This window comes from Gemmatimonadaceae bacterium (genome assembly GCA_020846935.1).
Lineage (GTDB): Bacteria > Gemmatimonadota > Gemmatimonadetes > Gemmatimonadales > Gemmatimonadaceae > RBC101.
Genome location: JADLCY010000002.1, coordinates 114,189 through 227,379 on the forward strand (window position 1 = coordinate 114,189; position 113,191 = coordinate 227,379).

Annotated in this window: 108 protein-coding genes and 1 pseudogene (2 of these 109 only partly in view); 48 read left to right on the top strand and 61 right to left on the bottom strand. The window is 67.7% G+C overall.

All coding sequences use genetic code 11. From position 1 onward, the window contains the following. Window positions 1-376, top strand: partial view of a metallophosphoesterase gene (locus tag IT361_04430; GenBank protein ID MCC6316919.1) — the 3' end only. It extends 575 nt beyond the left edge of the window; only the last 376 of its 951 coding nucleotides appear in the window; the start codon falls outside the window, past its left edge; the stop codon is at window positions 374-376. A gap of 31 nt (window positions 377-407) precedes the next feature. Here IT361_04430 and cls read toward each other — a convergent pair whose 3' ends face one another. Next, a complete protein-coding gene (gene cls, locus IT361_04435) occupies window positions 408-1,874 on the bottom strand; it encodes a cardiolipin synthase (GenBank protein ID MCC6316920.1) in 1,467 nt (488 codons plus the stop codon). A gap of 17 nt (window positions 1,875-1,891) precedes the next feature. Beyond that, window positions 1,892-4,633 (bottom strand): peptidase, encoded by a 2,742-nt coding sequence (locus tag IT361_04440; GenBank protein MCC6316921.1) that lies wholly within the window; start codon window positions 4,631-4,633, stop codon window positions 1,892-1,894. A gap of 259 nt (window positions 4,634-4,892) precedes the next feature. Between IT361_04440 and IT361_04445 the strand changes: the two genes are divergently transcribed. From IT361_04445 to IT361_04455, 3 genes are read left to right on the top strand one after another with little or no spacing between them, the layout of a single operon-like run. Further along, on the top strand, window positions 4,893-5,645 hold the full coding sequence (locus tag IT361_04445; GenBank protein ID MCC6316922.1) for a peptidylprolyl isomerase: 753 nt from the start codon (window positions 4,893-4,895) through the stop codon (window positions 5,643-5,645). 52 nt (window positions 5,646-5,697) lie between these two features. Next, a complete protein-coding gene (locus IT361_04450) occupies window positions 5,698-7,224 on the top strand; it encodes an insulinase family protein (protein ID MCC6316923.1) in 1,527 nt (508 codons plus the stop codon). Next, entirely contained in the window at window positions 7,221-8,642 is a 1,422-nt protein-coding gene (locus IT361_04455; protein MCC6316924.1) for an insulinase family protein, read from the top strand. The genes IT361_04450 and IT361_04455 overlap by 4 nt, the downstream gene beginning before the upstream one ends. Window positions 8,643-8,710: 68 nt before the next feature. Here IT361_04455 and IT361_04460 read toward each other — a convergent pair whose 3' ends face one another. Next, window positions 8,711-9,430 carry an SDR family oxidoreductase gene (locus tag IT361_04460; GenBank protein ID MCC6316925.1) on the bottom strand — a complete coding sequence of 240 codons (720 nt, stop codon included), beginning with the start codon at window positions 9,428-9,430 and terminating at the stop codon, window positions 8,711-8,713. A gap of 213 nt (window positions 9,431-9,643) precedes the next feature. Here IT361_04460 and IT361_04465 point away from each other — a divergent pair, with 213 nt between their 5' ends. Further along, the gene (locus tag IT361_04465) at window positions 9,644-10,777 is read left to right on the top strand and encodes an aryldialkylphosphatase (protein MCC6316926.1); all 1,134 of its coding nucleotides are present in this window, start codon (window positions 9,644-9,646) and stop codon (window positions 10,775-10,777) included. Window positions 10,778-10,833: 56 nt separating this feature from the next. After that, window positions 10,834-11,793 (top strand): aldo/keto reductase, encoded by a 960-nt coding sequence (locus IT361_04470; protein ID MCC6316927.1) that lies wholly within the window; start codon window positions 10,834-10,836, stop codon window positions 11,791-11,793. 207 nt (window positions 11,794-12,000) lie between these two features. Here IT361_04470 and IT361_04475 read toward each other — a convergent pair whose 3' ends face one another. Continuing rightward, entirely contained in the window at window positions 12,001-12,243 is a 243-nt protein-coding gene (locus IT361_04475) for a hypothetical protein (GenBank protein MCC6316928.1), read from the bottom strand. 110 nt (window positions 12,244-12,353) lie between these two features. Next, the gene (locus IT361_04480; GenBank protein MCC6316929.1) at window positions 12,354-12,914 is read right to left on the bottom strand and encodes a DUF4142 domain-containing protein; all 561 of its coding nucleotides are present in this window, start codon (window positions 12,912-12,914) and stop codon (window positions 12,354-12,356) included. Between the two features lie 110 nt (window positions 12,915-13,024). Here IT361_04480 and IT361_04485 point away from each other — a divergent pair, with 110 nt between their 5' ends. Beyond that, entirely contained in the window at window positions 13,025-13,708 is a 684-nt protein-coding gene (locus tag IT361_04485) for a hypothetical protein (GenBank protein ID MCC6316930.1), read from the top strand. A gap of 13 nt (window positions 13,709-13,721) precedes the next feature. On the opposite strand, the gene IT361_04490 is transcribed toward IT361_04485, so the two are convergent. The 4 genes from IT361_04490 to IT361_04505 all read right to left on the bottom strand — a co-directional run bounded on the left by IT361_04490 (window position 13,722) and on the right by IT361_04505 (window position 17,382). Continuing rightward, on the bottom strand, window positions 13,722-15,740 hold the full coding sequence (locus IT361_04490; protein ID MCC6316931.1) for a hypothetical protein: 2,019 nt from the start codon (window positions 15,738-15,740) through the stop codon (window positions 13,722-13,724). A 14-nt stretch (window positions 15,741-15,754) separates the two neighbouring features. After that, window positions 15,755-16,399 (bottom strand): DUF305 domain-containing protein, encoded by a 645-nt coding sequence (locus IT361_04495; protein MCC6316932.1) that lies wholly within the window; start codon window positions 16,397-16,399, stop codon window positions 15,755-15,757. 171 nt (window positions 16,400-16,570) lie between these two features. Beyond that, complete coding sequence (locus IT361_04500; GenBank protein ID MCC6316933.1) at window positions 16,571-17,047, bottom strand: SRPBCC family protein; 477 nt, start codon at window positions 17,045-17,047, stop codon at window positions 16,571-16,573. After that, a complete protein-coding gene (locus tag IT361_04505; GenBank protein ID MCC6316934.1) occupies window positions 17,044-17,382 on the bottom strand; it encodes a helix-turn-helix transcriptional regulator in 339 nt (112 codons plus the stop codon). The genes IT361_04500 and IT361_04505 overlap by 4 nt, the downstream gene beginning before the upstream one ends. A gap of 288 nt (window positions 17,383-17,670) precedes the next feature. Here IT361_04505 and IT361_04510 point away from each other — a divergent pair, with 288 nt between their 5' ends. Next, a complete protein-coding gene (locus tag IT361_04510) occupies window positions 17,671-18,798 on the top strand; it encodes an NAD-dependent epimerase/dehydratase family protein (protein MCC6316935.1) in 1,128 nt (375 codons plus the stop codon). Between the two features lie 172 nt (window positions 18,799-18,970). Then, window positions 18,971-19,867 carry a creatininase family protein gene (locus IT361_04515; GenBank protein ID MCC6316936.1) on the top strand — a complete coding sequence of 299 codons (897 nt, stop codon included), beginning with the start codon at window positions 18,971-18,973 and terminating at the stop codon, window positions 19,865-19,867. A gap of 152 nt (window positions 19,868-20,019) precedes the next feature. Here the strand turns inward: IT361_04515 and IT361_04520 are convergent, their stop codons facing one another. The 7 genes from IT361_04520 to IT361_04550 all read right to left on the bottom strand — a co-directional run bounded on the left by IT361_04520 (window position 20,020) and on the right by IT361_04550 (window position 28,631). Next, window positions 20,020-21,339, bottom strand: coding sequence for a hypothetical protein (locus tag IT361_04520; GenBank protein MCC6316937.1), 1,320 nt, complete (start codon window positions 21,337-21,339; stop codon window positions 20,020-20,022). 79 nt (window positions 21,340-21,418) lie between these two features. Next, complete coding sequence (locus IT361_04525) at window positions 21,419-23,431, bottom strand: Ig-like domain-containing protein (GenBank protein MCC6316938.1); 2,013 nt, start codon at window positions 23,429-23,431, stop codon at window positions 21,419-21,421. A gap of 330 nt (window positions 23,432-23,761) precedes the next feature. Continuing rightward, window positions 23,762-25,096 (bottom strand): DUF58 domain-containing protein, encoded by a 1,335-nt coding sequence (locus IT361_04530; protein MCC6316939.1) that lies wholly within the window; start codon window positions 25,094-25,096, stop codon window positions 23,762-23,764. Continuing rightward, window positions 25,093-26,058, bottom strand: a complete 966-nt coding sequence (locus tag IT361_04535; protein MCC6316940.1) for a MoxR family ATPase — start codon at window positions 26,056-26,058, stop codon at window positions 25,093-25,095. The genes IT361_04530 and IT361_04535 overlap by 4 nt, the downstream gene beginning before the upstream one ends. Next, on the bottom strand, window positions 26,055-27,260 hold the full coding sequence (locus IT361_04540) for a DUF4350 domain-containing protein (GenBank protein MCC6316941.1): 1,206 nt from the start codon (window positions 27,258-27,260) through the stop codon (window positions 26,055-26,057). The genes IT361_04535 and IT361_04540 overlap by 4 nt, the downstream gene beginning before the upstream one ends. After that, the gene (locus IT361_04545; GenBank protein MCC6316942.1) at window positions 27,244-27,873 is read right to left on the bottom strand and encodes a DUF4129 domain-containing protein; all 630 of its coding nucleotides are present in this window, start codon (window positions 27,871-27,873) and stop codon (window positions 27,244-27,246) included. Before IT361_04545 ends, IT361_04540 begins: the two co-directional genes overlap by 17 nt. Further along, complete coding sequence (locus IT361_04550) at window positions 27,870-28,631, bottom strand: hypothetical protein (protein MCC6316943.1); 762 nt, start codon at window positions 28,629-28,631, stop codon at window positions 27,870-27,872. The genes IT361_04545 and IT361_04550 overlap by 4 nt, the downstream gene beginning before the upstream one ends. A 94-nt stretch (window positions 28,632-28,725) precedes the next feature. Between IT361_04550 and IT361_04555 the strand changes: the two genes are divergently transcribed. Next, window positions 28,726-30,504, top strand: a complete 1,779-nt coding sequence (locus IT361_04555; protein MCC6316944.1) for a stage II sporulation protein M — start codon at window positions 28,726-28,728, stop codon at window positions 30,502-30,504. A 107-nt stretch (window positions 30,505-30,611) separates the two neighbouring features. Here IT361_04555 and IT361_04560 read toward each other — a convergent pair whose 3' ends face one another. From IT361_04560 to IT361_04570, 3 genes are all read right to left on the bottom strand, one after another. Then, window positions 30,612-30,806 carry a hypothetical protein gene (locus IT361_04560; GenBank protein MCC6316945.1) on the bottom strand — a complete coding sequence of 65 codons (195 nt, stop codon included), beginning with the start codon at window positions 30,804-30,806 and terminating at the stop codon, window positions 30,612-30,614. 173 nt (window positions 30,807-30,979) lie between these two features. Further along, window positions 30,980-31,267 (bottom strand): hypothetical protein, encoded by a 288-nt coding sequence (locus IT361_04565; protein ID MCC6316946.1) that lies wholly within the window; start codon window positions 31,265-31,267, stop codon window positions 30,980-30,982. Between the two features lie 147 nt (window positions 31,268-31,414). After that, the gene (locus tag IT361_04570; GenBank protein MCC6316947.1) at window positions 31,415-34,894 is read right to left on the bottom strand and encodes a PD40 domain-containing protein; all 3,480 of its coding nucleotides are present in this window, start codon (window positions 34,892-34,894) and stop codon (window positions 31,415-31,417) included. A gap of 222 nt (window positions 34,895-35,116) precedes the next feature. Between IT361_04570 and IT361_04575 the strand changes: the two genes are divergently transcribed. From IT361_04575 to queG, 3 genes are read left to right on the top strand one after another with little or no spacing between them, the layout of a single operon-like run. Further along, complete coding sequence (locus tag IT361_04575) at window positions 35,117-35,626, top strand: damage-inducible protein DinB (GenBank protein MCC6316948.1); 510 nt, start codon at window positions 35,117-35,119, stop codon at window positions 35,624-35,626. After that, window positions 35,616-35,909, top strand: coding sequence for a hypothetical protein (locus IT361_04580; GenBank protein MCC6316949.1), 294 nt, complete (start codon window positions 35,616-35,618; stop codon window positions 35,907-35,909). The genes IT361_04575 and IT361_04580 overlap by 11 nt, the downstream gene beginning before the upstream one ends. Then, window positions 35,906-36,937 carry a tRNA epoxyqueuosine(34) reductase QueG gene (queG, locus tag IT361_04585; protein ID MCC6316950.1) on the top strand — a complete coding sequence of 344 codons (1,032 nt, stop codon included), beginning with the start codon at window positions 35,906-35,908 and terminating at the stop codon, window positions 36,935-36,937. Before IT361_04580 ends, queG begins: the two co-directional genes overlap by 4 nt. Window positions 36,938-36,952: 15 nt before the next feature. On the opposite strand, the gene IT361_04590 is transcribed toward queG, so the two are convergent. The 5 genes and pseudogenes from IT361_04590 to IT361_04610 form a co-directional block, all read right to left on the bottom strand. After that, complete coding sequence (locus IT361_04590) at window positions 36,953-37,831, bottom strand: SCO family protein (protein ID MCC6316951.1); 879 nt, start codon at window positions 37,829-37,831, stop codon at window positions 36,953-36,955. Beyond that, window positions 37,828-39,604, bottom strand: a pseudogene (locus IT361_04595) (cbb3-type cytochrome c oxidase subunit I). The gene IT361_04590 and the pseudogene IT361_04595 overlap by 4 nt, the downstream one beginning before the upstream one ends. After that, on the bottom strand, window positions 39,601-40,224 hold the full coding sequence (locus IT361_04600) for a cytochrome c oxidase subunit II (GenBank protein MCC6316952.1): 624 nt from the start codon (window positions 40,222-40,224) through the stop codon (window positions 39,601-39,603). The pseudogene IT361_04595 and the gene IT361_04600 overlap by 4 nt, the downstream one beginning before the upstream one ends. Window positions 40,225-40,230: 6 nt before the next feature. Then, the gene (locus tag IT361_04605; protein ID MCC6316953.1) at window positions 40,231-40,410 is read right to left on the bottom strand and encodes a hypothetical protein; all 180 of its coding nucleotides are present in this window, start codon (window positions 40,408-40,410) and stop codon (window positions 40,231-40,233) included. A 66-nt stretch (window positions 40,411-40,476) separates the two neighbouring features. Further along, on the bottom strand, window positions 40,477-40,929 hold the full coding sequence (locus tag IT361_04610; GenBank protein ID MCC6316954.1) for an Rrf2 family transcriptional regulator: 453 nt from the start codon (window positions 40,927-40,929) through the stop codon (window positions 40,477-40,479). An 88-nt stretch (window positions 40,930-41,017) separates the two neighbouring features. On the opposite strand from IT361_04610, the gene IT361_04615 reads away from it, so the two are divergent. The 3 genes from IT361_04615 to IT361_04625 are packed head-to-tail and all read left to right on the top strand — an operon-like array spanning window position 41,018 to window position 44,165. Continuing rightward, window positions 41,018-42,589 carry a hydrogenase iron-sulfur subunit gene (locus IT361_04615; GenBank protein ID MCC6316955.1) on the top strand — a complete coding sequence of 524 codons (1,572 nt, stop codon included), beginning with the start codon at window positions 41,018-41,020 and terminating at the stop codon, window positions 42,587-42,589. Beyond that, a complete protein-coding gene (locus IT361_04620; protein ID MCC6316956.1) occupies window positions 42,586-43,149 on the top strand; it encodes a hypothetical protein in 564 nt (187 codons plus the stop codon). The genes IT361_04615 and IT361_04620 overlap by 4 nt, the downstream gene beginning before the upstream one ends. Next, the gene (locus IT361_04625; protein ID MCC6316957.1) at window positions 43,146-44,165 is read left to right on the top strand and encodes a hypothetical protein; all 1,020 of its coding nucleotides are present in this window, start codon (window positions 43,146-43,148) and stop codon (window positions 44,163-44,165) included. Before IT361_04620 ends, IT361_04625 begins: the two co-directional genes overlap by 4 nt. A gap of 93 nt (window positions 44,166-44,258) precedes the next feature. Here the strand turns inward: IT361_04625 and IT361_04630 are convergent, their stop codons facing one another. Beyond that, the gene (locus tag IT361_04630) at window positions 44,259-44,759 is read right to left on the bottom strand and encodes a CopD family protein (protein ID MCC6316958.1); all 501 of its coding nucleotides are present in this window, start codon (window positions 44,757-44,759) and stop codon (window positions 44,259-44,261) included. 98 nt (window positions 44,760-44,857) lie between these two features. Here IT361_04630 and glgB point away from each other — a divergent pair, with 98 nt between their 5' ends. Further along, window positions 44,858-47,071, top strand: coding sequence for a 1,4-alpha-glucan branching protein GlgB (glgB, locus tag IT361_04635; protein MCC6316959.1), 2,214 nt, complete (start codon window positions 44,858-44,860; stop codon window positions 47,069-47,071). Between the two features lie 37 nt (window positions 47,072-47,108). Here the strand turns inward: glgB and IT361_04640 are convergent, their stop codons facing one another. From IT361_04640 to IT361_04650, 3 genes are read right to left on the bottom strand one after another with little or no spacing between them, the layout of a single operon-like run. Next, a complete protein-coding gene (locus IT361_04640; GenBank protein ID MCC6316960.1) occupies window positions 47,109-47,594 on the bottom strand; it encodes a hypothetical protein in 486 nt (161 codons plus the stop codon). After that, the gene (locus IT361_04645; GenBank protein ID MCC6316961.1) at window positions 47,591-50,083 is read right to left on the bottom strand and encodes an Ig domain-containing protein; all 2,493 of its coding nucleotides are present in this window, start codon (window positions 50,081-50,083) and stop codon (window positions 47,591-47,593) included. The genes IT361_04640 and IT361_04645 overlap by 4 nt, the downstream gene beginning before the upstream one ends. A 37-nt stretch (window positions 50,084-50,120) precedes the next feature. Then, entirely contained in the window at window positions 50,121-51,602 is a 1,482-nt protein-coding gene (locus IT361_04650) for a M20/M25/M40 family metallo-hydrolase (GenBank protein MCC6316962.1), read from the bottom strand. Window positions 51,603-51,732: 130 nt separating this feature from the next. Between IT361_04650 and IT361_04655 the strand changes: the two genes are divergently transcribed. Further along, on the top strand, window positions 51,733-52,809 hold the full coding sequence (locus tag IT361_04655) for an NADH:flavin oxidoreductase/NADH oxidase (GenBank protein MCC6316963.1): 1,077 nt from the start codon (window positions 51,733-51,735) through the stop codon (window positions 52,807-52,809). A 280-nt stretch (window positions 52,810-53,089) separates the two neighbouring features. Here IT361_04655 and IT361_04660 read toward each other — a convergent pair whose 3' ends face one another. Next, entirely contained in the window at window positions 53,090-54,253 is a 1,164-nt protein-coding gene (locus IT361_04660; protein MCC6316964.1) for a PQQ-dependent sugar dehydrogenase, read from the bottom strand. 238 nt (window positions 54,254-54,491) lie between these two features. Between IT361_04660 and IT361_04665 the strand changes: the two genes are divergently transcribed. The 3 genes from IT361_04665 (at window position 54,492) to IT361_04675 (ending at window position 57,304) form a co-directional block, all read left to right on the top strand. Next, a complete protein-coding gene (locus tag IT361_04665) occupies window positions 54,492-56,048 on the top strand; it encodes a tetratricopeptide repeat protein (GenBank protein ID MCC6316965.1) in 1,557 nt (518 codons plus the stop codon). A 210-nt stretch (window positions 56,049-56,258) separates the two neighbouring features. Further along, window positions 56,259-56,822 (top strand): hypothetical protein, encoded by a 564-nt coding sequence (locus IT361_04670; GenBank protein ID MCC6316966.1) that lies wholly within the window; start codon window positions 56,259-56,261, stop codon window positions 56,820-56,822. Between the two features lie 29 nt (window positions 56,823-56,851). Then, window positions 56,852-57,304: a phage tail protein gene (locus IT361_04675; GenBank protein MCC6316967.1), complete on the top strand. Its 453-nt coding sequence runs from the start codon at window positions 56,852-56,854 to the stop codon at window positions 57,302-57,304. 95 nt (window positions 57,305-57,399) lie between these two features. Here IT361_04675 and IT361_04680 read toward each other — a convergent pair whose 3' ends face one another. From IT361_04680 to IT361_04690, 3 genes are all read right to left on the bottom strand, one after another. Continuing rightward, entirely contained in the window at window positions 57,400-58,686 is a 1,287-nt protein-coding gene (locus IT361_04680; protein MCC6316968.1) for a cytochrome C, read from the bottom strand. A 302-nt stretch (window positions 58,687-58,988) separates the two neighbouring features. Continuing rightward, entirely contained in the window at window positions 58,989-59,627 is a 639-nt protein-coding gene (locus IT361_04685; GenBank protein ID MCC6316969.1) for a hypothetical protein, read from the bottom strand. Between the two features lie 73 nt (window positions 59,628-59,700). Then, window positions 59,701-60,669 (bottom strand): alpha/beta fold hydrolase, encoded by a 969-nt coding sequence (locus IT361_04690; GenBank protein ID MCC6316970.1) that lies wholly within the window; start codon window positions 60,667-60,669, stop codon window positions 59,701-59,703. Window positions 60,670-60,838: 169 nt separating this feature from the next. Between IT361_04690 and IT361_04695 the strand changes: the two genes are divergently transcribed. Together IT361_04695 and IT361_04700 are read left to right on the top strand one after the other, a co-directional pair. Continuing rightward, on the top strand, window positions 60,839-61,423 hold the full coding sequence (locus IT361_04695) for a sigma-70 family RNA polymerase sigma factor (protein MCC6316971.1): 585 nt from the start codon (window positions 60,839-60,841) through the stop codon (window positions 61,421-61,423). A gap of 51 nt (window positions 61,424-61,474) precedes the next feature. Further along, complete coding sequence (locus IT361_04700; protein MCC6316972.1) at window positions 61,475-64,093, top strand: tetratricopeptide repeat protein; 2,619 nt, start codon at window positions 61,475-61,477, stop codon at window positions 64,091-64,093. A gap of 308 nt (window positions 64,094-64,401) precedes the next feature. Here IT361_04700 and IT361_04705 read toward each other — a convergent pair whose 3' ends face one another. The 5 genes from IT361_04705 to IT361_04725 form a co-directional block, all read right to left on the bottom strand. Next, entirely contained in the window at window positions 64,402-64,548 is a 147-nt protein-coding gene (locus tag IT361_04705; protein ID MCC6316973.1) for a helix-turn-helix domain-containing protein, read from the bottom strand. Window positions 64,549-64,934: 386 nt separating this feature from the next. Beyond that, entirely contained in the window at window positions 64,935-65,576 is a 642-nt protein-coding gene (locus IT361_04710; GenBank protein MCC6316974.1) for a hypothetical protein, read from the bottom strand. Beyond that, the gene (locus tag IT361_04715; GenBank protein ID MCC6316975.1) at window positions 65,573-66,136 is read right to left on the bottom strand and encodes a hypothetical protein; all 564 of its coding nucleotides are present in this window, start codon (window positions 66,134-66,136) and stop codon (window positions 65,573-65,575) included. The genes IT361_04710 and IT361_04715 overlap by 4 nt, the downstream gene beginning before the upstream one ends. Continuing rightward, entirely contained in the window at window positions 66,133-66,495 is a 363-nt protein-coding gene (mazF, locus tag IT361_04720) for an endoribonuclease MazF (GenBank protein ID MCC6316976.1), read from the bottom strand. Before mazF ends, IT361_04715 begins: the two co-directional genes overlap by 4 nt. Beyond that, on the bottom strand, window positions 66,492-66,731 hold the full coding sequence (locus tag IT361_04725; protein ID MCC6316977.1) for an AbrB/MazE/SpoVT family DNA-binding domain-containing protein: 240 nt from the start codon (window positions 66,729-66,731) through the stop codon (window positions 66,492-66,494). Before IT361_04725 ends, mazF begins: the two co-directional genes overlap by 4 nt. Window positions 66,732-67,741: 1,010 nt before the next feature. Between IT361_04725 and IT361_04730 the strand changes: the two genes are divergently transcribed. Next, the gene (locus IT361_04730; protein MCC6316978.1) at window positions 67,742-67,903 is read left to right on the top strand and encodes a hypothetical protein; all 162 of its coding nucleotides are present in this window, start codon (window positions 67,742-67,744) and stop codon (window positions 67,901-67,903) included. A gap of 41 nt (window positions 67,904-67,944) precedes the next feature. On the opposite strand, the gene IT361_04735 is transcribed toward IT361_04730, so the two are convergent. From IT361_04735 to IT361_04750, 4 genes are all read right to left on the bottom strand, one after another. Further along, a complete protein-coding gene (locus tag IT361_04735) occupies window positions 67,945-69,600 on the bottom strand; it encodes a hypothetical protein (protein ID MCC6316979.1) in 1,656 nt (551 codons plus the stop codon). 64 nt (window positions 69,601-69,664) lie between these two features. After that, complete coding sequence (locus tag IT361_04740) at window positions 69,665-70,114, bottom strand: hypothetical protein (GenBank protein ID MCC6316980.1); 450 nt, start codon at window positions 70,112-70,114, stop codon at window positions 69,665-69,667. A 199-nt stretch (window positions 70,115-70,313) separates the two neighbouring features. Continuing rightward, window positions 70,314-71,210, bottom strand: a complete 897-nt coding sequence (locus tag IT361_04745; protein ID MCC6316981.1) for an arylamine N-acetyltransferase — start codon at window positions 71,208-71,210, stop codon at window positions 70,314-70,316. Further along, on the bottom strand, window positions 71,207-72,256 hold the full coding sequence (locus IT361_04750; GenBank protein ID MCC6316982.1) for an LLM class flavin-dependent oxidoreductase: 1,050 nt from the start codon (window positions 72,254-72,256) through the stop codon (window positions 71,207-71,209). Before IT361_04750 ends, IT361_04745 begins: the two co-directional genes overlap by 4 nt. Before the next feature lie 193 nt (window positions 72,257-72,449). On the opposite strand from IT361_04750, the gene IT361_04755 reads away from it, so the two are divergent. Next, window positions 72,450-73,358, top strand: coding sequence for an alpha/beta fold hydrolase (locus tag IT361_04755; GenBank protein MCC6316983.1), 909 nt, complete (start codon window positions 72,450-72,452; stop codon window positions 73,356-73,358). 12 nt (window positions 73,359-73,370) lie between these two features. Next, window positions 73,371-74,147 carry a matrixin family metalloprotease gene (locus IT361_04760; GenBank protein MCC6316984.1) on the top strand — a complete coding sequence of 259 codons (777 nt, stop codon included), beginning with the start codon at window positions 73,371-73,373 and terminating at the stop codon, window positions 74,145-74,147. Between the two features lie 87 nt (window positions 74,148-74,234). Here IT361_04760 and IT361_04765 read toward each other — a convergent pair whose 3' ends face one another. Genes IT361_04765 through IT361_04775 form a run of 3 tightly spaced genes read right to left on the bottom strand, consistent with a single transcriptional unit; the run spans window position 74,235 to window position 76,718 of the window. Continuing rightward, window positions 74,235-75,431, bottom strand: coding sequence for a PDZ domain-containing protein (locus tag IT361_04765; protein MCC6316985.1), 1,197 nt, complete (start codon window positions 75,429-75,431; stop codon window positions 74,235-74,237). Between the two features lie 2 nt (window positions 75,432-75,433). Next, window positions 75,434-76,168 (bottom strand): hypothetical protein, encoded by a 735-nt coding sequence (locus IT361_04770; GenBank protein ID MCC6316986.1) that lies wholly within the window; start codon window positions 76,166-76,168, stop codon window positions 75,434-75,436. After that, on the bottom strand, window positions 76,143-76,718 hold the full coding sequence (locus IT361_04775; GenBank protein MCC6316987.1) for a sigma-70 family RNA polymerase sigma factor: 576 nt from the start codon (window positions 76,716-76,718) through the stop codon (window positions 76,143-76,145). The genes IT361_04770 and IT361_04775 overlap by 26 nt, the downstream gene beginning before the upstream one ends. A 319-nt stretch (window positions 76,719-77,037) precedes the next feature. Between IT361_04775 and IT361_04780 the strand changes: the two genes are divergently transcribed. From IT361_04780 to IT361_04790, 3 genes are all read left to right on the top strand, one after another. Next, window positions 77,038-78,426 (top strand): serine hydrolase, encoded by a 1,389-nt coding sequence (locus IT361_04780; protein ID MCC6316988.1) that lies wholly within the window; start codon window positions 77,038-77,040, stop codon window positions 78,424-78,426. Window positions 78,427-78,702: 276 nt separating this feature from the next. Further along, a complete protein-coding gene (locus IT361_04785; GenBank protein ID MCC6316989.1) occupies window positions 78,703-79,086 on the top strand; it encodes a hypothetical protein in 384 nt (127 codons plus the stop codon). Window positions 79,087-79,097: 11 nt separating this feature from the next. Further along, window positions 79,098-80,036 carry a polyprenyl synthetase family protein gene (locus IT361_04790; GenBank protein MCC6316990.1) on the top strand — a complete coding sequence of 313 codons (939 nt, stop codon included), beginning with the start codon at window positions 79,098-79,100 and terminating at the stop codon, window positions 80,034-80,036. On the opposite strand, the gene IT361_04795 is transcribed toward IT361_04790, so the two are convergent. Further along, entirely contained in the window at window positions 80,028-81,563 is a 1,536-nt protein-coding gene (locus IT361_04795) for an NAD(P)/FAD-dependent oxidoreductase (GenBank protein ID MCC6316991.1), read from the bottom strand. The genes IT361_04790 and IT361_04795 overlap by 9 nt on opposite strands. Next, the gene (locus IT361_04800) at window positions 81,556-81,906 is read right to left on the bottom strand and encodes a hypothetical protein (protein ID MCC6316992.1); all 351 of its coding nucleotides are present in this window, start codon (window positions 81,904-81,906) and stop codon (window positions 81,556-81,558) included. Before IT361_04800 ends, IT361_04795 begins: the two co-directional genes overlap by 8 nt. Before the next feature lie 218 nt (window positions 81,907-82,124). Here IT361_04800 and IT361_04805 point away from each other — a divergent pair, with 218 nt between their 5' ends. From IT361_04805 to IT361_04820, 4 genes are read left to right on the top strand one after another with little or no spacing between them, the layout of a single operon-like run. Beyond that, complete coding sequence (locus IT361_04805; protein ID MCC6316993.1) at window positions 82,125-82,565, top strand: hypothetical protein; 441 nt, start codon at window positions 82,125-82,127, stop codon at window positions 82,563-82,565. Then, window positions 82,562-83,290 carry a hypothetical protein gene (locus IT361_04810; protein ID MCC6316994.1) on the top strand — a complete coding sequence of 243 codons (729 nt, stop codon included), beginning with the start codon at window positions 82,562-82,564 and terminating at the stop codon, window positions 83,288-83,290. Before IT361_04805 ends, IT361_04810 begins: the two co-directional genes overlap by 4 nt. 26 nt (window positions 83,291-83,316) lie before the next feature. After that, window positions 83,317-83,883: a hypothetical protein gene (locus tag IT361_04815; protein MCC6316995.1), complete on the top strand. Its 567-nt coding sequence runs from the start codon at window positions 83,317-83,319 to the stop codon at window positions 83,881-83,883. Beyond that, window positions 83,876-84,490, top strand: a complete 615-nt coding sequence (locus IT361_04820) for a hypothetical protein (GenBank protein MCC6316996.1) — start codon at window positions 83,876-83,878, stop codon at window positions 84,488-84,490. The genes IT361_04815 and IT361_04820 overlap by 8 nt, the downstream gene beginning before the upstream one ends. A 36-nt stretch (window positions 84,491-84,526) precedes the next feature. Here IT361_04820 and IT361_04825 read toward each other — a convergent pair whose 3' ends face one another. Beyond that, window positions 84,527-86,047, bottom strand: a complete 1,521-nt coding sequence (locus tag IT361_04825) for a fumarate hydratase (protein ID MCC6316997.1) — start codon at window positions 86,045-86,047, stop codon at window positions 84,527-84,529. Between the two features lie 251 nt (window positions 86,048-86,298). On the opposite strand from IT361_04825, the gene IT361_04830 reads away from it, so the two are divergent. Together IT361_04830 and IT361_04835 are read left to right on the top strand one after the other, a co-directional pair. Beyond that, the gene (locus IT361_04830) at window positions 86,299-86,703 is read left to right on the top strand and encodes a metal-sulfur cluster assembly factor (protein ID MCC6316998.1); all 405 of its coding nucleotides are present in this window, start codon (window positions 86,299-86,301) and stop codon (window positions 86,701-86,703) included. 213 nt (window positions 86,704-86,916) lie between these two features. Next, window positions 86,917-87,441, top strand: a complete 525-nt coding sequence (locus IT361_04835) for an MgtC/SapB family protein (protein ID MCC6316999.1) — start codon at window positions 86,917-86,919, stop codon at window positions 87,439-87,441. Here IT361_04835 and IT361_04840 read toward each other — a convergent pair. Further along, entirely contained in the window at window positions 87,386-89,065 is a 1,680-nt protein-coding gene (locus IT361_04840; GenBank protein ID MCC6317000.1) for a family 10 glycosylhydrolase, read from the bottom strand. The two genes, IT361_04835 and IT361_04840, sit on opposite strands and share 56 nt — an antisense overlap. Further along, entirely contained in the window at window positions 89,058-90,251 is a 1,194-nt protein-coding gene (locus IT361_04845; GenBank protein ID MCC6317001.1) for a ribonuclease D, read from the bottom strand. Before IT361_04845 ends, IT361_04840 begins: the two co-directional genes overlap by 8 nt. Window positions 90,252-90,412: 161 nt before the next feature. Between IT361_04845 and IT361_04850 the strand changes: the two genes are divergently transcribed. Further along, complete coding sequence (locus IT361_04850; GenBank protein MCC6317002.1) at window positions 90,413-91,207, top strand: alpha/beta fold hydrolase; 795 nt, start codon at window positions 90,413-90,415, stop codon at window positions 91,205-91,207. Window positions 91,208-91,264: 57 nt separating this feature from the next. On the opposite strand, the gene IT361_04855 is transcribed toward IT361_04850, so the two are convergent. Then, the gene (locus IT361_04855; protein MCC6317003.1) at window positions 91,265-91,981 is read right to left on the bottom strand and encodes an HAD family hydrolase; all 717 of its coding nucleotides are present in this window, start codon (window positions 91,979-91,981) and stop codon (window positions 91,265-91,267) included. A gap of 2 nt (window positions 91,982-91,983) precedes the next feature. Beyond that, entirely contained in the window at window positions 91,984-92,247 is a 264-nt protein-coding gene (locus IT361_04860; GenBank protein MCC6317004.1) for a ferredoxin family protein, read from the bottom strand. Between the two features lie 129 nt (window positions 92,248-92,376). Between IT361_04860 and IT361_04865 the strand changes: the two genes are divergently transcribed. Beyond that, entirely contained in the window at window positions 92,377-92,856 is a 480-nt protein-coding gene (locus IT361_04865; GenBank protein ID MCC6317005.1) for a (2Fe-2S)-binding protein, read from the top strand. Continuing rightward, window positions 92,853-95,213 (top strand): xanthine dehydrogenase family protein, encoded by a 2,361-nt coding sequence (locus tag IT361_04870; protein MCC6317006.1) that lies wholly within the window; start codon window positions 92,853-92,855, stop codon window positions 95,211-95,213. Before IT361_04865 ends, IT361_04870 begins: the two co-directional genes overlap by 4 nt. Window positions 95,214-95,392: 179 nt before the next feature. Here IT361_04870 and IT361_04875 read toward each other — a convergent pair whose 3' ends face one another. Further along, window positions 95,393-95,701 carry a YhbY family RNA-binding protein gene (locus IT361_04875; protein MCC6317007.1) on the bottom strand — a complete coding sequence of 103 codons (309 nt, stop codon included), beginning with the start codon at window positions 95,699-95,701 and terminating at the stop codon, window positions 95,393-95,395. After that, window positions 95,698-96,294 carry a M23 family metallopeptidase gene (locus IT361_04880; protein ID MCC6317008.1) on the bottom strand — a complete coding sequence of 199 codons (597 nt, stop codon included), beginning with the start codon at window positions 96,292-96,294 and terminating at the stop codon, window positions 95,698-95,700. The genes IT361_04875 and IT361_04880 overlap by 4 nt, the downstream gene beginning before the upstream one ends. A gap of 182 nt (window positions 96,295-96,476) precedes the next feature. On the opposite strand from IT361_04880, the gene IT361_04885 reads away from it, so the two are divergent. Continuing rightward, complete coding sequence (locus tag IT361_04885) at window positions 96,477-96,938, top strand: hypothetical protein (GenBank protein MCC6317009.1); 462 nt, start codon at window positions 96,477-96,479, stop codon at window positions 96,936-96,938. On the opposite strand, the gene IT361_04890 is transcribed toward IT361_04885, so the two are convergent. Then, complete coding sequence (locus IT361_04890; protein MCC6317010.1) at window positions 96,928-97,314, bottom strand: RidA family protein; 387 nt, start codon at window positions 97,312-97,314, stop codon at window positions 96,928-96,930. The two genes, IT361_04885 and IT361_04890, sit on opposite strands and share 11 nt — an antisense overlap. Window positions 97,315-97,373: 59 nt before the next feature. Between IT361_04890 and IT361_04895 the strand changes: the two genes are divergently transcribed. Both IT361_04895 and IT361_04900 read left to right on the top strand, forming a co-directional pair. Continuing rightward, window positions 97,374-98,336: an FAD binding domain-containing protein gene (locus tag IT361_04895; protein MCC6317011.1), complete on the top strand. Its 963-nt coding sequence runs from the start codon at window positions 97,374-97,376 to the stop codon at window positions 98,334-98,336. A gap of 28 nt (window positions 98,337-98,364) precedes the next feature. Further along, window positions 98,365-99,516, top strand: coding sequence for a zinc-binding dehydrogenase (locus IT361_04900; GenBank protein ID MCC6317012.1), 1,152 nt, complete (start codon window positions 98,365-98,367; stop codon window positions 99,514-99,516). On the opposite strand, the gene IT361_04905 is transcribed toward IT361_04900, so the two are convergent. The 3 genes from IT361_04905 to IT361_04915 all read right to left on the bottom strand — a co-directional run bounded on the left by IT361_04905 (window position 99,465) and on the right by IT361_04915 (window position 102,177). Next, window positions 99,465-99,716 (bottom strand): hypothetical protein, encoded by a 252-nt coding sequence (locus tag IT361_04905; protein ID MCC6317013.1) that lies wholly within the window; start codon window positions 99,714-99,716, stop codon window positions 99,465-99,467. The genes IT361_04900 and IT361_04905 overlap by 52 nt on opposite strands. Before the next feature lie 63 nt (window positions 99,717-99,779). Beyond that, on the bottom strand, window positions 99,780-100,070 hold the full coding sequence (locus tag IT361_04910; protein MCC6317014.1) for a DUF1360 domain-containing protein: 291 nt from the start codon (window positions 100,068-100,070) through the stop codon (window positions 99,780-99,782). Window positions 100,071-100,104: 34 nt separating this feature from the next. Further along, entirely contained in the window at window positions 100,105-102,177 is a 2,073-nt protein-coding gene (locus tag IT361_04915) for a hypothetical protein (protein MCC6317015.1), read from the bottom strand. Between the two features lie 995 nt (window positions 102,178-103,172). Between IT361_04915 and IT361_04920 the strand changes: the two genes are divergently transcribed. From IT361_04920 to IT361_04950, 7 genes are all read left to right on the top strand, one after another. Continuing rightward, on the top strand, window positions 103,173-103,883 hold the full coding sequence (locus tag IT361_04920) for a helix-turn-helix domain-containing protein (protein ID MCC6317016.1): 711 nt from the start codon (window positions 103,173-103,175) through the stop codon (window positions 103,881-103,883). Beyond that, window positions 103,880-105,313: a Fe-S cluster assembly protein SufB gene (gene sufB / locus IT361_04925; GenBank protein ID MCC6317017.1), complete on the top strand. Its 1,434-nt coding sequence runs from the start codon at window positions 103,880-103,882 to the stop codon at window positions 105,311-105,313. Before IT361_04920 ends, sufB begins: the two co-directional genes overlap by 4 nt. A 102-nt stretch (window positions 105,314-105,415) precedes the next feature. Then, on the top strand, window positions 105,416-106,174 hold the full coding sequence (sufC, locus tag IT361_04930) for a Fe-S cluster assembly ATPase SufC (GenBank protein ID MCC6317018.1): 759 nt from the start codon (window positions 105,416-105,418) through the stop codon (window positions 106,172-106,174). Continuing rightward, window positions 106,171-107,538: a Fe-S cluster assembly protein SufD gene (sufD, locus tag IT361_04935; GenBank protein MCC6317019.1), complete on the top strand. Its 1,368-nt coding sequence runs from the start codon at window positions 106,171-106,173 to the stop codon at window positions 107,536-107,538. Before sufC ends, sufD begins: the two co-directional genes overlap by 4 nt. Next, a complete protein-coding gene (locus IT361_04940; protein MCC6317020.1) occupies window positions 107,535-108,773 on the top strand; it encodes a cysteine desulfurase in 1,239 nt (412 codons plus the stop codon). Before sufD ends, IT361_04940 begins: the two co-directional genes overlap by 4 nt. Before the next feature lie 2 nt (window positions 108,774-108,775). After that, complete coding sequence (locus IT361_04945) at window positions 108,776-109,201, top strand: SUF system NifU family Fe-S cluster assembly protein (GenBank protein MCC6317021.1); 426 nt, start codon at window positions 108,776-108,778, stop codon at window positions 109,199-109,201. Further along, window positions 109,188-109,517, top strand: a complete 330-nt coding sequence (locus IT361_04950) for a Rieske (2Fe-2S) protein (protein ID MCC6317022.1) — start codon at window positions 109,188-109,190, stop codon at window positions 109,515-109,517. Before IT361_04945 ends, IT361_04950 begins: the two co-directional genes overlap by 14 nt. Before the next feature lie 549 nt (window positions 109,518-110,066). Here the strand turns inward: IT361_04950 and IT361_04955 are convergent. The 4 genes from IT361_04955 to IT361_04970 all read right to left on the bottom strand — a co-directional run. Next, window positions 110,067-110,858, bottom strand: a complete 792-nt coding sequence (locus IT361_04955; protein ID MCC6317023.1) for a hypothetical protein — start codon at window positions 110,856-110,858, stop codon at window positions 110,067-110,069. A 192-nt stretch (window positions 110,859-111,050) separates the two neighbouring features. After that, window positions 111,051-111,692, bottom strand: coding sequence for a response regulator transcription factor (locus tag IT361_04960; GenBank protein ID MCC6317024.1), 642 nt, complete (start codon window positions 111,690-111,692; stop codon window positions 111,051-111,053). A gap of 48 nt (window positions 111,693-111,740) precedes the next feature. Continuing rightward, a complete protein-coding gene (locus tag IT361_04965; protein ID MCC6317025.1) occupies window positions 111,741-112,568 on the bottom strand; it encodes a hypothetical protein in 828 nt (275 codons plus the stop codon). A gap of 124 nt (window positions 112,569-112,692) precedes the next feature. Further along, window positions 112,693-113,191, bottom strand: partial view of a hypothetical protein gene (locus tag IT361_04970; protein MCC6317026.1) — the 3' portion only. It continues 203 nt past the right edge of the window; 499 of the gene's 702 nt are visible here — the last part of the coding sequence; the start codon falls outside the window, past its right edge; its stop codon occupies window positions 112,693-112,695.

The window sequence follows — 113,191 nt, forward strand, 5'->3', positions numbered from 1 at the left end:
CACCGCGGCCTATTGGCACCATCCCCGATTCAGCTCGAGCTATCACGGCAGCGACCCCGACGTCGCCGCGCTCTTCAGCGTCCTGCATGCGCATGGCGTCGACGTGGTCATCGTGGGACACGACCACACCTATGAACGCTTTGCGCCACAGAATCCGGCCGCGGTGATGGACTCGGTGCGTGGCGTTGCTCAGATCGTCGTCGGCACCGGAGGCGCAGACCTGCGCGGCTTCCGACGGCCGGCTCCCAACTCCGTCGCGCGCGTCCAGGGGTACCACGGCGTCCTCAAGCTCACGCTCGGTGCCGGTGAATACCGACACGCTTTCCTCGATACCGAAGGCCGCATCTGGGACCCGGGGCGCGGGCGCTGTCACTGAGCGCGACGTTCCCGACAGGGGCCTCCGAGGACTACTGCAGCGCAGCCGTGAGTCGTGCGAGGTTGTCGAGCAGCTGACCCGCGAGCGGCCGCGCCCGCCACGTCGCGAGGTCCAGGACGTCGGTCTGCGGGTGGTACGCCGCCTCGACGCGGCGCAGGTCGGCCACCACTCCGCGATCGTACGCCAGCAGCGTGATCTCCAGGTTCAGCGTCAACGACCGCATGTCGAGGTTGCTGGACCCGATCACCGCGAGGTCATCGTCCACGGTCAGGTGCTTCGCGTGCAGCAGCACGGGCGATCGCAACAGGCGGATCTCCACGCCGGCCTGGAGCAGTTGTTCGTAGTACGAGCGTTGGGCGTGGGAGACGAGGTATTGATCGACCACGGACGACGAGTAGAGCGTCACGTGCACCCCGCGCTGCGCGGCGCTGGTGATCGCCGTCATCAGGGCCTCGTCAGGCACGAAGTAGGGGCTCGTGATGACCAGTCGCTCACGCGCGGCGTGGATGAGCGCCACGAACACTTTGCGGTTGTTGTCGTCGGCGTAGCCGGACCCGCTGGGCAACACCTGACCGAGCACTGTGTTCGCCCCGGAGCACGAGACGGGCGGCGGGCCAAGGACCTCGCCGGTCTCCGAGTACCAGTCCGTGCGGAAGACGGCGTCGAGTTCGGCGACCAACGGCCCCGTGATCCGGGAATGCAGGTCCACATAGTACAGCCCCCGTCGGCGATTGCGCGCGAGCAGGTAGCTCCGATCGATCATGTTCATCGAACCGGTGAACGCGGTGTGGCCGTCGGCCACGAGGATCTTGCGATGGTTCCGCAGATCCGGCCGGTTCCAGTGGTTCGAGAACGGACGCAGCGGCAACATCCAGCGCCACTCCACACCGGCGCGCGTCAGGCGCTCGCCCATCGCGGCCCGGCCGGGGTACTTGTGCGAGCCGATGTGGTCCATGAGGAGCCGGACCTTCACTCCGCGCCGCACCGCCTGTTCGAGCGCGACGAAGAACGGCTCCGTCGTGGCGTCCATCGCCATGATGTAGAACTCGACGTGCACGTACTCGAGGGCGCTCGATACGGCCCTCGTCAGGCTGGCGATCGCTTCATCGTAGTCGGGCAGCAGCTCGATGCGGTTCCCGACGCAGACCGGCATGCCTCCCAGGTTGCTCGCGAGTCGCACGAGCGGTTCCGCGCGAGCCGAGATCGGGGGTGCGAAGACGGGGCCGAGGATGGGATCGTGCTGCACGGCGCTGACGGCGGCCGCGATCCGTTCGTCGATGCCGCGTTGCAGTTCGCGCCGACGACGCGACAGCTTGGGCGATCCGATCAGCCAGAACAACACGAGCCCCACGTACGGCACCAGAAAGATCAGCATCAGCCACGCCGTCGCCGACCCCGGCCGCCGGTTGCGCGGCACGACGAACAGCGACGCGAGGACGATCAGCCACGAAACGCCATACGCGATGGCGGTGACGAATCCCCAGACGGGAAGGGTCAGGCCGACAGGGAGCGCAATCACCCTCCCGGACTCGTGAAGATGCCGTTGAACAGGAACTTGAACGTGCCGTGCGGCTGAGCGCGCTGCAGGATCTGCGGCCCGAAGAACAGGATCCTCCCTTTGCCGACCCGCGCCTCGGCCGCCGCAACACCGCCCTCGAGGTAGCGCTCACCCCAGGCCCACCCGCTGCGCAACGGCGACGCGGTATCAAACCATGCGATGCGTCGCACACCCTTTGCCTGCGCGTCGGCACCGAGTCGGAACACGGGACTGTCGTCGAAGAACACGTCGACTTCGCCCGGCATCCCGGCGGCCACCGGATGCGTGGTGTCGACGCGAACCCGCAGCAGCGAGCCCGGGACGTAGAACTTCGTGCGCGGAAGCGGCGCACCGTTCTCCACGAGGTGGCTCTCGATCGGCAGCTGGAAGAACGCGGCAAGGTTGGCGGCCGACTCTCCGATGGCGAGGACCGTGCCACCGGCTTCGACAAACTCCCGGATGCGCGGCAAGGACCGCTCGACGGTCACGCGACCGACGTGTTCGCGGTATTCGGCGGGCAGGTCGGGGATCGGCGCCGGGTCGGCGCCGCGACGCGATCCGGCGGCCGGAATCGCGCCATCGACAAACACGAGCACGTCGAATCGCGCGCCGAGGTTCCCCGCGTCCAGGGTCGGCGCGAACACGCGCTCGAACGGCACCTCGAACTGCTCCATGATCCAGCGCGTCCACCCGCTGGGCATCGAGCCTCCGTACTGATCCCACAGGCCCACGCGCGCCTGACGAGCACGCACCACCGTCGCCGGCGCCCGCACGTTGGTGCCGGTGAAGTTCACGCCGAGCTCCCGGGCCATGGCGTCGAGGGCGCGGCGCGTGGTCGACGTTGAACGCACGAGGATCGAACCCGCCGGCCACGTCACCCCGGCCGACGTCAGCGGCGCCGACAGGTATCCGACGTCTTCACCCGCCCTGAGGAGGCGATTGACGGCGATCACGGCGTTGTTCACGCGACGGCTGCTGAGAAACGCGCGACTCCCCGCCGCGGTCGTGACCACGCCCGGTGGCGGCGCCACGTTCCAGTCGGTGATGGGCTCGAACGGGCCCGTGAACCCTTCGAGGATGCGGTCGAAGGCCACGCCCATCTGCAGGGCGAGCGTCCACCCCGCGTTGTCGTACGGCGGCGTGGGCGGGCCGCCGGGAATCGGGAAGACGTCCGGATGCACCTGCGGCTCGAACATGTCGATGACGTGCGGGCGGAACGCCTGTGCCGTGAGCACCACGTACGACCCTGCCGGATACCTCTTGCCACGCACCTCGAACGCGCGCGTGGCCCGCTGCACCGCGATACCCGTCTCGCGCAGGGCGTTCACGAACTTCGTCGCGGTGGGAAAGTCCGCCTGATCGGACGGAATGATGTAGCCGCGGGGATCACGGAGTTCCGGGCGCCGGAGCTCGTTCCAGTTGGCGAGATCCCTTTCCAGGTCTGGGGCGACCGCATTGCCGATGCGCGACGCGAGCGCCGCATGTCGCTTGGGATTCGGCGTCCAGGTGTCGGTGTTCCCGCGTTCGATCGAGCGCCGCCCCATTCGGTAGATGTTGTAGAGCAGGTTCTCGCGCATGCGCGCCGCGTAGTCGAGCACCGCGAGGTTGAGCGAGACCGAGTAGTCGACGGACTGCCGGAAGTGCCATGCCTGCGGAGCGATGGGAAACGCGAGGTCCGCCGAGGGGAGTTGCCGCTGCATGGCGAGCGGAATGCGCATCGGCGTCGGGCTGCCGATCATTTCCGTCAGCAGGGCGATCGTGTTGTGGAAAGCCGCGGTGTTGCGGATGCCGCCGTTCCACCAGCCGTCGTACGGTCCCCCGGATCGCATCGTCGCGCCGGGCTTGTCCTCCACGGCGAGCCGTGTGTGCATGGCCGCACCTAACGCCTGGAAGCCAAGCAGGATTGCCGGATCGAGGTTGTAGTTGTACGGATCGCGGAGCGGCGGAGACCAGACGACCGTGCCGGCGGGACCCGACTGGTGGTGATTGTAGAGAATCTGCGGCGACCACTCGTGATACAGGACGCGATTGATGTTCTCGGTCTCGGCCTGCGTCGACGCAAAGAAGTCGCGATTGTTGTCGTGCCCGATGTACTTCTGGTAGAGACGTGGCACACCGGCGAGTGTTCGCTCGCGCGGATTCGTGCGGCGCATGTACCAGTCGGCCACAAGGTCGTTGCCGTCCGGGTTCGCGTGCACAAAGAGGATGATGACCTCGTCGAGGATGCGGCTCGTCTCGGGGTCGTTCGCGCTCACCATCCGATACACCGTTTCGCCGAGCTGCTGCGCCCCGAGCGTCTCGGTGGCGTGCAGGCCACCGTCGATCCAGACCACGGCCTTGCCGTCCCGGGCGAGCGCGCGCGCTTCGTCGTCGCCGAGCCCCTCGGCGAGCGCGAGGCGTCGCGAAGTCGTGCGGTACTGTTCGAGTCTTTGGTGGTTTTCTGGCGACGTGACGATCGCCATCAGGTGGGGTCGCCCCTCGGCGGTCTTCCCGATCTCGCGAAGCACCAGTCGATCGGACTCCCGGTCGAGCTTGGCCCAGTAGGCCGCTATCTGCCGGTAGGTCGCGAGGAAGTAGTCGTCGCCGAAGTTGGCACCGAACTCCTCCTTTGGCGTGGTGATCCGGCCCTGGGCGAGCACGGCACCGGGCGCCAGGGCGAGCGCGAGTCCAGCCCCAAGTCGGCGGGCCGCGCGCAGCGTGGGACGTGGGATGGTCGGCATGCGCCGAACTTCGGGCTGGACGCACGCGGGGACAAGGGCGGGTGGGAAGCGCGAACGAGTATGCGCATTCGCACTCCGACGCCCGGCCGGCGACGTGGCCGATGGGGTGCCGCCGCTCGACAACACACGCACGCGACGCTCGACGATCGACCCGAGGCTCGCGCAGGTCGTCGCGTGCGGGGCGGCCGCCGAGGCGCGCGCATCCGACTTGACGTGACCCCGCGAGCGATTGAGTCTCCCGGTACGTCCATTCGACCACATGCGCATCATAGACCTTGGAACCTGTCTGGCTCTGCTCGGTGCCGCCATTGCACTCCCGGCCGTAGCCCTCACACAGGCGGTGGCGCCGCCGGTCGAGAGCGCTCCGCTCCCCGCGACGCAGAAACGCGCTGCGCTGCGCAACCCTGCAGCGGCCTTCTGGAGAGTTCGTGCTCCAGACACGGCGTACCTCGAGATGGAGACGTCGCGCGGGACGATCTCCGTTGCGCTGATCCGCGAGTGGGCGCCGCACGGCGTCGACCGCTTCTACAACCTCGCCCGTGCCGGGTACTTCGACGACTCGCGGTTCTTTCGGGTGCTGCCATGGTACATCGCGCAGTTCGGCATCGCGGGTGATCCTGCCGTGTACGCGATCTGGAGTCGCCGGAAGATTCCGGCGGATTCGGTCCGTACCACGAACGCGCGCGGCACGCTGTCGTTTGCGCAGTATTCGCCGAGCGAGCGGACGACCAACGTGTTCATCAACCTTCGCGACAGCCCGACGCTCGACTCCCTTGGCTTCGCACCCATCGGTCGCGTGGTCGCCGGGCAGGAGGCTGCGGACAGCCTGTACAGCGGATATGGCGAAACCCCATCGATGGCCGCGCCGATCGGCAACCCGCGGCGGCTCTACGGCGAATCCAATCGATACCTCGACCGCGCATTTCCCCGCCTGGATCGCATCGTGAGGATCACGGTGCAGGCCCGCAGCGTTCCGGGCGCGATGAAGGATTCGGTGCCCCGGTCCCCGTGAACCGTTTCGCCGCATACCTTCCCCGCTTCGCCTCCCCTCTGGTCTGCGCAACATGCGAACAGGCTTGATCCTCTGCAGCACGGTCCTCGCGGGCACGCTCTCGGCCCAGGACGTGACGTACCGCCTCCCCATTCGCGAGCATGTGTTCTCCAACGGGCTGCGACTGCTGGTCTGGCAGCGCCCGGGAGACGCGCGAGTGGCGGCCAAGATCTTCACCGACATGGGCGGAGTGATGGAGACGCCTGGCTATGCGGGCGCAGCCCACTTCCTCGAGCATCTGCTCTTCAAGGGCACGCACACGTTAGGCACGACCGACTGGGCGGCCGAGCGGCCCATCGCCGATCGCATCGTGGCAACCGAAGCGGCGCTTCTGGAGGAGGAGAATCGGGCGCGAAATGCGCTGCAGGAGCGCGGCGTGTTCCACGACTACGCGCACGCTCGGACGACGCCCCGACGTGACTCGCTGCGCTCCGCCCTGGCCGCGCTGGAGCGCGAGGCCGACCGGTACCGCGACAACGGCGCGATGCTCAAGTGGTACCAGGCGTTCGGTGGCGCCGCCATCACGGCCACCACCGAGCAGGAATGGATGAAGTTCGACGTCAATCTGCCGAAGGAACGGATCGGCCTGTTCCTTCGCGTGGAGGCGGACCGGATGCAGAATGCCGTGTTTCGCGAGTTTGACCAGGAGCGCATGATCGTGGTCGAACAGCGCCTCGGAGACCTGAACCGACCCTCGACGCCGTATTACGAGGCCATGAGTGCGCTGGTTGGTGTCGCGCACCCGGTCTTCTGGCCCGAGGGCTGGCTGTCGGACTTCGCCAGCTATACGCGCGCCTCTCAGCGCACGCTCTACCAGGCGACCTTCGTGCCGAACAACACGACCATCGTGCTCGTGGGTGGCGTGTCGCTCGAAGAGATGGTGCCGCAGGTGGAGCGATACTTCGGGTGGATGGCGCGTGCGCCCGAGCCGCCGCGGGTCAAGGCCGTCGAGCCGCAACCGCAGGCCGAACGACGGTTGACCTGGAGGTCAGAAGACCTCGAGCCACGCGTCGAAGCCCGCTTTCTGATCCCCGGCGTGGGGCACCCGGACCGCCCCGGGTTCGACGTGTTGAGTGAAGTCATCGAACTGGAGCTGGCGGACGCGCTCGCAGCCGCCAACCTGTCCGCCCGCGTGGATGCCAACACTCGCGTCATCCACACCTCGCGCTTCGGCGTGCCCGGTTCGATCAACGTTGAAGTCGTGGTGGCAAACGAGGGCCAGCTGGCCGCCGCGGAACGCGTGCTCCTGGCCGGCCTGGAACAGATCAAGGCATCTCCCGTCAACCCGGCGCGACTCGCGCTCGCCCGAAAGCGCCTGCGAACCCAGTGGCACCGCACCGTGCTCGAAGCCGACCAGGTCGGGTTCGAGATCGGGCACTTTCAGGTCATGGACACGTGGCAGACGTTAGGCGCCTACCTGGACGCGCGGGAGCGCACGACGGCCGACGACCTGAAGCGCCTGGCCGCACGCTACTTCATCGACGCGAACCGTTCCATCGGGATCGTCAGGCAGCCCGACCAACGGAGGAGCACGCAATGACCATGACACGCCGGCTCTGCCGAGTCCTGCCGCTCGCCGTCCCGCTCCTGTCATCGGGTGCGCAGGACTACACGCATCCGCGCGTCATGAACCTGCCGGCACCATCGTTCCGTCGGCCCGATCCTGCGCCGTTGCAAGGCCGACTCCCCAACGGCCTCGTGGTGTACGTGGTCGAAGACCGCACGGTACCGCTCGCAACCCTCTCGGCCGTGGTGCGGGCTGGCTCCGGCGACGAAACGATCCCGGGGCAGATCGAAAGCCTCACGCAATCGCTCCGATCCGGGCCCGCCACGCTTTCGCCCGGTGAGTTTCAGCGCGCGCTGGCCGAGATGACCGCAGAGTTCCAGGTCTCGGTTGGTCCCGACCTCACGACGATCACCCTCAACGTCCCGGTGGAAGATCTGGAGCGTGCGCTCAGCCTCTTCGCGGGCCTGCTGCGTCAGCCGCGCGTCGTGGCGGCTCCGGCTGCCGGACGCGCCTCGGCGTTGACCGATGGATCGATGCCCGGAGCGGTCTTGCTGTTCGAGGAGCTCGTGTATCGCGGGAGGCCCTATGGCGGGCCCCCGCCAAGCGCGTCCGATGCGCGGGCCACCCTGGCCGATGTCGAGGCGTTCCATCGCCGGTACTTCGTCCCCGGCAACGTGGTCGTCGCCGTCGCCGGCGACGTGAGCACGGCCGATGTGCGCGAGCGGCTGCGTGTCGCGTTAGGCGCCTGGCGCGGCTCCGCCGCTCCGTCGCGCGGGCCCCTGCCCGCGTCCGGCATCCAGCCGTCCGCGGCGGGCCGGGTGATTCATACCTATGATGTCGACAAGCTGCAGGGCTGGCTCGTCATGGGTCACGAGCTGCCGGTCCCCCCGGTGGCGGACGAAGCACCCCTCGCCGTGATGAACTACATCATGGCCGGCGACCACCTCGGCGGACGCATGTTCATCGAGGCCCGTGACCGACGCGGCCTCACCAACGACGAGATCGGTCACCCGGAGCCCAGGCTGCGAGGCCCGGGTACCTACACCATTCGAGCAGCGGGCAGGCCCGAGTCCATCACGCAACTCATCGACATCGGCCTGCGCGAGGCGGAGCGGATCCGCACCACCTTGGTCACCGGGGAAGAACTCGCGATTGCCAAGGGGGCGCTCGCCGACGGCGAGTTCGCCTACCAGTTCCGCAACGGCCACAGCACGGCGCTCACACTCGCGCGCGAATGGGCGATGTACGGAGACCACCGCCGTTCGGCCACGCTTCCCGAGCGAACACGCGCCGTTACCGCCGCGGACGTACAGGCCATGGCGCGCAAGTACCTGGCGCCGGAGCGGATGCACATCGTTCTCCTCGGCCCCATCGCGGCCATCAGGGAAGCCACCGCCAAAGGCAATCACCCGCCGCTCGAACAGTTTGGGGTCGTCCGCAGCGGACGTTAGGCGGCCTCAGCGCCCCGGGGCGGGCGCGGGCCGCAGAGTGGCTGCCGATGACCGCAGCCACTCGCCGCCTAACCGCCGCGACGCATGCTCCGCTCCGCGAGGGAGGGCGCCAGGCGATTCACGAGCGAGAGGAGCCGAGCCTTGCCGACCACGATCTCATGGCGGTCAGATGTAAATCCGCGCCAGAACTCGTCGGCCAGATGCGCGGGGGACATCTTGCTCGTGCCTCGACCGGCCGTCATGGCCGTGTCGACCAGCGGGGGGACCAGCTCGAACACGCGAACGTTGGTGCCCTCCAGCTGCCAACGCAGCGCCCTCGAAAAGCTGCGGAGCCCAGCCTTCGTGGCGCAATACACAGCCGCGTTCTCCTTCGGCACCAGCGCGAGCGCGGAGGAAACGTTCACGATCGCCGCCGATGGTGCCGTCACCAGCCGCGGAACGTACGCGCGTGCCAGGAGAACGGGGGCGACGAGATTGATGCCCAGTTCGTTTTCGATCTCGGTGGGCGAACTGCCGGCAATCGTGCCGTTGACCTGAACGCCTGCGTTGTTGACGAGGATACTGATGTCGCCGTACCGCTCCACCAGTTGGCTTCGGTGATCCGCCCGAGTCAGGTCTGACACGCAGGCCTCCGCCCCTGGCAACGCCGCGGTCGCCCTGGCCAGCGCTTCTCCTGAGCGCCCAACAAGGATCACGTGGTTCCCGAATGCGTGAAACTTCGAAGCGAGCGCGAACCCGATGCCGGTCGCACCACCCGTGATGAGCACGCGATGATCAGTGGGCTTCATGAAACGACGTTGCGTGCGATGTGTGAGCTCGTGTCGCCTGCGCGGCACCAGCGCCAGGAGCGGTCATGGTGGTTCCGGGCACGGCTCCGTTGACAATCCGCAGGGTCAGCGGACATCGTTGCCCGCCTTCGTTTGACCCCTTCGACCACGATCATGCCGCGACTCCCCCTCCTGGCCGCTGCGCTCCTCGCCCTTCCATGCGGGTCGACCGGCATGGCACAAAGCACCGCTCGACCAGGGATACCGAATCTATCGGGAAGGATTCTCACGGTGAACGGGCCGATCGATCCGGCAACCGCGGGGCCCACGTTGATGCACGAACACATCTTCATCGACTTCAAGGCGCCGTCGACGGCCAGCGGTGAAGGCGTGGTGCTGCCGCAGGATCGGTCTGCCCGGGGCCCGGAGCCTAAACAGCCGCAGGACTCCACGCCGAGGCGTTGGGCGCGTGGGGTACCGGGGTGGGCTCGACTCGACAACTACGATGAGTCGCTGGCCGAGATCATGGAGTTCAAGCGCGCGGGCGGCGGTACCATCGTCGACGTCACCAACTTCGGACTCACCCGAAACCCCGAGTGGCTCAAGCGCATCTCCAACGCTTCCGGCCTGCACGTCGTGATGGGAGCGGGCTGGTACCAGAAGGCACTGCATCCCGGGGACATGACAGAGCGCACCGTGGCAGAGCTGACGGATATCATCGTGCGCGACATCACCCAGGGCGCACAGGGCACCGGCATACGCTCGGGGATCATCGGCGAGATCGGGGTGCAGGGGCGACCGCTCACCGCCAACGAGATCAAGAGCATCCGGGCCAGCGCTCGCGCCAGTCGGCTCACGGGCGCCCCGATGTCGTTCCACATGGGAGGCGGCACGCCGGAGGAGAAGCAGCGCACCATGGACATCGTCGTCGAGGAAGGTGTGGACCTGAATCACGTGGTCATGGGCCACAACGGGTCCGGCGACGTCGAGGCCATGAAGCGCATCACCGACCGTGGCGCCTACATCGAGTTCGACTACATCGGAGATGCACCGCAGGAACCCGACAATGGCGCGTCCCTTCGGCTGATGGCCGAGCGGCGTGCCCAGCAGATGAAGGCCCTGATCGACGTCGGGTTGACGGACCGGATTCTCGTGGCCCACGACGTGTGCACGCAGTCGCAGCTCAAGAAGAACGAGGGCGGCGGGTTCGCCTTCACCTCGACCCTGCTCATTCCGGCACTGAGGAACCTCGGCGTCACGGACGACATCATTCGCCGCATCATGATCGACAACCCCCGGCGCGTGCTGACGTTCGTCGCGCCGCAGCCGCCGCTCGCTCACCAGACGCGGAGCGAGTTGGCCCGGTGAACAGACGGAGACTCGGGTCGCAGGGACTGGAGGTGCCGGCGATCGGGCTTGGCCTCATGTCGATGAGCATGTCGTATGGGCCCCCGGAGGAGCGCGATGAACGGGAGTCGATCGCCACGATCCATCGCGCCATCGACCTCGGCTGCACGTTCTTCGATACCGCCGAGGTGTACGGCCCTTACACCAATGAGTCGCTGTGCGGGCGTGCACTGGCACAGATCGAGGGAGCCCGCGACCGCGTGGTGATCGCCACGAAGTTCGGCTACCGGATCGCGAGCGACGCGCCGATGGCGGTGGCGCCCACCAGCGGCCTGAACAGCCGACCGGACAACATTCGGCGTGTCGTCGAGGGATCACTGCGTCGGCTGCAGACCGACCGGATCGACCTGCTCTATCAGCACCGAGTCGACCCCGAGGTACCTATCGAAGACGTCGTCGGGGCGATGTCGGACCTCGTTCGCGAAGGCAAAGTCCTCTACCTCGGACTGTCCGAAGCCGGCGAGCGCACGATTCGTCGTGCCCATGCCGTGCACCCGATCTCGGCGCTCCAGAGCGAATACTCTCTGTGGGAGCGGAACCTCGAGCCGCGGATCATCCCGCTGCTGCGCGAACTGGGAATCGGGCTCGTGCCCTTCGCACCTCTGGGCCGCGGCTTTCTCACCGGCACGGTCGCGCGCGCCGAGGAACTGGCACCCGACGACTTCCGACGCGGCGACCCTCGGTACCAGGGCGCAAACTTCGATGCCAACGTGCGCGCGGCGTCGGTCGTGAAGGACCTCGCGGCGCGCCTCGACGCGACGCCTGGTCAGGTCGCGCTCGCGTGGCTCCTGCACCAGGGCGATGACATCGTGCCGATTCCGGGGACCAGGCGGCGAGTGTATCTGGAGGAGAATGTCGCGGCTGCCGACGTGCGCCTCTCTCCGGAGATGCTGGCATCGCTCGGCGCTGCGCTCGCGCCTGACAGGATCTCCGGGCAACGGTACAACGCCGCCCGCATGGCGCATGTAGACCGCTGAAGACGCGGCTGCACGCGCTCGCGCCCGCTGCTTTTCGCAATCTCGTGAGCGGGCTCCGCACCATGTCCCAACGGACGGGAACTCACTCCCACCGACGCGGTGCGAAATCGGGAGGTCAGTGCCGGCCAGTCGCCACGATGAGAAGGTGCCGCGACGTCCGGGCGCCGTGGGAGGTACCACGACGCCTCACGCGCCGATGTGGCGGACTCACCGAATGACGATCAGCCTGCCCTGCATCGTGGGATGTAGTGAACAGCGATAGGAAAGCTCGGCGCCATCAGACACGACCACGCGGCCGCTCATTCCCTCGGCAAGGGTTCCTGTGTCCCAGCCGCTGGCCCCGCTGGCGGTTGCCGTATGCGGGAAGATGTCGCGATTGACCCAGACCACCGTGTCACCCACGGCCACGTTGAGTTCGGCGGGGTGGAACGCCAGGCCACTGATCTCCACCGTGTGAACTCGGGGCGCGGGCGTGTTGCCACAGGCAAGCAACGCGCCGGTTCCGAGAGCGAGTGTCAGCGCGACGACGAACCGCCGCGCTGAGCCACGCGTCGACCTGGTCACCTGGACCCTGTCGTTCCGAGTTCGCTGCGGAGCTGCTTTGCGTGCGCGAGATGCGCTGCGATCGCGGGCCGAACGTCGCTCAGCAGCTTCTTGAGTTCCGCGTTGTCGGTGGTGGGAATGAGCACACCGTCCAGGGCGCCGAGTACGGCCTCGTGATAGGCAACCTCGCGGTCCATGTACGCGCGATCAAAGGCGGCACCAGTTGTCTTCTCCAGCGCCGCACGGGCTGCGGTGGCGCCACTCACGAGCGACTTGCTCACCGCATTGTCGGTTGGTGTGACGCCGAGCTTGCTCGCGAGGGCAGCGGCCTGGGCGTTCACCGCCGAGTGATCCGTGATCATCGTCACGGCGAACCGCCGCACACCCTCGGCGCGCGCCCGCGTCTGGGCGAACTTCGCCAGTTCGATGTCGATGGAGTTGGCCGTCACCGCGACGTGGGCGACTTCGGGGTCCGTCAGGTTGGGCGGAGGTGCCTTGGTCGTGGCTTGCGCCGAGAGGGTGGGCGCGAACAGCAAGGCGGCGGCGGAAATGGCATAGGGCAGAGCACGGTGGCGCATCAGGTCCTCGGAGGTCGATTGGATGGGTCAAGATTGGCGTATAAACCAGCTTTGTCAAGTGTTTACTAGTATTACTTGACAAATAGCGCACCACCCGATGATTCTCAGCTGTGCCCGACCTGACCCGACTCCTCTTCGGCGAGACCCAAGCACGCCTCCTGGCGCTGCTGCGGCGCGGACCGCGCTCGATCATGTCGCTGGCGCAGGCGCTTGGCATTACCGACAACGCCGTCAGGCTTCACGTCACCGAGCTGAGGCGGGATGCGCTCGTCGACGACGTCGGCGTGGATCGCGACACGGGCGGAAAGCCAGCCCGCCTGTATGGGCTCACTGGGAAAGGCGAAGAACTCTATCCCAAGGCGTATGCACTGGTCCTGAACGAACTCGTGGCAGAACTGGTCCGTACCCAGGGCCACGAGGGTGCCATCGACCTGCTCAGGGGAGTCGGAACGCGGCTGGCGCCCGCGCGGGGTGGTTCCTCGAGCGAGACGTCGGACCTCGAGTCGCGGGTCAGCGCCGCGGCCGCTGCGCTGCGCGATCTCGGGGCCGACATCGACACGGTGCCCCTGAACGGCGGTGGGTGGCGGCTGCAGGGGTACGCGTGTCCGCTGACCGCCGTCACTGGCGCGCATCGCGAAGTTTGCGAAGTCGTGCGGACGATCGTCGCGGCAATCGCTGGACAGCCCGTGGAGGAGTGCTGCGATCGCACCGGAGAGCGGTCTCGATGCGCGTTCGAGATCGTCCCGACCAACGACAACGGGCGCGGTGAGGATCCACCGCGCCCGCTGTCCTGAGCCTTGCAGGCGTTTAGGAGACCGTCGCGCTCTTCAGGTCGTTGATCGCCTTGAGCAGAAGCTGCATGCGCTTGGGATCGCACGAACCACGCGCATCGCCTTCGAGCTGGGTGGCCAGCGTCGAGAGCTGCTGCGACCGCTGGGCGCCCGGAGCGCGTTCGGCTGACGCGATCGCACCGCGCACGGCGCTGATGCGTGCCGCCGAGAGACACCGGTTGCGCTCGAGCTGATCGACGAACGACTTGGCAAGGGCAAACGAGGGAGGCCACTCGATGAGCGGCTGACCCTGTGCGTTGAGATGCGTCCAGCGCACGGTCTTCGCCGCGTCGATTTCGTTCTGCGAGATGTACTGCGTCGGCACGAGATCGGCGACGTCCAGACCACGGGCGATCTCGGAGCTCACGATCGCGCCGTTGTACCAGTACACGCTCCAGGAGCCGCCCATCCGCATCGTGGTGGAGTCGACCGGGCCACGATCGAAGTACGCGACCTCGAACGGCTTGGCCGGGTCGGTCCAGTCGAACACTGACACGCCGCCCTGATACCACGCCTGAATCATCACGTCGCGTCCCGGGATCGGGATGAGCGAGCCGTTGTGCGCAACGCAGTTTTCGTTGGCGGTCTGGATCGTCGGAATCTTGTAATAGCTCTGGAACTTGAGCTTGCGATTCTCGATGGTGAAGATCGCGTCCGCGCCCCACTCCGGCTTGTCGCCCGCGCGGCACTTGGGCGCGCCACCGCCGCCCCACTCATCCGAAAAGAGCAGCTTGGTGCCGTCGTTGTTGAACGTGGCCGAGTGCCAGTACGCAAAGTTGGAATCGGCAACGGCGTCAAGACGAACCGGGTTCACCGGATTGCTGATGTCGAGCAGGATGCCGTGGCCCTCGCACGCGCCGCCAGCGAGACCGAGCGACGGGTACACCGTGATGTCATGGCACTGCCGGAACGGCGAGATGTCGGAGACACCAGGCGTGGCCTGCTGTCCCATCTGGCCGGCAAAGACGCGGTCGATGATGCCCTGCAGTCCGGCTCGCAGCGCGGCGCTGTCGGCAGCCGTCGCCGCTGCCGCACCTGCTCCCCCGCGCGCCTTCACGATGCTGTCGAGCGCCGGGCGAACGAAGCCGGCACCAACCACCATCTCCATACGGGTCGCCGGGTTCACGGCGATGAAGCCGCCGGACGCGCGCGCCGCTGCGATCTGGCGCTGCTGAACAGCGATGTCTTCCTGCGAGGCGCCGTGCGTCGGGTTTGCCTTGAGTCCGGCAAAGATGTTCGCGCGGTTCACCACGGCCGACGCCGACGGGTTCGCCAGCGGCACCTTGATGATCTCGATGCGCATCAGCGACGAGTTCGCGTCCTGCTGGGGCGTCTGCGCGTAGCAGCCCGCCAACTCGTTCGGCGACCGCACCGGCGCCGAGCCGGACACATAGATGTAGATGTTCTCCTTGTCCTTCGGATCCTCGAGCACCGTGTGCGTGTGCGAGCCGCGGCACGTCTGCACGTTGGCGACGAGCTTCGGATTGCGGATGTCCGAGATGTCGAACACGCGGACGCCGCGGAACCGCTCCTTGCTCACCGAGTCGGGGCCGGCGGGATTCGGGCTCCCGGGCTTGCAATCGAGCCGGCCGTTGTACGCTTCGGCCGACATGAACATCAGGTTGCGATACACCGACACGTCGTTTTGCGATGCCGGACAGGAATACGCGGTGACCAGGACCGGGTTCGCCGGATCCTTGATGTTCCAGATCACGGGGCCGTTGTAGTTGCCCTGGATGGCGTAGTCGCCGACGAACGCGAGGTCGGAGTTGGTGATGCCGAGGAAGCCCGGCGGCGAGACCGCCTTGGCGACGACCTTCATGCCGGTGGTGGCCTCACCCGCGTCCATGAGGCCGGCCTTGAGGCCGACCCGGGCGTCCATGCGGGGGTCGCGGGCCGGCTGGGGCGTCGGCGTGGGGGTCGCGCCACCGCAGCCCGCAGCCGCGACCAACGCGGCGGCGAACATCAGGCGGGGACTCGTGCGTGAAAAGCGCATTCCTGATTCCTCGGTTATGGGGTGTTTCCTTCGAGCAGCATCTGCAACATCCGCTTGATCTCGGTGGTCTGATCCACCGAGACGTCCGCGGCGAACTTGAAGACCGTTTCATCGAGGGCCGCGCCGTTCGAGGCCAGCAGCGTGTCGACCATGGTCACCGCACCCCGATGGTGCTGGATCATGAACGTGAGAAAGAGCCGGTCGAACTCGGGGCCGCGTGCGGCGTCGAGTTGCCTGAGCTGCGCGTCCGTCAGCATTCCCGGCATCGGCATCACGTGATCCATGCCGTTCATCTTCATCGGCATTCCGGCTGGATTCGGCGTCGGAACCTCGAGGTTCCGGTCACGCAACCATGTCTGCATCAGACGGATCTCGTCGGTCTGCGCGTTGATGATCCGTTCCGTGAGGCGGATGAGTGCGGGACTCGCGCCGCGCGACGGCGCCCATTCGGCGATCTGGATCGCCTGGGCATGATGGTGGATCATACCCGACATGAAATCGATGTCGGCCTTGGTGTACGGATAGCGAAGGCTGTCGGCGCGGGCACGCTCCCGCGCGGCCTCGGGGCCCATTCGAGTGAGCGACGCAGGAGCGCCGGAGGACGCGCACGCCGTGAGCAGCGCAGCGCCGGCCAGAAGGGCGAAGTGTCGGGGTATCATGGGGACGGAGCGCAGGTTGGACACACCGGAATGGAGGTCCGTTGGCATCGTAATCTCTGCGCTGGCGCGGTGACTGGCCACTGGGCAGGGCCGAGGACAGCCGGTCCGTCCATCAGGGGTTTGGGCGCGGGACGGAACGCGCGGCCCCAACGACACGTGGCGAGGAACGGGCTATCGGCTCCTCATGTGCTCGACGAGCTGATCCAGCACCTGACCCCACCCGGCGTGGAACCCCATGTCTTCGTGGCGTTTGCGGGTCTCCGCGTCGCGATGGATCGCGGTGGCGGTGTAGCGCGTCCCTCCACCCTCATCCTTCAGTTGCACCATCGCCGTCATGAAGGGCTCGGCCGTCGGGCGAAAGCCGGGGCCGAGTGCGTCGGTGAACACGAGGCGCTCCTGTGGCACGACCTCGAGGTAGCAGCCCGTGTTCGGGTAGAGCGTCCCGTCGGGTGACCGCATGACGGTGTGGCAGCGTCCGCCGGGCCGCAGATCAATCTGGACGTCGGCGATGCTCCAGGGTCGCGGCGCAAACCACACCTTGAGGTGTTCGGGTCGCGTCCACGCCTCCCAGACGAGGGCGCGGGGTACATCGACCACCCGGTCGAGGACGAGGTCGAGTTCGGGATCGGGCGTGAAGAGCGTGGTCATGGCTGGCGTTTGTGGAGTGCGGTGACGTAGGCGTCGAATTGGTCGAGTCGATCCTCCCAGAGCTGGCGCTGCCTGACGAGCCAGTGCTCCGCCTGACGAAGGCGGGCGGGGGCGAGCTGGTACGTGCGCACACGCCCCCGCTTGGATGAGGTGACGAGCCCGCTGTCCTCGAGCACGCGCAGGTGTGCGACGAACGACGGGAGGGCCATGTCGAACGGTTCTGCGAGTTCGCTGACCGAGGCGGGTGTTCGGCTCAGGCGCTCGATCACGCGCCGGCGCGTGGGATCGGCGATGGCGCGGAAGACGTCGCTGACGGAATCAACGGTGGCAGGCATGGCCGAGAATACACCTTCAACTTACTAAGGTCAACAGCTAAGTATCTGCACGAGCCGCCCAGCGAGAGCACCCGGACGGCTCAGCTCCTCGTGGACACCCCTGCGTGGAGCCAGGCATGGCCAGCGCCCCGTGGTGCGTCGACCGTATCGACGCGCGTCAGGCGGCAGGGCGCGAGTGTCACCGTGGGCGAGCCGCACACCGACGGGCGTCAGTCTCGTCGAGCCACCTGTACCAGGTGCGGGTCGACATCGAGATTGCGAGACACCGCCGCGCTCTGGAGGCTTCAGGTGATTGATCGTCGAGGGTTCGTCAAACAATCCGCTGCGCTCCTGGGCGCTGGCATCGCCGGTTCACGACTGAGTGCACCCATCGCATACGGCTCGGTCGCGGCCGCGGCGCCGATTCGCGTGCTCATCCTCGGCGGCACAGGTTTCATCGGGCCACACCTGGTGCGCGCACTCGTCGACCGTGGGCACACGGTCAGCACCTTCACGCGCGGCCGGCGCGACGGCAACCTGCCCGCGGGGGTGGAGCGACTCGTTGGTGATCGCACGATCAACGATACCATTCCGCGCGGAGACCTGCGCGCGCTCGAAGGGCGCCGCTGGGATGCGGTGTTCGATGACTCGGCGACCGATCCACGCTGGGTCCGGCAGTCGACGCATGTGCTCCGGGAGTCCAGCCGCTACCTGTTTGTCTCGTCGACGGGTGTGTTCCTGCCGTACCTCACGGCGAACAACAACGAGGAGGCGCCGGTCGTGCTCACCCCCGCCAACTCCCCCGACTACGGCGTGCGCAAGGCCCAGTCGGAGCGCGTGGTGATGGAGGCGTTCGGCGATCGCGGGTGCGTGGTGCGACCCGGGTACATCGTCGGCCCCGGGGACGTGACGGATCGCTTCTCCTACTGGCCCCAACGATTCGCTGCCGGCGGCGAGATCCTGGTGCCTGGCAAGCGCACCGATCCGTCGCAGTTCGTTGACGTGCGCGACCTCGTGGCCTTCATGGTTGGCCTGATCGAACAGCAGCGGGGCGGGACGTGGAACGTGACCGGGCCGGCACGCCGCATCGGCTTTGGCGACTTCATCGATACCGCACACCGGACGCTCAACCCATCAGCCAGCCTGACCTGGGTCGATGACTACGCCTTCCTTGAAGCCAACCGGATCACCTACGCCGTGCCCTGGCTGATTCCGGCCGGAGAGAACGCGTACCACATGCAGATCGACAACCGCAAGGCGCTCGCGGCCGGGCTCACACTGCGTCCGATGGCCGACACGCTGCGCGATACGCTCGCCGACTGGCCCAACCGCCTCTCGCTGCTTCCACCCGGCGAGGCTCCCAACTTCCGCTGGATCACTCCGCAGAAGGAGCGCGAGATCCTGGCCAGGTGGACGCGCGATCGCCCCGGGAGGTAGGGCGGTGCGGGGAGCGGGGCGTCCTCCGGACGGAGCGTGCCTGGCGCTCGATCGGGTACGGGAACGATCGGCTCCGATGATATGCGCAACGTGAGGGGCCGGCTTGCGGGCGCGGGCCTGGGGACCGAATGTATCGGCCGGCCTTCCCTACCTACCTCCTGCCGGCTCCCTCATGAAGCAATTCCTCTTCGGCGCCGCGATGCTCCTCGGCGCGAACGCGATCAGTGCGCAGAACCCCGCCCCGCGCAGCATGGGCGGCGGCGACTGCGCGCAGAACCGATGGAACTGCGCCGACACGCCCAATCCGCTCAGGGCGCCCGCCACAGTATGGCTGGAGGAGATGACGTGGATGGACGTGCGCGACGCGATCGCGGCGGGCAAGAAGACGGTGATTGTTCCTACCGGGGGCATGGAGCCCAACGGTCCGTGGCTGGCAACCGGCAAGCACAACTACGTGCTCCACGCCAACTGCGACGCCATCGCACGGAAGCTCGGCAACGCGCTCTGCGCACCCATCGTGAAGTTCGTTCCCGAGGGCCGCATTGATCCGCCGAGCGGGCACATGACCAGCCCGGGCACGATCAGCATGCGCGAGGAGACGTTCCGTGCGGTGCTCACGGACATCGTGGCCAGCCTCCGGCAGAGCGGCTTCACCACGATCATCCTCATTGGAGACAGCGGCGGCAACCAGGGCGGGCAGCGTGCGGTGGCCGATTCGCTGACGACCATCTGGAAGGGAGCGCCGATCGTCGCGCACGTGCAGGAGTACTACGACTACGCCGGCGCCAAGAAGCACATGGAGTCGAAAGGCATCGTCGAGCGGTCTCCCGAGAACCTGCACGACGACCCGGTGATTGCGCTCAACATGTTCATCGACGACCCGAACTCGATCCGCTATGACGAACGGGTGAAGGCGGGCACAGCAACGATCAACGGCGTGTCACTCGCCGACCGCCGCAAGGCGACGGAGTGGGCGAAGGAGATCGTGGCGTTCCGCACGAGCGTCACGGTGGACGCGATCCACAGGGCGATCGCCAACAAAGGCACGCTGCCGGCCCCGGCACGCTGACAGAACCGATCGCGTTGCCCGGCCGAGCAACCGCGCCGGGCACCGCCGCACTTCTGCCGTGGTCCTGAGACTCGTCCCGGTGGCCGGAGCCTCGAGCGGTAGCACGCGGCGAGACAGTCCTTCACGGCAGCGCGGGTGGCGACAGACTCCGCCTACCGGTTGTACTCCGAGAGCCAGTGGAACTGTCGCTCGGTCAGCTGGAAGTGCCGGCGCGTACGGACAAACTCGACAAACACGGAGTCGTCGCGGATCCGCGCCCACAACCGACCGGTCGCGCTATCGGGCGCGTCGTAGCGCGCCCGAAACATCCATGTGCTGTCGCCGGGGATCGTCGACGTCTTCCACAGGGCGAGGGTGCGCGCGGCCGTGTCGGGCCGATACCGGAAGTAGCCGCGACGATAGCGCCGCCAGAAGACGGTGTCCTGCGTCCCGATGCTGCCCGCTCCGTTGCTGTCGATGATGAGGTCGCGCCAGCGCAGCGAATCGGCCGAGGTGGCGGGGATCGTATCGCCGTTCAGCACGAAGAGCCGCACGTCGTACACGCCCGCGGGGAACGGCACGGCCGGAACCACCGTCGCGAGCGCCTGCGCGCGCTGGTAGCTCGACCAGAACGGCATCACGAGGATGGAGACGATGAGTGCCGTCTTGAGGACTCGCCGCGCGATGTGAAAGCGCCGGTCGGTATACGGGGGCTCATACAACGCGGTTGGCGGTGCGGCCTGGTTGAGGGCCAGGAACCCGATGAGCCGGCGCGCATCGAGCGCAAGCAGGAAACAGCAGGCGAACAGCAGGTGCGACGCGAAGAGTTTCACCGGTACGTCATAGCTCATGTTGATCATGACGACGTTGATGAACGCGCCGGCGGCGGCCATGAGGCCAAGCGTGACGGTACGACGCGGAAGCAGCAGGAGGCCCGCGACGGTCTCGGCGATCCCGGAGAAGACCTGATACTTCGTGGAGTAGCCGATGAACAGCCACGACAACCGCATGGGCAGGAAGTCGCCGAGCGGGGTGGCCAGCTGACTCAGTGTGGGGAACGGCATCTGCAGGGCAAAGACCTTGATGATGCCATAGCTGAGCGCAAACATCGCGATGTAGTAGCGAGTGACCGTGCGCAGCCAGTAGCTCGCCTTCGGGTAGGCCGCGCGCCGACGATCAACGACGCTCCAGACGAAGGCGCCGACGACCGCTGCCGCGAGATAGAGCCAGAGCTGCGCCCATGACCACGAGGTATCGCCGGAACCGTTAGGCAGTACGAGCGGCTCGCGCACGTGCCAGAGGCTCCGGTTGGAGATCTGGACGGCCTGGTTGACGCCGGCCTGGTACACCTCCGCGATGAACGAGAGTCCGGGCACACGCGCCAGCCAGTTCCACGGCGCGATCTGCAGCCCGAGGTAGATGAAGGCAAAGCGGAACGCGACGCGCTGCCAGAGTGGCCAGCGCGCGTCGGCCGGCGTGACGGGAGCGCTCACCTCGATGCGGGCGATCCGGGCCCCACGATCGCGAGCGCTGCGGCGACCGTCATCGAGGCGTTCCCTGCGTCCTCGATGCTCACGGGACCACTTGCGGCCTGGGCTCCATCTTCACGATCCAGAGCCCCGAGTTCATGTCGTTGAGAAAGATCAGGTTGTTCTTGACCACCACGCCCCAGGTCATCGTGGCGTTGGGGATCTTGCCCTGTGGGCTCTGCGGCTGGAAATGCGAGATCTCGCGCCCCTGCTCCTGCAGGTCGCCGCGCAACTCGCCCGAGATGTCGAAGGCGTGGAAACCGGAGTTGTACGCGCCCATGTAGAGCGTGTCCCCCGCAACCCAGATGTTGTGCACGCCGCCGAACTCCGGCTCATAGTGCGCGACGCTCCTGGGGTGCTCGATGTCGGACACGTCGATCACCTGCAGGCGCCCGTAGGCGCGACCCACGCGTCCCCCGAGCGCCGCCTGGACTTCCTCGGGGTCAAAGACTTCGTCGGCGATGAACACGTAGTTCCGATGTCGCCAGGCGGTGTGCGTTCCGCGGATGTAGCCGGCGCCGGCCTCCGTCTCCACGCGCGTTCGATAGAGCGCGTCGAGGTCGTATTTGTACTGTGACACGAGGACGGGCTTCGACGGCGTGCCGCCCCTGATGCCGTTGCCGACATCCAGGATCACGAGGCCGTCGTTCCACCAGCTGCCATAGAGCAGCCCATTCTGAACATCGACGTCGTGCAGCGTCCGGCCGGCAGTGCTGTTCGCCGGGCGTGGCGTGGCCCAGCGCGAGACCTCGCGCGGCTTCGACGGATCGTCGATGTTGATCACGTGCACCGCACCGGTGCCGTCATTCGTGATGTAGACATGGCGCCCGTACTTCGGGTCCGTGTAGATGAAAGCCGAGTGGACGCCGGCCGTGACGTCTTCGGTGAAGTCGGCCACCTTCTTCGGCCGCAGCGGGTCGGCGAGCGTCATGACGACGATGCCGTTGCGCCGGTTGTCCGCGCCTTCTCTCGTGAACACCAGCACCTCGCCCTTCTCGTCGGTCATGATGTCGTTCACGATCCGGAAGTTCTCGACGACGGAGTCGGCGATGGCCGGCTTGGCGGGATCGCTGAGGTCGATCGTGTAGAATCGATCGCCACCCGCGTGTGTGCCGAGGTACGCCACCTTGCCGTTGGGGTGTACCCACACCTCGGAGGTGACGAACGCCGAACGCAGCACCGAGCCCACGACGCTCGTCTTGCGGCGCACGTTGCGATCGGTGAGGCTCACCGGCGCGTCCGCGCTCAGGCGACCGAAGTTGGCAGTCACCAGATAGTTGCCCGGTGTGTAGCCCACAAAGGCGCCATCGTTCGTGATCTCGCCTCTGCCTGGCGACATCGTCCAGCTGGGCACCAGGCCGTCGATCACCCGGCCCGCGGCATCCTTTACCTCCACACGAAACCGCAACACGTCGCCCTGCCGCGCGCTTGCGGTGGCCGGCATCACGGTCACGGTACCGCCGACAACACCCACCACGGTCAGCTCGAGCGTGGACGTGGCTCGGCCCGCGACCGCGGTGAGCGTGGCCCGACCGGGCGCGACCGCCACCACCAGGCCGCGCTCGTCGACACGCACTACGTTAGGCGCCGACGACCGCCACGTGACGCGATCGCTCGCTGAGTCCCCGTCGACCGAACGGGCGAGGGCGGAGAGCTGCAGGCGCTGACCGGCCAGCATGCGACCCGGTCGCGGCGAGAGCGCCACCGTCGCGGCCGGCCCGGAGACCATGTGGACTTCGACACGAGCGGTCACCGGCCGTGCGCCGGGAACCAGCGCCGACACCACCACCGGGATCTTGCCGACGGCACCCGATGTGACGAGGCCCGTGCTGTCGACCGATCCCTCGAAGTTGCCGGCCGCGGCAAAGAAACGGAGGCGCGCGTTCGGCACGACCGCGCCACTCGCGTCGATGAGGCGTGCGGTGAGGCGCATCGTGTCTTTGGCCACCATCCGCGGCGTGGCAGGCGTGATCACGATGCGCGGCCCCTGCTGCGCGGCGGCCGCGGCGGGTGTGACGAGAACCGCGGCGAAAGCAAGACGTTTGATGCAGGTCACGGAAGGCTGGGCGAGAGTCCCATGAAGGTCGCAGCGCCTTGAAGGGTGGTCAACGTGCCGGATCGACCTCGGCGACAATCTCCGGTGCCGGGCTCCGAGCCCTTGAGGATCGCTCGGCTGAGGAGCGGGCAGGCAGCGCTGAGAAACGGACCAGCAGCGCAATGGGAGCGGCCCGGCTGCATTGAAGGGCGGGTCGGTCGCGCTGACGAGCGAGCCAGCAGCGTATCGGAGCTGGCGGCCGCGCGGAAGAGCGGCCCGTGAGCGCTGAGGCCTGGACCAGACTGGGAGCGGGCGATCAAGGGACAGACGATGCTGCCCACACCGCTGTCGTCAGAGACTCCCTCGTCGCTTGAGCAGGGTGTACTGGTCCACGACGGCCCTGGCGGCACTCGCTGGTGGCACATCGAGCACGAGCACACCGCGGGACCGCATGTCGGCGAGCGCGGATTCGCGCGCCTGGAGCAGCTCTTCGGCGGCGGCGCGCTCAAAGGCCGCCGCGACGGTCGCGACACGCGTCGTTGCCAGCCGGTCGATCTCGGGATGCCGCAGCGTCACGGCCAGCGGCAGGTGGCGCGGTCGCAGCGAGCCGACCTGCGCGACCAGCGCATCGCTCGCCGTGCGATCGATGACATCGGTGAACACGACCGTGAGCGCACGCTTGCGGTTGCGCGCGGCGAGCCACGCGAACGCGGCGGGATAGTCCGGCTCCACGAGGCGGCCTTCCACGGCCGCGAGGGCCTCCAGCACCTGACGCATCGCGCGGCGGCCGCGCGCGGGTGCGACGAACGCCTGGACCGTATCGGCAAACACCAGCAGGCCCACGTTGTCGTCGTGCTCCATGGCCGCATACGCGAGTTGGAGTGCGGCATCGATCACGGCTTCGAGTCGTGGTCGCCCCTCCGACTCCGCGGTCAGCATGCGGCCGGCGTCGATCGCGATCAGCACATATTGGCGGCGTTCATCCTCGAACTGCCGAGCCATCGGCTTGCCGCGCCTCGCCGAGGCCTTCCAGTCGATGGCGCGCGTGTCGTCGCCGGGAACCCACTCGCGCAGACTCTCGAACACGCGTCCTTCGCCGAGCCTGCGCACGTTGCGCAGGCCGCTCTCACGCCGGCGCATCGCCTGCGTGGGAAGGGCTCGCAGCGCCACGTCCTGCAGACTGGGGAACACCGTCGCTTGCCAGGGGAGTGCACGCTGCGACTGATGCCAGGCCAGACCCCACGGTGAACGTACGCGCAGGTGGAGCGTGCCCTCGCGCGCGTGCCCGCGCCGCACGGGCCGCACGCTCAGGTCCTCGTGGACCACCGCGCCCGCCGCGATCAGGAGCCGCCGCTCGCCTCCCGCCACCGCGCCGCCGAGGGCCACGAATGCTGATGGCAGCGTCTCCCGCACGCGCAGCTCAACGCGATCGGCGCCACGGTTCGTCCAGCGGTATCGCACCGGCAACGCACGACCTGCCGAAAATGCCGGTGGTGCGTCGCGCTCCACCGCGACCTGCTCCGTGCGACGGCCCGCACCGCGCCACGCATCGACAGCGAGCGCTGCCAGCCAGGCGGCATCGAGACCAAGCAGGAGCAGCGCGGCTGGCTGCCACACGAAGGCCAGCGGCGCGACGAGCGCGAGGCCGGCCGCAACCGCGAACCAGGTGCGCGAAGGAACGATCACCCGCGTGGCGCCTCCACCCGTTCCACCAGCGCCGCGATCGCTGCATCGGCCGTGACGCCTTCGAGTTCCAGCTCGGGCGCGACCTGGATGCGATGGCGAAGCACCGCCGGCGCCAGCGACTTGACGTCGTCAGGCACGACGTACGAGCGCCCATCGAGCACTGCCGCGGCCTGCGCCAGCCCGAGCAGCGCCACCGATGCCCGAGGGGAAGCGCCAAGCGTGATGGTCGGCGCCTCTCGGGTCATGCGGACCAGGGCCGTGATGTAGGCGACGAGGGTGGGCTCCACGCGCACGCGGCGGATCGCGGCGCGCACGGCTTCGAGGCCGGCAAGGTCAGTCACGGGGCTCACGCCGAAACTCGCCGAATCCGACGAGTCAAATCCGTCAAGCACGCGAGCGAGGAGCCCTTGCTCCGCCTCGGCAGAGGGATAGGGAAGGAGCACCTTCACCAGGAAACGGTCCAGCTCCGCCTCTGGCAACGGGTAGGTTCCCTCGAACTCGATGGGGTTCTGCGTGGCAAACACGGTAAAGCCGGGGCTCAGCTCATGCGTCTCACCGTCGACGGTGACGCTGCGCTCCTGCATGGCTTCCAGCATCGCGGCCTGCGTCTTGGCCGGTGCGCGGTTGATCTCGTCGCCAAGCACGAGGTCCGAGAAGAGCGGCCCCGGTCGAAAGCTGAACGAGCCGGCGCCCATGAGGAGACTCACGCCGGTGATGTCGGACGGCATCAGGTCGGGCGTGAACTGGATGCGGCGGAAGCGGAGGCCCAACGACGCGGCCAGCGCGCGCACGAGCAGCGTCTTTGCCGTGCCGGGCGGCCCCTCGAGCAGCACGTGCCCCCGCGCGAAGAGCGCCAGCAGGGCCTCGCGGATCGCCGCGTCCTGGCCAAGGACCACGCGGCCGACCTGCTCCACCACCTGTTGTGCGCGCTCGGCCACGGCGCGCACCTCGTCATCGGTCATCGGTGCAATGCGTCCCACACGTCCTCCACGGCGTTGGCCGCCCCGCGGACGGCGATGTCGGGTTGTCCGGGTCTGGCGTAGTCCACCAGGCGTGCGGCGCGGCGTCGTGCCTCGGCGTCCGGCGCGCGCGCGACGAGGACTTCCACGAATGGAAGCCACGCCGCCCGCCCTGCTCCTGCACGCCGGCGGTCGCCTCCACCGGCGGCAAGCCGTCGTTGGAGTCCCCGGACCAGCGCGCCGATCGCCACGTCATGGCCATTCGATGCCGACAGTGCGGTGGCGAGCGCCCGCACGTGTTCGAGCGGCGAGCGCCGCTCGCGGGCGATGCGCCGCCGCACCGGCCCAAAGCGTACCGACCCGGCCACCCAGGCCAGAAAAGCGACGATTGACACCTGCCACATGGCCCAACCCCACGGACTGCGCCGCGTCCAGGCCATCGCCGAGCGCCACATCGAACCGCCGGGGCCCACGTGATGGAACTCGTCGAAGATGACGCGACGGCTGCGCGCGACGAGTGCCCCGATCACGACCTCTGGTGCCCCGGGCACGCCGAGTCCGCGCGTTCCGATCACGCCCGCATCGGAGAGCACGAGGATCGACCCTTCGGCATCCTCCACCTCGAGGCGAACGAGCACCGGAAGATTGCGCGTCGTCCGCAGCAGCACCTCCTGGCTCGTGATCGCGATGTCGGGACAGGTTGGTGCAGCAGTAAACGGATCGCGCTTCCGGCGACCGGTCGTGTCGACGGTGAGGGTCGTGATGACGCCGGGGCCCGGCCTGCCGTCCGCGCCCACGAGCCGCGCCGAGTCGAGGATGGCGGAATCGAAGGCAAACCCGAGACAGCGCACGAGCGGCAGCGTCGCGGGACCGGCCAGGAACAGGTTGGCACCCCTCCCCGGCATTCCGATCAACGTGCTGACATCGTGCGCGACCGACATCGGCGGATTGATGACAGCGACCGTCGACCCGTCGAGGGCCGTGTCAGGGATCAGCGACAGCCGATCGCGCCAGCGCGTCACGTCGCCGCCGGCGGCGACGATCACCTCGGCCAGGGCGCGCGTTCCGTTGGGTCCGTTCGACAGGCTCGACGAGCGCGTGTCGGAGGTGAGGCCGCGCGATCGGTCCCGGCCGGCGGCCAGCGCCACGAGCATCACCGCCACGAACGCGGCGCCGGCGAGCGCGAGTTCAGTGCGAGGCCGCATATCGGTCCGCACTCGCCAGGTCTCGCCAGCGTGCCCACGCTTCGGGCGTGATCGCGACGCGCGCATATACGTGCGCGTACAGCGTGGCCACCACGGCCCTCAGGTCGCGACGGGCCTCATCGCCGAGGTCTGCTTCACGCACGTATTCGCTCGGCGTCTTGCTGGGATGGAAACGTGCCACGCGCCGCGCATCGAGCTCGAGCACAAACCTCAGAAAGTCGGCCTGCATCGCCTCGGCCAGTCGCCCGCTCGCGGTCAGGCGCTCGACCTCGCGGGCATACCATGCAGCGTCGCGCACAATGGATGATTGCGCCAAGGGCTCGGCGGGCGCGGGTGCGGTTCCCGCGCGCAGCGTGCGTGCCGCGATCCACATCGCATGCAGCACGATCGCCGCGAGAATCAGCACCATCAGCCACACGAACGCTCGGTAGCCCAATGGATTCGACTCCCGCAGGCGATCCACCCAATCGAGCAGCGCCCACCACGCGCGCGCCACGGGCGCCCACGCATCACGCGGCGCCCGAGCCTGGTACTCGGGCGCCCGCAGCACCACTTCAATCAATGCCCGCAGCGAGTCGGCGGCGACCTCGCGGCTCTGGACGAGTCCCGTCACGTCGTGCCCAGCGACGCTGACAGCATCTCGAGGTCGTACGCTTCCTTGCGCACCCGCAGGTCGTAGTAGAGTAGCGTGGCCAGCACGTAGAGAAACGGATAGGCAAGCACCTGCAGCACCGAGATCACCAGGAACGCCATGACGCCCATCGTCCCCACGCTCGTGTTGCCCGCTGCCGCCACGGTGAAGGCGCCGAGCGCGATGCCGGGGAGCATGATGAGCAGGAAGGCGACGAGGTACGCGAGGAAGATCTTCCCGCGGTGGCCCCTGGTCAGGTGGAACGATCGCCGCATGCCCGCCGTGCCGGATACCTGGTTCTCGAGCACAATGGCAGGCGCGGTGACCGCGAGACCACAGAGGACGATGATGCCTGGAACGATCAGGAGCAGGAATCCGATCACGTAGAGCAGGCCGGACGCAAACGCCGAGGCGATGAGGCGCCCGACGAAGGGCTGTGCCCGCTGAAAGGCATCGCTCGGCGTGATCGAGCCTCCGAGGTAGGCTTCGGCCACCATGAACGTGGACGTTGCGATACCGAGCTGGCCCAGCACGATCGACGCGAGCATCGCGACAAACCAGGCAAAGGGATGCTCGAGCATACCGCCGCCGGCCTCGACGTAGAGACTGAGCGCGAGCGGGATCGCTTGCGTGGCAAGGGCCACGAACACCAGCGGAACGAGCTGTCGACGATAGAGACTGAAGGAGGCGTCGAGCAGGTCGCCAAGCGACATGGGCCGCAGCGTCATCGCGAGTTGCATCCGTGCCCTCGTGGTGTTTGTGTGACAGGACTCCAATTCTCACCGGTCCCGCACACAACGGAAGGGTGAGGCGAACCAGCCACCCCGGGCTCGCGTGGATTTTCGCCAGCACCTCGAAGTCGAGACGCCGGAGCACGTGCTCCTGGATTACGAGATCGCCGGTCTCGGGAGCCGGGCGCTCGCCGCGATCATCGACACCGTCATCCTTGTGGTGGCCATGGCCGCGCTCACGTTGCTGGGCTTCTGGCTGCAGGCGAGGCTTGGCTCGACGGTCGTGCTGGCGGTCGTTGCGCTCCTCGACTTCGCATTGCTCTGGGGATACTTCGCGCTGTTCGAGGGGCTGCGCGAGGGTCAGACTCCAGGAAAGAAGTGGCTCGGCATTCGCGTCATTCAGGAAACCGGTCATGGCATCACCATGCGCGAAGCCGCGATCCGCAACTTGCTTCGGCTCGCGGATTTCCTGCCCCCGCCTTACCTGCTCGGGGCCCTCATCGTGGCCGTGCATCCACGCGGTCGACGACTCGGCGACCTCGCGGCGGGCACGGTCGTCGTGCGCGACAACCCGCTCACGGCCGGCGCGACGCTCCCGATCGAGGCCTCGGACGCCACCACCCATGGCGCGCCGCTGCTCGCGGACGATGAGTACCAGGTGCTGCGCACGTTTGCGGCGCGCGCACCGGACCTCGACCCCGACGTCCGGACGCGCATCACCTCCTCGCTGGCCGCGCGTTTTTCGGACCGCGTGCCCGGGCGCCATCGGGGCGACGAGCCGTTCCTCACGTCATTGCTCGCCGACGAAACGGCGCGCCGACGCGGACAGTTTGCGGTGCGCACACGTGCCCCTGGGGCAACTCGGCAGGTTGCGGTTCCGGCGATGGCGACGGTGGAGCGCCTCGTCGCGACCAAGGATCGGCGGTGGCGCGAGTTCGAGGCCATGGCGGCGCGCGCCTCGCGCGGCGGACTGGACTCGCTCGGAAGCGACGAGCTTCCGGAGTTCGCCGCGCGCTATCGCGAAGTCGCCGCTGACCTCGCACGCGTGCGCACGTACCAGGCGGACGCGATGGTGCGCGCACGCCTCGAGCGAGCCGTGGCCACAGGTCACAACCTGCTCTATCGCAGTGCGCGCGGTTCATGGCGTGACCTGCCTGGGTTCGCTGCTCGCAGCGCCCCGGCTGCCGTGATCGAGGCCGCGCCGTGGGTCCTGGTGGCATTTCTCGCGTTCAGCGTGCCCGCGGTTGCCGGCTACGCCGCGTTGCGCGCCACGCCTTCGCTGGCCGAGGAGACACTGCCGGGCGCACTGCTCGATCGCGCGGCCGAGGGCGCCGTCGCGCAGCGCGAGGGCCGCGGGTACGCCGAGACGAGCGCGCGGCATCGCGCGCTGATGGCGTCGACCATCATCACCAACAACGTGAAGGTGGCCTTCGCCTGTTTTGCCGGTGGCATCTTTCTCGGCGTGGGCTCGCTGCTCGCGCTTGCGTTCAACGGCCTGTTGATCGGGGGCGCATCCGCGCACTACCACAATCTTGGCCTGCTGTCCTACCTCTGGACCTTTGTCGCCGGGCATGGCGTGCTTGAACTGTTTGCGATCTGGTGCGCGGGAGCCGCCGGGCTGATCGTTGGCGCCGCATTCGTGCGGCCGGGCGACTATTCACGGCGCGACGCGCTCGTCATTCGCGGGCGATTGGCGGTCCGTCTCGTGGGCGCGTCGACGATCCTGCTGCTCGTTGCCGGAATGATCGAAGGCTTCCTGTCGGCTTCTGGCGCGCCGTTCGCGGTCAAGGTCGGCGTGAGTGCGGCGAGTGCGGTGTTGCTCGCCATCTGGCTCATTCTGGGCGGGAGAGATCGCAACAGATCGGCGTCGCCCGACTCCTGACACGAACCCAGTACGGCCGCCCCACCGGGCCACCGTACCGGGTTCAGCATCACCACTCGCGTGTGCCGCCAGCAAGGCGCGGCTCACGACGAGGTGATGCGATGCCGTCAGGCGTTCTTGCGTCCGGGCGCCGCCGCGTCGTCGCGCCGAGCGTCAGGCTCCTTCTGGCCGGTCGCCGGACGCGGGCTGGCTCCCACCCTGGTCTTGTCGGTGGGTTCCGTCGTTTGGGCGCTGCGGGGCGCCTGGCCAGGATTGTTCACCAGCGGATCGCCCATCGGGCGCTTGTCATCGGGATTCGGCATGGAATGCTCCAGGGTTGTTGGGAGATGTTGCATGCGTGTTGTGTCTCGGCATGCGTCGTGATCGCAAGGTGCGCCAGCGCGCACGCGAGGGGCATTCACCAATCGAGCGATCTTTCCCGTCACCGTTGGAGCACGCGCGGCTACCTCTCAGGGCCCTGCGACGAACTGGGGCGTCAACCGCTGGTTGCCGACTCGCGTGGGCGACGTCGCACGTCGATCGCGATGTGCAGCGTGATCTCGAGGTCGTCGCCATCGAGCACCACGTGGCGTACCGTGCCGTGCGGCACCCCAATGGTTTGGCGAGGGTGACGATCGCGCCAAAGCGGACGTCCGATGGCGGCGTGCTCCGGTCTCGGCGTCGGGACCTCGGGTGTGGATTCGACCAGGGGGTGCGCCGCGTCGTGTGTCGCGTAACCGCCGGCCGACGGCTGCTGCGGATCGTTGCGATATCGTGAGGGCATGACAAGGCCTCCGCGTCTTCGCGTTCATCGCTCGCTGCAACGGTACACTCTGACGCGGCGAGCGTTCCTCGCACGGCCACATGCACGGAGCCCGGAGCGCCACATGGCCACCCCGGGCTCGCACTCACATGGACGAGCCCGTCGGGCTCACCGAATGCCGGCGCCGGTGATCGGCGCCACGTCACCCCACGGCATCGGTGGCAACTTGCGCTGGCGCGGCCACTCCTCGTCGAGTGTGCTTGCGTCGTAGAGCCGCCCGTTCAGCATGACTTTGCTGATCGAATTGGTGTTGCGAATGTCGGCAAGCGGATCGCGATCGAGCACGAGCAGGTCGGCCATCTTGCCGACTTCGAGCGAGCCGAGGTCGGTGTTCAGTCCAAGCGCTTCCGCTCCGCGAATCGTCGCGATCCGCAGGGTCTCGTGCGTGGAGAGACCACCGCTCTGCAGCATCCAGATCTCCCAGTGCATGCCGAGTCCCTGCAGCTGCCCGTGCGACCCGGCGCCGATCCGCCCACCGGCCTGCACCGCCTTTGCCACGTCCTGCGCGTGCTGCCAGAAGGAATACTCCTCCCTGAGGAACCAGCCGCCGGGGCCCGGGCTGCCGCCCGCTCCCGTACCGCGGCGCCGAATCTTGGCGGCAAAGTCCACCGGGTGGGTGAAGTACCTGAGCTTGCGGTCCTCGACGAGGTTCTCGTTGGTGTACCAGTAGTTCTCGCCGAACGGTCCGCCGTACGCGACGATGAGCGTCGGCGAGTTGGTCACCTGTGTGCCGCGATACCACTCGAACACGTCGTTGTACTTGGGCGTGATCGGGAGCGTGTGCTCGATGCCGGGGTAGCCGTCGATACCGTGCGTGATGTCGAGCTTGTGGTCCAGGCCACCTTCGGTCGTGGGCATGATGCCAAGCTTGCGGGCGGCCATGATCACCCATTGCCGCTGCTGCCGGTTGCCCGTCATGTACATCTTGAGCGTGTGGGTTCGGTAATAGTCGGCGTACTTGCGCAGCACCTGCTCGGCGTGCGTCGAGTCGCGGATCATGTCCCCGAGGAATACGCCGGGCCCTGTCGTATAGATGCGCGGGCCGACCATGTCACCCGTCTCCACGCGATCGCCGTATGTCAGGAAGTCGGTCACTGACGTCTGCGGATCGCGCGTGGTGGTCGTGCCGTAGGCCAGCGTCGTGAGGTACTGCCAGGTCTGCGTGTTGTGGATCTGGGGCGTGAGCCACTGCGGGTGGTAGTGCGTGTCCACGAAACCGGGGATGATCGTCTTGCCGGTCACGTTCACCTCACGGGCCCCGGCCGGTATCTGCACGGTTCCGCGGGCGCCGATGGCAACGATGCGGTTGTCGCGTACCACGATGTCCGCGTTCTCGATGATCTCGTTGCCCTTCATGGTCACGGCGCGCGCGCCACGCAGCACGGCGACACCGCGCGGGACGTCGCGTGCCGCGGTCACGATGATGCGTTGTTCCGCCGGCTTGTACCCGGGCGTCTCCTTGCGCGCACTGTCGGCGCGCGCCGTCGAGTCGCGACGCGATGAGTCGGGGCGCTGTGCCGCCTTGGCGCGCGCATCCGCCTTGAGCGAGTCATCGACGACTCTGGCACGATCGAGGTCGTAGCTCCAGACGGCATTGCCGAGTGCCCAGTGGACGCGACGCCCGTCACTGCTCCATGTGGGGAACTCGCCGCCGATCTCGTTGAGCTTGCGCACCGGCACGGCAGCGTTTGCCGGCATCGCCACGGAGACCGTAGGCGGCGTGGCGCCGGCCTGCGGGACGGTGATTGTGTACATGTCCATGCCGACGAGCGCGAGGGCCTGGTCACCGCGCGGCGCCATCATGACGAGTGCGGCGGGCGGTGGCTGCGGCGGCGCGGGCTCGGTGGGATCCTCGAGGTGCGTGGGCGCGCCGTCGCCGAATCCGGCGCGTGCGGCGCGACCGCCGAGCGTGATGCGCGACATGTTCTGCACCATTTGTCCATCGAGCGTGAGCTGCCCACCAGCGCCCGGCGGCAACGGCCCGGTCACCTTGAGGTGCGACCGGAGGTCGGTGCCGTCCCAGCGGAAGGAGACGAGTCCGTCCTGCCCACTGTAGGCAAAGATGCGCGTCGAATCCGTGGTGAAGTGCGCATTGCCGATGCCGCCCGACGGCATGATCCGCGTGGCGGGACCACCGGTGGCCGGGACCCAGACCAGGTCGGCCGCGGCCGGACCCCAGAACGCGGCGCCCGCCTCGATGACCTCGCGCGCCGCGGCCCGCGTCGCCACGATGCGCGAGCCGCTGGGCGACCATGCCAGGTCGGCGTAGAGTCCGCGCGCGGTGGTCAGCGTTCGCGTCGACCAGGTGCGACGCGCTGCATCCCAGTCCGCACGCACGACGTCGCCGCCGCGCTGATCATGCCACGTCGTCCACGCCAGCGAGCGACCATCGGGCGACCACGCCGGCCCAAACTCACCAACGTCGCCACCCGTCGAGACGCGGCGCGGGGTTCCGGCCGGCCAGTCCATCACGTACACGCGGTCGAGCGCCGAGAATGCGAGCTGCCGTCCATCGGGCGAGAGCGCGATGTCGCGCACCTGCTTCGCGGTGAGGTTCGCCGCCGTGTCCACCCGATACGTGAACTTCACCTCGGGGCCCAACGCCAGATCGACCTGCGCCGTGAACGGAATCTTCGCGGGCGCCGATCGGTCGATCGGCACGCGCCAGATTTCTCCGCCGTAGGTTACGACGATCGCACGCGAGTCGGGCGTGAACGAGTAACCGGGGTACGCGTCGAGTGGCGCGCGCGACTCGATGTCATCGCGCTGCACCGGGTACGCGAGCCACTCCTCGTCCTGCGTCTCCAGATTGCGGAGCCGAAGTCCGGTGCGGATCTCGTGACGCGCGGCATACACGAGCCACTTGCCGTCCGGTGAGAGCGCGGGGCGGAACGCGGAGGCCTGGCGCGTGGACATCTGTGCGGTCTTTCCGGTCTCGCGGTCATAGACGCCGAGCTGGAACTGCGCGCCAAGCGAGTTGTAGGTCCAGTCTCCGGAGCGGACCGCGTACCAGATATAGCGCGGGTCGCTGCCAAAGGCGGCGCCGAGGTACTTGAGCGGGCCGGTCGTGGTGCCTAACGGGACACCGTTGCCGCCGTCGACGTGGTACATCCAGAACTTGCCCGTCCCGAACTGGGAGCCCGAGCGGGAGGCCACGACATACTTGCCGTCCGGCGTCCATTCCGGCGAGACGTACTCGGCGTTGTTGCCCTTCGTGATCTGCGTCGTGTCCCGCCCGTCGAGCGACATGATCCAGACGTTGTCACCGCCGGATCGATCCGAGGTGAACACGACTCGCTTGCCGTCGGGGGAGAACCGCGGCTGCGCGTCGTAGGCGATGCCACTCGTCAGGCGCGTGGCTGTACCTCCGGTTATCGGCAGCGTGTAGAGGTCGCCCAGCAGGTCGAAGACGATGGTCTGCCCGTCGGGAGAGACGTCGAGGGAGATCCAGGTGCCCGTCGTGGTGGTAAAGCTGTGCGTGCGGGCGGCCTTGAGGGGCAGCGTGGTGGCCGCGGGGGCCGGCCCCTGTGCGTGGGCGGAGCCGGCGATGGCCAGCGCCGCGAGGAGCGCGGAAATGCGTCGCGTCATGTGGGAACCCTGAGGCTGGTGGCGTCGCTCGCGCGCGCGATGACCGTCGTGTTCGCAGGTCGCTGGCGACGCTGCAAGCATACGCGGCGCGTCGGGGTCGCGGCAGGGGCTCGCGTCATGGGTGGTGCGCGCACTCTTCGGCTCGCCGCTGACGGCGTTCTTCCCCGCCCCGCGGACGACGCTGTATCCCCGCCGGCCATGGACGCATCTATCTTTCGTCGCATGTCCCCCCCGACAGTCGTCGACACCGTGCGCCTCATGTTGGCGCACGCCGCGTGGGCCAACGCCCGCGCGCTCGCCGCGCTCCGCGAGACGCCAGGCAGCGACCCGACCGCGCTCGTGCAGATGGCCCATGTGCTCGCCGCTGAGCACACATGGCTCTCGCGGCTGCAGGGCACGGCACCGAGCGTCGCCGTGTGGCCGACCATCACGCTCGACGCCTGTGACGCCCTGGCGACGGCGAATGCCGCAGCGTTCGCCGCGCTGCTCGACGACGGCGAGCGCGCGCTGCAGCGCGACGTTACCTACACGAATAGTGCCGGCCGCACGTTCACCAGCCGCGCGCTCGACATCCTCCTGCACGTCGCGCTGCACGGCAGCTACCATCGCGGGACCACGGCCTTCGTCACGCGATCGAGCGGTGGTACGCCCGTGGCCACGGACTTCATCGCCTGGATCCGCGACACCGGGCGCGTCGGACGTCCCGATGCGGAGCGAACCCGTGCCGGCTGACGTCGCGTCGCCGGCGACGGCGCAAGCCGCTGCATCGCGCAGTTGGGCAGGGCTCTCGATCACGTTGATCGCGCGCGCCATTGCCAGCCCGCGGCTCGCCCGCGATCTGTTGCTCGTCGCCTGGCGATTCCGCGACCGCCGCTGGCTGCGCCGTTTCCCGTTCCTGCCCGTCCCGTCGCGACCGTACGTGCGCTGGCGGATGTACACGGCCTACGGCGATGCCAACGCGATTCCCCCGGTCGAGGACATCGTGCGCTACGCGCGCTGGGCCGGTCGAAGGTGAGCGCCGCCGCGGCCGTGCGCATCAAGGCCGAGGCGTACGCGCTGGGGTTCGACCTCGTTGGCATTGCGCGGTTGGGGCCCATGGAGACTGCGCCAGCCTTTCGCGCATGGCTGGACCGGGGGTACCACGGAACCATGGCCTGGATCGCGCGAGGCGACGGGAAGCGCGACGACACCCGGCGCGTGTACGACGGCGCGATGAGTGCGATCGTCGTCGGCATGAACTACGGCGGCACACAGCCCGCCGGACCCATCGCCCGCTACGCGCGCGGACGCGACTACCACGACGTGATGGTGGATCGCCTCAACGCGCTCCTCTCGCAGATCAGGACCATCGCGCCGGACGTGCGCGGCAAGCCGTACGTCGATACCGGCCCGATCCTCGAACGCGATCTCGCCCGTCGGGCCGGCCTTGGCTGGTTCGGAAAGAACACGAACCTCATCAATCCGAAACTGGGCTCGTTCTTCTTCATCGGGTCGTTGTTCACGGACCTCGACCTGCCGCCTGACGAGCCCTTTGCGACCGACCACTGCGGGTCGTGCACGCGCTGCCTGGCTGCGTGCCCGACCGACGCCTTCGAGCGTCCGGGCGTGCTCGATGCCACGAAGTGCATCTCGTTTCTCACCATCGAGCTGCGCGACGCCATACCGGTGCCCCTGCGTTCACGCATGCGCGGGCTCGTCTTTGGCTGTGACATCTGTCAGGAGGTGTGCCCCTGGAACGTGAAGTTCGCGCGCGACGTCACCGACGCCGAGCTGCAGCCGCGCCCGGACCTGACCACCGTGGACCCCGCCGAGCTGCTGACGCTGAGCGACGAAACGTTCCGCGCGAAGTTCCGCCACACGCCGGTCACGCGAGCCAAGCGGCGTGGTCTGGCGCGCAATGCCGCGGTCGCTCTCGATCAGCGCGCAGATCCCGCAGCAGCGGCCGCGTTACAGCAGGCCAGCAGCGATCCGGAGCCGCTCGTTCGCGAACACGCGCAGTGGGTGCAGGGGCGCATGTCCGCAGCACTGCCCGACCGCTGGTAACGCGCCCGGCGCGGCCTACAACCGCTCGACCAACGCGGCGATCTGCTCGGCGCCGCCGCTGGCGATCCAGGCCAGGCGCCCCTCGCGGTCAAACAGGTACACGCTGGATGGATGCACGATCTCGCCCGTGCGTTCATCCCGCTGCCGCCAGATGCCCCAGGCGTCCAACGTGGACTCGACGGCCTCCACCGAGCCACCGAGCAGGTGCGCGGACTGCGGCAGCGCCCACTGCGCGGCGAGATGAGGCAGGCGCGCCGGCGTGTCACGCCAGGGATCAAGCGTCACCACCATCAGTACGGGATCGGCATCGCGCACACGCTCCACTGCGCGCACCGCATCGCGTACCACCAGCGGGCATACGGTCTCGCAGTGTCCGTAGCCAAACGCTACCACCACCGGCCGCCCACGATACTGCGCGAGGCGTACGCGATCACCGCGCTGATCCACGAGGTCGAGCGTCGGCGCCGCACGCTGGAGTCGCTCGGGTACGGGCAGGAGGGCACTGCTGAGTTCCGCTGGCAGGATGGTGGGCCATGCGGCCGCCACGCGCGCGGATGCGGTGCCTGCGCCGGCGACGACCACGAGGGAGGCCAGCACCAGGATCCCGCGACCCACAGGTGAGCGCCGGAGAATGCCGAGCCCCTCGCGCACGGCGCCGCCCCACACGACCAACAGGAAGCCGAACATGGCGATAGGCTCTCCGATCAGCACGAGCCAGCCCGCAACACCCGGCAACCCATCGGGGGCCGCACCAAAACAGACTTCACGCGTAAGCGTCACCCAGTCGGGCGCGGCGTCGCCGGCCGGCCAGAGCGCCAGCGTCCACCACGCCACGGTGACCATGATGATCATCGCGAGCGCGCTGAGCGCGAGCGCCGGCCGGCGCGGCATCATCCGATCTTCCACACGAACGACAGCAGCTTCCAGTTGGTGAAGTAGTAGAGCACGAACGCCGCCAGGAACACGATCACCAGGACGACGGTCCCGGGCGTGGCCCCGAACACGCCGCGCTCCGGAGCGTGGAGCGCAGCGTTTCGTTCGTCAACGTCCGGCGAATGCCGGGGTGGCGTCACCAGGCCGGATGGGATTCCGTACTGCGGCATGAGCGGGCTCTTCCGAGGTGTAGGGTTTACCGAAGAAGACGGACCAGACAGTGATGAGGATGTAGCTGAACACGCTGAACGCCGCGATGAGGCCACCCAGGGCGACGAAGCCGAGCATGATGTTCACGGCCGGGTGGTACGCGACGTCAAAGGGCGCCTGCGCAAAGGTCACGTCCCAGTGGCGGCGCGGCGCGCCGAAGGTACCGGCGAAGGTCATCGACATGGTGAAGATCACCATGCCCGCGGCGAACAGGTACGGTTGCCACTGCGCCAGCCGCCAGAATGCCACCTGCTTGCGGAAGATCAGCGGAATCAGGTAGTACGTGACGCCCATGAAGGCCATGGCCGTGCCGGCAACCACGGTCGCGTGGAAGTGACCGGGGATGCGCAGGGTGTTGTGCGCGATGATGTTGATCTGCTCGGTCCCGAAGGTCACTCCGGTGATGCCGCCGACGAACCCGAAGATCACGATCGAGAAAATGAGGGCACTGAAGCCCGGATCGCCCCACGGCGCCCGCTTGAGCCACCCGAACATGCCATCGTTGAACCCACGCAGCCGCTGACCAAGCTCGATGCTCGCCGGCACCGTGAAGCCGTGCAGCAGACTCGCCAGCACCGCCATGTACATGAAGTAGCTCGTGTTCACCACCTTCCACGCCGGACTGAATCCCGGGTCCACCAGGAGGTGGTGCGCCGAGGCCATCGAGATGAAGAGGATGTAGAGCACGAACGCCGAGCGGCTGATCTTCTCGTTGAGCACCACGGCGCCCACGGTGAGTCCACCGAGCAGGTACCAGATCGCCACCATCGCCGCCACGTTGATCTGCTGCGTGGAGTGCCCGAGCGCCCACCACAGCATCCGGTAGATCTCGGGATCGACCGACGGGATCACGCCGATCGACCACAGGAACGTGGGGATGTAGACCGCCGCGCCATGCAGCAGGGTGATGACCGCGATGATCGCCGCGGTCATGGCCCCGTACACCACGAGTGGCACCGAGCCCTGGTACGTCTTCTCGCGCTTCGCGACCACCAGGGTCGCGAAGAAGATGCAGGTCTGCACCAGTGCGCCCACGGCAAACAGAATGATGCCGAGGTAGAACAGCGGGTGCGCCTTGAGCGGGACATACGACGTCATCAGCACGTCGGCGCGACCGCTCCACATCATCGCTTCGGTCAGCAGGGCCCCGACGAGCATGAGGGCGAAACCCGTCCACGCCACCCGGGGAGCCGCCACCCGGCTGTTCAGGAGCACGGCGCCCGCAAAATGGAGCACCGCCATCTCGAAGAAGATGATGAAGAAGATCAGCATGCTCACGCCGTGAACGGTGAGCACGCGGTAGAACCACGCCGCGGGCAGCAGGTGGACGGCGGGCCATCGCGTGAGCACGAGTCCCACGGCCGCGATCACGCCCACCAGCAGGGCCACGATCGCACAGACCGCATTGAACTTGATCAGCGCTTCTGCCTGATCCTGGATGTGTCGGCCCGTCGTCCCGCAGACGCGGAAGCCCGGTCGCAGGGGGGGCGCAAACGCGGGCCGATCAGCGGCGGTCGAGGTCATGGGCGCACCTCCTCGTGCGCGGTGCGGGCGTCCAGGATCCGCGCGTTGTCGGCCTGCGCGACTTCGCGACCCTGTTCATCGGTGACGATCACGCGGCCCACCATGGTGTGGTGGCCGATTCCACAGAACTCGTTGCAGACGATACGGAAGTCGCCGGCTTCGGTCGGCGTGACGCGGAGGCCGTAGTCGTAACCCGGCACGACCTGGAAGTTGATGTTCACGGGGTAGAGGTTGAATCCGTGATTCACATCCAGCGCCGACAGGTGGAGCGTGTACTCCACGCCCTTGCGGAGCTTGAGAATCGGTGTCCACTGGAAACTCAACGCCGTCAGGTAGATGTCGCTCCCTGGCGGCGGCTCCACGATCGGCATGCCGCGATCGGTTCCCACCTTGTAGGCGGCCGTGAACTCCATCGTGCGCTTGTAGAACGCCTGCGGGTCGACCTTGCGCCGGATGCCCGAGGGGTTCTGCCCGCCCTTCATGTGCCAGAGCGGCATCATGGCGAACAGCACCATGGACCACCCGAAGGCGATGCCGACCCACATCCTTTCCGTCTTGTGCGCGGGTTTCCACCACGTGCCGCGAGGGGACTCGAGCCCCGTGTGCGTATCGGTTGTCATGGCGGCTCAGGGGAGGGTGGCGGTCGGCATGGTGCTGATCTCCCACAACGCCCATCCGGTGTAGACCACGACCATGATGATGATCCCAACGATCAGCAGCAGGAACATGTTGTCGTAGAGTCGCTGACCGACCGGGGGAAGTGCGTCGCCATCGCCTGCGGGACCTGCGTCATCGCTGCGGGTCATGGATGACCTCGGGAAGGTCCGGCCGCGCCCCGTCGTGGCGCCACCGGGTGGCCTGGCAGGGCGCCTTCACCTCTTGCGAGGCGATGGCCGACGGGAAGCCCGAAGGGGGACGTGTTCGATCTCAGCGCCGCGCAGGAGGTCGGCGATGGTGGTGGTGGCGAAGAAGGCGTGGATCTGCTCGGAGATGATCTTCCAGCTCGCGTGTGCGGGGCACGGCTCCTGGTCTCCGCAGCGGTCGCCGCCAAGCAGGCAGTGACGTTCGCCGGCGGTACCGAACGGATCGACGACGACGTCCAGCGTGAGCACCTCGGCCGGCACGCCGAGCTGGAATCCCCCACCGGGCCCGAAGGTGGAAGTCACCACGCCGATGCGCGCCAGCTGGTGGAGCGTCTTGGAGAGGTAGTTCCGCGGCACATCCAGCGCCCGGGCGATGTCCCCCACGGGCACCGGCCGCTCGGCGCCGTTGTCGGCGATGTGCAGCACGGCGCGAAGCGCGTAGGTGGCGGTCTGCGAGAGCATGGATGGGATTCCTTGATTCTATCATGATGATATGATAGAATCGCCGGAACGCAAGAGTCCGTCGACCCATAACCTTCCGCTCCTCGTCATGGCGCTCCGCCCGGTCGCGATCGCCCCCGGCGTCACTGCGCGGCTCCTCGCCCGACTCGACGCGATGGCGAACCGCGTCTACGGATCGCGGTTCAATCCGCTCTACCGCAGCGGCACCATCACCGTGGCGATGCTCGCGGTGCTGCTCGTGACCGGCGTCTACCTGCTGCTCTTCTATCGGATCGGATCCCCGTACGCGTCGGTCGCGCGCATCACGGACCAGGCGTGGGCCGGCCGGTGGATCCGGGGCGTGCATCGGCTCTCATCGGATGCGGCGCTCATCACCGCCATCGTCCACGCGATCCGCATGTTCGCACAGCGGCGCACGTGGGGCCGGCGCGTCGTGCCGTGGGTCTCCGGCGTCGGGCTCGTGGCACTCATCCTCGTCTGCGGCTGGACGGGCTATGTAATGGTGTGGGATACGTTCGGCCAGATCATCGCCGTCGAAGGCGCGCGCATCCTGGATCTCGTGCCGCTGTTCTCCGAGCCGGTGGGCCGAGCGTTCGTCGGCCACCAGCCCGTCCCGGGCGCGTTCTTCTTTCTCAACCTGTTCCTGCACATTGCCCTGCCGATCGGCATGGGGATCGGCCTCATGCTGCACGTCTCGCGCGTGGCGCGGCCGCTGCTGTTTCCACCGCGACCCGTGATCGCCTGGTCAGTTGCCGCGCTCATCGTGGTGGCGGTCGTTCGACCGGTGATGCTCGCGCCCGAGGCCGATGCACTGCGACTTCCGGCGTCGGTCCCCATCGACGTCTTCTACGCGTTCTGGATTCCGGTGGCGCGCAACATCCCGGCGGCAGCGACCGTCGCCGGTTTTGCCGGGTTGCTGCTGCTGGCGTCGATCGTTCCGCGCCTTACCCGACCATCAAGAAACGACGAGCCTCCTGCGTCGGTCGTGGACGAGCGGGTGTGCACGGGGTGTGAGCAGTGTGTGCAGGACTGCCCGTACGAGGCGATTGCGATGATCGCGCGCAGCGATGACCGACCGACGCTCGTGGCGCGCGTGGATCCCTCGCGCTGCGTCAGTTGCGGCATCTGCGCCGGCTCATGCGCACCGATGGGCGTGGGCCCTGCCGGACGCACCGGGCGCGATCAGCTCGCCGCCGCGCGAGCGTTCGCGCAGCAGCACGCGGTGATGCCCTCGGACGTCGTCGTCATTGCCTGCTCTCGCGGGGCGGGGGACGCCGCACGCGATGCGCAGCTGGGCGCGCCGGTGTTCGCCGTCGACTGCGCGGGAAGCCTTCACACCTCCGTCGTCGAGCAGTTCCTGCAGGCCGGAGCGGGCGGCGTGCTGGTCCTCGCGTGCCCGCCCGAGGATTGCTGGAACCGTGAGGGCGCGGTGTGGCTGGAACAGCGCGTGTATCACGACCGCGAGGCCGAGCTGCAGGCGCGTGTGGACCGACGGCGCGTGGCCGTGGCCAACCTCACGCTCGCGGATCGCGCCGGGGCGCGCGCGGCGCTCGAGCGCCTCCGGGACGAGGTCCGGCGTCTGGACCGCGCCGCACCGGACGACATCGACCTGCTGCGCCTGTGTGATGCCGAGGCGGGCGTCGGCGGAGACGCGGCATGACGGTCGCGCGAATGGTTGTGCGCGCGGCGGCGCTTCTCGCGGCCGTCGGCGTCGTAGGGCAGCTCTCGGCCGTGCCGCTCCCCTCGACGAGGGAAAGCCAAAGCCTGCTGCGGCTTTCCTGGCGCGCGCGCGGTGAACGCCTGGAACGCTGCCGACCCGCCACCGCAACCGAACTGGCGAGCACACCAGCGCACATGCGGCAGGCCACCATCTGCGAAGGCGTGCGCGTGCCGCCGTACGAACTGCGGGTCGCCGTGGACGCGCAGGAACTCCGCAGCGGACTGGTCGCGGGGTCGGACGTGGCCGGTGATCGACCGATGTACGTCTTTCACGAGTTCGACCTCGCTCCCGGACGACATCACGTGCGTGTCGAACTCAAGCGGCGCGACGAGACCGCGCCCGCTGACACCAGCGACGCCCGATCGGCCGCGGTGCCGCGGCAGCTTCTGCTCGACACGACGATCGTGGCGATCGCGCGCGAAGTCGTGCTGGTAACCTACAACGAAGAAGCGCGACGGCTCGACCTGGTGACGCCGTCCAACCCGGAGGGTTCCCGATGAACGAGTACACCGGCGGCGCCGCCGCCTACCCCGCTCGTGGCGACGCGCCGGCGTCCGTCATACTTGCCCCGGCCGGATCGCCGCTCGTATCCACCCTGTGGCGAGTCGCGCAACTCGGCGGCGTTGCACTCACCCTCGTCCTGCTCGGCGGTCTGCTGACGTACCCGACGCAGACGCTGCACGTGCTCTGGGACATGGTGGTGCCGGTGCTCCCGGCCGTGTTCCTCGTAAATCCGATGATTTGGCGCAATGTCTGTCCGCTCGCCACGCTCAACGCGTTGCCGGGGCAGCGGCTGGGATCGCGCCTGCCCGGACCTGGCGCCTCGCGCGCGGCGTGGACGCTCGGCATCGTGCTGCTGTTCGTGATGGTACCGGCCCGGCGATTCCTGTTCAACACACACGGCGACCTCCTGGCGCTGACGATCGCCGCGGTCGCGGTACTGGCTCTGGTCGGGGGCATCGTCTTCTCGCGGCGCAGCGGATTCTGCAACGCCGTCTGTCCGGTACTCCCGGTCGAGAAGCTCTATGGTCAGTTCCCGCTGGCGAAGGTGGACACCGATCGCTGCCGCACGTGTACGCTGTGCGTTCCGGTGGGCTGCATCGACCTGGCAGGTACCAAGACCGTCGCGCAGACGGTGGGGCCGGCGCGCCGGCAGCGCGGCTGGCTCGCGACGGCGTTCGGGATCTTCGCCGCGGCGTTTCCGGGATTCATCGTCGCGTACTTCACGCTCGAGAACGGACCGATCGACACGGCGTGGAGCGTGTACGCACACGTCGCGCTCTATTCGGTCATCAGCTATGCGCTGGTTGCGGGCCTTGCGCTGGTTGGCAAGCTCAGCGCCACCACGCTGTTGCCGATCCTCGGCGGCGCGTCCTTCATGCTGTACTACTGGTACAGCGCACCAACGCTCGGCGCGGCCTATGGCGCTCCCGACGCGGGTGCGGTGTTCATTCGGCTTGGCGCGGCCGTGCTGACGTCGATCTGGCTCATGCGCGCGCTCAGGCGCAGCGCCTGAGTCACGCAGGGCGCGCGCTCGGGTCAGCGTTGATTCGCCACATGCTCAGGCGCACCGCCTGAGTCGCCCCGGTCGCGCGCGCCCGGTTGGCGGTCATCCGCCGCGCGCGAGTCGCACGGCGGCGATCACCAGGGCGAGGCCGAATACCGCGTTGATGCGCCCCAACAGCGCGGCGCGCCGCCGTGCGCGGAGCGCGTCCGCCGAGCCCGGCTCGGAGCGGCCAGCGGCGGGACCGATCGCGAAATCGTGAACGGCGCTGATGCCGAGCATGACCACGACACAGAGCAGTTTTCCTCCGAGCGCGTGCCCCATCGGCGTTGCCCAGAACGCGGGATCACCGAGCACACCGTCCCAGCGCAGGAGTCCGCGATAGTGCAGGTTGAAGACGCCGCTGACCACGAGCACCGCGATCGCTCCCCATCCCACGCTGCGGAAGCGAAGGCCGAGGTCGTGAAAGAGGCGCTGGCGCAACGCGGGCGGCTCGATGCGTCGCAGGACCGGCGCGCCGACGACGCCAAGGAAGAAGGCGCCGCCGAGCCAGAGTAGCGCAGCGAGTACGTGGATGGTGAGCGAGACCCAGTAGCCTGTCGGCATGCGAGCGACGAAGCGTCGGTGTGGTGCGCGCCTCAGACCGTTGCGTGCGCAGGGCGCGTGACTGCGGGAGCGCGTGCTGCGCTGCGCATCAAAGGTAGATGCGGTGCCGAGGCCGCTCAACGCAAGGCACAGCGTCCGGCACCCTGAGGGCAGGTTGCGGCGTTCCGACGCCCACGCGGTTTGCAACGCGGCCGGACGTGTGGCATCGTTGGATCGTGACGCCAACTCCCGCGCAACCCGCGCCCTCCGTGGCTGGCAAAGCCCGTCACGACGTGACGCTGCTCGACGATACCGTCGTCCACCTGTTCAATGAGGGGACGCTGGACCACGCGCACCGCGTCCTCGGCGCACACCTGCACGCGGCGGGCGGGATGACGGGGACGTACTTCGCGGTGTGGGCGCCGGATGCGCGAACGGTGTCGGTGGTCGCCGACTTCAACGAGTGGGATCGTACGCGGCACCCGATGAAGCGACATGGCGCGTCGGGCATCTGGGAAGTCTTCATCCCGGGTGTCGGCGCGGGCGCGCACTACAAGTACCACGTCGTGGGACGCACGGGCGGCTACCGCGTGGACAAGGCGGACCCCTACGGCGTGTGGTCGGAGGTGCCGCCGAAGACGGCGTCCATCGTGTGGGATCTGGCCTACGAGTGGGGCGACGCGACATGGATGGCGGCGCGCCGCACGCAGCGTGTGCTCGAGCGGCCGATGTCGATCTACGAAGTGCACCTCGGTTCGTGGATGCGCGTGACCGAGGAACGCAATCGCTCGATGACCTACCGCGAAATTGCCGGACCACTCGCCGACTACGTGGAACGCATGGGGTTCACGCACGTGGAGCTCATGCCGGTGATGGAGCATCCGTACTACGGTTCGTGGGGCTATCAGGTCACCGGGTACTTCGCGGCAACGAGCCGGTACGGCACGCCGCAGGATCTGATGTACCTGGTGGACACGCTGCACCAGCGCGGCATCGGCGTGATTTTTGACTGGGTGCCGTCGCACTTCCCCACCGACGCACACGGCCTTTCGTACTTCGACGGGACTCACCTCTACGAGCACGCCGACCCGCGAAAGGGGTATCACCCGGACTGGGGCAGTTACGTCTTCAACTACGGCCGCTACGAGGTGCAGAACTTCCTGCGCAGCAATGCGCAGTTCTGGCTGGAGACGTATCACGCCGACGGCCTGCGCGTGGACGCGGTGGCGTCGATGCTCCATCTCGACTTTTCGCGGAAGGAAGGCGAGTGGATCCCCAACAAGTACGGCGGCAACGAAAACCTCGAAGCGGTCGACTTTCTCCGTCGGCTCAACGAAGGGGTGTACCGCGATCATCCGGACGCCGTCACCATCGCCGAGGACTCCACCGCGTGGCCGCTCGTGTCGCGGCCGGTCTATGTTGGTGGCCTTGGCTTTGGCATGAAGTGGGACATGGGGTGGATGCACGATTCGCTCGCCTACTTTGCGCTCGACCCGATTCATCGCCGGTTCCATCACCAGAAGGTGACGTTCCGGATGATGTACGCCTTTGCCGAGAACTACGTGCTCTCGCTTTCGCACGACGAGGTCGTGCACATGAAGGGGTCGCTGCTTCACAAGATGGCCGGCGACGAGTGGCAGCAGCGGGCAAACCTGCGATGCCTGCTGGGCTGGATGTACGGGCAGCCGGGAAAGAAGCTGCTGTTCATGGGCTGCGAGTTCGGGCAGCGCGCGGAGTGGAACCACGAGCGGAGTCTGGACTGGCACCTGCTCCAGTACGCTGACCACCAGGGCTTGCAACGCTGGGTCACGGCGCTCAACACGTTGTATCGCGACGTGCCCGCCATGCACGAACGTGACACGCACGCCGACGGGTTCTCGTGGGTGGACTGCAGCGACGCGGACCAGGGCGTGGTGAGCTTCCTGCGCTACGGTGTCGACCGGAGTCAGCCGGTGCTGGCGGTGTACAACTTCACGCCGGTGCCGCGGCGCAATTACCGGATCGGCGTGCCGGCGAGCGATGCGTGGGACGAAGTTCTCAACAGCGACGATCGGTCATACGGCGGCTCTGGCATGGGCAACGGCGGTCGCGCAGCGACGAGCGACGATGGGCGTCACGGCCATCCCTGCTCGATCGTCCTGACGCTGCCGCCGCTCGCGGTGCTGTTCCTGCGCCCGGTGCCGGGCCTGCGCGTTGCGACGCCGCCGTCCAAGGGGAGCGCAGGGTCAGCCGAGCCCGTGCCTGACGAGAGTGTGGCTGACGAGAACGTGCCTGGCGAGAGCGCGCCTGACGAGGGCGTTCCTGACGAGACGGCGCCGACCGACGCTTCGTGACACGGACGCACGCCGGGCGTCGCCGCTGGTGCCGTGACTACCGATGTACCAGGCCGTACCCCTGTGGCGGTCGGTCAAGGGGGCCCACGAGGTAGACGCGCGCTCCAACTATTCGCAGCGTCTCTGGAAGATGCGGCGTGGCGACGCGTCCACCATCCCGAAGATCGATGACCCAGGTACCGGCGTCGCGCCGGACCAGCCCATCGTGCGCCGACACCCCTCCGACCGCGCGCACGATGAACGACGCCACCTCGAACGTGGCGGGTGCGGGCAGGGCCGGCCCTGCGGCCGCGCGGCGCGTGCCGGCGACGACGATCTCGATACCGCCGAGCGACGCGAGCACGTCGCGCCCCGCCCCAACGAGCTGGAGCCGCTCAGCGTCCTGCACGAGCGTCACCGTGGCGGGCTCACTGCCGACCACCTCGATCGTGCCGCGCGCCGTGTCGGCGAGGGCCGGACCTGACGCGCGGCTGCGGGAGCACGCGCCCGCCAGCAGGACCGCAAGCAACGCGACCGTCTTCATGGGAGCCGGAGGACCGCGATGCGCAGGTCCGGCTGGGCATCGATGCTTCCGATGCCGTGGAGCCCGAGCAGTTGCAGCGCTCCCGTGCCGGACAGCTCGAAATACGCGTGTGACCCACCGCGAATGCCGCGCTGTTGCAGCGTGAACGCGCCCATCGCTACCGGTGTCGGGCGTATCGGATACTGCGTGTTCCATCGCGCCGTCCATGCAGGAGACGCGTTCAGCCCGGCGTAGATGTCGCGGAGGTTCCAGGACGGAAACCGCACGTCGGGGTCTGGCGATGCCATGCCCGGGTAGTCGTCGGCAGCGAGCGCGAGGCCCCATCCGCCGATCAGGCGGTCCATCGATACGCCGGCAACGGCCGCGAGGTTCGTGGTGCCGTTCGTCCTCGCGTTGGTCAGTGCGCCGAGAAATGCCTCGTCGGAGCTGCCATACCGATCGATGGTGTAGCGCACGAGTGACCAGGTGGTCTGGTAGAAGACGCTGCCTGCCTGACCGGTTGCGGTGCCATACGGTGACCAGTTCCACGGCTCCACGAGTTTGTCGCGAATCTCGTTGAAGTGGCGTCGCATCCCGTACCCGGGACGACGGAGCGTGTCACTTGCGTTGCACGTCGCGTCGGTCAGGTGAAAGTCGCAGTAGACGCCGTTCGTCGTGGCGGTGCCGAATCCCACGTTGGCCTTCCAGGACACGCGATGCATCGACTGGCGCACCCACAGTTCCTCGGCGTGGCGTGCGGTGCCCTCCTCCAGCCACGATTGCTCAAAGCTCGGCGCGCCGTTCGCCACGCGGGCGGCCATCGACGCGATGTGCTTGACCTCGTGCACGACGGTTCGTGACATGAACGCGAACCAGCCGTCCGGGACGGCGGTGCTTCCGGGGTTGCTCCCGCTCGCCGTCGGGACGAATCCATAGAAGTACTCACCGACGTTGCTGCCACGCGATTGCGTCCTCGGGAACTGATCGCACGCCGTGACGTAGGCCGCGGCGTTCGTCGGGTTCAGGCGTTGGCTGAACACCATGTGCAACACCCCGTCAGCATCGGTCTCCGCGTCGCGGCGCAATGGATCACCAAACGCGCGCTTCACGACGTCGTACTGTTCCTGATCGAAGATCCTCCCGAGCCGCTGATAGGCCCTGGCGAGTGCGGAGTCCGCGGTAGAGAGGAGGCCATTCGCTGAGTCCTCCCAGACCACGCTCCTGGTGCCCACGTAGATCGCACGGGCCCGGATCACCTCGGTCGTGTCGTTGCAGCCGCGCGAGAAGGTGTAGTATACGCTGCGCATGTCGCCGAGCGTGGGCGCCTGACGAGTCACCCTCGCAAGCGCGCGGGCGGTCGTATTGTGACGGCCCCGCAGCGAGGCATACACGGCGCGATTGCGCTCGAGCACGGCCAGATGGCCATCGTCAGGCGACGGCTCGGTCCGCGCTGGCCCGATCGAGCGAGGCGCCACGATCATCGCTGGTGGGGCTTCCGCGATACCGGCCGCGTTGCCGTCCAGCGTCGCGTCCACGCTGACGTTGGCCGAGGTGCCGGCGCTGAAGAGCGCCACCAGGTACCGTGCGTTGCCTGCCACCGGGGCGAGCGCGTTGCACGCGGCCTCGTCGCGGGAGGTGGCGACGAAGGACTGGCCAACCGCCAACGTCCGGAGCGGGGTCGTCACCACGCGTGTCACGACCGCATCGCGTCCGGATCCGTCCGACACTCTGACGTCCTGCGGGCCGCCGGCCACGCACGGCACGACGACGCGCAGGTCATTCCCCTGTGCCGAAATCACCGGAGTGTTCACTCCGCCGACCGCGACGCGAAGTTCGTTCACCAGCACCGCGCCGCGCACCGTGATGGTGATGCGTGACCCCGGCACGAGCGGTGTTGGGCTCACGCTGTCGATCGTGAGTCTGGCGTTGGGGTCGAGCACCAGGACGGTGGCGGTCCCCACGCGCGTCTCGCTCTGCGCGGTGATCGTCGCCGTCCCGGGGCTCAGGGCCGTCACCACGCCCTGCGCGCTCACGGACGCGACATCGGGTACGTTCGACGTCCACGTGACGGCGCGATCGGTGAGCTGGAATCCGTTCTGATCGCGAAGGTCGGCCGTCAGCGGCAGCGTGCCTCCGATCCGCAGGGAGCTTGTCGACGGTGTGACATTCACCGACCACACCGGAACCGGTCGCACCGTCACCAGCGCGGTGCCGGTCTTGCCCTCACGCGTGGCGCGGATGGGCGCCGCGCCCGGCGCCACGCCGATCACGAGGCCGCGCGCGTCGACCGTGGCGAGGTCGGGTCGAGCGGACTCCCAGGTGACCGGACGATCCAACAATGGATTGCCGGCGCCATCCTGCACCGTCGCGATCAGCAGCACGCTTTCGCCGGTGATGACCGTGGCGGTTGCCGGCGTCACCGTTACCGATGCGGCCACGACAGCCTTCTGCGACTCCCCGCACGCAGCGGCCCCGACGAGCAGCAGCAACCGTCCAACCCTTGACCGCATGCGCCGTCCCCTCACAGTCGTGAATGGTGCCCGCTGCTCACAAGCGGTCGAGCCCGCGAAGCAGGCGGGCAAAGAAGTCGACCGAGGTCGCAAAATCCGAGACTCCCACGCGCTCGTTCACCCCATGTACCCGCGCCCGGTCGCCATCGCCCAACGGAATCGGCAGGAACCGGTAGACTCGATCGCTGTGCGGCCCCCAGAACTTGGCGTCGGTGCCACCCATGACGAGATACGGAATCACGGGAGGCGCTTCACCGGACGTCATGGACTGAATCGTATGCTGTAGCAGGGTCCACGCCGGGGAGTCCGTACCAGACACCGGAGATGGATCCACGCCCACGCTGTCGAGCAGGGCCACGGTGACCAGGGTGTCGTTCACCACCGCGATCACGCGCTCGCGCACCGACTGCACGGTCTCCCCGGGGCGGATGCGGAAGTTGACCACGGCCTCGGCTTCGGGCGGGAGCACGTTGTCCTTGACGCCCGCGTTGAGCATGGTGGGCGCCGTGGTAGTGCGCGTGAGCGCCGCACTCAGTGGGTTGCTCTGCAGTCCCTTGAGGACCAACGGGCGCGTGAGCCAGAGGTTGGCCAGCGCCAGGCGCTGACCGAACGGCAGCCAGGGCGCCATCGCACGCACCATGCCTTCGGACGGTCCGTCGAGCGACGAGGGGAACGGCGTTGCTTCGAGCGCGGCCACGGCGCGACTCAACGCGCCCACCGCGGTCCGCTCCGTCGGCATCGACGAGTGACCGCCTTCTGCCTTGGCCGTGAGCCTGAGGCTCACGTAGCCCTTTTCCGCGATGCCGACGACGGCCGCACGCTGCGCGATCCCGGGCAGGATGCCGGTCCCCATGAATCCGCCTTCGTCCAGCACGATCGCCGGCTTCACGCCGCGCGAAACGAGCTGCTCGACGATCTTGCGTGCGCCATATCGACCGCCGACTTCCTCATCGTGACCGAACGTGAGGTACACCGTGCGCGGCGGACGGTATCCGGTGGCGAGCAACGCCTCGACGGCCTCCATCACTGCAAACACCGTGGACTTGTCGTCGAGCGCACCGCGACCCCACACGAACCCATCGGAGATGTCACCGGAGAACGGCGCATGGGTCCATTCCGAACGGTTCACCTCGGGCACCGGCACGACGTCGAGGTGCCCCATGATCACTGCCGGGGCCAACGTGGTATCCGCACCACTCCACGTGTACACGAGGCTCAGGCCCGCCACCGTTTCGCGTCGCAGTGTCGCGTGAATGCGCGGATACGTGGTCGCCAGGTATCCGTGCAGTCCGAGAAAGGCCGCGGTGTCGATCGGTCCGCCGGAACTGAGCGAGACCGTAGCGAACTTCAGCGCGCCGGCGAGGTGCGCCGCTGCGGCGGCGGTGTCGATGGGCGCCGGTGGCAGCGCGGGGACGCCCGATTCGGCGACCGCCGGTGGCACAACGCCCATCGTGCGCACGATCATCACCCCCGCGACGGCCGCGAGGACGAGGGCAATGGCGGCAAACACGCGCTTCATCGGGGCCTTCTCCGGCGGTTCGGGTGAAGAAATGTGCCCCGCCTCGAGCCGTGACACCAGCAACGCATCCGATTGCGCGCGTGCGGCGCGGCCGGGCATCATGTCTTCCTGACCACGATCCGCATTCGCGATGCTCTTTGAACCGCTATCCCTGCGCGACCTCACGCTCCGCAACCGCATCGGCGTGTCGCCGATGTGCCAATACTCTTCGATCGACGGCCTGGCTTCCGACTGGCACCTCGTGCACCTCGGCGCGTTTGCGGTCGGTGGGGCGGCGCTGGTGTTCTCCGAGGCCACGGCCGTACTCCCCGAGGGCCGCATCAGCCCGCAGGACCTCGGCATCTGGGACGACGCACATGTCCCGATGCTGCGGCGCATCACGGATTTCATTCGCGCCAACGGAGCGGCGCCGGGAATCCAGCTCGCGCACGCCGGTCGCAAAGCGAGCACGCGACGCCCGTGGGAGGGCAGCGGCATGGTCCCGCCTGACGAGAACGGCTGGAGCGACGTGATGGCTCCGAGCGCGATTCCGTTTGCGCCGGACTTTCCGATGCCGCACGAGCTGACGCTCGATGGCATCGCGCGAGTCGTCGAGGCGTTCAGGCTGGCCGCGCAGCGCGCGCTCGCCGCCGGTTTCGAGGTCGCGGAGATCCACGCGGCGCACGGCTACCTGGTGCACGAGTTCCTGTCGCCGCTCTCGAACCAGCGCACGGATGCGTACGGTGGGCCATTCGAACACCGCACGCGTTTGGCGCTCGACGTGTTGCGCGCCGTGCGGTCGGTGTGGCCCGCGGATCTTCCGGTCCTGGTGCGCATCTCGGCTACCGATTGGGCGCCTGGCGGCTGGAGCGTCGAAGAGTCCGTCGCGCTGGCGCGACTGTTGAGGGCCAACGGCGCTGACATGATCGATTGCTCGTCAGGCGGACTCGTCCCCGGCGTGACGATTCCCCTGGGCCCCGGCTACCAGGTGCCGTTTGCCGCACGCGTACGCGGCGAGGCGAATGTTCCGACCGCGGCCGTGGGTTTGATCACCACGCCGGAGCAGGCCAATTCGCTGCTCGCGGAAGGCTCGGCGGACCTGGTGCTGCTCGGCAGGGCATTGCTCCGCAATCCCCGCTGGCCACTCGCCGCAGCCCACGCACTGGGGCAGCAGGGCCCGTGGCCGGCGCAGTACCTGCGCGCGCGCCTCGCGGCGACGGCGCGCTGATGCGTAGGGAGCGATAGGGACCTCGGTATCCCGGACGCGCGCCCCGGGATCGCGCGAAACCAGAGCGGCTCCCGTCCCGTGGCCTGGCCTCAGCGCTGCGGAACGGGACAGGCGACGTATCTCGAAGGACGGCGTGCCCGCGTCCAGCGCGACACCAGAGTGGCTCCCGTCCCGTGGCCTGGCCTCAGCGCTGCGGAACGGGACAGGCGACGTATCTCGAAGGACGGCGCGCCCGGATCGCGCGTGAAACACGAGCGGCCCTTCGTCCCGCGCCCTGGCCTTAGCGCCGCGGAACAGGGGACAGCCTGAGGATCGGCGTGGGAGCGCCCTGCTCGTTTTCGATCGCGACGTAGATGTTGCCGTCGGGGCCCTGCCGCACGTCGCGCACGCGACCGGTGCGGCGGAGGATGACCTCCGACGACTCCACCCGCTGGCCGTCGAGCGCCAGGCGAACCAGTTGTTGCCCCACGAGCCCGCCCGCAAACAGGTTGCCGCGCCACGCCGGGAATGCACTGCCCGTGTAGAGCATCAGCCCCGACGTTCCGATCGACGGCACCCACACGTTCACCGGCTGCTCCATGCCCTCGCGCATCGTTGCCGCATGAATCGCCGATCCCGTGCGGTAGTTCACGCCGTAGCCGATCACCGGCCAGCCGTAGTTGGACCCCGGGCGGATCAGGTTCAGTTCGTCGCCGCCCTGTGGACCGTGTTCGGTGGCCCACACGTTGCCGCTCGCGGTGTCGACCACGAGGCCCTGTGGGTTGCGATGCCCGTAGCTCCAGATCTCGCCCTTCGCCCCGGGCCGCGCCACGAACGGGTTGTCGGCCGGTACGCGTCCGTCATCATGCACACGATTGATCGTGCCGTGATGATTGGCGAGATCCTGCGCGGGGTGCTTCTCGAGATCCCCGGTGGGTGGCACCTGACGATCACCCATCGTGATGTACAGGTAACCGCTCTTGTCGAATGCGAGGCGCGATCCGTAGTGGCCCGTCGCGCCACGAGAATCCGCAACGAAGATCTCGCGGACGTCGCTCAGCGCATCGTTCTCGAACTTCCCTCGCACCACAACGGTGGTGGTCGCGGCGGGTTCACTCGCGGGCCTGGAAAAGGCCAGATACACCAGGCGATTCGCGGCGAACTGCGGGTGAAGAACCACGTCAAGCAGGCCACCCTGTCGTGACGGCGCCACCGCGGGGACGCCCGCCACCGGCTGGTCGAGCAGCTTACCCTTGCGCACGATCCGGAGTCGCCCGGGTCGCTCAGTAACCAGCATGTCGCCGCCGGGGAGAAACGCGATCGACCACGGATTGACGAGGCCACCCACCACCGTGTCCACGCGGAAGTCATGTTGCGATGACCGTACGACCTGCTGCGAGGTCGCGATCGCCGGCGCGGCGCCATGACCGATCGCGAGCAGCCCCAGAATGATCCGATGAGTCATCGTTGCCTCCGAGTTTGATGAAGCCGTATGTGCGGCCTTGATCCTACTTCCGGCACCGGGTCGTGTGCAGCCCCCCGGGGCGCGCCTCGGAATCCGCGGGACGAGCGGCGATGCCGCGGGACGCGATCACGTGGCGGGGCGCCCTCGCGTGGCACACATTGCACACCTCATCGGGCCCACACCGATGCGCCCGAGACAACACCTTCGGCCGCCGCCCAAGCTCCCGATCACGGCCCACATGCCCTTCGTCCGCTGCGCCATTGGCGCGCTCTTCGCCGTCACGCTGCCACTCGGGGCGCAGGAGCTCGGCCACATCACGTTCCCCACCTCCGGAAAACCGGCGGCGCAGCCGGAGTTCGTTCGGGGCGTCCTGCTCCTCCACAGCTTTCAGTACGACCAGGCCGCCGAGGCCTTTCGACGCGCGCAGTCGAGCGATCCCGGGTTTGCCATGGCCTACTGGGGAGAGGCACTGACCTACACGCACCAGGTCTGGAACGAGCAGGACCGGCCTGCGGCGCGCACCGCACTGGAACGCCTCGCGCCAACCCGGCAGGCGCGACTGGAACGCGCGACCACGCCACGCGAGCGCGCCTACCTGGCCGCGGTCGAACTGCTGTACGGCGACGGGAGCAAGGCCGTGCGCGACACGCTGTACGCCGCCGCCATGGAGCAACTCGCACGCGACTACCCCAGCGACGACGAAGCGCAGATCCTCCACGCAACCGCGCTCTTTGGACTCACGCAGGGGTCGCGCGACGTGCCCACATACATGCGCGCCGGTGCGATCGCGCAGGAAGTCTTTGGCCGCAACGCGCAGCACCCCGGCGCGGCCCACATGATCATCCACGCGTTCGACGACCCGGTGCACGCACCACTCGGACTGCGCGCCGCACGCGAGTACTCGCGGATCGCCCCCGCCGCGGCGCACGCACAGCACATGACGACGCACATCTTTCTCGCGTTGGGCATGTGGCCCGAAGTCGTCGCGCAGAATCGCGTGGCCTCGGGCCCGGACTCGGCGCGCTGGCGGGCCGGGCACAGCACGCACTGGCTCCTGTACGGCTACCTGCAGCAGGGCCGCTTCGAGGCCGCGCGCGCCCTGCTGGCCTCGCTCACGGCACACGCTGGAGGCGACGCGCGCTTCCGTGGCATGCTGGCCAACTTCCGCGCGCGTTACGTGCTCGAGACCGGGCGGTGGACCAGCCCCGAAGCCTTCGCTCTCGACGCTGACAGCGGCGTCGCCGGCGAGGATGGCTACGAGTACGCGACGTTCGCGTCCGGCTACGCGGCCGCTGAGCGCGGCGATCGGCGACGCGCCGAGGCGCGACTCGCGCGCCTGGCGCGGGTGAACGGCGCCGCAACTGCGAGCCTCAGGCCGGGAGCGCGAGGCGTGGACGTCGTGCCGGTGATCATGGAACTCACGCTCCGCGCGGCGCTCGTCAGGCAGGACGCCGGGGTCGACAGCGCACTGGTGCTCTTGCGCCACGCGGCCGCGCTCGAGGACGGAATGCCCGCGGAGTTTGGGCCGCCCGCGGTGCCGGTTCCCGTGCATGAGAGCCTCGGGTCCATCCTGGCCGCCGCGGGCCGCACCGCCGAGGCTGCCGCCGAGTTTGCGCGTGCGCTCACGCTTCAGCCGGGGCGGTCGGCGGCGCTGCTCGGGAGCGCACGAACCGAAGGCGGACGGGGTCGGCCCGAAGACGCGCGGCGCGCGTGGAGCAGGCTGGCCGACAACTGGCGCGAGGCCGATGCCGATGTGCCCGGCCTGGCCGATGCCCGCGCGCGCGCAGACAAGTAGTCAGTCGCGAACCGACCTGGGCAGCCGACTCACACGCTGATTCCGGGCAGCGCGTCGATGGGCATGCTGTCGTCACGGTACGCGAGAAACTCCCGGTAGCCGGGATCACGCTCGCCGAACCGTCGGGGAAACTCGGGCGAGGTGGCCGCGCCACAGGCTTGAGTGCACAGCGGCTGATCCGCAGCTTGGCGATCCCTGCGTCGCCTCACCATGACTGCTCGCAAGACACCCAAACGCCCCTCTGCGACTCGGCGCCCTTCGTCGCAACGACCCGAGCCCGAGGTCTGGGTCGACTTCACGTTCGACCGGGGCCTGATGCACGTGGTGGTCGAGAACGGCGGCGAGAGCGCCGCGTACGGCGTCAGTGTTCGATTTTCTCCATCGTTTCGCGGCCTCGGGGGCGCGCACGACGTGTCATCCCTCGCGCTCTTTCGATGCATCGAGTTCCTCGCCCCGCATCGACGCATCGAGACGTTCCTCGATGCGAGCCGCGACTACTTCGCGCGCGACGAACCGCGGCGCATCACCGCCGACATCACGTATCGCGATCGCGAAGGCCGCACCCACGCGCGATGCGTGCAGCACGACCTGGGCATCTACGAGGACCTGAGCTGGCTGCTGAACGCCGATCGCGGGAGCAGCGGCTCGATCCGCGACGAACCTCGACCCGCGGGGCCGAGTGCGACCCCTGGGCCTGACGGGGCCCGGTTCCGGATCGCAGAACAGCCTCGAAGGCAACCGACCCGAACGGGCCGCACCGGGCGCACTGACTGACCAATCGCCAACCAAACGGAGGAAGCACCATGGCCGTGTTCAGGGACAGACCCTATACGAATTTCAACTTCCTGGTCGACCTCGGCACGGGCGCCACCGACGGACCCGAGGGCGGGTTCGAGGAAGTGCAGCTCCCCGAGGTCTGGCTCGACGTGATCGAGTACCGCAACGGAAACGAACGCGAGAACTCGGTGCGCAAGCTCACGGGTCTCGACCACGTGGGGAACCTCGTGCTCAGGCGAGGAGTCATCGGCTCACTCAGCCTGTACCAGTGGTACAACCAGATCCGGAACGGCGATCAGACGGCGCTGCGCACGGTGACCGTTCAGCTGCAGAACGAGGATCACACCGCTGTCGTGCAAACGTGGCGGCTGCTCCGCGCGCGCCTCGTGCGGCTGCGTTGGGGCCCGCTGAACGGCCGCGGCAACGATGTGGCCGTGGAATATGCCGAGATCGCCGGCGAACGGCTCGAACTCGAATAACGCACCAATGGGGAATGGGCCGCGGGCCATGCCATCAGCCCGAATGCCCATTCCCCAACCCTCAGGTCCTTCCCAACCCCAATGCGTTTGACCCGCTAGTTCCTGTCGTTCAGCGTGCGGATGTAGGCGACCACGGCGCGCTCTTCGCGAGGAGTGAGGCCGAGGTTGCCGAGTTCGTCGACGTTCACGTTTTCGTCGACTTCAGGCGCGGGCCAGCAGGTGACACCAAAGCGCGGGTCGCGATGGTCAACCCCCACGGGACAGCGAGGCAGGACGTCGCGCGTGTTGTAGAAGTGCACGACCTGTTCGAGCGTCTTGAATGCGCCGTTGTGCATGAACGCTTTGGCCGCGAGCGGGTGCGGACGCTTGTCGGTGTTGCGCAGCGAGGGAACCTTCTGCGCGCCGCGGAGATCCCGACGACCCAGGATGGCGCCCAGGCCCTCGTCCACGAAGCCACGGCTGATGAGCGCCGGGTTCTCGAGGTTGGCCGGCACACCGATGTTGTCGTAGGTGAAGTCGGTGAACAGCGCCCGCTTTCCGGCGTTGGGGTGGCAGGCCGCGCACTGCGCCTTGCCCTCGTAGAGACGCAGGCCGTCGAGTTCGAGCCCGGTCAGCTGCGCCTTGCCCCGGAGCCACAGGTCGTAGCGCGAGTTGAACGGACTCACACGCTCGGACGCCTGGAACGTTCCCAGCGCCCGTCCGACATTGTCAAATTCGGCCATGACGATCTGACGCTGCCTGGGTCCCAACGGAACCGTGGAGCCCTCCGTCTGGCAAAGCGTCGGTGTCGCCGCCGGCCACTCGATGCGCCGGAGCGCCGGACCAAAGGTCGCATAGTACAACGGCGCGTAATTCGCCCTGCTGATGCGCCACATCACGCACGCCGCATCGGGAAGCGCCTGCTCGTTCAGATCGAGGAACGGCTTGAGCGCCTGTTCCATGATCGGGCTTCCGAGCCGCGCGCCCGTGGCGCGCCCGTCCCAGAAGTTGCCACCGACAAAGACGTCATCCTCGGCGTTGTACCCAAACACCGGGCTGAACGCGGCGTACGACGCGCTCGGTGGCCGCCGATTCCCGAACCTCGTGGGGACGGACCCGGGCAGCACCGCTCCGTGGGCGTTCTCGTTGAGGTTGGGGCTCGAGAACCCGAACGCGGCATCGTGACAGGTCTCGCACGACTGATTCCGTCGCAACGAGAGGTCGGTATCGACAAAGATCTTCGACCCGACGAGGGCCATGGCCGGAGCAGCCGCCCCGCGGAACTCCAGGTTGGGTTCTTCTGCGGGAATGGTGAGTGAACTCCCGGTCGGGGCGGCGTCGCTGCACGCCAGCACGGCAGCCGCGCCCAGCAGCGCGAGCGACCGAAGGGAAAACGTGGACATCGCAGGCTCCTGGCAGTGGCGCCGAGGGGGTTTCGGCGGGACCGACACCCTTCTCCGGTCCAGGAGGCTGCGATGGCAATGGGCGTGCCAATTAAATCTATCATGAAGCCGTGTCGTACGGCACATGAACTACGTGTGGTCCAAGTCAGCACATCGCATCGGGTTGCGAGCCGGACTCGGGGATTCACCGACGGCGCCGGACTCACGCTGTGTCGCGCCATTCCATAGAAAAATGCTGCGCCATCAACACAGCATACTGATGAGTTCCTCAGCCGCGATCAGTCAAATCATCCGATCGCGCGTCAGCCCTGAGGCTTGCCGCCGGGAGTATTGGGACCGTAAGTCGCTATCGGGGCGCGCCCACTTCGATACGCCGTCACGGTTTCCTCGAAGTCATGCAGCAACAGGACTGATTCCGGTCCGCCCCATGTGCGCATGAGATCGAGCATCATTGGGGCCTCACCGTCCCACGGGTACGCGTAGACCACGTCGAAGTCGTCCAGCGCGCGACCGAGTTGCTGGTACCCGGAGGCGCCGGAACCAACGGTCCCCATGCGCCGATCGCCGTCGGGTGCGGTGAAGCGGTAGCCGGACGGGATGAAGCTGCCGGTCGCAAAGCACGCGCGCGATCCATACTTCGCCGCGAGCTCGCGCGCCGTGTCCACCAGGCCAGCATCCAGCTCAATGCCCGACGCGTCGTATCCAAGCAGGTCCGCGGCGATCGTGATCACGCCCATGGCCGAGCCCCATTCGAGGAACGACCTCCCGGGAGCGCGGTGCGCCTCGAGGGCGCGCACCACGACGTCGTAGTTTGCCGCGACGAACGGGTGGAACTCCGCACCTCGCACCGTGACATCGAAGCGCTCCCACATCGCCCATCCCTCCGCGCAGAGTTCGGCGAGGCGCGCGCGCCGCTCGGCGTCAAGGTCGGGAAGCTTCATGGTCGCGGACACATCCACTCGTACCCCGGATGTGCCCGCACGTCACCGGGAGACGGGGCCCGCGGTTCGGGCATCATCGAATCGGCGTGGTCGCGCTGTCGGTGATTGCCGGCGTGTGGGCGCGGAGGAAGGTGATGAGCAACGGGTTGACGACGTCGGTTCGCTCCATGTGCGGCAGGTGGCCTGCGCGATCGATCGCATGGAACTCCACCTGGGGAATCGCCGCGCGCACGCCGTTGGCGAGCGCGATCGGCACCGTCTGATCTTCGTGGCCCCAGATGAGCAGCGTTGGTGTCTTCACGCGCCCGACGCCCGCAAAGATCGAGTCGCGCGACACGCCCGCCGTTGCCCTCAGCGTTCGGAGCAACGCTCGGCCAAAGCCTTTGTACTGGAGCTGCTGGCGATAGCGATCAGGCCAGTCTGGCCACCCGGCCGGTTCCACGAAATCCGAACGCTGACCGTCGGCCATGGTCGGAACCGCCAGGCCCTGCCACAGCACAGGGCCAACAGCGGGGAGCCGAAAGTACCAGGGGACGTCGCCTCCCTGCCCTGCCGCCGGGTCGACGAGCGTGAGTGACCGTACACGTTCCGGGTGCCGCGCCGTGAACGCCGCGGTCACCGGGCCACCGAAGGAAAGCCCCATGAGGTGCACGGGCTCGGTCCAGCCCAGCGAATCCAGGACCTGCGAGAGCTGTCGGTCGTAGAGGTCGGGATCGTAGGCGATGTCGGGCCGATCGGACCATCCGCGGCCATAGTAGTCGTAGCGGGCTACGCGGAATCCGGCACCGGCGAGCGCTGTCGCCGTGGAGTCCCAGATGTACGAAGGCACGGAGAAGCCGTGCGCCAGGAGGACGCGCGCTCCCGAGTCGGGCCCGTCGAGCCGGTAGTGCGTGGACCCGTCACCTAACGAGAAGAACGCCCCTGGCGCTGCGGCGCGCGCGGCTGCGTCCATATCCTGCCGCTCCGGATTGCGGGAGCGCACGAGCGCCAGGGCGGAAAGGGACAGGAAAAGCGCGAGGAACAAAGCGCGGGCCGGAGTCATGGAGGTGTTCGACGGAAAAGGACGCGCTGGAGAGCCGATCCGGGGCGACCAAGGGTACGGCCACACCGCCAACGGGACAACCGCGCAGGACCATTGCGGCGCTGACTCATGCGGGGTAATTCACGTCAGCCGCCACCCTGCCCGGCGGACATCGAGGAGCGCACGCGAAGTGACAGCCGAAGGGGCCGGCGCCGAGTCGCCGCCGGGAGGTCGCCCACCCGAGGACGAGGACACCGACGCGGCGCGACAGCGCCTCGATGCGATGTTCAACCTCGCCTACCACGAACTCCATCGGCTCGCCGGGATCCTCCAGCATTCGCCGAACGCGACCCTGGGCCCCACGGCACTCGTCAACGAGGCGTGGCTCAAGCTCTCCGCCTACCCCGACTTCCAGTGGGAGTCTCCGCTGCATTTTCGGCGCATCGCGGCGCGCGCCATGCGACAGGTGCTCGTGGAGGCCGCCCGCAACCGCGGTGCGGACAAGCGCGGGGGTCCGGATCGCGAACTGGTGACCCTCGAGCCCGACATGGCGGCGACGGCGATGACAGCCGATGCGATCCTTTCACTTAATGAAGCATTGGAGACACTCGCCACGGTGAGCCCAAGGCAGGTCCGCCTCATCGAACTCCGCTACTTCGCGGGACTCGAGGTCGCGGAAGCTGCCGAGGTGCTCGGCGTGTCCGAGGCGACGGCACAGCGTGAGTGGCGAGCAGGCAAGGCCTGGTTGGCCCATCGTCTATCCGACCACGACTGATCGATCGACCGGGCGACCGTCGTCGCCCCGGTTCACCGGGAGACAAGCACTGTGGCGCTCACAGCGCGTGATTGGACGAACATTCAGGAGGCCTTCCACCAGCTCGCCGACCTGTCGCTGACCGAGCAGGCCGCGACGCTCGACGCGCTGGCGCGCGAGTCGCCGGAGGTCGCCGACGTCGTGCGCGGCATGCTCGCGGCGGACGGTTCGGGCGCCACGCTCCTCGATCGCGGGGTCGCCATCGCCGCCACCGACCTCCTGCGATCGACCGATCAGCTGCCTCCACGCCGTTTTGGGCCGTATCGCATCGAGCGCCTGCTGGGCGAGGGTGGCATGGGCGTGGTGTACCTGGGGCACCGCGACGACCTCGACGCCCATGCCGCAATCAAGATCCTCGCCAACGCGTGGCTCTCCCCGGCCCGTCGCGAGCGATTCCGGTCGGAGACGCAGGCCCTGGCGCTGCTGCAGCATCCGTCGATCGCGCGGCTCCTGGATGCCGACCACCTCGGTGACGGCACGCCGTGGTTTGCCATGGAGTATGTGGAGGGTGTTCCGATCACGACGTGGGTGCAGGCCCGTGCCCTCGATGCCGACACGATTCTGCGCCTGTTCCTCGAGGTCTGCGATGCGGTGCAGCACGCCCATGAGCGCGCGGTGATCCATCGTGACATCAAGCCGTCGAACGTGCTGGTGACCCACGACGGCCGCGTGAAACTCCTCGACTTCGGCATCGCCAAGCGGTTCCGCGACGTGCCAGCCTCCGACACGCGATCGCGCACCGCCTATCGCATGCTCACGCCGCAATACGCCGCGCCGGAGCAATTCACCGGTGGGGCCGTCGGCGTGAGCGTGGACGTGTACGCCATGGGCATGCTGCTCTTCGAGCTGATCGCCGGTTCTCGCCCGTACGACATCGACGAAGCCACCCCCGACCCCGTCGCGGCGATCCGGGCCGCATGGCCACGAGCGGTGCGAACGTCGCTCACACGCCCGATGGACCTGCCTTCGTCGTCGTGGACGGACCTCGACGCGTTGCTCTCGACGGCGCTCGCTCCCGATGCCGCCGATCGCTATCGCAGCGTCGAGGCGTTTCGTGCCGACATCGTGCGGTACCTCGAGCACCAACCGCTGACCGCGCGAACGGCAACGCTCGGCTACCGGGCGCGCAAGTTTCTTCGCCGGCGTTGGCGCGGCACCCTCGCCTCCGCGGCCGCGGTCGGAGCGGCGGCAACGGGTCTCCTCTTCCACACCAGAGCCCTCGAAGCCGCGCGCGACGTGGCAATCGCCGAGGCGTCGCGTACCACGCGGCAGCAGCAGTTCCTCGTCAACCTGTTCCAGGGTGGGCCGCAGGGCGTCGTGGCTGGCGACAGCCTGCGCCTGGCCACCGTGGTCCAGAACGGTATCCGCGAGGCGCGTGGTCTCGCTCACGACCCGCGGACCCAGGTGGAGCTGCTCGGGACGCTCGGCATCATCAGCGAACAGATCGGGCATTTCGCCGAGGCCGACTCGCTCTTTCTGCAAGCCATCGCCGGCTCCGAACGCCTGCGCGGCCCAAACGATCCGGAGACTATTCGATCGCGCATTCGTCGGGCCGCGGTGCTCACGCGGCTCAACAAGACCGACAGCGCCGAGGCCATGCTCACGAGCCTTGCCGCGCTGGCCGAGCGCTACGCCCCGGCCGATCATCCGGCGATCGCCGAGGTGAACGAACAGCTGGGCAAGCTGCTGGGCGAGGCCGGAAAGGTCACCGAGGCCGTGCCGTATCTCGAGCGCGCCGTGGCGCAGCGAAAGCGCGCCGACACCGCGTCGCGTGAATACGCTGATGCGCTGCGGGAACTGGGCAACGCCGCCGCGTACGGTGGCCAGCGCGTGCGCGCCGATTCGCTCTGGCGCGTGGCGCTGCCGATCATCGAGCGCCTGTACGGCTCGGCGCACCCCAACACCGGGTTCCTGCTGACCAACCTCGGGACCATCGCGTCGATGAGTGGCAACCTCGAGGTGGCGGAACGCGACCTGCGGCGCGGCGCGGAGATCAGCGCCGGATGGTTCGGGCCGCACAACTGGCTCACCGCCGGCGCGCGCATGCCGCTCGGCCAGACCCTGATCCGCCGGGGGAAATTCGCCGAAGCGGCGACCGTCCTTCGCGAAGTGATCGACGACGAGAGCCGCGACGCACAGCTGGGCCCGGATCATCCGTCGGTGAGCCTGGCACGGAACGCGTTGGGCCACGCGCTGCTCGGGCTGAACGATCGCGCGGGCGCACGCGCGGCATTTGGCGAGGCGGCGGTGCGCCTGCGCGCGACGCTTGGCCCGACGCACATGAACACGCTGCTCAACGAAGCCAGCCTGGCCCGCGTGCTGATGGACGAAGGGCGTCCCGACACCGCCATCACGATCCTGCGCGGCGTGATCGCACGCGCGGTCCCGCAGTATGGCGTGGCCCACCCGGAGATCGCGGGGTTCCGGCTGCGACTGGGTCGCGCCCTCTTGCTGGCGCACAAACCGCGCGAAGCGATCGAGGTCACGGAGGCGGGCCTGCGGGTCGTCGATTCGGCGATGGTGGGGCGGACCGAAGACACGCGCGTCGCGATCGGCGTGTTGGCGGACGCGTGGGCCGTGCTTGGCGACACCGCGCGTGCGGCTCGCATTCGGTCCGGCGTCCGCCGGTAAGACGTCGGCGGGGGTCGCGTGGTCGGGGTCGTCCAGAGCGCTGAGTCGTGCGGGTGTCCGTAGGCCGAACGGTGCCAACCAGGCCCTGACCAGCGCGGGCCGACCGGAAGTCGTCGATAGCATCGCCCGACGTGGCGCCTCTCATGCGGCCACGACGGTCTCGGCCCGCTCTGCACCGCGACGACCGTGAGTCGCGTGGGCCACCGCCCACGCCAGGTGTACCTCGATCAGCAGCGGGTGGCGATGCCGCGCGTCGATTTCTGCTGAGAGACGTCGGCCACGCCGCGGTCCATGCAGGTCTGGAGCGCTCATCCCGTCACCTGCGCGATCTGCAACGCCGTGTCAGGCGTCATGCTGCGCCTGGCATTGATGACCTCGTTCACTCGTGGAAACGAGAAGCCGAGCTGTTGGGCGAACGCCGACTGCGAGACCCCATCGGCCTGAGAACTCCCCAAGGCATCGCACCCGGATACGTCGGCGGGCGATGCGTTGGTAGTCGGCGCTGCACTAACGTCGTGCCGCGCGGTTTGGTGGTAGTCCGTGACTTGGACCTCGCCGGCATAGCCATCCTGCCATTGGAAGCAGATGCGGTACTGCCCATTGACGCGGAAACAGTACTGCCCACGCTGGGCGCCCAGGGGGCTTCCCGACGATCCCCCGGCGGAATTGGCTGTTCGGCGAGGGCACTGTGCGGGTCCGCAGGGCCGCGGCGAGAACCAGTCGTTGCACGTCAGAAGCTAAACGCAACGCCCAACCGCGTGGGCCCGGGCTTCCGTCTCCATCCTCTCTTGCCTAACCAGGCATGCAGCTGCCGGCGCAGACTGCCGCGCCGCAGCTGATGCTAAGGGTTAGGCCGACCTGCCAGAATGTGCGACACGTGCCGGTCAAAAAGGGGTAGCTGCGGATCATTCCTGCTCTTGAGGTACTCCCTGCATTGATCTGCCACCGCACGCGCCTCAGCCTCCTCCGACGTGAGGGCAGCTAGAGCCACTGCCGTTAGGCACCGATTGGCGGGGAGCGGCGACACAAGGCGGCTCTCGCGGTCGTTCGCGGCTAGCACACGACGCACGTACTCCAGGTCCGAATACCGCTCGAACCACGCATACCCAAACTTCTCAAGTTCGGCGAACATCTCCCTAGCCGCTTCGGAAGCATCCAATTCCGAGCGCATACTCCACCGACGCGGCCGCCCATCGATCAGATTTCCAAGTTCGGCACCAATGGTCACGCCCTTCCGATCTCCATGGCCACTTTTTTCCAGCAGTTCCTGCGCTGCTCCGAGGCGCAGACCCAAATCAAGTGTTGCGTCAACGTCATCCTCGTGGCGGATAAAGGCCACGTGCACGACCCACGTGAAGTCCGCTTCGATCTTCACGAACGTCTGCTCGCCAAAGCGAGCTCGGAAACCTCGAGTTCCCAAGTGCTCGGCCAGGTCTCGCAGCAAGGACTTCTGCAGGTGCTTCAGGTTAGGGGGCTTGTTCACGGACGTCGTTCTTCGGTAAGGAGAGATGGTAACCGCTTGCCTTTAAGGGCCGCTGGCGCGTTCTTACCGACGAGTTCTGCTCCCTCGCTTGCCATTCGTTCATCCTTCAGCAGCTGCGAGGCGTTGCGAACCGCACCGCCTGACTTTGCTTCAATTGCCACGAGTGTCTCATCGGCCCGTTGAACAAGGAAGTCGATCACTCGTCGGCCCGCCGAAGTTCGTGCCGAGACCTGGCGCCCGAGAATCGTGGCTCCTTCTGCAATCAGACCAGCTTCCACCGCAGCTTCGCCCGCCCTGCCGGCTTGACGGAGCGCCGCTCCTGTCAGCTTCCCGCCAACAGTCAGTCCGGTAGCAACCTCCGCACCAACGATCGTCGCCGTGGGAAGGTTCGCAAGGACCCAAACGCAAACTGGGGTGAGCGGCCCACACAGCCCAAACAGATCGGAGAAGTTGATCGGATCGCCGCTGGCGTACCCATACAGGTTCAGCCCGCCGGCGAGGCCGAGGGGATCTTCTTGCGTGAAGCGTCCCGTGATGTTGTCGTATGCGCGAACCCTCAGCCACGCAGCAGCGCCTCAATACGCGCGAGTACTTTCGCCATGATATCGGCTGGAACGCGAGCGATGCGCTGAGCGCGCCGCATGCGCCAGTCGAGCGACTTGACCTGATCAGCGAGGACGGCGCCGCGCAGTCGACCGGAGGTCGGGAGCACGACTTCGAACGGATACCCCTTCACGTTCGAGGTGATCGGACACACCAGCGCCAACCCGACGCGCGCGTTGTACGACGCAGGGGACAAGACGAGCGCCGGTCGACGACCGGCCTGTTCGTGCCCGGCCTGTGGATCGAACTCAAGCCACACCGCGTCGCCTCGGTCAGGCACGAACGCGCCGCGTTGTCGCGGTGTCGTGGCCCTCACCACACTTCATGCCCCCGCGGCCGGCCCGTCGACACCTCGCCGTGCAGGTTCTCAGGCGTCACGCCCGCGAGCAATGCCCCCAGTGATGCCGAAGGATCGACCCGCCGGATGAGGAGTTGCTGGCCGTCGAGGGCAAGCTCGACTTCCGATCCGTCGCTCACCGCCATGACGCGGACTGCCGCGACGGGCAACCGCACGGCCAGGCTGTTGCCCCACTTCCGAATTGCGACGCGCATGAGGACGCTCCAGGGTGTCTACAATGACTCTACGGTGGCGGCTGCAGGTCCGCAAGTCCGACGCGCCCGAGCGTGCGTACGCGCCGCTCTCCTGGTCGCCCGTGCCGCGCCCGCCGGGTCTCCGCCGAGTGAGGGTTGCGCGGTCGTTGCCCATCAATGCCCCTCGCCCCCGAGTGGGCCAGGCTCGAGCCGCGCGTGCAGCAGTTCCAGGGAGCTGCCCCCGGCCGACCGGCGCACCGTCCTCAAGCTCGTCGACGCCCTCGTCGATGCCCGCCGCCGCACCACCCCGCCCAAGCGCGCGCGCAAAGCCAGCTGAGCACCCTGAGAAAGCAAAACGGCGCGGGCCCCGCTGGCGCGGGGGCAGGCTGGCCGCGCGAAGAGCCAGCCGTTGCTCTGGCAGCTAAAACAAAAGCCCGACCACGTGGGCGGGGCTCCGTCTCATTCCTCTCTTCTTGCCTAACCGGCGTGCACCTGCCGGCGCGGTGCAACTGCGCCGCAGGTGACGCTACGGGTTAGGCTTGGCCCCGCTGAGGCCCTCCACCAGTCTCTCGCTTTTCAATTGCCCTTAGGGCGCGTTCGACTTCGCTTCTCGCCCACCCTGTTGTTGCTGGCATCTTGCTTCGGAGAAATGTGATTTCCTCCATTCCACCGCACTCCGCTAGAGCCATCGACACGTGCCCAGGAAACTCGTCATACGCATCCCGCAATACTCGGCGTGCGGTTGCCGGCGGTAGGGCTCGCCCAATTGCCAAGGCTAGCATCTGCCGGGCATCGCCATACGATCGATTCTTGAAAGCTTGCTCGAGCCAAGCCCCCAGTTTCAGAGGTCGCAGCTCGGCGAGTGTGTTGCTGATCGCCCACCGAAGACTCGCGGAAGGCGTCGCCTCAAACAGCTCGATGAGAGGCGCGGCGTCGAAGGACTCGCCGGCTGTACCCAAACTCCTCACGATCGACTCGTGCATGCGGGTCAAGTCTTCACGCTTTAGGAGTCCAACCAGTACCCCGGCCAGTTGTCCAGAGATCGGAGCGTTGGCCTCGACAACCTCCGCGAGGGAGGCACCGCGAACGCCAAGACGGGCAAGCTCCTGAAGAAGCAGTTGTTCCTGATCGAGTGTGGCTCGGCCAGACGCATCCCGATCCGCGATCTTCCGCTGGTACTCAGCGTCTCGTGACAGATCGCGCATCAAGTCTGCTGCACTGATTCGTCCCTTCTTCATGGTAGAAAGCGCACCTGAATGCCGTTGTTCTTGATGAAGTCGGCCAATGGTCTCGTGAACTCCGTCGATTGCCTGACAACCAGCTCAAAGCTGCGGCCGGTGCTGTTGGCGAAGGCCGCAAGGTCCCTGATCTGATTCGTGAGACTCAAGCGTGCAACGTTCTTGACCTCAGTCAAGGTGGTGGAGTTCAGGGCATCTGGTATGCGATAGGCCGCCGTACCAGTCGCTGATGCAATCCTCACCGTGTTCTTGATGATTCCCGCGGCAGCCTCACCTGCTCGACCCAATGCAGCGCTTTGTGCAATACCTGTCGCCCCTGCTCCCGCTCCCCCTCCCGCCATCGCAGCCGCACCGGCTCCGACAGCAGCCGTACCCACAGCGAAGCCACCCAGCATTGACTTCATCGCCGGCGCCCACGCTGCGAGCTGTTGAAATGGGTCGCAGTACGGCGGGCAGGCCATCAGCCCGAACGGATCGCTGACATTCACCGGGTCGCCATTCGCAAACCCGTAGAGATTCAGCCCTCCCGCCAAGCCGATGGGATCTTCTTGCGTGAATCTGCCAGTGGCAGGGTCATACACCCGGTTTCGCCGAAAAAAGGTACCCGCGGCATCCTGCTTGTCCTCCAGAAGAGTCCCGTTGAAACTGGACGCCCCGTAGCCCGATCGGGCATTGTACGCCGTCCGGGCGCCCGGCCAGTCCCAGTAGAGACAGCGCTGACTCAGCGGGACCGTACGGCAATGCGTACCGCCACTGGACTTCTGAAGATATGCTTGGCCGTTGTCGAACGCTCCGCCGGCTGCCTGTCCCAGGACGTTCCAGAACGGAATCATGCCGTAGGTTGGCCAAACACCTCCTCCCTCGGCGTCGCGGTACTTGTAACGGGTTACACTTAGTGGTTTATCTAGCCCATTGCCGTACGCGTATATCACGCGGCCGTAAAACGGATTCGGATCGTACAAGCCACTGTACTTTGGCAAGATGGGGACGGTAGCCGTATCGTTCTCGAAATGCGCTGAGTGCGCTGGATCTCCGGGCATCTGGATCTCAGCAAGTTCTTGCTCGCCGTCCCACACCGTGCGCCGCGTGAAACTCACGAAGTACTCAATTGCCGGATTCGTGTGCGCCGGTACGTTCCGTTGCGCCCGTACCCACACACGACGACCGAGGGCATCATACCTGTAGTCTTCGATGACCGAACGCCGCGATCCGGAGAAGTCGTCTTGCCGCAATAGGGAGGCAACAAGTCTTCCTGACGCGTCGTAGTATGACAAGCGGTCTTCGTGGATCGCATCAAGGCTCCCGGCGGTCTTGCTCGTTACCTCAACATTTCCTGCGGAATCATAGAGAATGCGCTGAGGCCCGCCTGTCGAACTGTTGTTCAGTGTGTCACGACCAACGTGTGCCCGATAAAGTTCCGTTCGATAGTTGTACGTGATCCTCGGGCCCTGCAGGGACGTGCCTATCCACACGCGCGTGGTGTCACCACTGACTCGCGCTTGCAGGTTCCCGAGCCCATCTACGACGACCGTGTCCTGAGACTTGTAGTGCAACGAATCGCCGGCCCTCTCGGCAATTCCCTTCTGCCGCTGACGTGTGCCGATGAGATACCCTAATGCTGAGTAGCGGGTGCGACGGGATCGGCGGGACATGGGGCTCCTGGGGTCGAGGGCTAGTGATGCCCGGGAAGCCCGTCTGTCTAGTTATCACCCCTGCTCAGAAAACCGGCGCCACTTCTGTGTCGGCGGGGGCACGCACCTCGTACAACACTGAGGCGCCATCCCAGACCGTGCGGGTCACCTCGCTGCGACAGCCGGAACTCCGATCGTGCGTGACGCACACGTTGTTCAGCGTGTCGCGAATCATCTCGCGCCACACGCGCCGCCCAAGGGCGTCGTAGCGATACGTCTCCCGTCGGTTGTACCGCGTGACCGGCCCGGGCGCCGGGTTCGTATCCAGCGTGAAGCTCGCCTGCACGAGTCGCCGCTCGCTGTCGTAGGTGTTGATCGTGCGCCGCGCTTCACGATAGAACGGCCCCAGGGGCACCGTCTGGAATTGTCTGGCCCTGAGATCCTCGCGTAGGGCACCGTCGCCGTCCCGGAAGTAGTAGGTCGTATCAGCGATCGGATTGCTCAACCCGCCGGCCGGCACCTGTACGCCTCGCACCAGGCGATCGCTGTTGGGATCATATGTGAACGTCGTCGGCCGGCCGGCCCCTGCCAGCCAGCCCTGACTCGTGCGTCGGAGCCCGAGGGCATCGAGCGCGTAGTCTTCAAGCCCGTTGCCGTACTGGCGAACGCGAGATGCCCGAGTGACGAATAGCCAAGCGTGTCGCCTTCGAGCACGTTCTTCGGTGCGACGGGTCTCAGGCCGACGACGGACGAGCGGGCGCGTCGTCAGGCAGTGACTGGCGCGAGGCGAGCCAGGCCAGGTGTCGCGCGCGCACGCCGTCCCAGAGCGCCTCCACGCCGGGCACGACGACACCAAACTCCTCCTCGACTGCGCGCGCCCATGCGTCGCCGTTTTCGATCGTTCGTTCGTCCACGCCGGACGCGCGAACGTGCCGAAGGACAGCGCCACGCAACGTGACGAGTCCGGCGGAAACGAAACGCTGCAGGACCAGGTGCTGCACGAACACCGAGTCCGCGCTCGTCGAGAGGTCGAGGCACTTCGCCGCGAAATGACCGAGGGTCCGCGGCGCCAGCGTGAAATCGAACGCGTCGGCCCCTCCGTGCTCGTGGTTGAACACGGTCCACCGTTCACCGTCGAGCGCCACACGATACACGAGGAAGTCCTGCCGGTAGGTTCCCGGCGCCAGCGGCAGCGGCTCCAGGAACGCGTCGCCGAACCCCACATCCGCGATCCATGGCTGCCCGAGGTTCACGCGCAGAACGAGGTGGTTGGCCTCGGCCGCGTCACCCCGGTGTTCACGACCCACCGCGCCGGACAGGAGATGGACGTCGAAGCCCAGGGTTCGAAGTACCGCCCCAAACACGCCGTTCATCTCGTAGCACCAGCCTCCACGTGTGCCGCAGAGCTTCCCGACGTTCACGCGTGGATCAACCGTGAGCGATCGGCCGAGGTGAATGTCGAGGTTTTCGTAGGGAATCGTGAGCAGGTGGGCGCGATGGAGGGCGCGCAGCGTCTCCAGCGTCGGCGCGCGCGAGCCCGCGTACCCGATGCGTGCGAGGTAGCGCTCGAGCTGGTCGGGCTCGAGCGCTGGCGGCCCTGGCGTGTCGAGCGCCCGTGCGCCCGTCGTCACGCGCCGGTGGCGACGACGCCCAGCTCGCGGCGGACGACGGGCGCCACCTGCGTTCCGAACAGTTCGATCGCGCGCATCATCGAGGCGTGCGGCATCGACCCAACGCTGAACTGCAGGAGAAAGCGGTCCATGCGGAACAGCTCATGGTAGTACAGGATCTTGTCGATCACTTCCTGCGGGCTCCCCACCAGAATCGCGCCGTGCGGTGAGCGCTCGGCCTCGAAGCGTTGTCTCGACGGCGGTGGCCAGCCCCGCTCACGCCCGATGCGGCCCATCGTGTCGAGATACGGTGGCCAAGCCGCATCGGCCGCGGCCTGCGACGTGTCGGCGATGAACCCGTGCGCGTTGATCGAGACCTTGAGGGTCGCCGGTTCGTGCCCGGACTCCCGCCCGGTTTCGCGGTACAGGTCGACGAGGTCGGTGAACCGCGCCGGCGCGCCGCCAATGATGGCCACCGCCAGCGGCAGCCCAAGCGTTCCGGCGCGAACCACCGACTCCGGCGTACCTCCAACCGCGATCCACACCGGGAGCGGATCCTGCACCGGCCGCGGGTAGACGCCCCGGCGCTCGATGGCAGCACGATGCCGGCCACGCCACGTGACATACGGCGCTTTCCGCAGCTCGAGCAGCAGCGCAAGCTTTTCGGCAAAGAGCGCATCATAGTCGCCGAGGTCGTACCCAAAGAGCGGAAACGACTCGGTGAACGATCCGCGGCCCGCCATGATCTCGGCGCGGCCGTGCGACAGCAGGTCGACCGTGGCAAACTCCTGGAAGACGCGCACCGGGTCGTCGGAACTGAGCACCGTCACCGCACTCGTCAGGCGCAGACGCCTGGTGCGCGCCGCGACCGCCGCAAGGAGCACGGCCGGCGTGGAGGCGATGAAGTCCGGCCGGTGGTGTTCGCCGATGCCGAAGACGTCGAGCCCGACCTGGTCGGCGAGCTCGGCTTCTTCCATGAGATCCTGCATGCGCTGCTCGTCGCTGAGCTGCACGCCGGTGACCGGATCGGGACTGTTGACGGCGAACGTATAGATGCCGAGTTCCATGAACGCTGGGCTGTTGGAGCGGGTGTGTCGCGAAGTGAGGCGTGCCAGCCGAAAACCCGATGGGCCGTCGTGCAGGGCGCGGCTCGCACAACAAAGCCGCGCCAGCCTCCTGCGGTTCCTCGCCGCGCGTCGGCTTTCGCGCTCGCGGTGCGCGGCGCATGTTCTTCGCTGTTTCCCTCGACGATCGCCTTCCGTGTCTGCTCGTGAACGTTTCGCCGCCTGGCGGCGCTCCCTTCCCCGCGCGCCCAGGCTCTCGAACCATCGCATCACGGCGCGTGGACTCGAGTTCGCGGTCTTCATGACGCCGGCGGTGAACGGCGCAACACCGCTCGCCTGCGTGAACGGAGGGCTCATCTATGGCCACCGGTTGCTCTGGCCGGCCCTTTCGCCACTCGCTGAACGGCGCCAACTGATCTTCTGGGACCAGCGAGGACGCGGCGAATCGCAGGCACCGCCGGGACCACGGGCTGCACGCATCGAACACGACGCCGGTGACGTCGCTGCCCTCCGCGAAGCCATCGGGCTTCGGCAGTGGGACCTGCTCGGCCACTCCTGGGGCGGCGGCATCGCTATGCTTGGCGCCGAACGCGACCGCACCGGCGTCCGGCGACTCGTCCTGGTCGATTCGGTCGGACCGACCTCGTCATGGCTGCCCCACCTGCACGATGCCGCGCTGCAACGCCTCAGTCCTTCTGACCGGGTGCTGTTGCAGCGCCTCAACCCGGCAGACCTGACGGAGCCGTCGCCCGGCGTGCATTCCGCGTATTCCCGTGCGATATACCCCGCCTGGTTCGGTGACGCAGATCTCGCTCAACTCTTTGCGCCACCGCGCAGTGAGAGCGCCACCGGGTCAGCGGTTGCCGCCCGGCTGCGTCGCGAGGGATACGACTGGCGGGCATTGGTACGTGGCCTGCAAGTGGCTAGTCTCGTCCTCCATGGGGAGAGAGATCTGCTCCCCCCATCGGTCGCACGTGAGCTGGTGGCGCTGATCCCGGGCTCTCGGCTCGAACTGATCCCCGGTGCGGGCCACATGCCGTTCTGGGAGTCGCCTGAACGCTTCTTTTCCGCTGTCTCGCAGTTCCTCGACTTACCTGCCGCCTGATACCCGTTCGTCATGAAGCGCCTCGATCTCGCCGTGGCTACCGCGCTCGCCGGCCTTGCCGCATTCGTGGGTGCGCAGGCGTTCGTCACGCGACAGGCGCACGCCGAGCGGTCGCACAACGGCGAGCCGGTGGTGAGCGAGGGATCGAACGCGGTGGCATCGGCGCCAACGCGGCGCGCCGTGCGGCGATCGGCAGACGACGACCCCAATGCCGAAGACGTGCGTCGTCGCATCGAACTCGCATCGCCGAACACCTACATCGGCGAGGTGCTCGCGTCACACGACTCCGCGCTCGCGCGCTGGCCCGAACGTCGCACCGATCCGCTGCGCGTCTGGATCCAGCCGGTGGCCCGCATCCGCAACTGGTCACCTACCTCGCTGCAGCTCGTGCGTGATGCGTTCCTCGAGTGGGGCGAGACCGGCGTGCCGATCAACTTTACCTTCGTGCTCGATTCGGCGTCGGCCAACGTCCACGTGACCTGGGTCGATCGTTTCCGTGAGCCGATCAGCGGCAAGACGTTGTGGACGCACGACGAGCGATGGTACATCCTCGAGGCCAACGTGACGATCGCGGTCCACCATCAGGGCGGTGACGCGCTCGATCGGGCGGCCACCAGAGCCATCGCGCTGCACGAGGTCGGGCACCTGCTCGGACTCGATCATGCGAGCGACTCCACGAGCATCATGGCGCCGCGGGTTCGCGTGAAGGAGCTGTCGCCGGCCGACCGCGCCACGGTTCAGTTGCTCTACTCCCTTCCGCCAGGCCGCGTCGGCAAGCGACGCGCGTAAACTCCCGCGAGCACGAACAAACGCCCCGAACCGCGGTTCGGGGCGTTCTGCGTTTCTGCACCTCGTGCGCCGGCCCTGCGCCCGGTCTCACCAGCGGAGCATGATGGTCTCCGCCTTTCCGAGACGCACGACCTGCAGGCGCAGCTCGCGCGAGGCCGCCGCTGTTTCCATCGCGTCGCGCAGCTCCGACGGCGTGGTCACGGGTCGGCCATTGGCGCCAACGACGACATCGCCGCCACGCAGTCCGGAGATCGAGGCCGGTGATCGCAGGGCAACGTCCACCACGAACACCCCGCGCTCGACGCCGGTCACGCCGGCAAGCCCGCTGTTGAGCGTGGCGAACTGCGCCCCCGCCCAATCCGTGGTGATCGGCCGATCGAACACCAGCAGCGAGCGCCTCGTCGAATCCTCCGGCACGCGGACGACGACGCGCGGCGCATCGTTCGTGCTGGTTTCGAAGCGGTAGGCCTGGGCACGGGTCTGGCCGCTGCTTCCGGCCGGCACCATCTGGATGCGCACGTTGCCCCGCGGAGCCAGGCCAAGCGCCGAGGCAATGAGGTCGTCCTCCCAGACACACGTGGGCTGGAAGTCCGACGGCCTGGGTTCGATCGTCACGACCATGGTCTTCGTCTCGAGCCCACGACGCAGCCGCAGCGGCAGCCGGGCCCCGGGCTTGAGCAGCTCCTGGAAGACGACGGCGGCGTCCTGCAGATCGCGACCGGCCAGCGTCAGGAGCACATCACCGCGCCGTACGCCTCCCTTCTCCGCCGGCGAGCCCGGCTCGATCGACTCGATCGCCGGGTAGCCGTGGAAATGCGTCTGCTGTACGCCATCGGGACGCAGGTCCACGACGAAGTTGCTCTGGAAGGTGATGCCGATCCAACCGTCGGGCTGCCGACTGGGGGCACAGAGTTCCTGCAGCTGGCGCCGAAGATCGATGCGTGCGACCTCGAGCGATGCCAGCTGATCCTCGACCATGCGGAGCCGCGTGCTCACCTGGCCACGGCTCAGCTCTGCGAGCTCGGGCGAGCGGAGCGACACCTGGAGCTGCTGCCGAGTGGTAGCGAGCACGAGGGCCCGGTTACGCTTGGACACCAGTTCGCGCGCTAGGCGCTCGACCTGCACCTCGAACGGCGTGACGGCGCGGACCACGCGCACCACGGAGTCCTGCTGGGCGCTGGCGTGTACGGGCGCGGCGACCGCCGCGGCCGCGAGGAGCACGCTCCACCGCCACGCGGGTTCCACCCGCGCCGCTGCGCGCCGTCGCCTGGTCGGACGCGTCATGGCTAGTAGCGCCCCATGCGAACGCTCGCCGGCAGCGTCGTGCCGAGCCGGCGGATGGCGACCTCACGCGCGTTCATCGTCGCCATGTAGTACTGGTTGATGATGGGATCCTCGGGCGCGTCGGTGAGTGCCTGCTCGAACGTTTCGGACGCCATGTCGAGCGCGGCAAGGCGCGTGCGATACTGATCGCTGGCCTGCGACGAACTGGTGGTGTCGTGCGCCGAGAGCCACGCGGCGGCATCGTCGTAGGCGCGCTGGGCGCGCTGGAGATGGGCGAGCGCTTCGTCGGTGGACCGGAACGTCGCGCCGCCGGTATTCAGGGCCACGGGCACGACCGACGCGTCACGGATCGCGCTGTCGCTACCGGCGCCGCGAATGGCGACGGCATCGGCGAGCGAGAGACCTGCCGACCATCGGCCCGCGACCGCGCCACCGGCGAGCAGGAGTGCGATGCTCGCGACGCGCTGGGTCCAGCGGCGCGTCGGGCTGGCCGGACGGCGAGCGGCCGGGTCGGCAATCAGGTCGGCGGCATCGAGGCCGGCGCGAAGCGACTCCCACGACGTGAGCGGCGGGGCGATGCGGCGGCGCTCGTCGTTGGCCAGGGCGACGAGTCGACCCAGAGACTCCAACTCTTTCGTGCAGCTCGCGCAGCCCGCGACATGCTCGCGCTCGAACAGCGTGGGCGTGCCGTCGAGGAGCTCGGCGAGGCGTTCAACAGGCGGGTGCGGCGTGGTCATTCGAGGCGTCCGTGTCAAGGCGATCAACGAGAGGTGCGAGCAGGCGGCGCAACCGGGCGCGCGCCTTGAACAACTGCGACTTCGAGCCTCCCGTCGTGATCCCCAGTTCTCGTGCGATCTCTTCGTGCGTGAATCCTTCGATGTCGTGCATGACGAACACCGTGCGGGCCCCGGGCGAGAGCCGTGCGGTGGCGTCCTGGATCGTCTCCATGACGAACGTCCCGTCGCTCGACGGCTCCACCGATGCCGTCTCCTCCCCGAGGTCTGTTTCGATCTTCTCGAGCCGGCGCGTGCGCCGCAGCGCATTGAGCGTTCGGTTGACCGCAATGCGGTGCGCCCACGTGCCGAACTGCGACTCGCCGCGGTACGTCGGCAGGGCCCGGAAGATCTGGATCCAGACCTCCTGCGCGATGTCGGCCGCCTGATCCGCATCCCCGACCAGGCGCCTGACCACGGCATCGATGTGCGGCGCGTGCGTCGACCAAAGTCGCCGCATCGCCCGCTCATCGCCGTCGATGGCGCGCTGGATGAGATCCTGATCAGATGCCATGGCAGTCCGTCTTGTCTGTCACCCCCGCAACCAACCCGGGTTTACCTCTCCCAGGAACGTGTACCACCGGCCCGGCTGGGACAAAAACTCGCCAGTTCCGACGGCATCTTGCTTCGTCCCTGAAACGAACTGGGCCGTTTTGCTTAAGACGAGTCACATGAAGTGAGCGCGTGGAACTTGCATTTGGACAACAACCTACACCATCTTGGAATCCCCGTCACACCGCATGATCGGAACTTGGTCCGACCTTTGCTCGTCCTGACGCGTAGTACCTGGGTCCTCCCGAGTAATTGTTCTTCGTCACCCGCTTTCGACCGACGTGCTCCTACCCCTGGCAATCGCCCTCGTCACCGCTGGCAGCGCGGCCCGGTTACCGGTCCGTGCGCCCCGTGACGTCGGCATGTCAGCGGAGCGTCTGTCAAACATCGATCGAGTGGTGCGTCGGGGGTTGAGTGCCGGTGGGTATCCCGGCGCGGCCGTGGTGATCGGCCGCCGTGGTGCCGCCGTGTTCGAACGCGGCTATGGCCACCTCGGCTGGGGGTCCGGTAGCCCCGCGGTGAACGTCGACGAGACGATCTACGACCTCGCGTCGCTTACCAAGGTCGTGGGCACGACCACCGCGGCGATGATTCTGTACGACGAGGGCCGCCTCGACCTGGATGCGCCGGTGGCGTCCATCATCCCCGCGTTTGGTGGAGGCGCCAAGGATCGCGTCACGGTCCGTCAGCTCCTCACACACCATTCGGGTCTGCCGGCCGGCAAGCAGTTGTGGCGGCTCGCGCTCTCGCGTGAGCAGGCCAGGAGCATCGTGTTGTCCACGCCGCTGGCCTGCAATCCCGGGGACTGCTTCGTCTACTCGGACCTGGGCGCCGACGTCCTGGGCTGGGTCATCGAAACGATCAGCGGCCAGGGGCTCGATCAGTTCCTCGCCGAGCGCGTTTTCACGCCGCTGGGCATGGCCGACACGCGATTCAATCCAGCACCGGGACTCGTGTCGCGCATTGCGCCGACCGAGGTCAACCCGCCGCGCGGCTATCCGCTCAAGGGTGAGGTTCACGACGAAAACGCCTTCGCGCTCGGTGGCGTGGCGGGCCACGCCGGCCTGTTTTCCACGGCGTCGGACCTCGCCGTCTTTGCGACCATGATGCTCAACGGCGGCGTGTACGACGGTGTGCGCATCGTGAGCGACACCACGGTTGCGCGGTTCACGACGCGTGCAGCCGGGACGCGCGCTCTCGGATGGGACACCGCCGATGGCGATGGCGGGTCTGGCGAGTACCTGTCGCCACGTGCCTACGGGCACACCGGCTACACCGGCACCTCGCTGTGGATCGATCCCGACCGCGACATGTTCGTGGTGCTTCTCACGAACCGCGTACATGCCGCACGCGCCCGGCGCCCCGCCAAGGTCATTGCGGACGTACGCGCCGATCTCGCGGACGCGGCCGCGCTTGCCGTGGTCGAAGGCGTGGGTGAAGTGCCCGTCATGCCGGCTACCTTCCGCGCTGACCGGGCCGATGGCTGGAACCCGGCCATCCGCCGCTCGCGGCGCTCACGCTCACGCAAGCCGTCGAGCAAGGCCAAGAAGCCGATCACGTCCAGGCGCACGGTCAGCACCAGGTCGCGGCCGACTACCACCGCGAAGAAGAAGGCGCCGACCAAACGGCCCACCGCCGCGCGCGCCAAGGCACCGACGCGCAAGAGCTGAACAGCCGCGAGACCCTCGCTGCCTGAATCCCGCAGCGGGTCGCGCACGGGACAGGGCTGTCGCAGACGCAGGCAATCACCCTGGCGACGAGGGCTCCAACGGCGCTGGTCGCCGCCAGCCGCGCTCGCCGTCAGGTGGATTGCCGTGACCACGCGCATCGAGCGGGTCCGTCGGCACGCTGCGGCCCAGGCCGCCGACATGTGCGTTGCGCAATCCGTCGCTGGTGGCAATAATGGCGACCTTGGTTCTCCCTAACTGCGCTGCGCGGGTGATCGCATGACCGAAACCGAACTCAGCCGCGAGGACGATCTCCGTCAGTTGCTCACTGATGCGATCGAGGTGCAGCTCGCCGCGCTCAAGGCCGGGATCACGTTCTGGACCGAGTGGATCGAGCAAACGTCCGCCTTCGTGCAGTCAGCGACCAGGACGCTCGCGAACCTCGACACCGACGAGCCCACCAAGGACGTCATCCTCGAACTCGTCGATGCGGGCCGCGCCAACGCGCGGGCGATCACCGAGATCCCCCGGCACTCGGCCACGAAGTTCCTCGAGGAGCTGGACCGGATCACCGAAGCCCGTACGTCAGGCGGTGGTGGCGGTACGCGCTCGCGATCGGCGCGTGGTACGCGGCGCAAGCGCGCCGGACGCGCCAAGGCCTGAGCTGATCGCCGGTGGCCACCGCCGCTCCGGCCGACGCCGTCACCGCCGGTCTGGTGATGGCCGAAGGGTTCGATCGCGAACTCGAGCAGCTCAAGGCGTTCATCCAGACCTGGACCGCAGCCAGCAACGGCGAGGTCAAGCCGCTGCTCGAGTGGCAGTTCTTCGGTCGCTCCAAGTACTTCCGGCCCGTCACCTTGTTCGCCTGCCACCAGGCAGTTGCGGGCGAACCGGTGAGCGACACGCAGATCCGGGCGGCGGCGGCGGTCGAGATGGTGCACAACGTGTCGCTCATCGTCGACGACATCCTCGATCGCTCGCGCTTCCGCCGCGGCGTGCTGACCCTGCATTGTCGTTTTGGACTGCTGCCCGCGCTCATGGCCTCGGGCTATGTCACCGCTGACGCCTTCGAGCTCGTCCGCGACAATCCGTTCAACGTGCAGATCATCGGCGAGCTGTTCCGACGCCTCGCGGCCGCGGAAACGCTCCAGTGGCGCCTGCGACGCCAGCCCCTCGGCGTCGAAGACTGGCGGCTGATCGCCGGCGAGGACACCGGAAGCATGTTCGAGGCCTGCGCCTGCCTTGGCACCGGAGACTCCAGGCTCCGCGAGTTTGGACACCTGCTGGGCATGCTCTACCACGGCTGTGACGACGTCGGTGACGTCAAGGGCGCCGTCGCGTTAGGCGGCGGGGGCGAGGAGGATCTCCGCGATGGCATCCTCACCCTGCCGGTGGCCCTGGCCATCCGGGATCCGGAGGTAGCGCTCCTGTTTCGGCAGCCAACGCCGGAAGGGCTGCCAAGGCTCCTCGATGCCATGAAGGCCGCCCTGCCCCTGGCCGAGGAGTATCTCGACGGCATCGCCGCGGAGGCGGAGGCCGAGGCGCGACGCGTGGCGCGCGCGCCCGATGGCCTGATCGCCCTCGTCCGGAATACCCGTCGCCTGTCAGCGTGACGCCGCGGCGCTGAGCCGCACCTGCACCGGTCCGCGTGTGCGCGGATCCCGAAATCGCGTCGTGCGCGCCAGCCCGAGCCACTTGCGACTCACGTCGCGCATCCAGCCCGCGTGCCAACCGGGATCCTCGGCGAGCGATCCAAGCCATCCCGAGTACCAGCGGCCCACGTCGGCGAACCCGCCCAGCGGGCGAAAGCGTCCCGCCGCCAGGTCGGCCGCGAACCGGCCCGTCTCGGCAGTGACCTGCCCGGCGGCCTTGGCCCACATGCGACTCACGATGTCGAGCGGCCGCACGTCGAGTCCGCCGAACGCCGCGCCCCCCGTCTTGGCAAACGCCGCGTCCCGCATCGCCATCTCGCAGCCGCGTTCGACGACTCCCAGCCAGAAGTCGCCGAAGTGCTTGTTGCGCATCACGCTCGCCACAAAGTCGAGGTAGCACATCGCGGGATCGAAGTAGGCGCGGAAGCGCGCGTGATACGCCGACAGCGTCGCCGCGTCCGTGCGCCCACGCGCCAGCGCATCGACGATGACATCGGCGCCGATGACTGCGGACTCGGCGGCCGGTGTGATGCCCTCACCCGTCATCGGGTCCACGAAGCACCCTGCGTCTCCGATCAGGATGCCGCCGTCAAAGTAGTTCTTCCCGCCCCCGCCGTACGTCTTCACGATCCCGCCGATCGGCTTGGACGCGAGACGCATCGACGCGCAGCCGGGATGAATGCGTTGCAGCTTGCGAAGGAAAGACTGCAGCAGCGCCGGCACGCTGATCTGGTACCGATCGCGCGTCTCGGCGAGAATGCCGACGCCCACGTTGGCGCGACCATTGGACATGGGGAACATCCACCCATAGCCAGGGAAGAGGTCGCGGTCGAACACGAACGCCGCTTCGCCGTTTGCCGTCTCGATGCCTTCGACGTACGCGCGTTGCGAGATGGCCATGTACCGTGGATCGTCGTGCAGCAGCCCGAACGAGCGCGCCACGACGGAATGCACGCCGTCCGCGCCGACGACGATCGGGGCCCGAGCGATCGCGTCGGCCTCACCGTCGCGATATTGCACGCGAAGTTCGGCGCCGTCGCGTTCCACGCCGGACACATGGCACCCCTGTCGAACCTCGGCGCCAGCGCTCGCCGCCGATTCGAGGATGCGGACATCAAGCTCTTCACGCGGGATGATGTAGCCGTGCGACGGCACGTCGGTCTGCCCGGCGTAGAACGGGATGTGCTCGCGGTACGCGCTCCGGCTCCCGAGGAACAGGTTGACGTGGGTGATGGCCAGCGGGCCATGGGCTTCGAGCCGACCCAGACAGCCCATGGACTGGAGGAGGCGAAGTCCCCGGGGCTCGACGAAGTCGCCGCAGACCTTTTCCCGTGGGAAGCGCGCACGATCCAGCACGAGCACTCGCAGGCCGCGCGACGCCAGTGACCAGGCCATCACCGCACCCGCGGGTCCGCCACCGACCACCACGGTGTCGTAGCGTGAGGTGGCTGACGCCGACCGACGCCGAGCGCGCGGGGGATCAGTCACGTTCGAGCAGGAAGTCGCACGTGACCCACGGCATGCCGGCTGGCGTCTCCGAGAGGCGCGCGAGTGTGAGGCGATAGCGTGCCCCGTCGACATCGAAGCTCACGGCATCGCCGAGGTGGACTTCGCCGTGCCATTGGTCGGCGAGGCAGGGCGTGGGCCGAGGAGAGAGCAGCACGCCGGCGGCGCGCTTCTGCGGGGCGGTTGCTCGGGCCGACGAGGCGACCTCCACCGTGACGAAGTCGCGCGAGCGCGGCGTGCGGACCGCGAGCACCAGGTCGCCGATCACGGCGTAGGGCTCGGTTTCCGGCGTGTCGGACACCGTGGCGTTCCAGCGAATCGTCATCGAACCACTCGCATGCGGGCGCGGGGACACTCTCCCATTCCAATCGTGAATGCGCAAGGGGCACGCCCCGAATGGGCCCGCAGCGTGCATGTAGGTACTGACGAGTTCGCCATCAGCGACCCCATCCGCCGCTGCCCGGGTGCGGGCATGGCGCCACGCTTGACGATCATCGCCCGCATTCCTAAATAGGCGCACCGAGAGAATCGCGGGAGCGATGGATGGCGTACAACGTCAAGGTCATCAACAAGGTCGACGTCGACGTCGACGACCTTCCCACGGTGGATGCGCAGGTCATCAGCCTGCCGCCGGTCGACGTGGCAGCGATTCCGGACTTCGGCATCACCGATATCGGATCCGTCGGACCCGTCGGTCCGGTGAACCTCACCGGCGCGGTGGGCATCAGCCACCTTCCCGACGTCACGGTGCGAATCCGCGAGATCCCGTCGGTGCGCGCGCACATCCCGGCGAACTTTCGCCTGGGATTCTCCGTGCTCGGCGTGGAACTCGCGGCCCTTCACCTGTGTGGCGAAGCGCAGGTGATCACGGAGCCCTACGTCCCCACGCCGTGCGAGCGCTGCGGGCCGGCGCGACCGGCGGCGCAACCGCAACCGACACAACCCACGACCGTGGGCGCGGTCCTGCGCCTGCGCAACCCGTGAGTGCCGCCACCGCCGCCGGCGCCATCCTGCTGACCGGCTCGCCCACCAACCTGACCGCCGTCGTGCCGTTTGACGCCGGCGCCGAGCGCAGCGTGCCGGTGTCGCTCACGGTGGAGGGTGCGTCGACCATCTACCGGGGAGCGCTGCGCCCGCACGGGCGCGGACAGAGCGAGGTACGACTTCGACTCCCGGCCGACACCCCGCCCGGGCGTTACGATGGCGAAGCCACGTTCGACGGCAAGCCGCGCCGGGTGTACGTCGAGGTCGAGCCCGTCGTCCGCGTGCGCGTGCAACCGAAGCAGAGTGTGGTCAGCGGCGCCGCTGGCACGAGCGTGTCGCTCGCGCTGAACGTCGTGAACAGCGGCAACACCGGCGTCGAGATCCCGCAGATCGACGCCTTCGACCTCGACGATGCCTCGGGTCAGGATCGGGCGCTCGGCCGCGCGTTGCGCGCGCAGCTCGCGAGCGGCGAGTCACGCGTCGAGCGCTTTTTCGACGAGATGCGCGCCGACCACGGTGGCGAGGCCAGGGTGTCGGTGAAACGGGGGAGCGGCCTGCTGGCGCCCGGTGAATCCCGCGAGCTCTCGGCAAACGTCGAGTTGCCGGACACGCTGAACGCGGGACGGACCTACGAGGGCAGCTGGCTCATCGGCAATGACGCGCACCTCATCGTCGTCACCGTCCCGGTGGCGTCGCGGCCCCGGAATGGACGGACCAAGCCATGATGAAAGGCGCTCCCATTGACTCGTCCTTGCGGCGCCCCGTCGGCGGCGCGCTTGGCGCCCTGCTCGAAACGCCGCTTCGGGTCGCCGCCACGCTGACGGAGACCGCGGTCTCGCGGGCCGGGTCGTGCGGATGCGAGGTACCGCCTCCGTGCTGGGAACCCAGGCACGCCGGCACGTGCCGACTCGAGGTGCCACCGGGCGGCACCGCCACCGTCCGGGTCCACGTGGCCAACTGTGGGTGGGGTCGACAAGTCGTGGCAGTCACCGCGCTGGGCAAGCTGGCCGCGTGGCTGACGTTCACGCCGACCGCACTCGTCCTCGACCCGCAGGAAAGCGCCACCTTCCTCGTCACCGTGCACGTCCCCGACAAGGTACCGATTGGCCAGCGCCTGTCCGCACCGCTCATCGTCCGTGGCTGCAACAATCACTTTGTGCGACTCGAGGTCCTGGTGACCGACTGCGCGGGTCGCACCTGCTGCGACGTCGCGATCGACGACTGCCCGGACCACGTCCACCACTGGTACGATCACTTCTACTGCCCGCGGCCCTGCCTGAACCCGCGCCTCCCGGGCACGGTCGGTCGCGATGGCTGACAGCGCCGAACTTACCGAAGTCGCTCGTCGACTCGTTCAGGCAAACGCCAGACTGTACAAGGGCTGGCTCGATCTCTCGATGGAATACGTGCGCGGCGTCTCCGAGATCCTGGCTGGAGCGCCGCCGGGCGGGACGAGCGCGGGGTCGCCGGTGACCGAGGTCGAGGGCTCGGCGGGCGCGCTGGTCATCGAGGGTGAGGCCGGGAAGGTGGTGAAAGGGAGCTTTCTCGTCACCAACGACCTCGGGCGCGCGGTCACGTGCAGCTTTGCCGGATCCGACTTCAGGGACGCACGCGGTGCGGCCGTAGCGGCCAGGACCACCTTTTCGCCGGCAGCGGTGACGCTCGCACCTGGCGAGGAGCAAGTGGTGGAAGTCGAAGTCGCGGTCGACGACGCGTTCGCGGCCGGCGTCGGGTACGCGGGCGAAGTCACCATCAAGGGACTCGATGGGATGGCTGTGCCGATCGTCGTGCGTCGCCTCCATCCGGTCGATGACGCGCGCGACGCGACCCCTGATGCAGCCGGAACCACGAAGGAGTCCGGCGCGTCGCGCGCGTCTGGACAGCCGCGCGGGCGCAAGCGCGCCCGCACGCGCAACCCGAAGTGAACTGGCGAGCACGGGCGCCAGGCACGGCGCTCGTGCTCAAGTGAGGACCGGCAGCCTCCTGATCTTTTCCTGCCACTCCTGCGGCCCCGTCTCGTGGACGTTGTTCCCGGCCGCGTCGACGGCGACGGTGACGGGCATCTCGTCGACGTCAAACTCGTAGATCGCCTCCATCCCGAGGTCACCGAAGGCCACGACGCGCGCGGCGCGGATCGCCTTGGATACCAGGTAGGCAGCGCCGCCCACCGCCATCAGATAGGCGGCCCTGTGCTTGCGAATGGCCTCGAGGCCGGTCGGTCCGCGCTCGGCCTTGCCGATCATGGCGACCAGCCCGGTGCGGGCGAGCATCATCTCGGTGAACGAGTCCATGCGCGTCGCGGTCGTGGGGCCGGCGGGTCCGACGGCTTCGTCGCGCACCGGATCGACGGGGCCGACGTAGTAGATCACGCGATTGGTGAAGTCGACCCCTTCGGGCAGTCCTTCGCCCTTCGCGTAGAGGTCGGCGATGCGCTTGTGCGCTGCGTCGCGCCCTGTGAGCAACTTGCCGCTGAGCAGCAAACGGTCACCAGCCTTCCACGTCGCGACGATCTCCGGCGTGAGCGCGTTGAGGTCGACGCGTTTGGCGTTGACGTCAGGACGCCAGGTGACGTCGGGCCAGTCGGAGAGCCTGGGGATCGGCAGCCGGGCCACGCCGGAACCGTCGAGCGTGAAGTGGGCATGCCGCGTGGCGGCGCAATTCGGGATCATCGCGATCGGCTTCGACGCCGCGTGCGTCGGGTAGTCGAAGATCTTCACGTCCAGCACGGTGGAGAGTCCGCCGAGTCCCTGGGCGCCGATGCCTAACGCATTCACCTTGTCGTGCAGCTCGATGCGCAGTTCCTCGATGCGGTTCTGCGGCCCGCGGGCCTTGAGCTGTGCCATGTCGATGTGCTCCATGAGCGATTCCTTCGCCATCAGCATGGCCTTTTCGGCCGAACCACCGATGCCGATGCCGAGCATGCCGGGCGGGCACCAGCCCGCACCCATGAGCGGCACCGTCCTGAGGACCCAGTCGACGATGGAGTCGCCGGGATTGAGCATCGCGAACTTGGACTTGTTCTCGGAACCGCCTCCCTTGGCGGCGAGCTTGACCTCGACCGTGTCGCCGGCGACGAGCTCGGTGTGCACGACGGCCGGTGTGTTGTCGCGGGTGTTCTTCCGGGAGAAAGCCGGATCGGCGACGATCGACGCGCGCAGCACGTTCTCGGGCAATAGATACGCGCGGCGCACACCCTCGTCGACCATCTCCTGGATGGACATGGTGGCGTCCCACCGCACGTTCATCCCGACCTTCAGGAAGACCACCACGATCCCGGTGTCCTGGCAGATCGGGCGGTGCCCCTCGGCACACATTCGCGAGTTGGTGAGGATCTGCGCGATGGCGTCCCGGGCCGCGGGGCTCTGTTCGCGCTCGTACGCCTGGGCCAGCGCCTCGATGTAGTCGAGGGGGTGGTAGTACGAGATGTGCTGGAGGGCGTCGGCGATCGACTGGATGAAGTCGGCCTGCGTGATGGTCGGCATGGTGGGAAGGTATCGAGGCGGATGGAGGATGGGCGGGTGTGCGGGTGGCCAGATGGGCACAGGGGGGCCGATGGATGGGCGGCTCGAGGGGGAGCCGGGACTGGTCCGTCTCAGGTAGTGGGGCGTTGGTCGTCGTGGGAGGGAACCAACCGGCTCGGTTGCGTGAACCCTGGGCGGCGATGCGGGTTGGTATGGGCGTGGGCGTCGCTTGCCGCGCACGTGCGACGCCCACGATCTTGAGCCGGTCGCATATGAGAGGACTCCCCGTGTTTGAACCCGACCTTCCGGCGCCGCATTCGGCGCCCCCCCGTGTTGACGATGCCGTCGATCAGGCCGCGCCCGGGGATCCCGCCGACAGTGCCCTCTCGCCCGATCAGGTGCGCCTCGCCCTGCGGCGTGTGAAGGACCCGGAGATCAACATGAACATCGTCGACCTCGGGCTCATCTACGACATCGTCGTGGAAGGGAGCGACGTCCGCGTCGACATGAGCCTGACGTCGCCTGGCTGTCCCTCCGGCCCCGAGATCATGGGTGAAGCGCAGCGGCAGGTCGAGACCATCGACGGCATCGGGTCGGCAACGATCAACCTCGTGTGGTCTCCGCCGTGGACGCCGGATCGGATCGAGCCACGGGTGCGCGCCTACCTCGGCTTTTGATGCAACGCTGCGGGCCGGCCAGGTTCCGGGAATGCGGCCCCGCATCCGGACCTTCGCAAGTCTGGCTGCGGCCCCGCAGGCACCGCACCCCTGCGACTGCGGGTACCGGCGTCGGTCCGCTGATCGGCACCGCCGAGTCGTACTGATGCGTATGAAGGCACCGGCCGGCGGACCGAGCCTGGCACCGACCCTCGAACCTGACGACATAGCGACATGAGAAGCCTGCCCGAGGTCTGGATGCATGTGGCCCAGCTCGTGATGGCCTTTCTGCTCGCGTTGCCGATCGCCTGGGACCGCGAGCGTCACGAGCGTAGCGCCGGGCTGCGCACGTTCACGCTCGTCGCGATCTCGACGTGTGCCTTCCTGATCGCGGCGCGGACCGCGTTCGAGCCATCGAACGAGGCGCAGTCACGGGTGTGGCAGGGTCTGCTCACCGGCATCGGATTCATCGGCAGCGGCGCCATCCTCAAGACCGGCACCAACGTGCGCGGAACGGCCACCGCGGCGAGTATCTGGAGCACGGCGGCCGTGGGGGCCGCGGTGGCGTATCACCAGTACGACATCGCGGTGTTGCTGAGCGCGGCGGTCTTTGCGGTTCTTCGCTGGCTCGCACCCTTCAAGTCGAGCGGCGCCGAGGGAGCCTTTGAAGGTGATCGCCGAGTGGGCGCGGCCGATCGTCGCGCTACCAGCTCACGCGTTTCGCAGCACTCTCCTGACCCGAGCGATCGATCGCACTGACGGTGACATACGCCGGCATGGCACCGTCCACGCCGTTCGCCAGTCGCACCATCGTCGTTGACGCGTCGGCGATCCAGACGCTCCACGCATCGGCGTAGCGCGCCCGCACGACCCACCAGCGCGCGTCGCTGACATGATCGCGCGGTGGGGTCGGGCGCGTGGTTCGCGTTGCATCGCCCGTCGCTGGCGGTGCAGGCACGGCCGCCGTGCTGAAAACCGACGGCTCGATGGTCAACTGGATGCCGTCCGCGGTGGAGTCAACGCGGATCGCTGGAACGGCCGACTCACCCGACGAAAGCCATGGCGATGCGGGGATCAGCGCTGGCTCGGCATAGACCCCGGCCGTCATGCGGTCGACCAGCGCATCGGTGTTCGCCACGAAGGCGTTCAACGGGAAATGCACATTGCCACTGAGCGCACCGAGCTGCCGACGCGTCTCCTGTACCTGGTCGATGATCTCGCTCACCGGCCAGGTGACGTTCCGGCGCGCCGATGCACGCCCGGTGTAGTTCCCCGGCCAGACGTGACGCGCCAGGAGATTCTCGCCGCGCCACCACGCCAGCAGGTCGCCGTAGGGCTGCTGCGGCGCGCCGAGTTTCCAGTAGAGCTGGGGCGTGAAGTAGTCGATCCACCCCTTGTTGAGCCAGAGCCGAGCGTCAGCGTAGAGCTCCTCGTACTGATCGAAGCCACTCACCGTTTCGGGATACCCGGGACGCCAGATGCCGAATGGCGAGATGCCCACCTTCACCCACGGCTTGGTGGCCTTCACCTTCTCGTAGATCTCGCCGACGAGTCCGTCAACGTTGGCACGCCGCCAGTCGTCGCGCGCGAGCGTTCCGCCACGACGCTGGTACGCGCGATACGACGCATCGTCGGGAAACGGGATCCGGCGACCGCGACGGGTGCGCTCGGGATACGGGTAGAAGTAGTCGTCCATGTGCACGCCATCCACGTCGTAACGCTGCACGACGTCGAGGATCACGTTCACCGTTCGCTGCCGCACGGCGGGTACCCCGGGATCCATCCACTGCATGGTGCCGTAGCGACGGTTCCACGTGGGGTGAGCGCGACTCACGTGCGACGGTGCGGCACGTGGGCTCTTGTCTGATGGGTGTCGTGAACGATAGGGGTTGAACCACGCGTGGAGTTCCATCCCTCGAGCGTGCGACTCGGCGATCGCCCAGCGCAGGGGATCCCACGAGGGTGCGGGCGCCCGACCCTGGACTCCGGTGAGATAGTACGACCACGGCTCCAGCTTCGAGGCATACAGCGCGTCAGCGGACGGCCGCACCTGGAAGATGATCGCGTTGAGTCGGGCGCGCGCAGCCGCGTCGAGCAGCACGCGCAGTTCGGCCTTCATGGAGTCGACGGACAGGCCCGGACGGGATGGCCAGTCGATGTTGGACACCGTCGCGAGCCACGCCGCGCGGAACTCCCGCATCACGGGCGGTGCGATCGTGTCTGCCTCTCCCGCTGCGCGCGCGTAGCGCTGACCCTGCGTCCATTCCTGAGCGCGTGCACCCGTCGCGCCGGTGAGCACGAGGAGGAACAGGACGAGACGGATGTGGCCTGGGAGGCTGATGCGGCAGCGACACCAGCTCCGGATCGTTGCCGCGTCAGGCATCACGGTAGGGAGAGTCGCTGGCGGGCTGCGGGCGCGTACCGTTGCCGGCGGCGCGCAGGGCCTTCACGAACTCCTCTCCCAGTTCCTCGACTTGCCAGCGCCGCAGCTCGTGAATCGACGACAGGTCTTCCACACGCGTCGGCCTGGCGCGCACGACGGCCTCCAGACGATCGCGGGCACACAACACGCCGGGATCCATCTCAAGCCGCACGGCGGCCGCATCGCGAACCGTCTTGAGGCGGGCGACCTTGTCGTCAAAGTCGGGATCGCGATCCCAGCGTGGCGCGCGCGGGAACCGCGGCAGCTCGGCCTCGGGAACCGCGTTGCCCCGCAGCACGGCCTCCACGATGTCTCGACCGCGCTGCTCGACGAGCCTGGCATTGAGCCCCTTCACCGCCCCGACCTCGGCCGGGCGCGCGGGGTTGCGGCGCGAAAGTTCCAGCAGTGCCTCGTTTGTCACGACACGAAAAGTGCTGCGGTCCTGCGACCGGGCCACGTCGTCGCGCCAGGTCACCAACTCGCGCAAGCGCGCGAGTTCGCGCCGACCCAGATCCCGCGCGCCCTTGAGCCTGAGGAACGTCGTGGACGGATCGTCCGCGTCCCACTGGGTCCCCTCGAGCCGCTTGAACTCCTCCTGCGCCCAGTGCCAGCGACGCTTCTTCTCGAGCGCAGCGCGCATGCGCTGGCTCAGGTCGATGAGGTGGAGCGTGTCCTGTGCCGCGTAGTCGAGCATGTCGGTGGTCAGCGGTCGCATCGACCAGTCGGCGCGCTGGTGCTTCTTGTCGAGCTTGACCCCGAAGTTCTGCTCGAGGAGTGCCGCCAGACCGAACGCCTTGATACCAAGGAGCTGGGCGGCAACACGCGTGTCGAAGATGTTCGTGACGCGCCAGCCATAGTCCTGGTGCAGGAGCCGAAGGTCGTAGTCGGCATCGTGAAACACGACCTCGACCGCCGGATCTTCGAGCAGAGCGCCGAGCCTTCCGAGATCGCTGACCTTGAGCGGGTCGATGATGGCGTGCTGCGCCGCGGTCGACAGCTGCAGCAGGTAGATCCGGTCAACGAAGCGGTGATAGCTCGCGCCTTCGGTGTCCACGGCCACGGTCCGCGCGGAGGCAATCTCCCCCAGAAAGCCCGTGGCTGCGGAGGCAGTATCGAGGTAGCGGGCGGCGGGACTGGTCGAGGGCACGGCGTCAGGCGAGGGGCGAAGTTCGACAATCTAGTCGGAGTGTCCCGCACCGCGGTCGTGAAAGAAAACTCACGACGACTGTCGACCCTTGCCCTCGCTCAGCCCCACTCCAAGTTCTGACGCCGCACGCCACACCAACTCTTCTCCCCCTCCGCACCACCGTGATCGCCTGGCTCGAGGGTCGATCGGTCGGCTTCGATGACGTGGGATCGGGACCCCCGATCGTGTTCCTGCATGGCTTCCCGCATCGGCGCACGCTGTGGGCGCCTCAACTGGGCGCGCTCGTGGACCGCGCGCGCTGCATCGCTCCCGACCTTCGAGGCTTTGGTGAGTCGGCCGCCGCGGAGCCGTATTCGATGGACCGCTACGCCGACGACGTGGCCGCGCTGCTTGACCACCTGCGCGTAGAGCGCGCGATTGTCTGCGGCCTTTCGATGGGCGGATATGTGGCCCTCGCGATGTGGCGGCGGCACGCCGAGCGTATCCGGGGGCTCGTACTCATGGACACGCGCGCCGGTGCCGACACCGCCGAGGGCGTGCAGAAGCGCCACGAGATGATCGCGCTGGCCCGCGCACGCGGCAGCAGTGCCGTGGCCGATGCCATGATTGCCGGCATGGTCGGCAAGAGCACACGAGAACGGTGTCCCGAGGTCGTGGACTCGATGCATGCGATGCTGGAGAGCGCCCCCGTGGACGGCATCGTGGGCGCGCTCACGGCGCTCATGACGCGACCAGATTCGTCCGCGACGCTGGCCACGATCACGGTCCCCACGCTCGTGATCGTGGGCGCGGAGGACGCGCTGACGCCGGTGAAGGAGGCCGAGTTCCTCCAGCGAGGCATTGTCGGCAGTCGGCTCGAGGTCATCCAGCTGGCGGGGCACGTGGCATCCTTCGAGCGCTCAGGCGCGGTGAACCACGTGCTGTCGGAGTTTCTCGCCGCGATGAACCTGGAGTAGCCGCCACCTGCCCCTGCGGGGTACCGACATCCGGTGATGGGCTCCGCGCCCGGGGATCTACTCGACGATGTATCCCAGAAGCTCAGGCCATGATCGCGCCACAAACTCGCCAGTCGATGGACCTGAATCGCGAATCGCGTCAAGGCGCACCGCGCGCATCCCCATCGCGAGCGCGCCGCGGACATCCGTCCGCTCGATATCCCCGACGTGCAGGGTCTCGGCGGGCTCGACACCAAGGGCGTCGAGTGCGGCCTGGAAGATCTCGTGGCGAGGCTTGGCCAGCCCGACGTCCATCGAGTAGATCGTCGCGACAAAGTGATCGCGCAGTCCGTCGGTGCGGAGCAGTTGATCCTGCGCAGTCCCGCTCGCGAACCCGGTATCGGAGACGATGGCCAGCGAGAAGCGCGCCGCGAGGGCCTCAATCCCCGCCTTCGCGCCAGGGAGGAGCGGTGGCGGGAAGTCGATCAGGGTCTTGTCGACCACGGACGCGGCGTGAGCCACGTGTTCGCAGTCAGCCGGCCGTTCAATCGAGAGTTTGCCGAGGATCCAGCGAATGCGGTCGGCGGTGTGGTAGCCGCGCTGCTCGTCGCGCCACCAGCGGTTGGCGACCTGCGCGGACTCGTGATACAGCGCGTCGAACTCCTCACGCGGCACCGTGGTGCCCAGGGCCGCGAGCATGTGCACCAGCGCCTCCTGCCGACGCTCAACGCGTTCGGGTGCGGAGGCGCCGATGTAGATCGTGTCCCAGTAGTCGAGCGTGATGGCGCGGAGCAAGGCTACCGCTGTGGCCGGCCCGGAGGGGGATCGTTCTTGAAGACGTTGCGGTTGATCTGGATGTACTCGCGCTGGGCGGCGGGAACGTCCTCTTCGGGGAAGATCGCGGTGACGGGGCACTCGGGCTCACATGCGCCGCAGTCAATGCACTCGTCGGGATGGATATAGAGCTGCTCGGGCCCCTCGTAGATGCAGTCGACGGGGCACACGTCGACGCAGGAGCGGTCCTTGGTGTCCTTGCAGGCTTCGGTAATGACGTAAGGCATGGCCGTAGGGAAGGCGTCAGGAGGCGCAAGTTACTGACGAGTCGACCTCGGGACGAGTGGAGTGGGTGGCGCGGCACGCGCACTGCCGGGCGCCCTGACCGGTGCCGCCCGCGGCCGTATCTTGCGGGCATGCTGCTGACCGTGAACGGCCGGCCCCGCCAGATCGACGTCCCGGACGACGAGTCTCTGCTTATGACGCTCCGCGAGCGGCTGGCGCTGACCGGGGCCAAGGCTGGATGCGACCGCGGGGAGTGTGGCGCCTGTACGGTGCACGTGGACGGCGAGCCCGTCTACGCGTGTCTCGTACTGACCCGCGCGATCGAGGGCGCGCACATCACCACGATCGAAGGACTCGCGGCGACGGCGGACGTGCTGCACCCGGTGCAGCGGGCGTTTGTGTCGTGCGACGCCGTCCAGTGCGGGTTCTGCACCCCGGGCCAGGTCATGGCCGCGGTCGCGCTGCTCGAGCGATCCCCCAGTCCGACCGAGGCGGAGATTGCGGAGGCGATGAGCGGGAACCTGTGTCGTTGCGGGACCTATCCCAGTATCCGCCGGGCGATTCTCGAGGTCGTCTCGTCACGGGCGGCCGATCCTGCGGTCTTGCCGTGAGCGACGAACGGCGCGAAAGGCGCTTCGCGACCACGCAGGTCGAGGTCGAGGGGAGGTTCGAGACCCGGATCCTGGAGATTCCGGCGCGCGAACCAGACGCATGGGGGGCCGACGCGCCGCTCTTCGTGGTCGGGCAACCGCACCCCAGGGTCGACGCCGTCGAAAAGGTGATGGGCCGGGCGAAATACACGGCCGATATCCACCGACACGGCATGCTGTACGCCGCTTTCGTGCGCGCACCCATCGCGCACGGGCGCGTCATGCTGGACGTCTCCCAGGCGCTCGCTGTCCCCGGGGTGCTCGAGGTCCTGCGTGCCGAGGATCTGCCGCGTCCGATCAAGGTGGGCGGCGTGCCGCTGCTCGCACGCGAGGTCGCCTACTCCGGCCAGCCGGTGGCCGCGGTATGCGCGGAAAGCGCAGCGGCCGCGACCATGGGGGTTGCAGCGGTTCGCATGCAGGTCGAGCCCGCTCCGCACGTCACGACGTTCGAGGGGGCAGTCGCGGAGGGTGCTCCGCTGGTGCGCGCGTCCGGCAACGTGATGTCGGGTCAGCCGGAGGTGATGGAGCGAGGAGACGTGGTCGTGGGATTCGCTGCGGCCGACGTGACGATCGAGCGGGCGTACCGAACGGGTTCGCAGCTGCATTGCGCGCTGGAGCCGCACGGTGCGGTGTGCGAGTGGGAGGGAGATCACCTGACGGTGTGGGAGTCGACGCAGGGGATCTTCCGGGTTCGCGCGGACGTGGCGAAGGCGCTCGACATACCGGCATCGAAGGTCCGGGTGATCACGGACCACATGGGCGGCGGCTTTGGCGCCAAGAACTACGCGGGCGCGCACACGTACGTCGCCGCGGTGCTGGCGCGCCGTCACGGGCGCGCGGTGCGATGCGTGCTCGATCGCGAGGGCGAACAGACGGACACGGGGCACCGGCCATCGTCGCACGTGCGCGTGCGGCTGGGGGCGCGTCACGACGGCACGCTCACGGCAATCGAAGCGGTGAGCGAGATCCCGTTAGGCGTTTCGGGGTGGGAAGCCTCGGCGGCCGCGTCGTTTCACGAGGTGTACTCGTGCGCGAACGTGCGGACGACGGAGACGTTTGCGTTCGTGCATCAACAGCCGATGGCGGCGTTCCGGGCGCCGGGGCACGTGGAGGGAACATTCGCACTCGAACGGGCGATGGATGTGCTGGCGAGCGCGCTGGGCATGGACCCGCTGGCCCTTCGCCTGCGCAACCTGGTGCGGCGGGATGAGGCGCGGGACCGTCCGTTTTCGTCGGACGGTCTGCGCGCGTGTTTCGACGAGGCGGCGCGTCGTTTTGGATGGGAGGGCCGGCGGGAATCGGGTTCGAGTGGGGACAGGATGGTATTGGAGAATGGGGGCGCCGAGTCGAATATGAGTTCGGGGGGGCCCCCCACGTTTGGGCCCACACGTCGCGGCTTTGGCATGGCGGCTCAGGTGTGGGGCGCCGGTGGCGGACCGCCGGCCTATGCCACCGTTCGGCTCAATCACGACGGCTCCATCGACGTGCTCACCGGCACGCAGGATCTCGGCACCGGTTCGCGAACCGTCCTTGCGCAGGTGGCCGCCGAAGCCCTCGGCGCTCGCTTCACCGATGTCCGCGTCATCCTCGGCGACACCGAGCGAACGCCCTACGCGCCCAACTCCTGGGGCTCACTGACCACGGCGTCCGTCGCCCCCGCCGTGCGAACGGCCGCCGACGAGGCTCAGCGCACCCTGCGCGATGCCGCTGCCGAGATGCTCGAGTGCCACCCCGATGACATTCGCGCGCACGACTCGACGCTCAGCACCCTCGACGGTGCCCGTCGGCTCTCCTTCGCCGAGGTCACCCGCAAACTCGGCAACGTCATGATCATGGGCCACGGCAGTCGCGGCCCGAACCCGTCCGGCGTCGGGCTCGCGAGCTTTGGCGTGCAGTGCGCTGAAGTCGAGGTGGACATCGAGACCCGCAAGGTCCGAGTCGTGCGCATCGTCGCGGTCCACGACGTGGGCCGCGTGATCAACCCGCTGCTGGCGCGGAGCCAGATGGAAGGTGCGATCCTGCAGGCGCTGGGCTTTGCCTCAGGCGAGGAGCGAAGGCTCGACCCGGTCTCCGGGCGTCCGGTGAACACGTCGCTGCACGACTACAAGCTCCCCACCTTCGCCGACGTCCCGATCATCGACGCCGTGTGCCTGGATCGGGTGGACACCACCGCCAACCACGTCGGCGCGCGCGGACTCGCTGAACCTCCGATGATTCCCACGGCGGCGGCGATCGCGAACGCCGTGGCCGACGCGCTGGGTCTCGAGGTCGACGAACTCCCGCTCACGCCGTGGCGGGTCGCGCGGAGCAGGGGCTGACGGGACAACTCCGCCGCATCGTTCCCGCATCCGTCGACCCACCCTCGACTCCTCCCGGGATCCCGAGGTGGCGATCGCCTGGGCGCCCTGCCTCGCAGGCGGTGTTCACCGCGGAAACAACCGCCCACTCCATCCGCGAAGACCTTCCTGATCTCACCAGCCGCGCAGAGGCAACACGCTCACGCGTTGGCCCATGGAGGGGTCATCCTCGGCTTGACCCACAGATCCGGATTGTGCCGGTACAACGTCACCTTCCGGCCGATCACCTGAATCACCTCCGCGTCCAGCGCGGAGGCCATGCCCTGGGCAATCGGCTTCGGTTCGAGTCCCGCGTGACGACCGATCGCGATTTTCACGAGCTCGTGCGTTCGCAGCGCGTCGTCGATGGTCTGCAGCACCGCGTCCGTCGCGCCGGACACGCCGATATGGACCAGCGGATCGAGGTGGTGAGCCTCGGCACGTAGTTCAGCGCGCTCCTTTCCCTTCATCGACGATTGACCTCGCCCGGTCGCGTGAGGAACGGACGGGGATCGAGCGGAGTGCCGTCCCACCAGCGTCCGTTGCCACGGTACCGCAGCATCTGGAAATGCAGGTGCGGAGTGTTCTCCGGTGCATTTCCCGTGGTGCCAACGTAGCCGAGCGGGTCGCCGCGCGCGACACGCTGCCCTTCGGCCAGGCCATCGACGTAGCGGTCGAGATGCGCGTAGTAGTACACGAAGCGGCTATCGTCGTCGATGACGTAGATCGTCAGCCCGCCGAGCGTGTTCGAGCGGACCTTCCACACGCGACCGCCGTCTGCTGCGACAACGAGCGTACCGCGTGGGGCAAGAATGTCGACGGCGCCGTGAATTCCCCGCTCGCCCCGACTCGCCGTAAACGTGTCCGGCACCCGGACCGGAGGAACGCCATCGACCGGAACCATGAGCCCGCGCGCGCGGAGCGCACTCTCGTCGTCGGGGAGGGGGCGCCCGCTGCCTGTCGGTACGGTGGTCGGCGCTTCACCCGCCGGGACCGGGGCCGGTGCGCGGGCCGGCGGAAGCGGCCTCAGGCCACCGCCGCAGGCTCCGCCGATCAGCGGCATCAGAATCAACAGTCGATCGAGGGATCTTGGCAGGGCGTTCGTGTCGAGAAGGTGAGTCGCACCACTGCACGGCGAGGACACTCGGCGAAACTTGATGAGTGCCCGGCGTTCAGGAACCCCGGGGCGGTCCTACGGTACTGACCGCTTCAGGAGATCGCAGTTTCACGCCAACCGCGCGTCCCATGCTCCGTCGCGTCATTCGCCTCGTGGCGCCGCTCCTGATGGTCGGATGCCTGCCCTTTGTCGGACCCAACGACGATGGCGTTTTCGATCATGTCAGTGCTCGCGCGCTGTGGAACGCAAACGGTGTGTCGAACTACACCGTCGACATGCGGACGGTGTGCTTTTGCGTTGGGGCCGGCTACTGGAAGCGGTTCACCGTGCGCGCCAACGTCGTCACCTCGATCGTTCGTCTCGACACCGGGACGCCGGAGCCGCTCGCGGTCGACCCGCCCGTGGGCGCCCCGGTCGATGTTGCCTTCGACCTCGTCGATGACGCTGTGCGCGTCGACGCGAGTCAGTTCTCGGCGGCGTACCACCCCCGCTGGGGCTTTCCCGTTCGTGCGTCGATCGATTTCTCGGCCGGAGTGGCCGACGACGAGATCCAGTTCGAACTCGCGAACTTCAGTCCGCTCAGTCGGTAACGATCGCCTCGGCCTCGATTTCCACCAGCATGGCCGGATCGATCAGCCGTGATACCTCGACCATCGAGGTAGCCGGGCGAATGTCGCCGAACACTTCCCCGTGCACACGACCGACCGCCTCCCAGCGCGTGATGTCGGTGACGTAGATGCGGGTGCGGACGACGTGCTCGAGCCTGGCCCCAGTGCGCGCGAGTGCGGATTCCACGTTACGGAGCACCTGGACCGTTTGGGCCCGCGCGTCGTTCGCGCCGACGACTCGACCGTCCGCGTCGGTGGCCGTGGTCCCCGAGACGTGAACCACATTGCCGACGCGGACCGCGCGGGAGTATCCGACGACCGGCTCCCAGAGAGTTCCAGAGGAAATGAGTTGTCGCATCGATAGGTGAGTGAGCCGTAGAGGAGGCAGTATGGACCACGGAATCGTACATTCCCGCGATGCCGTTCGCGTATGTGAGACCCACGACGTGGGACGATGCGTTCGCACTGCTGCGAGAGGGCGGATCGCAGGCGCTTGGCGGAGGAACGGACCTCATCCCGTTGATCCGTGAGCATCGGACGTCGCCGTCGCGCGTGGTCGACCTGCGCGGGATTCCCGGTGCGCGCGCCATCACCGATCACGACGACGGATCGGTCACGATCGGAGCGGCCGTGACGTTGGGCCAGCTGGCGAGCAGCGCGGTGGTGGTGTCGAGGTTTCCTGCGCTCGTCGCCGCGAGCCGGGCGAGCGGGTCGTATGCCCTGCGCACCACGGGGACCATCGGGGGCAATCTTGGACAACACGTGCGCTGCTGGTATTTCCGGCATGGTCACCCCTGTCTGCGGCTCGGGAACGACCGATGCTCAGCGCAGCTCGGCGAGAACCAGTATCACGCCGTGTTTCAGCAGGGGCCCTGCGTCGCCGTGCATCCCTCGGATCCCGCGGTTGCGCTGTACGCCCTCGATGCCGAGGTCGACGTTCGCGGTGAGACCGGAACGCGTCGGATGTCCGTGGCCGCGTTGCTGGCGACGTCGCGCGAACGGCTCGACGGAACCACCACCCTTGCGCCTGGCGAGGTGGTGACGGCGATCCATCTGCCCGCGGGCTCGGCCGGCGGTGTCCAGCACTATGACAAGGCGATGCAGCGGGGCGCGTGGGACTTTGCGCTCGTTTCGCTCGCTGCCACGCGACGCCGCGATGGCGAAGTGCGCATCGTGCTCGGCGGCGTCGCCAACACGCCGTGGCGGATCACCGATTCGATCGAAGAGGACGTGGCCGTTGGCGGACTCGCGGACGACGACATCGAGACCCTGGCCCAGCGTGCGCTCTACGATGCCCGGCCACTCGCCGGGAATGCGTACAAACTCGAAACTGCCGGCGCGCTGCTCCGGCGCGGCATCATTGCCCTTCTCGCCGGCTGACGGCCGGCGGCGGACCTGTCCTGACGCCATGACCCAGACCCGTCGCGCCGTGGTGATGACGGCGCCGCACCAGCCCCTCGAAGTTCACGAGATCCCCGTCCCCCATCTCGAGCCGGGCGCCGCCCGCCTCAGGGTGCTGTATTCCGAAGTCTGCGGTACCGACGTGCACCTGCACCACGGCCGACTGTCCGGGATCCCGTATCCGATCATCCCGGGCCATGTCTCGGTCGGCGAGATCGAGGAGCTGGGTGGCCCGATCAGCGACGTCGAGGGTCGGCCGTTTCGGCTCGGCGATCGTGTGACCTTCCTCGATGTCCATGAGACCTGTGGGCGCTGCTTCCACTGTCTCGTCACACGCCAGTCCACACGCTGTCCGCATCGCAAGGTCTACGGGATCACGTACCCGGCAACCGAAGGATTGCTGGGCGGCTGGGCTGAGGCGCTGTGGGTGAAGCCCGGTGTACACATGTTGCGACTCCCCGAGTCGCTGGACGCGGAGTCGTTCATTGGCGGGGGCTGCGGCCTGGTGACAGCGATGCACGCGGTCGAGCGCGCCGCGATCCACCTGGGCGATTCGGTCGCGGTGCTCGGGGCCGGCCCCGTCGGACAGTCGATCGTGGCGCTCGCGGCGCTATCGGGCGCCGACCATGTGGTCGCGATCGGCGACCCTCCGTCGCGCCTCGCGTTCGCGCAGCGCATGGGTGCAACGCACACGTTCGACCTTGGCGTCCCACCCGATGCGCGCGAGGAGGCCGTGCGGGCGCTCACGAACGGTTTTGGCGTGGACGTGGTCATCGAGGCGAGCGGCGCCCCCGACGCAGTGTCGCAGGCCCTGGACCTCGTGCGCGACGGTGGGCGCGTCGTGGTGTGCGGGCACTATTCCGACAATGGCGACGTGCGCATACATCCGCATTGGCAGATCAACCGCAAGCACGTGGAGCTGCGTGGCTGCTGGGGGAGCGACTTCTCGCACTTCCATCGCGCCCTCCGGGTCGCGGCGAAGCACGCGCCTCACGTCCCGTGGCGCGAGATGGTGGGTCGGGCGTGGGGACTCGATGAGGCGAACGAAGCGCTTGCGGCGGTGGAGCGCCGCGAGGTGACCAAGGCGCTCATCGACCCCTCGCTGCGTCAGGCGAGCCGGAAGGTTCCGCTGGACAGGAATCCGGCGGCGTCGCGGTAGTCGACCTCGAGCGCGTCCCCGGCGGGGAACGCGTAGGACAGTCCGGTGATCGACCCGCGCACCACGAGCGGGCCATCGCCCGTGAACGCCATGGCCACCGGGCGTTCGAGCACCGGTGACGGGAGCGACGGCGACGGCGCACGCGAGGGTCGCTCGAACGCAGTGCGCGCCGCCGCACGTTTGTCACCACAACACGACATGGCTGCTCTCCGGAGTTGGTGGCATCGCCGACGCGTCCGGGGATTCGGGCGCGCCGCGATGCCCTACGAAGCCTCTGCGCCGCGCTCGTCCCGCGACGTCCCACGCTCGAGGAGACAGGCAGCCCCCGAGATGCCCAGCCACGTGATCACGAAGTCCCGCACGCCGGTGGCCACGAGCACGGCCACCGGCGCCGCAATCCAGAGACTGAGGCAGTAGAAGCAGTCCATCGCCCGCCCTGCCACGGTATTGCCGAGCCGAGCCCTCACCTTCACCACGATGTCCCACGGTCCATCCTCCTCCACGAGCAGATGTGTCAGTCGCCAGGTGGCGAGAACCGAAAGGAGCAGCGTCACGGGAAGGTGAGAGAAGGCGGGTCGATGGGGAGCGCTATCCGTTCACCACCGACACCGACACGCCGGGATGCGAGTAGATGTAGACGGGGTCATAGATCCAGTCGACCAGGTGCCCGTTGTCGCTTCCGGCCGGGTTCATCGCCCGACTGTTGGCGATCGCGTTGAAGCCGTAGCAGCCTTCGAGCGCGCCGCTCGAGAGCGCATAGCGCCCGTAGAGCAGTTCCGAGTTGTCGTTCACGTCCGTGTGCCAGTGCGACGTGTGATTCGGGGCGCTGCCAACGAGCGAGAACGCGCCACCGCCACACCCTGACGAGTAGATGTAGGCGTTGCGGAGATGCGCCGCGCTGACGGTTGCCTCGAACTGCACCTCGATGTCCTGCGCCGGGCTGCCGCGACGGATCACCGGACAGGGCACGAGCAGGTTGCGACCGGGAAGATCGAACGCACTGTCCGCCTCGCCAACGAAACGCCAGGAGAGCTTGTTGTACGTGATGTTCGGCGCCGTGTTGTCGACCTGAATGCTGACCGGGGCCGACGCCGCGAGGGGCGTCTTTGCTCCGTCACCGGTTTCGACCTTCAGCACGTTCTTGCCGATCGAAGGCGTGGGCCACTCGATGAGCATGCGCGCCGGATGCCAGTCGGCGGGGTTGGCGAGAACGGTATACCAGCCATCGGCTGGCGTTTCGATCACCGGAGCGCCACCGCCAGCCGGGTGCAGCACTCGCGGCAGGTTGGTGATCGGCGCGAACGTCGCACCGTTGTCGGTGCTCCGCAGCACGCGATAGTACACGGCGCCCGGCAGGTTCACGCAGCCGTAGAGCTGCAGCGTACCGCAGAACGGCGTCTTTGCCGGCGGTCGCGGACCGCCCGGCTGCGGCCGGTTAGGCCGAGTGGCATAGCCTTCGACATTGTCGAAGTAGGAGATGTCGTCGAGCGGGTGCAGCCCGGCAAACACGATCGCCGGCACGTTACCACACGGCACCACCGGCACGTCGCACGCCTGCGAGGCCACGGCGAGGTCGTTCGCGACGAGGGTGACGTCGGGGATCGCCCCGGCGTTCCACCGCACGTCGAAGAACCCTTCGGAGTAGATCACCTCCTCGTCCCCGTCACCGTCCACGTCCTGCGTCACACGGAACGTGATGTCCGGTACGTCACTGATCAGGTGCCACTCGGGAATCAGGACGTCGCGGCAACGCAGGAACGGCCCGACGTAGCGTCGCGGGTCGAAATGCTGCAGGTCGCGACCACTGCGCTGCAGATGCAGGCCCACGGCCGTGCGGATGCCCTCGACCGGGTCCACCGCCTTGTCGCCGCGCTTCACGTCCACGCCCTGGCCCAGCGCCTTGCGGAACTCCACCGGCAGCGGGGGCGGCAGCTCGTTGTCAAAGGCACGTGCGTTGGCGATCGCGTCGATGTCGGCAGCCGGTGCGCCAAACGCGCGCGACTCGTGGAGCCGCACGAGACGGTCGGTGAGGCCGCGGGCCGCGTCGCCGGTGAGGCCCTGCAGTGCGTTGTTTGAGAACGCGGCGAGCCTCGTGAAGGGCGCCGGATCGGGGCCCGGGCCCGGCCGCGGCGGGAACGGCCCACGCTCCGGGATCGTTGGGTCAAACGGCAGCAGATCCCTCAGGCTCGGCCGGATGAAGATGTCCGGGAAGCAGATGCGCGCCTTGCGCCAGTGCAGGATCCAGTCGATCTCGAACCGCGGAACCCAGACGCAGAAGTTGCCGCACCGATCCGTCTTCACCGTCGCCAGCGTTTCGCGATGACAATGGAACGGGAAGAACCAGCCCCATGGCCACTGCTGCGGGAAGTAGCTGATGAGGTGACAGTCCGTGTCTTCCACGTGCACCGTCGCAAAGGGCACGGGATACGACTGCCCGGTGACGGGATCCTTCTTCACCACACGACCGCAGATGCGCCGGAACAGGAGCAGGCGTGCATCCACCTGCCAGCCGAACTTGTCCCGCACGTCGTTGACCGTGAGACCGACGAGAAGATCCTTGTCGATGCCGGCAAGGGAGCCCAGCCGCGCCGCCTGGATTGCCGTGAGCTTGCGTTGATCGGGCGCGACATCGTCCCCGCGTCCTCGTGTCTTTCCACCCATCGCGTGCCTCCACTGTGAGGTTGTCCTCCGAGTCTAGGATCGCCGCGCCTGGCAGGACACTCGGGGAAGTACGGGTGCGTGGCCTCCGCGCGTGACGGGCGTCACGCACGTTTAGCTGTGACGTGAAGCGCACCCATCCGTAGCGGCGGGCGCCGACATGCATGCGTCGCGCTGCGGGGCGCACGAGCAGGTCACGGGCCCCCCTCGGGGGGAGCTACAGGGATGGCGGGCGCGTCAGGCCCGGCCCTGCGGTGCATGGGCCCCCTCGAGGGGAGCTACAAGTCCACGATGCCGACGACGCCGTTCGTGAGTTCCGGCGCGTGATGGACCTGCCGCGACCCGAGTGAAGCGAGGGAGACCTCAGCGGCGCACGGGACACGAAGGAGACCGTCGGAAATCGCACGCTCCTTTGTATGGGGGTGCGAGTGCTCGGTGCGAGCCGGGCCGGGAAGAGGGTTCTCGAGCGCGGCGCGCATGGGCCGCCTCAGGTCGATGAGGTGGAACGTGTCATCGCACCCGATGTGGAGGCGACGGTCATGCGCGGCCTCGCACGCCAGCCGTCCGATCGTTACCGGGACGTTGCAGCGTTTGCCTCCGCACTCCGCGAGTCCCTCTTGTCACCTGCGACCAGTGGTGAGGAGGCTGCCGACTCGTCGTGCCGCGTGGTCGAGCATGTCGGTGGTCAGCGGCCGCATCGAACAGCCGGCACGCTGGTGCTTCTTGTCGAGCTTGACTGCTGCGCTCCGCTCACCTCGGCGACCGCTCGACGCGGCTCCCCGCCCGCCGTTCCCGGCGGCGCCAAATTTATGCCCCGACGCGCGGGCGACCTCACAGAACGTCCCGGCGTGATCATGACGGATCGAGCCCCGAACCGACGGCCCTCAAGCGCCCCCACGCCACGACCCCAAACGCGATCGGATCGGGCCCCGACCGGCCGGGTGAATTCGCTAACAGATTCGTTGACTTAGTCCGGAATCCCGATCACATTCCTCCCCATGACCGAGACACGTCAGCTCGCTGGATTCAAAGGCCCAAAGGCCGACGTGCTCGCAGCGCTCAAGCAGGCGCAACCGCTTACGGCAGGCGAACTTGCCGAGCGCTTCGGACTCACGGCCAACGCGCTGCGCCGCCACCTCAAGGATCTCGAGGCCGACGGCTTGGTCGCGTACCAGCGCGAGAACCGCGGCGTCGGCCAACCGGTGTTTGCATATCGCCTGACGCCGGCGGCGCACCGGCTGTTCCCCAACTCGCACGACGAGGCGCTCTCCACCGCGCTGGCGCTCATCCGTTCGCGCATCGGATCGGACGCAGTCGTGGAGGTGTTTCGCTCCCGATGGGCAGCTATCGCCGAGCGCGCCAGGCCAGAACTCGACGGACTGCCGCTCGCTGAGCGGGCGCGTCGGCTCGCGGAGATCCTCTCATCGCTCGGGTACATGGCCGAGGCCGGCGGCGACGACGGATCGATCCTGCGAGAGCGCCACTGTACGATCCGCGCGGTGGTGGACCAGTTCCCCGAGGTCTGCATCGCCGAGGAACAGTTCATCCAGGACGTCCTGGGCGCCGAGGTCAGGCGCCATGCGCACATCGCCAAGGGCGCGAACTGCTGTGAATACTGCATCGCGGAACCGACCGGGCTCCGGCACGCCGCGTCGGGCACCGACCATCACCCACCGGCCCCTACCAGTCGGCTGCAGGAGACGTCATGAGTTCGTCCATCGAGGCCCTGGTATCCAGGGAGTATCAGTACGGGTTCAGCACCGACATCGAGGCCGATACGATTCCGCCCGGCCTGAACGAGGACGTGGTGCGGCTCATCTCGGCCAAGAAGCGCGAGCCCGCCTTCATGCTCGAATGGCGCCTCAAGGCGTTCCGTCGCTGGCAGCAGATGGTGGAGCCGCGCTGGCCCAACGTCCGCTACGACCCGATTGACTATCAGGCGATTTCGTACTACTCGGCGCCAAAGACGGCGAAGCCGCTGGGTTCCCTCGACGAGCTCGATCCGAAGATCCGCGATACGTACGACAAGCTCGGCATCCCGCTGCACGAGCAGAAATTGCTCGCCGGCGTCGCGGTCGATGCCGTCTTCGATTCGGTGTCGGTGGGCACGACGTACAAGGAGGAGCTGAAGAAGCACGGCATCATCTTCTGCTCGTTCGGCGAGGCGGTCCAGGAACACCCCGACCTCGTGGAGCGATACCTGGGCTCGGTCGTCCCCTACAGCGACAACTACTTCGCCGCGCTCAATTCGGCGGTCTTTTCCGACGGCTCGTTTGTGTACGTGCCGAAGGGCGTGCGCTGCCCCATGGAGCTGTCCACGTACTTCCGCATCAACGCCGCCGACACGGGCCAGTTCGAGCGGACGCTGATCGTGGCCGACGAAGGCGCGTCGGTGAGCTACCTCGAGGGCTGCACGGCGCCCAAGCGCTCGACCAACCAGCTGCACGCCGCGGTGGTGGAGATCGTCGCGCTCGATCGCGCCTCGGTGAAGTACTCGACGGTGCAGAACTGGTACGCCGGCGACGAAGAGGGACGCGGCGGCATCTACAACTTTGTCACCAAGCGCGGCAAGGCGTTCACCCACAGCAAGATCTCGTGGACGCAGGTGGAGACGGGGTCGGCGATCACGTGGAAGTATCCCAGCGTGATCCTGCAGGGTGACCACTCCACCGGTGAGTTCTACTCCGTCGCGGTGGTCAACAACCGCCAACAGGCGGACACCGGCACGAAGATGATCCACATCGGCCGCCACACGAAGTCGAACATCGTCTCCAAGGGCATCTCCGCCGGGCGAGGGCAGAACTCGTACCGTGGGAAGGTGAAGGTGCTGCCGCGCGCGGAAGGGGTGCGGAACTACACGCAGTGCGACTCGATGCTCATCGGCAACCAGTGTGGCGCACACACGTTTCCGTACATCGAAGTCCAGAACAACTCGGCGATCATCGAACACGAGGCGAGCACGTCAAAGATCGGCGAGGACCAGATCTTCTACCTCAAGCAGCGCGGCCTGTCCGCAGAACACGCCGTGTCGATGATCGTCAGCGGCTTCTGTCGGGAGGTCTTCAAGGAGCTGCCGATGGAGTTTGCACTGGAGGCGCAGCAACTGCTCGGCATTTCGCTGGAAGGGAGCGTGGGGTGAGGCGGCCGACGCCGGCGCCCCTCGTACAGGGTGACGCGTTCCGTTGCCCGTTCATCCGACCCGTCCCGTTCACGTCCATTCATTCCACTGCACAGTCATAGCATGCTGAAGATCCGGAACCTCACGGCCACCGCCGGCGACAAGGAGATCCTCCGCGGTATCACGCTCACGGTCAACGCCGGTGAGGTGCACGCGATCATGGGGCCGAACGGCTCGGGCAAGAGCACGCTCGCCCAGGTGCTCGCCGGCCATCCCGGCTACGCCGTGACCGGCGGCTCCGTCGAATACGATGGCAAGGACCTGTTTGAACTGGAGCCCGAGGAACGCGCGCACGCCGGCGTGTTTCTCGCGTTCCAGTACCCGGTGGAGATCCCGGGCGTGTCCAACGCGTACTTCCTGCGCACGGCGTACAACGAGATTCGCAAGAGCCGGGGTGAGGAGGAGGTCGACCCGATGGACTTTCTCGACATCATGACGGAGAAGTTGCGCATGGTGGACATGGACGAGTCGATGTTGCAGCGTTCGGTGAACGCCGGCTTCTCCGGGGGCGAAAAGAAGCGCAACGAGATCCTGCAGATGGCCGTGCTCGAGCCGCGCCTCGCGATCCTCGACGAAACGGACTCCGGGCTCGATATCGACGCGCTGCGCGTCGTGGCCGACGGGGTCAATCGGCTGCGTCGTCCGGAGAACGCGACGATCGTCGTCACGCACTACCAGCGATTGCTCGACTACATCGTGCCGGACTACGTCCACGTGCTGGCGGGCGGGCGCATCGTGAAGTCGGGGGGCAAGGAACTCGCGCACGAACTCGAGGCCCGGGGCTACGACTGGCTCGTGGAGCCGGCGGGGGCCGGGGCATGACGACCGACGCTCGCGAGACCCGGGAAGCGCGCGAAGCGCGTGAGGCGCACGTGGCGGCCTACCGACGCCAGTGGAGTGAACCCGTCGACGGCCCCGCATGGCTGCGCGACCTGCGCGCACGGGCGATGGCGCGCTTCGAGGCGAACGGTTTCCCCACGCCACGGAACGAGGACTGGCATTTCACCAATCCCGCACCGATCACCGAAGCGGCCTTCGAGCCGATGAAGCCCGCACTGGGCACGCTGACGGTGAGCGACGTGGCGCCGTTCGCCCTCGCGAGCGAAGACTGGCCGACGCTGGTGTTCGTGAACGGCCGCTATGCCCCGCAGCTCTCCCGCGTGGACGCCCTGCCGGCCGGCGTGCGCGTGTTGAGCCTTGCCAGTGCGCTGCACGAGGAGCCGACGCTGCTCGAACGGCACATGGGACGCATCGCCGGCTTCGACGCGCAGGCGCTCGCCTTCTCGGCGCTCAACACGGCCCTGATGAAGGACGGCGCCGTGCTGTACGTCGAGCGAAATACGACCGTGACCACGCCGATCCACCTGCTCTACCTCTCCGATGCCGGCGCCGAAGGTGGCGTGTCCTACCCGAGGAACCTGTTCGTCGTCGAGAGCAATGCCTCGGTCTCCGTGGTCGAGCAGTACGCGACGACCGACGACGCCCGTTACTTCACCGACTCCGTCACCGAGTCGATCATCGCCGATGGCGCCACGCTCCGGCACTACCGCGTGCAGCGGGAGGGTCGCCGCGCCTTTCACGTGGGCCACGTCGAGGCCACGCTGGGCCGCGATTCCCACTACGTCTCGTTCTCGTTCGCCAGCGGCGGCGCGCTGTCGCGCGCGAACATCTACGCCAACCTGGCCGGCGAGGGGTGCGGCGCCACGCTGAACGGTCTCTACATGATCGACGGCGAGCAGGTGTGCGATCACCAGACGCGGATCGAGCACGCCCAGCCCAACTGCTACTCGCGCGAGATCTACAAGGGTGTGCTCGACGGCGCGTCGCACGGCGTGTTCAACGGCAAGGTGTACGTGCATCCCGTCGCCCAGAAGACGGACGGCAAGCAGACCAACAACACGCTGCTGCTCTCCGATCGCGCGCGCATCGACACCAAGCCGCAGCTGGAGATCTTTGCCGACGACGTGAAGTGCACGCACGGCGCCACGGTGGGGCAGCTCGACGAGCGCATGGCCTTCTACATGAAGAGCCGTGGCGTCGGCGCCGAGCGCACGCGGCAGCTGCTCACCTACGCCTTCGCCGCCGACGTCCTCGAGACGATCGAACTCGACGGGGTCAGGGAGAGCCTGGAACGCATCGCGCTGGAACGGTTCGCCGGGGCAGAACCCCGGCCGGTCGCGTCGTGACCACGCAGCTTTCGCCCGCGCTCGACGTCGCCACGCTCCGGGCGGACTTCCCGATCCTTGGCACCCTCGCCAGGGGCAAGCCGCTGGTCTACCTGGACAATGCCGGCACCAGCCAGAAGCCCCGGTCGGTGATCGAAGCGACCACCCGCTACTACGAGTCGGAGAACGCGAACATCCATCGGGGCGTGCATTACCTGAGCGAGCGCGCCTCCGAACTCTACGAGGGGACCCGCGAAGCGGCGCGACGCTTCTTCAACGCCAGGCACGCGCACGAGATCGTGTTCGTACGCGGCACCACCGAAGGCATGAACCTCGTGGCGTCGGGGTTCGCGCAGGCCATCCTCCGGCCGGGTGACGAGGTCCTCGTCTCCGTCATGGATCACCACTCGGTCCTCGTGCCATGGCAGCAGGCCTGCCTGCGGAGCGGGGCGAAGCTCGTCGCCATTCCGGTCATGGACGATGGAGCGCTCGACATGGCCGCCTTCGAGCGCCTGCTCAACGAGCGCACCCGAGCCGTCGCGCTGACCTGGGTGTCCAATGCGCTGGGAACGATCAATCCGGTGCGCACGATCTGTGAACGCGCGCACGCCCGAGGCGTCCCGGTCATCCTCGATGGCGCACAGGCGGCCCCTCACCTTCCGGTCGACGTCCAGTCGGTCGGATGCGACTTCTTCGTGTGCTCCGGCCACAAGATGCTGGGGCCCACCGGCGTGGGCGTGCTGTATGGCAAGGAATCGTGGCTCGACCGACTCCCGCCCTACCAGACCGGCGGCGGCATGATCGACCTGGTCACCATCGAGCACAGCACGTGGGCCCGCCTGCCGGCCAGATTCGAGGCCGGGACGCCGGACATCGCGGCGGTGGTCGCGTTCCGCGCCGCGCTGGACTATCTCGAGGCGGTGGGCCTGGACGCTGTCGCGGCGCACGAACACGAGCTGGTCAGCTACGCCTCGGAGCGCGTGCGTGAGGTCAAGGGACTGCGCATCATCGGAACCACGCCGAACAAGGCGGGTGTGCTCAGCATCGTCATGGATGGCGCGCACCCCCACGACATCGGCACGATCCTCGACCAGGAAGGCGTAGCGATCCGGGCCGGCCACCATTGCTGCCAGCCGCTCATGCGCCGCTTCAACGTACCGTCGACGGCGCGCGCCTCGTTCTACCTGTACAACACGCGCGACGACGTCGATGCGCTCGTGGCCGCGCTGCATCGCGTTGGCGAGATTTTCGGGTAACCATGGATCTCGGCGCGCTCTACCAGGACGTCATCCTCGACCACAATCGGTCTCCCCGGAACTTCGGCGAGCTCGCGAAGGCCGACCGCAGTACTCATGGCCGGAATCCGCTCTGCGGCGACGAGGTCACGATCTGGATTCGCCTCGACGGAGACGTGGTGGCCGACGTGTCGTTCGTGGGCACCGGCTGTGCCATCTCCCGGGCATCGGCCTCCATGATGACGCAGGCCGTGAAGGGAAAGAGCCGGCAGGAGGCTGCCGGGCTGTTCGAAGCGTTCCATGCGATGGTCACCGGACGCGGGCGCGACCCCGAGGCGCTTGGAAAGCTCAAGGTCTTCGCCGGAGTCGCTGGTTTCCCTACCCGCGTGAAGTGCGCCTCGCTGGCGTGGCACGCGCTGAAGGAAGCGCTCGACGGTGGCCCGGCCTGAGGTGGAGCTGCCACTCTCGAGCCTCCCGAACCCCGGGCTGCTGCCCGTCAGGCTGCCGAACGGCGACCGCATCGTCCTGATCCGCCGCGGCAACATGGTCACGGCACTCGAAGACGAGTGTTCTCATCAGGCGATGCCGCTTTCTGCCGGCGAGCTGCTGACGGACGGCACCGTGCAGTGCCCATGGCACGGTGCACGATTCGACGCATCCAGCGGCGCCTGCCGTCAGGGCCCCGCGACGGACCCCGTGGCTACCTGGGTCGTGACCGTGACGGGCGACCGGGTCGTGATAGGCGCTCGGCAGTCGACGCCGTAACCGGGCGAGCACCAAGCAGCTGGCGCAGCCGGTAGTGGAGGCTCGTCGAGCGCAGGACTCCCTGCGTCGACCTCCAGGTCGTGGCGTTGCCGATTCGTGTCGCGTCCATGATCCCATCCCCAAGCATCTTTCGGGCCATCCCTGAAAACGTGGCGCGGTGCCGACTGCCCCTGCCCGATCCTTGTCCTGACCACCCGTCCTCTGCCTGGCCTGCCTGATCGCACGCCACGCGTCGAGCGATCACGACCAGATCCGGCAGGCAGCAATCGGCGCTCCGCCGCCATTCGCTTCGCTCCCGCGGGGCCCCAACACAGGCTCCCCGCGGGAACACGTCGTGGCGCCGACGACCGGAGTTCCCCAACACCTGCTCCGCCCCACACGGAAGTGTTCTCCGTGCCGTCGCGCCACGACGCTGGTTCGTGATTCGGGAACGGAGACGCGACGGGTCCCAGTCATCCAGTCGCCCCTGCCGCCCAAGACCTCCTCACCGCACTCCCATCACCCCCCACCTCCCCATCCCTCGTCCCGACCCACGAACGCACCCTCTCCCTACGCCGACGCCAACCTCGGCGACGCATAGGTCTCCGCCCCCACCGCTTTCCCCCAGGATTCCATCGGAGCGATCGCTGCCGGCCGCTGATGCAGCGGACGCACGCCTCGCGCCGACCGCTCGAAGAAGTGCGATCGCCGCAGCGACGCCTCGAGCACCCATTCCCATCCGTACCGATTGTGGAACTCGCGCTCGGCAACGCCGAGCAGCTCGCGCATCGCACCTCGCAGCTCCGCCGACGTGTCATCGTCGCCCGACATGGTGCGATTGAGCAGCGATCGATCGGCCGCCAGTTCGGCCAGCATGGCCGCCCGCTGCCATTCGAGGGCCGACCAGTCGCCCAGCATGCGCATCTGCTCGCGCAGGGCATACGGCAGGAACGCGGCCTCGTTGCGACGAAGCGTGGGGCGAGAGAACAGGTCGGACAGCGTGCGCGCGAGGCTCGAGAGCCGCGTGCGACGGACGATCCAGTCCACGAGATCACTTGGCGTGGGCCGCGGTCGGCTCGACACCGCCTTCAGGATTCCCGACGCACCGTCGCCCTCATCGAGACCGAACACCACACATGTGCGCGGCAGTCGACGCGTGGAACGCATGCCCGACTCCGAGTCGGCGAGCAGGCAGAGCGGGCACCAGGGCGCCTCTTCCATCTGGCCCTTCACATCGTTGGTCGTCGGGCGATCCACAACGGCGTCGAGCAACGCTACCGCACCAAGGGCGGGCGGCTGGTCCATCAGCCGGCGCGCCATCGTGTACGGAGGCTCGAGGATGAACAACGGCGAGTTCTTCATGGAGCACAGGATAGGAGGGCCGCGGCAAACTGTATACTCGTACAAATACGAGTGACGGGCCGCGCTTTTCTCACGAGGTCGCCACGCCGCTATCACAAGGCGTGAAAGCGACGCAGGGGCGGACACGGCTCCGCTGAGACCCATCAACCACCTCGCGAACCGTCCCGCGAGCGGCGAACCGTCAGATCCCGATCAGGGCTGCGGCTGGTCCGGCTCGACGACCGCCTCTTCGAGCGGCGCATCGCCCTCGGAGACGTGCATCATGATCGCGAAACGCATCAGGCCCCATTCGGTTGTGATGCCAAGCGCCTTGCGAATGCTTGCGCGATGGAACTCCACGGTGCGCGGGCTCACGCCCAGGTGTTCGGCGATGTCCTGTGTGGACTTGCCGTCACCGATGAGGCGCAGGATCTGGCGGTGGCGCGGGGTCAGGCGATCGAGCGCCGGATGTTCCATGGCGGCTCCGTCGCGGAACGATCGTCGCGGAATCCTCGGCGAGATGAACGGCTTGGGGCTCGACAGCACGTGATCGATCGCCGAGTTGAGTTCCTCGGCGGACGATTCCTTGGGGATGAACCCGTGGGCGCCGGAGTTGATCGCCAGGTCCGCGAGCGCGCGGTCCACGTGCATGGTGACCACGAGCACCTTGACGTCCGGCGCGTGTTCACGCACCTGTGGAATCAGCTCGAGGCCGTTGACGTTAGGCATCGAGAGATCGAGCAGCAGGACGTCGGGCCGTGTCCGGTCGAGCGAGGAGAGCAGCTCGCGGCCGTCATTCACGACACCGACGGGCACGTAGCTCGCGCGCAGCAGGGCCTTGAGGCCCTGGCTCATGAGGGGATGATCGTCGCAGATCAGGACAGCGGCGCGGCGCACGGAAGGTCAGTGCTCGAGGGGAACCGTGATGCGAATAGTGGTGCCACCGCCGAGCTTGGAAAAGAGGGAAAAATCGGCATCGGCCAGGCGCGCACGTTCGGCCATGCTGATAAGGCCGAGGCCGCTCGCCCGGCGCGGATCGCCGGAATCGAAGCCCCGCCCATTGTCGATGATGCTCAGGACGAGGGCGTCCTTTGCAAGATCGACGCCGATTTCACCCCGGGTGGCTGCGGAGTGTTTGGTGATATTGCGCACAGCTTCCTGCGCCACGCGAAACAGGATGAGCGACCGCTCGCGGTCGAGGACCCGGTCGGTTGCGGTGTTCGGGATCCGAGCCACGATCTCGATCCCCGAGAGGCGCGTGGCGTCTTCGGCCAGCTGCGACAGCGCCGGAAGGAGGCCACCGTGTTCGATGATCGCCGGGTGCAACCGGTGCGCAACGCGCCGGAGCATCACGCCCAGGTCCTCGAGTTCGTGACGCACCGCCTCGGAACGCAGGCGCTCCTTTCCCGGTTCGAGATTGCCGTCCATCCACTCGTAGACGTCGTGCTGGATCATGGCGACGCGCTGCAGCGCGTCGTCATGCACCTCACGGGCGACGTGAGCGCGCTCTTCCTCGTGGGCGGCGATCAGCTTCTTGGCGTATTCGCGATGGACGGCGAGAAAGCGCCGCTGGTAGAGCACCAGCGCGGCACCGAGCGCCGTGAGAATTACCGCGACGGCGAGGACGGCGCCGAGGTAGATGCCGAAGATGTTCGAGCCACCGGGCATGCGCGGTACGGTGAGTGAGGGCGCGCGCTGAAGGTCCGCCGCCGTCACAACATAAGTCAGCACGTCGCCTCAAGCGGCTGGTGTCCGACCAGGCGCCGAATCTCCGGATCTTGAAGGAGTCCTGGGAATCGGACGATGACCACGGGGCTGCGCCGCGACGTGCCCGCGCGCGCAGGCGAGCCCGCGCTCAGACCGTCAACGGCGACTGGGGCTCGGCGGCAGGAAGCGGGCGGCGCATGCCATACCACACCATGACGAAGGCCACGATGTCGACCGCGCCCTTCACGACGTAGACGAGGCGCGCGAGCTCCGGTTGATCGGGCAGAAGGGCGGCGGACACCGGATCGACCACCACGTAGGCCGCGTAGTACAGCGTGACGCCGAGTGACGTCCAGAGCCAGTCACGCTCCCATATGCGCTGTTGCTCGCGCGATGTCCGGACGACCAGCGTATACGTCACGGCCGTGGTGATGAGTAGCAGCCGGAAGGGCGACGATGCGGTCTTGAAAGTCGTCAGCTCACCAAACGCGATCGCGATGGCCAGGGTCACGAGGGCCAGGAGCGGGATGGCCACGCGGAACGACAGCCGCATGACGGGCCGCAGCTGCCAATACGAAAACGCCATCAGGAGCGTCGCATCCTCGATGGGGTTGGCGATCAGGAAGAACCACAGGTTGTCGACGCGC

What these genes read in the sequence shown, in the direction of transcription:
- IT361_04440 (MCC6316921.1), bottom strand. Translation starts at nt 4,633, where the DNA reads ATGCCGACCATCCCACGTCCCACGCTGCGCGCGGCCCGCCGACTTGGG.
- IT361_04445 (MCC6316922.1), top strand. Translation starts at nt 4,893, where the DNA reads ATGCGCATCATAGACCTTGGAACCTGTCTGGCTCTGCTCGGTGCCGCC.
- IT361_04450 (MCC6316923.1), top strand. Translation starts at nt 5,698, where the DNA reads ATGCGAACAGGCTTGATCCTCTGCAGCACGGTCCTCGCGGGCACGCTC.
- IT361_04455 (MCC6316924.1), top strand. Translation starts at nt 7,221, where the DNA reads ATGACCATGACACGCCGGCTCTGCCGAGTCCTGCCGCTCGCCGTCCCG.
- IT361_04460 (MCC6316925.1), bottom strand. Translation starts at nt 9,430, where the DNA reads ATGAAGCCCACTGATCATCGCGTGCTCATCACGGGTGGTGCGACCGGC.
- IT361_04465 (MCC6316926.1), top strand. Translation starts at nt 9,644, where the DNA reads ATGGCACAAAGCACCGCTCGACCAGGGATACCGAATCTATCGGGAAGG.
- IT361_04470 (MCC6316927.1), top strand. Translation starts at nt 10,834, where the DNA reads ATGTCGATGAGCATGTCGTATGGGCCCCCGGAGGAGCGCGATGAACGG.
- IT361_04480 (MCC6316929.1), bottom strand. Translation starts at nt 12,914, where the DNA reads ATGCGCCACCGTGCTCTGCCCTATGCCATTTCCGCCGCCGCCTTGCTG.
- IT361_04490 (MCC6316931.1), bottom strand. Translation starts at nt 15,740, where the DNA reads ATGCGCTTTTCACGCACGAGTCCCCGCCTGATGTTCGCCGCCGCGTTG.
- IT361_04495 (MCC6316932.1), bottom strand. Translation starts at nt 16,399, where the DNA reads ATGATACCCCGACACTTCGCCCTTCTGGCCGGCGCTGCGCTGCTCACG.
- IT361_04500 (MCC6316933.1), bottom strand. Translation starts at nt 17,047, where the DNA reads ATGACCACGCTCTTCACGCCCGATCCCGAACTCGACCTCGTCCTCGAC.
- IT361_04505 (MCC6316934.1), bottom strand. Translation starts at nt 17,382, where the DNA reads ATGCCTGCCACCGTTGATTCCGTCAGCGACGTCTTCCGCGCCATCGCC.
- IT361_04515 (MCC6316936.1), top strand. Translation starts at nt 18,971, where the DNA reads ATGAAGCAATTCCTCTTCGGCGCCGCGATGCTCCTCGGCGCGAACGCG.
- IT361_04535 (MCC6316940.1), bottom strand. Translation starts at nt 26,058, where the DNA reads ATGACCGATGACGAGGTGCGCGCCGTGGCCGAGCGCGCACAACAGGTG.
- IT361_04540 (MCC6316941.1), bottom strand. Translation starts at nt 27,260, where the DNA reads ATGCGGCCTCGCACTGAACTCGCGCTCGCCGGCGCCGCGTTCGTGGCG.
- IT361_04550 (MCC6316943.1), bottom strand. Translation starts at nt 28,631, where the DNA reads ATGCAACTCGCGATGACGCTGCGGCCCATGTCGCTTGGCGACCTGCTC.
- IT361_04560 (MCC6316945.1), bottom strand. Translation starts at nt 30,806, where the DNA reads ATGCCGAATCCCGATGACAAGCGCCCGATGGGCGATCCGCTGGTGAAC.
- IT361_04565 (MCC6316946.1), bottom strand. Translation starts at nt 31,267, where the DNA reads ATGCCCTCACGATATCGCAACGATCCGCAGCAGCCGTCGGCCGGCGGT.
- IT361_04570 (MCC6316947.1), bottom strand. Translation starts at nt 34,894, where the DNA reads ATGACGCGACGCATTTCCGCGCTCCTCGCGGCGCTGGCCATCGCCGGC.
- IT361_04575 (MCC6316948.1), top strand. Translation starts at nt 35,117, where the DNA reads ATGTCCCCCCCGACAGTCGTCGACACCGTGCGCCTCATGTTGGCGCAC.
- IT361_04590 (MCC6316951.1), bottom strand. Translation starts at nt 37,831, where the DNA reads ATGATGCCGCGCCGGCCGGCGCTCGCGCTCAGCGCGCTCGCGATGATC.
- IT361_04600 (MCC6316952.1), bottom strand. Translation starts at nt 40,224, where the DNA reads ATGACAACCGATACGCACACGGGGCTCGAGTCCCCTCGCGGCACGTGG.
- IT361_04605 (MCC6316953.1), bottom strand. Translation starts at nt 40,410, where the DNA reads ATGACCCGCAGCGATGACGCAGGTCCCGCAGGCGATGGCGACGCACTT.
- IT361_04610 (MCC6316954.1), bottom strand. Translation starts at nt 40,929, where the DNA reads ATGCTCTCGCAGACCGCCACCTACGCGCTTCGCGCCGTGCTGCACATC.
- IT361_04615 (MCC6316955.1), top strand. Translation starts at nt 41,018, where the DNA reads ATGGCGCTCCGCCCGGTCGCGATCGCCCCCGGCGTCACTGCGCGGCTC.
- IT361_04620 (MCC6316956.1), top strand. Translation starts at nt 42,586, where the DNA reads ATGACGGTCGCGCGAATGGTTGTGCGCGCGGCGGCGCTTCTCGCGGCC.
- IT361_04625 (MCC6316957.1), top strand. Translation starts at nt 43,146, where the DNA reads ATGAACGAGTACACCGGCGGCGCCGCCGCCTACCCCGCTCGTGGCGAC.
- IT361_04630 (MCC6316958.1), bottom strand. Translation starts at nt 44,759, where the DNA reads ATGCCGACAGGCTACTGGGTCTCGCTCACCATCCACGTACTCGCTGCG.
- glgB (MCC6316959.1), top strand. Translation starts at nt 44,858, where the DNA reads ATGCGGTGCCGAGGCCGCTCAACGCAAGGCACAGCGTCCGGCACCCTG.
- IT361_04640 (MCC6316960.1), bottom strand. Translation starts at nt 47,594, where the DNA reads ATGAAGACGGTCGCGTTGCTTGCGGTCCTGCTGGCGGGCGCGTGCTCC.
- IT361_04645 (MCC6316961.1), bottom strand. Translation starts at nt 50,083, where the DNA reads ATGCGGTCAAGGGTTGGACGGTTGCTGCTGCTCGTCGGGGCCGCTGCG.
- IT361_04650 (MCC6316962.1), bottom strand. Translation starts at nt 51,602, where the DNA reads ATGAAGCGCGTGTTTGCCGCCATTGCCCTCGTCCTCGCGGCCGTCGCG.
- IT361_04655 (MCC6316963.1), top strand. Translation starts at nt 51,733, where the DNA reads ATGCTCTTTGAACCGCTATCCCTGCGCGACCTCACGCTCCGCAACCGC.
- IT361_04660 (MCC6316964.1), bottom strand. Translation starts at nt 54,253, where the DNA reads ATGACTCATCGGATCATTCTGGGGCTGCTCGCGATCGGTCATGGCGCC.
- IT361_04665 (MCC6316965.1), top strand. Translation starts at nt 54,492, where the DNA reads ATGCCCTTCGTCCGCTGCGCCATTGGCGCGCTCTTCGCCGTCACGCTG.
- IT361_04670 (MCC6316966.1), top strand. Translation starts at nt 56,259, where the DNA reads ATGACTGCTCGCAAGACACCCAAACGCCCCTCTGCGACTCGGCGCCCT.
- IT361_04675 (MCC6316967.1), top strand. Translation starts at nt 56,852, where the DNA reads ATGGCCGTGTTCAGGGACAGACCCTATACGAATTTCAACTTCCTGGTC.
- IT361_04680 (MCC6316968.1), bottom strand. Translation starts at nt 58,686, where the DNA reads ATGTCCACGTTTTCCCTTCGGTCGCTCGCGCTGCTGGGCGCGGCTGCC.
- IT361_04685 (MCC6316969.1), bottom strand. Translation starts at nt 59,627, where the DNA reads ATGAAGCTTCCCGACCTTGACGCCGAGCGGCGCGCGCGCCTCGCCGAA.
- IT361_04690 (MCC6316970.1), bottom strand. Translation starts at nt 60,669, where the DNA reads ATGACTCCGGCCCGCGCTTTGTTCCTCGCGCTTTTCCTGTCCCTTTCC.
- IT361_04725 (MCC6316977.1), bottom strand. Translation starts at nt 66,731, where the DNA reads ATGCGCGTCGCAATTCGGAAGTGGGGCAACAGCCTGGCCGTGCGGTTG.
- IT361_04735 (MCC6316979.1), bottom strand. Translation starts at nt 69,600, where the DNA reads ATGTCCCGCCGATCCCGTCGCACCCGCTACTCAGCATTAGGGTATCTC.
- IT361_04750 (MCC6316982.1), bottom strand. Translation starts at nt 72,256, where the DNA reads ATGGAACTCGGCATCTATACGTTCGCCGTCAACAGTCCCGATCCGGTC.
- IT361_04760 (MCC6316984.1), top strand. Translation starts at nt 73,371, where the DNA reads ATGAAGCGCCTCGATCTCGCCGTGGCTACCGCGCTCGCCGGCCTTGCC.
- IT361_04765 (MCC6316985.1), bottom strand. Translation starts at nt 75,431, where the DNA reads ATGACGCGTCCGACCAGGCGACGGCGCGCAGCGGCGCGGGTGGAACCC.
- IT361_04770 (MCC6316986.1), bottom strand. Translation starts at nt 76,168, where the DNA reads ATGACCACGCCGCACCCGCCTGTTGAACGCCTCGCCGAGCTCCTCGAC.
- IT361_04775 (MCC6316987.1), bottom strand. Translation starts at nt 76,718, where the DNA reads ATGGCATCTGATCAGGATCTCATCCAGCGCGCCATCGACGGCGATGAG.
- IT361_04785 (MCC6316989.1), top strand. Translation starts at nt 78,703, where the DNA reads ATGACCGAAACCGAACTCAGCCGCGAGGACGATCTCCGTCAGTTGCTC.
- IT361_04800 (MCC6316992.1), bottom strand. Translation starts at nt 81,906, where the DNA reads ATGACGATTCGCTGGAACGCCACGGTGTCCGACACGCCGGAAACCGAG.
- IT361_04805 (MCC6316993.1), top strand. Translation starts at nt 82,125, where the DNA reads ATGGCGTACAACGTCAAGGTCATCAACAAGGTCGACGTCGACGTCGAC.
- IT361_04820 (MCC6316996.1), top strand. Translation starts at nt 83,876, where the DNA reads ATGGCTGACAGCGCCGAACTTACCGAAGTCGCTCGTCGACTCGTTCAG.
- IT361_04825 (MCC6316997.1), bottom strand. Translation starts at nt 86,047, where the DNA reads ATGCCGACCATCACGCAGGCCGACTTCATCCAGTCGATCGCCGACGCC.
- IT361_04830 (MCC6316998.1), top strand. Translation starts at nt 86,299, where the DNA reads ATGAGAGGACTCCCCGTGTTTGAACCCGACCTTCCGGCGCCGCATTCG.
- IT361_04835 (MCC6316999.1), top strand. Translation starts at nt 86,917, where the DNA reads ATGAGAAGCCTGCCCGAGGTCTGGATGCATGTGGCCCAGCTCGTGATG.
- IT361_04840 (MCC6317000.1), bottom strand. Translation starts at nt 89,065, where the DNA reads ATGCCTGACGCGGCAACGATCCGGAGCTGGTGTCGCTGCCGCATCAGC.
- IT361_04860 (MCC6317004.1), bottom strand. Translation starts at nt 92,247, where the DNA reads ATGCCTTACGTCATTACCGAAGCCTGCAAGGACACCAAGGACCGCTCC.
- IT361_04865 (MCC6317005.1), top strand. Translation starts at nt 92,377, where the DNA reads ATGCTGCTGACCGTGAACGGCCGGCCCCGCCAGATCGACGTCCCGGAC.
- IT361_04875 (MCC6317007.1), bottom strand. Translation starts at nt 95,701, where the DNA reads ATGAAGGGAAAGGAGCGCGCTGAACTACGTGCCGAGGCTCACCACCTC.
- IT361_04880 (MCC6317008.1), bottom strand. Translation starts at nt 96,294, where the DNA reads ATGCCGCTGATCGGCGGAGCCTGCGGCGGTGGCCTGAGGCCGCTTCCG.
- IT361_04885 (MCC6317009.1), top strand. Translation starts at nt 96,477, where the DNA reads ATGCTCCGTCGCGTCATTCGCCTCGTGGCGCCGCTCCTGATGGTCGGA.
- IT361_04890 (MCC6317010.1), bottom strand. Translation starts at nt 97,314, where the DNA reads ATGCGACAACTCATTTCCTCTGGAACTCTCTGGGAGCCGGTCGTCGGA.
- IT361_04895 (MCC6317011.1), top strand. Translation starts at nt 97,374, where the DNA reads ATGCCGTTCGCGTATGTGAGACCCACGACGTGGGACGATGCGTTCGCA.
- IT361_04900 (MCC6317012.1), top strand. Translation starts at nt 98,365, where the DNA reads ATGACCCAGACCCGTCGCGCCGTGGTGATGACGGCGCCGCACCAGCCC.
- IT361_04905 (MCC6317013.1), bottom strand. Translation starts at nt 99,716, where the DNA reads ATGTCGTGTTGTGGTGACAAACGTGCGGCGGCGCGCACTGCGTTCGAG.
- IT361_04915 (MCC6317015.1), bottom strand. Translation starts at nt 102,177, where the DNA reads ATGGGTGGAAAGACACGAGGACGCGGGGACGATGTCGCGCCCGATCAA.
- IT361_04920 (MCC6317016.1), top strand. Translation starts at nt 103,173, where the DNA reads ATGACCGAGACACGTCAGCTCGCTGGATTCAAAGGCCCAAAGGCCGAC.
- sufB (MCC6317017.1), top strand. Translation starts at nt 103,880, where the DNA reads ATGAGTTCGTCCATCGAGGCCCTGGTATCCAGGGAGTATCAGTACGGG.
- sufC (MCC6317018.1), top strand. Translation starts at nt 105,416, where the DNA reads ATGCTGAAGATCCGGAACCTCACGGCCACCGCCGGCGACAAGGAGATC.
- sufD (MCC6317019.1), top strand. Translation starts at nt 106,171, where the DNA reads ATGACGACCGACGCTCGCGAGACCCGGGAAGCGCGCGAAGCGCGTGAG.
- IT361_04945 (MCC6317021.1), top strand. Translation starts at nt 108,776, where the DNA reads ATGGATCTCGGCGCGCTCTACCAGGACGTCATCCTCGACCACAATCGG.
- IT361_04955 (MCC6317023.1), bottom strand. Translation starts at nt 110,858, where the DNA reads ATGAAGAACTCGCCGTTGTTCATCCTCGAGCCTCCGTACACGATGGCG.
- IT361_04960 (MCC6317024.1), bottom strand. Translation starts at nt 111,692, where the DNA reads ATGAGCCAGGGCCTCAAGGCCCTGCTGCGCGCGAGCTACGTGCCCGTC.